This is a genomic window from Funiculus sociatus GB2-C1, assembly GCF_039962115.1.
Classification (GTDB): Bacteria; Cyanobacteriota; Cyanobacteriia; order Cyanobacteriales; family FACHB-T130; genus Funiculus; species Funiculus sociatus.
The window spans coordinates 1-83,060 of the sequence record NZ_JAMPKJ010000024.1 but is presented as its reverse complement, the minus strand read 5'-3'; the positions used below and the strand labels follow the sequence as shown (position 1 = coordinate 83,060).

At 45.2% G+C, this 83,060-nt stretch carries 70 protein-coding genes and 5 pseudogenes; 28 read left to right on the top strand and 47 right to left on the bottom strand.

Features of this window, described 5'->3' with window-relative positions:
* Positions 1–198 precede the first annotated feature (198 nt).
* Positions 199–1,647 (top strand): annotated as a pseudogene (locus NDI42_RS13565) (GAF domain-containing sensor histidine kinase); the annotation flags it as partial.
* Here the strand turns inward: NDI42_RS13565 and NDI42_RS13560 are convergent.
* Together NDI42_RS13560 and NDI42_RS13555 are read right to left on the bottom strand one after the other, a co-directional pair.
* Complete coding sequence (locus tag NDI42_RS13560) at positions 1,637–4,150, bottom strand: DUF3769 domain-containing protein (RefSeq protein ID WP_190455565.1); 2,514 nt, start codon at positions 4,148–4,150, stop codon at positions 1,637–1,639. The pseudogene NDI42_RS13565 and the gene NDI42_RS13560 sit on opposite strands and share 11 nt — an antisense overlap.
* Positions 4,151–4,270: 120 nt before the next feature.
* On the bottom strand, positions 4,271–4,387 hold the full coding sequence (locus NDI42_RS13555) for a photosystem II reaction center protein I (RefSeq protein ID WP_190421628.1): 117 nt from the start codon (positions 4,385–4,387) through the stop codon (positions 4,271–4,273).
* A 122-nt stretch (positions 4,388–4,509) separates the two neighbouring features.
* Here NDI42_RS13555 and NDI42_RS13550 point away from each other — a divergent pair, with 122 nt between their 5' ends.
* Both NDI42_RS13550 and NDI42_RS13545 read left to right on the top strand, forming a co-directional pair.
* The gene (locus tag NDI42_RS13550; RefSeq protein ID WP_190455562.1) at positions 4,510–4,680 is read left to right on the top strand and encodes a hypothetical protein; all 171 of its coding nucleotides are present in this window, start codon (positions 4,510–4,512) and stop codon (positions 4,678–4,680) included.
* A 161-nt stretch (positions 4,681–4,841) separates the two neighbouring features.
* On the top strand, positions 4,842–5,069 hold the full coding sequence (locus tag NDI42_RS13545; RefSeq protein ID WP_190455560.1) for an NfeD family protein: 228 nt from the start codon (positions 4,842–4,844) through the stop codon (positions 5,067–5,069).
* A 52-nt stretch (positions 5,070–5,121) separates the two neighbouring features.
* On the opposite strand, the gene NDI42_RS13540 is transcribed toward NDI42_RS13545, so the two are convergent.
* Positions 5,122–5,472, bottom strand: a complete 351-nt coding sequence (locus NDI42_RS13540) for a helix-turn-helix domain-containing protein (RefSeq protein ID WP_190455558.1) — start codon at positions 5,470–5,472, stop codon at positions 5,122–5,124.
* A gap of 155 nt (positions 5,473–5,627) precedes the next feature.
* On the opposite strand from NDI42_RS13540, the gene NDI42_RS13535 reads away from it, so the two are divergent.
* Complete coding sequence (locus NDI42_RS13535) at positions 5,628–6,047, top strand: hypothetical protein (RefSeq protein WP_190455556.1); 420 nt, start codon at positions 5,628–5,630, stop codon at positions 6,045–6,047.
* 129 nt (positions 6,048–6,176) lie between these two features.
* Complete coding sequence (gene glgP / locus NDI42_RS13530) at positions 6,177–8,759, top strand: alpha-glucan family phosphorylase (RefSeq protein WP_190455553.1); 2,583 nt, start codon at positions 6,177–6,179, stop codon at positions 8,757–8,759.
* Positions 8,760–8,814: 55 nt separating this feature from the next.
* Here the strand turns inward: glgP and NDI42_RS13525 are convergent.
* Positions 8,815–8,907: pseudogene (locus tag NDI42_RS13525) on the bottom strand (DUF429 domain-containing protein); the annotation flags it as partial.
* An 11-nt stretch (positions 8,908–8,918) separates the two neighbouring features.
* Here NDI42_RS13525 and NDI42_RS13520 point away from each other — a divergent pair.
* Positions 8,919–9,521, top strand: coding sequence for a Uma2 family endonuclease (locus NDI42_RS13520; RefSeq protein WP_190455550.1), 603 nt, complete (start codon positions 8,919–8,921; stop codon positions 9,519–9,521).
* Positions 9,522–9,525: 4 nt separating this feature from the next.
* Here NDI42_RS13520 and NDI42_RS13515 read toward each other — a convergent pair whose 3' ends face one another.
* The 28 genes and pseudogenes from NDI42_RS13515 to NDI42_RS13380 all read right to left on the bottom strand — a co-directional run bounded on the left by NDI42_RS13515 (position 9,526) and on the right by NDI42_RS13380 (position 47,957).
* A complete protein-coding gene (locus NDI42_RS13515) occupies positions 9,526–10,788 on the bottom strand; it encodes a tetratricopeptide repeat protein (RefSeq protein ID WP_190455547.1) in 1,263 nt (420 codons plus the stop codon).
* 91 nt (positions 10,789–10,879) lie between these two features.
* Positions 10,880–12,136: a tetratricopeptide repeat protein gene (locus NDI42_RS13510; RefSeq protein WP_190455545.1), complete on the bottom strand. Its 1,257-nt coding sequence runs from the start codon at positions 12,134–12,136 to the stop codon at positions 10,880–10,882.
* Positions 12,136–13,479 carry an ATP-binding protein gene (locus tag NDI42_RS13505; protein ID WP_190455543.1) on the bottom strand — a complete coding sequence of 448 codons (1,344 nt, stop codon included), beginning with the start codon at positions 13,477–13,479 and terminating at the stop codon, positions 12,136–12,138. The genes NDI42_RS13510 and NDI42_RS13505 overlap by 1 nt, the downstream gene beginning before the upstream one ends.
* A 79-nt stretch (positions 13,480–13,558) precedes the next feature.
* Positions 13,559–14,581 carry a cysteine hydrolase family protein gene (locus NDI42_RS13500; protein ID WP_190455541.1) on the bottom strand — a complete coding sequence of 341 codons (1,023 nt, stop codon included), beginning with the start codon at positions 14,579–14,581 and terminating at the stop codon, positions 13,559–13,561.
* The gene (locus NDI42_RS13495; RefSeq protein WP_190455539.1) at positions 14,535–15,518 is read right to left on the bottom strand and encodes a methylenetetrahydrofolate reductase; all 984 of its coding nucleotides are present in this window, start codon (positions 15,516–15,518) and stop codon (positions 14,535–14,537) included. The genes NDI42_RS13500 and NDI42_RS13495 overlap by 47 nt, the downstream gene beginning before the upstream one ends.
* Before the next feature lie 113 nt (positions 15,519–15,631).
* Positions 15,632–15,817: a hypothetical protein gene (locus tag NDI42_RS13490; RefSeq protein WP_242017650.1), complete on the bottom strand. Its 186-nt coding sequence runs from the start codon at positions 15,815–15,817 to the stop codon at positions 15,632–15,634.
* 30 nt (positions 15,818–15,847) lie between these two features.
* Complete coding sequence (locus tag NDI42_RS13485) at positions 15,848–15,997, bottom strand: hypothetical protein (RefSeq protein ID WP_242017649.1); 150 nt, start codon at positions 15,995–15,997, stop codon at positions 15,848–15,850.
* Positions 15,987–16,226: a type II toxin-antitoxin system RelN family antitoxin gene (locus NDI42_RS13480; RefSeq protein ID WP_190455537.1), complete on the bottom strand. Its 240-nt coding sequence runs from the start codon at positions 16,224–16,226 to the stop codon at positions 15,987–15,989. The genes NDI42_RS13485 and NDI42_RS13480 overlap by 11 nt, the downstream gene beginning before the upstream one ends.
* Positions 16,227–16,257: 31 nt before the next feature.
* Entirely contained in the window at positions 16,258–17,265 is a 1,008-nt protein-coding gene (gene trpS, locus NDI42_RS13475; protein ID WP_190455534.1) for a tryptophan--tRNA ligase, read from the bottom strand.
* A gap of 256 nt (positions 17,266–17,521) precedes the next feature.
* The gene (locus NDI42_RS13470; RefSeq protein WP_190455531.1) at positions 17,522–20,254 is read right to left on the bottom strand and encodes an autotransporter outer membrane beta-barrel domain-containing protein; all 2,733 of its coding nucleotides are present in this window, start codon (positions 20,252–20,254) and stop codon (positions 17,522–17,524) included.
* 246 nt (positions 20,255–20,500) lie between these two features.
* On the bottom strand, positions 20,501–24,469 hold the full coding sequence (locus NDI42_RS13465; RefSeq protein ID WP_190455529.1) for a DUF4347 domain-containing protein: 3,969 nt from the start codon (positions 24,467–24,469) through the stop codon (positions 20,501–20,503).
* 496 nt (positions 24,470–24,965) lie between these two features.
* Positions 24,966–31,427, bottom strand: coding sequence for a choice-of-anchor Y domain-containing protein (locus tag NDI42_RS13460; RefSeq protein WP_190455526.1), 6,462 nt, complete (start codon positions 31,425–31,427; stop codon positions 24,966–24,968).
* A 794-nt stretch (positions 31,428–32,221) separates the two neighbouring features.
* Complete coding sequence (locus NDI42_RS13455) at positions 32,222–33,691, bottom strand: glycosyl hydrolase family 57 (protein ID WP_190455523.1); 1,470 nt, start codon at positions 33,689–33,691, stop codon at positions 32,222–32,224.
* A 100-nt stretch (positions 33,692–33,791) separates the two neighbouring features.
* Positions 33,792–34,349 (bottom strand): annotated as a pseudogene (gene dhaL, locus NDI42_RS13450) (dihydroxyacetone kinase subunit DhaL); the annotation flags it as partial.
* Positions 34,350–34,472: 123 nt separating this feature from the next.
* Positions 34,473–35,642 (bottom strand): AlbA family DNA-binding domain-containing protein, encoded by a 1,170-nt coding sequence (locus NDI42_RS13445; RefSeq protein WP_190455520.1) that lies wholly within the window; start codon positions 35,640–35,642, stop codon positions 34,473–34,475.
* Between the two features lie 350 nt (positions 35,643–35,992).
* A complete protein-coding gene (locus NDI42_RS13440; RefSeq protein WP_190455518.1) occupies positions 35,993–36,607 on the bottom strand; it encodes a Uma2 family endonuclease in 615 nt (204 codons plus the stop codon).
* A 94-nt stretch (positions 36,608–36,701) separates the two neighbouring features.
* Positions 36,702–37,067 (bottom strand): Lin0512 family protein, encoded by a 366-nt coding sequence (locus NDI42_RS13435; RefSeq protein WP_190420735.1) that lies wholly within the window; start codon positions 37,065–37,067, stop codon positions 36,702–36,704.
* Positions 37,068–37,348: 281 nt separating this feature from the next.
* Positions 37,349–38,896 carry a GH3 family acyl-acid amido synthetase gene (locus NDI42_RS13430; protein ID WP_190455586.1) on the bottom strand — a complete coding sequence of 516 codons (1,548 nt, stop codon included), beginning with the start codon at positions 38,894–38,896 and terminating at the stop codon, positions 37,349–37,351.
* Between the two features lie 72 nt (positions 38,897–38,968).
* Complete coding sequence (locus tag NDI42_RS13425; RefSeq protein ID WP_190455514.1) at positions 38,969–39,583, bottom strand: acyl transferase; 615 nt, start codon at positions 39,581–39,583, stop codon at positions 38,969–38,971.
* A gap of 85 nt (positions 39,584–39,668) precedes the next feature.
* On the bottom strand, positions 39,669–40,403 hold the full coding sequence (locus NDI42_RS13420; RefSeq protein WP_190455512.1) for a sterol desaturase family protein: 735 nt from the start codon (positions 40,401–40,403) through the stop codon (positions 39,669–39,671).
* 72 nt (positions 40,404–40,475) lie between these two features.
* Positions 40,476–41,498, bottom strand: coding sequence for an aromatic ring-hydroxylating dioxygenase subunit alpha (locus NDI42_RS13415; protein WP_190420730.1), 1,023 nt, complete (start codon positions 41,496–41,498; stop codon positions 40,476–40,478).
* Between the two features lie 72 nt (positions 41,499–41,570).
* The gene (locus NDI42_RS13410; RefSeq protein ID WP_190455509.1) at positions 41,571–41,858 is read right to left on the bottom strand and encodes a 2Fe-2S iron-sulfur cluster-binding protein; all 288 of its coding nucleotides are present in this window, start codon (positions 41,856–41,858) and stop codon (positions 41,571–41,573) included.
* Between the two features lie 143 nt (positions 41,859–42,001).
* Positions 42,002–43,051 carry an aromatic ring-hydroxylating oxygenase subunit alpha gene (locus tag NDI42_RS13405; protein ID WP_242017646.1) on the bottom strand — a complete coding sequence of 350 codons (1,050 nt, stop codon included), beginning with the start codon at positions 43,049–43,051 and terminating at the stop codon, positions 42,002–42,004.
* Positions 43,052–43,105: 54 nt separating this feature from the next.
* Positions 43,106–44,281, bottom strand: coding sequence for a P-aminobenzoate N-oxygenase AurF (locus tag NDI42_RS13400; protein WP_190455507.1), 1,176 nt, complete (start codon positions 44,279–44,281; stop codon positions 43,106–43,108).
* A 153-nt stretch (positions 44,282–44,434) separates the two neighbouring features.
* A complete protein-coding gene (locus tag NDI42_RS13395) occupies positions 44,435–45,403 on the bottom strand; it encodes a ferritin-like domain-containing protein (RefSeq protein ID WP_199311166.1) in 969 nt (322 codons plus the stop codon).
* A complete protein-coding gene (locus tag NDI42_RS13390; protein ID WP_199311165.1) occupies positions 45,400–46,431 on the bottom strand; it encodes an aromatic ring-hydroxylating dioxygenase subunit alpha in 1,032 nt (343 codons plus the stop codon). Before NDI42_RS13390 ends, NDI42_RS13395 begins: the two co-directional genes overlap by 4 nt.
* Positions 46,432–46,588: 157 nt before the next feature.
* Positions 46,589–47,359, bottom strand: coding sequence for an anti-sigma factor (locus NDI42_RS13385; RefSeq protein WP_190455505.1), 771 nt, complete (start codon positions 47,357–47,359; stop codon positions 46,589–46,591).
* Positions 47,360–47,366: 7 nt separating this feature from the next.
* Positions 47,367–47,957 carry a sigma-70 family RNA polymerase sigma factor gene (locus NDI42_RS13380; RefSeq protein WP_190455503.1) on the bottom strand — a complete coding sequence of 197 codons (591 nt, stop codon included), beginning with the start codon at positions 47,955–47,957 and terminating at the stop codon, positions 47,367–47,369.
* Positions 47,958–48,356: 399 nt separating this feature from the next.
* Here NDI42_RS13380 and NDI42_RS13375 point away from each other — a divergent pair, with 399 nt between their 5' ends.
* From NDI42_RS13375 to NDI42_RS13365, 3 genes are all read left to right on the top strand, one after another.
* On the top strand, positions 48,357–49,049 hold the full coding sequence (locus tag NDI42_RS13375; protein WP_190455500.1) for a pre-peptidase C-terminal domain-containing protein: 693 nt from the start codon (positions 48,357–48,359) through the stop codon (positions 49,047–49,049).
* A 107-nt stretch (positions 49,050–49,156) separates the two neighbouring features.
* Positions 49,157–49,867, top strand: coding sequence for a ferritin-like domain-containing protein (locus NDI42_RS13370; RefSeq protein ID WP_190443438.1), 711 nt, complete (start codon positions 49,157–49,159; stop codon positions 49,865–49,867).
* 21 nt (positions 49,868–49,888) lie between these two features.
* Positions 49,889–50,683: a ferritin-like domain-containing protein gene (locus tag NDI42_RS13365; protein ID WP_242017645.1), complete on the top strand. Its 795-nt coding sequence runs from the start codon at positions 49,889–49,891 to the stop codon at positions 50,681–50,683.
* A gap of 216 nt (positions 50,684–50,899) precedes the next feature.
* Here NDI42_RS13365 and NDI42_RS13360 read toward each other — a convergent pair.
* A pseudogene (locus NDI42_RS13360) lies at positions 50,900–52,211 on the bottom strand (IS4 family transposase).
* Positions 52,212–52,396: 185 nt separating this feature from the next.
* Here NDI42_RS13360 and NDI42_RS13355 point away from each other — a divergent pair.
* Positions 52,397–52,870 carry a GNAT family N-acetyltransferase gene (locus NDI42_RS13355; protein WP_190455497.1) on the top strand — a complete coding sequence of 158 codons (474 nt, stop codon included), beginning with the start codon at positions 52,397–52,399 and terminating at the stop codon, positions 52,868–52,870.
* Between the two features lie 203 nt (positions 52,871–53,073).
* Here NDI42_RS13355 and NDI42_RS13350 read toward each other — a convergent pair whose 3' ends face one another.
* The 3 genes from NDI42_RS13350 to NDI42_RS13340 all read right to left on the bottom strand — a co-directional run bounded on the left by NDI42_RS13350 (position 53,074) and on the right by NDI42_RS13340 (position 57,759).
* Complete coding sequence (locus NDI42_RS13350) at positions 53,074–54,204, bottom strand: CO2 hydration protein (protein ID WP_190455494.1); 1,131 nt, start codon at positions 54,202–54,204, stop codon at positions 53,074–53,076.
* Between the two features lie 116 nt (positions 54,205–54,320).
* Positions 54,321–55,808, bottom strand: a complete 1,488-nt coding sequence (locus NDI42_RS13345; RefSeq protein WP_190455491.1) for an NADH-quinone oxidoreductase subunit M — start codon at positions 55,806–55,808, stop codon at positions 54,321–54,323.
* Between the two features lie 91 nt (positions 55,809–55,899).
* Positions 55,900–57,759: an NAD(P)H-quinone oxidoreductase subunit F gene (locus tag NDI42_RS13340; protein ID WP_190455488.1), complete on the bottom strand. Its 1,860-nt coding sequence runs from the start codon at positions 57,757–57,759 to the stop codon at positions 55,900–55,902.
* 751 nt (positions 57,760–58,510) lie between these two features.
* Here NDI42_RS13340 and NDI42_RS13335 point away from each other — a divergent pair.
* The 7 genes from NDI42_RS13335 (at position 58,511) to NDI42_RS13305 (ending at position 64,824) form a co-directional block, all read left to right on the top strand.
* Positions 58,511–58,819, top strand: a complete 309-nt coding sequence (locus tag NDI42_RS13335) for a carbon dioxide-concentrating mechanism protein CcmK (RefSeq protein ID WP_190420710.1) — start codon at positions 58,511–58,513, stop codon at positions 58,817–58,819.
* 93 nt (positions 58,820–58,912) lie between these two features.
* Positions 58,913–59,254 (top strand): carbon dioxide-concentrating mechanism protein CcmK, encoded by a 342-nt coding sequence (locus NDI42_RS13330; protein ID WP_015202599.1) that lies wholly within the window; start codon positions 58,913–58,915, stop codon positions 59,252–59,254.
* A 151-nt stretch (positions 59,255–59,405) separates the two neighbouring features.
* On the top strand, positions 59,406–59,708 hold the full coding sequence (gene ccmL, locus NDI42_RS13325; RefSeq protein WP_190420709.1) for a beta-carboxysome shell vertex protein CcmL: 303 nt from the start codon (positions 59,406–59,408) through the stop codon (positions 59,706–59,708).
* A gap of 36 nt (positions 59,709–59,744) precedes the next feature.
* Positions 59,745–61,754 carry a beta-carboxysome scaffolding protein CcmM gene (ccmM, locus tag NDI42_RS13320; RefSeq protein WP_190455486.1) on the top strand — a complete coding sequence of 670 codons (2,010 nt, stop codon included), beginning with the start codon at positions 59,745–59,747 and terminating at the stop codon, positions 61,752–61,754.
* A 314-nt stretch (positions 61,755–62,068) separates the two neighbouring features.
* Positions 62,069–62,746, top strand: coding sequence for a beta-carboxysome scaffolding protein CcmN (gene ccmN, locus NDI42_RS13315; RefSeq protein ID WP_190455483.1), 678 nt, complete (start codon positions 62,069–62,071; stop codon positions 62,744–62,746).
* A gap of 104 nt (positions 62,747–62,850) precedes the next feature.
* Positions 62,851–63,624 (top strand): beta-carboxysome assembly protein CcmO, encoded by a 774-nt coding sequence (ccmO, locus tag NDI42_RS13310; protein WP_348231412.1) that lies wholly within the window; start codon positions 62,851–62,853, stop codon positions 63,622–63,624.
* Positions 63,625–63,912: 288 nt separating this feature from the next.
* The gene (locus NDI42_RS13305; RefSeq protein ID WP_190455480.1) at positions 63,913–64,824 is read left to right on the top strand and encodes a LysR family transcriptional regulator; all 912 of its coding nucleotides are present in this window, start codon (positions 63,913–63,915) and stop codon (positions 64,822–64,824) included.
* Positions 64,825–64,882: 58 nt separating this feature from the next.
* Here NDI42_RS13305 and NDI42_RS13300 read toward each other — a convergent pair whose 3' ends face one another.
* Entirely contained in the window at positions 64,883–66,415 is a 1,533-nt protein-coding gene (locus NDI42_RS13300) for a mercuric reductase (protein ID WP_190455478.1), read from the bottom strand.
* Positions 66,415–67,161 carry a TVP38/TMEM64 family protein gene (locus tag NDI42_RS13295; RefSeq protein ID WP_199311164.1) on the bottom strand — a complete coding sequence of 249 codons (747 nt, stop codon included), beginning with the start codon at positions 67,159–67,161 and terminating at the stop codon, positions 66,415–66,417. The genes NDI42_RS13300 and NDI42_RS13295 overlap by 1 nt, the downstream gene beginning before the upstream one ends.
* Before the next feature lie 429 nt (positions 67,162–67,590).
* Here NDI42_RS13295 and NDI42_RS13290 point away from each other — a divergent pair, with 429 nt between their 5' ends.
* Entirely contained in the window at positions 67,591–67,812 is a 222-nt protein-coding gene (locus tag NDI42_RS13290) for a hypothetical protein (RefSeq protein WP_190455473.1), read from the top strand.
* Here the strand turns inward: NDI42_RS13290 and NDI42_RS13285 are convergent.
* Positions 67,802–67,978 (bottom strand): annotated as a pseudogene (locus NDI42_RS13285) (DUF559 domain-containing protein); the annotation flags it as partial. The gene NDI42_RS13290 and the pseudogene NDI42_RS13285 sit on opposite strands and share 11 nt — an antisense overlap.
* A 165-nt stretch (positions 67,979–68,143) precedes the next feature.
* Here NDI42_RS13285 and NDI42_RS13280 point away from each other — a divergent pair.
* From NDI42_RS13280 to NDI42_RS13255, 6 genes are all read left to right on the top strand, one after another.
* Positions 68,144–68,347, top strand: a complete 204-nt coding sequence (locus NDI42_RS13280) for a type II toxin-antitoxin system HicB family antitoxin (RefSeq protein WP_190455467.1) — start codon at positions 68,144–68,146, stop codon at positions 68,345–68,347.
* A 331-nt stretch (positions 68,348–68,678) separates the two neighbouring features.
* Positions 68,679–70,028: an AAA family ATPase gene (locus NDI42_RS13275; protein WP_190455464.1), complete on the top strand. Its 1,350-nt coding sequence runs from the start codon at positions 68,679–68,681 to the stop codon at positions 70,026–70,028.
* Positions 70,025–70,867, top strand: coding sequence for an HNH endonuclease family protein (locus NDI42_RS13270; protein ID WP_199311163.1), 843 nt, complete (start codon positions 70,025–70,027; stop codon positions 70,865–70,867). Before NDI42_RS13275 ends, NDI42_RS13270 begins: the two co-directional genes overlap by 4 nt.
* Before the next feature lie 165 nt (positions 70,868–71,032).
* The gene (locus NDI42_RS13265) at positions 71,033–71,422 is read left to right on the top strand and encodes a hypothetical protein (protein ID WP_190455462.1); all 390 of its coding nucleotides are present in this window, start codon (positions 71,033–71,035) and stop codon (positions 71,420–71,422) included.
* 204 nt (positions 71,423–71,626) lie between these two features.
* Positions 71,627–71,986, top strand: a complete 360-nt coding sequence (locus NDI42_RS13260) for an HNH endonuclease (protein ID WP_199311162.1) — start codon at positions 71,627–71,629, stop codon at positions 71,984–71,986.
* A 59-nt stretch (positions 71,987–72,045) separates the two neighbouring features.
* Positions 72,046–72,870 (top strand): Uma2 family endonuclease, encoded by an 825-nt coding sequence (locus NDI42_RS13255; protein ID WP_190455570.1) that lies wholly within the window; start codon positions 72,046–72,048, stop codon positions 72,868–72,870.
* A gap of 146 nt (positions 72,871–73,016) precedes the next feature.
* Here the strand turns inward: NDI42_RS13255 and NDI42_RS13250 are convergent, their stop codons facing one another.
* A complete protein-coding gene (locus tag NDI42_RS13250) occupies positions 73,017–73,841 on the bottom strand; it encodes an SDR family NAD(P)-dependent oxidoreductase (RefSeq protein WP_190455460.1) in 825 nt (274 codons plus the stop codon).
* Positions 73,842–74,365: 524 nt separating this feature from the next.
* The gene (hpxZ, locus tag NDI42_RS13245) at positions 74,366–74,749 is read right to left on the bottom strand and encodes an oxalurate catabolism protein HpxZ (protein ID WP_190455458.1); all 384 of its coding nucleotides are present in this window, start codon (positions 74,747–74,749) and stop codon (positions 74,366–74,368) included.
* 139 nt (positions 74,750–74,888) lie between these two features.
* Here hpxZ and NDI42_RS13240 point away from each other — a divergent pair, with 139 nt between their 5' ends.
* Positions 74,889–75,026, top strand: coding sequence for a hypothetical protein (locus tag NDI42_RS13240; RefSeq protein WP_190455456.1), 138 nt, complete (start codon positions 74,889–74,891; stop codon positions 75,024–75,026).
* Between the two features lie 60 nt (positions 75,027–75,086).
* Here the strand turns inward: NDI42_RS13240 and NDI42_RS13235 are convergent, their stop codons facing one another.
* The 4 genes from NDI42_RS13235 to NDI42_RS13220 form a co-directional block, all read right to left on the bottom strand.
* Positions 75,087–76,511 (bottom strand): amidohydrolase, encoded by a 1,425-nt coding sequence (locus NDI42_RS13235; RefSeq protein ID WP_190455453.1) that lies wholly within the window; start codon positions 76,509–76,511, stop codon positions 75,087–75,089.
* 205 nt (positions 76,512–76,716) lie between these two features.
* Entirely contained in the window at positions 76,717–77,376 is a 660-nt protein-coding gene (locus tag NDI42_RS13230; RefSeq protein ID WP_190455450.1) for a DUF1877 family protein, read from the bottom strand.
* A gap of 163 nt (positions 77,377–77,539) precedes the next feature.
* A complete protein-coding gene (locus tag NDI42_RS13225; protein ID WP_190455448.1) occupies positions 77,540–78,139 on the bottom strand; it encodes a DUF1877 family protein in 600 nt (199 codons plus the stop codon).
* 99 nt (positions 78,140–78,238) lie between these two features.
* Positions 78,239–78,526, bottom strand: coding sequence for a type II toxin-antitoxin system VapC family toxin (locus NDI42_RS13220; RefSeq protein WP_313931105.1), 288 nt, complete (start codon positions 78,524–78,526; stop codon positions 78,239–78,241).
* 221 nt (positions 78,527–78,747) lie between these two features.
* Here NDI42_RS13220 and NDI42_RS13215 point away from each other — a divergent pair, with 221 nt between their 5' ends.
* From NDI42_RS13215 to NDI42_RS13205, 3 genes are read left to right on the top strand one after another with little or no spacing between them, the layout of a single operon-like run.
* Positions 78,748–79,521, top strand: a complete 774-nt coding sequence (locus tag NDI42_RS13215) for a cysteine hydrolase family protein (RefSeq protein WP_190455445.1) — start codon at positions 78,748–78,750, stop codon at positions 79,519–79,521.
* Positions 79,522–79,581: 60 nt separating this feature from the next.
* Positions 79,582–80,037 (top strand): cupin domain-containing protein, encoded by a 456-nt coding sequence (locus NDI42_RS13210; RefSeq protein ID WP_190455442.1) that lies wholly within the window; start codon positions 79,582–79,584, stop codon positions 80,035–80,037.
* On the top strand, positions 80,031–81,671 hold the full coding sequence (locus NDI42_RS13205; protein WP_190455440.1) for a CocE/NonD family hydrolase: 1,641 nt from the start codon (positions 80,031–80,033) through the stop codon (positions 81,669–81,671). The genes NDI42_RS13210 and NDI42_RS13205 overlap by 7 nt, the downstream gene beginning before the upstream one ends.
* A gap of 76 nt (positions 81,672–81,747) precedes the next feature.
* Here NDI42_RS13205 and NDI42_RS13200 read toward each other — a convergent pair whose 3' ends face one another.
* The gene (locus NDI42_RS13200) at positions 81,748–82,572 is read right to left on the bottom strand and encodes a sulfite exporter TauE/SafE family protein (protein WP_190455437.1); all 825 of its coding nucleotides are present in this window, start codon (positions 82,570–82,572) and stop codon (positions 81,748–81,750) included.
* Positions 82,573–82,667: 95 nt separating this feature from the next.
* Positions 82,668–82,892, bottom strand: coding sequence for a hypothetical protein (locus NDI42_RS13195; protein ID WP_190455434.1), 225 nt, complete (start codon positions 82,890–82,892; stop codon positions 82,668–82,670).
* Positions 82,893–83,060: the final 168 nt, after the last annotated feature.

The following is an 83,060-nucleotide window of genomic DNA, read 5'->3' as shown; positions in this document are numbered from 1 at the left end:
ACCGCGGGCACAAATCCTTTTGCCATGATCTCTGCTGGGGGCTAGGGGATAAGCTAGAGCATCTTCTAATTTAATCGTTCTTGTCACCCCTGCCACTCAAGGCGAATGTTCACCACCTCTTAACCCATTACTCAGCCAAACCGTCTGTATGTTTGGCTACGCTTTTAGATGCACTTACCCTGTGTAGAAGACCCGACCCTGGATGTCACCATCACTACGACTACCACTACTGGTAGCAATTTGACCAACTTTTTAGACTTAGCTACTTTTATCAAATCTTCGCAAGCGATCGCTAGTGAAATTGTCTTAGAAAAATTGCAGAGCAAGTTAATCAAAATTTTGCTAGAAAATGCCGCTGCTCAAAAAGGAGTGCTGCTGCTAGTTAAAGATAACCAACTGTTCATCGAAGCTGCTGGTACTGCTACAAACAATGAAGTGACAGTTTTAAAATCGATTTCTCTTGAAACCAGTGAGGATTTACCCCTTTGCGTTATAAACTACGTCTTCAGAAGTCAAAAGCATCTCGTCTTTAATGACGTGACTCAAGCAGAGCCTTTCAACACAGATCCCTACATTCAGAAAAATCAACCAAAATCAATTCTCTGTTTACCAATTATTTATCAATCTCAGGTGCAAGGGATTCTTTAATTGGAAAATAACTTGGCAGCAGGAGCTTTTACGCAAGAGCGGATAGAAGTCTTAAAAGTCTTAGTTTCGCAAGTTGCTATAGCTTTAGAAAATGCCCGTTTATATGCACGGGAAAAAGAGAAGTCCCAGCAGTTGCAACAATTTTTAGAAAAACTTCAGCAAACGCAAGCTCAACTAATCCAGACTGAAAAAATATCCTCTTTGGGTCAATTTGTCGCTGGTGTTGCCCACGAAGTTAACAATCCGGTCAGCTTCATTGCGGGCAATTTGCACCATGCTAAAGAGTATGTTCAAGACTTGAGTAATCTGGTGAATTTATATCAAAAGCATATGCCGAATCCGCCAGCAGAAGTTGCCGAAGAAATTGAGGCGATTGACCTAGAATATTTGCTGGAAGATTTACCCAAAATGATTTCCTCAATGAAACTAAGTACTGACCGCATTCGGGATATTATGCAGTCTTTACGCAACTTTTCGCGGGCAGATGATGCTGGGAAAAAGGCTGTTAATATTCACGAAGGTTTAGAAAGTACGCTGATGATTTTGCAGCACCGCCTGAAAGCTAAATCAGACCGTCCAGCGATTCAGGTGCTTAAAGAGTATGGAGATTTGCCTTTGGTTGAGTGCTACGCCGGACAACTCAATCAGGTATTTATGAATTTGCTCTCGAATGCGATTGAGGCGCTAGAGGAGTCTAACGCCCTTAAAACTTATGCTGAAATTGAGCAGCATCCGAATCTGATTACAATTCGCACATTCGTAACCAATAACCATCAGGTGGAGATTCGGATAAAAGACAATGGATTGGGAATGTCTGAGTCAGTACGCCAACGGCTATTTGACCCATTTTTCACCACTAAGCCGCAAGGTAAAGGAACTGGACTAGGACTTTCGATTAGCCACCAAATTGTTACAGAAAAGCACAGCGGGACGTTGCAGTGTTTTTCATCAATTGGGGAAGGGGCAGAGTTTGCGATCGCAATTCCACTCAGTCTGTAGCGGGAACACCTTGGATAACTGGACGGACACCAGAACCAGGGAATGGATCTGGATTACCTAACCAGTTGAAGTCATTAATCCGCAAGCTGATGGAACCCAACTCTAGGACTGGGTTATAACGCAAGATGACGTTGTAGGTGCGGCGGCTGTATTCCAGAAAATAGTCGGTACTGATGCTCTCACCAGTATCTAAACTAATGGCTGTTTGAAAACCAGCGCGAAATGGGCCATAAATTTGCTGGGTGATACCAGCGTAAAGGACTTGAGTATCAACTAAACGGTCAAACAAGAAAGGCGATGTGCCATTGCGGGCAATTTGAGACAAGCTGACATTAAACCCGGTGTAATCTAAGAAAGGCTTAGAAAAATGACCAATTTGCCCTTGTAGTCCGATGTCCGCACTCAAGGATGCTTGGGTATCGCTACTGCTGTAACCACTATATACGCCAGTAGCGCTGGTAGTCAGTTGCAGGTAGGGAACAATTGGTACTGGTGTATATCGCAATCCTTCGGTAGGGGTGGCGGGTAACGCTTCACCCCGCCACAGTGTAAAAGCACGGCTAAGGGTCGCACTACCTTGGTAGCGATTGAGAGTAACGCGGTTATTTGTCCGCACCGGGTCGAGCAAGTCTATGCGGTCGGTGTCGGCGTTAATAATTTGAGCGCCTGCTTGATAGCTGAGGTTGATGCCTGTGTTTCCTAGAGGAATTACAGGGGAAGTTAGGACTGCGCCTATACTACTCTGGACGGTTTGAAAGCCAAGGGAGCCGTTGAAGAGGCGATCGCGATAGCTATATTCCAGGTTCAGGGTGTGCGGGTAACGGGTGCCGATGGTCTGGCGCAAGCGCAGACTCGCCCGCAACTCGTCTTCTGCTATCTCTTCGGGATCTAGACTGGTGAAAACTGCCGTCCCCCTCAAAGTGGTAGTGGGACTCAGGGTGGCATCCAGCCTAGACCGGACACCAAACACCGATGGATCGATGTAGTCGCCCTCAGTAATTGCTTTCTGGATAAAATACTGCGGTGTGACGCGAAATAAAATCTTGTCAGTGGAAATAAGTTGAAAGGTGCGCTCGGCAAACACACCACCGCGATCGCCATCATCATATCCGAAAGTAACGATACCAGGTTCGCGCTCTCTCCGGTCAATCAGTCTGCGATCTTGAAATATGGGAATGGAGAACCCCTGATCGAAAACTAGGCGGGAATTGGTGCTGGTAATTTCATCTACAAGCGGCGAAATTCTTCTGAATCTAGCTGTGTCTGCCCGTACCTCTAACTCTGGCGGTGAGAAGGGGTCGTTGGTAAAGCGAACGTTTCTAGCGATCGCGCCTTCGGAGTCGAAATCAATTCGATCCGCTTGAAAGCGCAGCCGATTAAGGGTGCCTCCCTGTTGAAAGGCAGACTGGTTTTGAATAGTTCTGCCAGCACCAAATACAGCGCCAAAGCCACCGGGACTGCTGATATTCGATAGCGGTTGGTTGGCGAGGATGCGATCGCTTAACGGTCGGGCGAAGGCACGGGTATCATTTGGTAATGGCCCAGAAAAATCCGTCCCAGCTGTGGGCTGATAAATTTCCCCACTGGCATTTAAGACAAAACCGCTATCTTGGGCAAAGAAGTATTCTAAGCGATCGCCTCTGATTGTTTGAGCGCCCCGCTTCAAGGCTATATTCCCCTCACCTACCACAATCCGATTTGGCAAGTTCAGCTGCACCCTGTCGGCATCCACTACCGATCCCTGGTATCGCAGTAAGACATCGCCTTCTGCGGTCACGACTTGCCGATCTACCTCGTACTCCTGACGGTCTGAAGTTAGTTCCACGACACTACCATTACTCCCGGTAGTCGGTGTTACGGGGGAAGGTTGCTGTGTCTGGGTCTTGCGTGGTGGTGAGACAGGTACCAATTCCTCCTCACTCCAGGGTTCGCCCTCCAAGGGGGAGGGGGAAACTGGTGTATCGGATTCTCTAGGAGTTTCCGGCGGTAATTTTAGGGGTAGCCTATCATCTTCGGATTCTCTCCCAGTTTCCTCTGACGGTGGGAGTGGGGATAGCCTGTCATCTTCGGATTCCCTCGGATTTGGCTCTGGCGGCGGCTCTTTTGGCTGTTGATCTACACTTGGTAACTGGGATACGGACAGCGACTTTTGCAAAACAGGAGCTGCTGCCCGTTCTTTTACTGGCTGCGTCTTATTTTCAGAATTCCGATTCCTAGCTTGTAACTCCTGACTCGCAGGCGGCTGCTTTGCTCCTACGACAGAATGCCCCACTGAAATCGGAGAACCAAGCAGGACGGCACTTCTTTTAGGGATAGATATAGATGAGGAAGACTCCGGCGGTAGGGTTTCCGGCGGAGTCGGAGCAGCAACCGCCCCGGTTTGCATGGTTCTGGTGGGAACCGAGAAAAGAGTTGGAGTTGAAGCAGCCAGAGGAGCAAATTCCCCTGGCTGTGAGGTACTGACAATTGAAGGTGGTTCAGGCGGCGGGACTGGTTGGGGCATTTTCTAGCAACAGGAGTCGAGCGGACAGCACAAATGCCTATTCTCAACTGCATTCTGAGCAGCGTGCCTCACATTGGGCTGCTGTCCCGACATTGGCCTGAGGCATTAAGCGATCGCTGTTTATTCTAAATCCCGACGTTTCGGGTTACGAGCCGGATCATTGGACAAAAATCCAAACATAAAGAGCAGGACGAAGAAGGCAACGACTATATAAACAACTATTTTGAGGGTCAGCATACCGATATCTACTCCAGACGGGAAAGGCTGAATGTTGTTACCTTAAAGGCATGACAACTTTCTCATAATACCGAAATATTGCTTCGTTTTTGACAAACACCTCAAGCGTTGAATTCAGGGTCGTGCAAGGCTGCTCAAATTGCTTGACGATTCTGGAGTGCATTAAGTTTCACCAGGCGTCGTTGTTGAAGAAAGCGATCGCCCTTGTTGGCGACTCCTCCCGTCCAACTGATCCGGAAATTTTGGGGCTTTATCCGGAATTTAAGGAACTTAAGCTGATGTTAGGTTTCTAATGGTCTAGATTTTTCGTGGCTGAAAACTAATCGGATGCTGGTGGCAGAACGATAAGTTAAACACTTAAGTTTTTCCGAAAAAACCCGATCGGCTCTGGCTGAAATCTTTCTCACTCAGTCTTCCAAGGCTCAGGTTCTCGCTCAATCAGATGGAGGTAATCGTGAACAGTCCATTAGCTCCCGAAAATTTTGAGATGTTCGCTGAACCTATCGCGGGTACAGTGGAGAAAACAATCGCTCCTAATCAGCCTGGACGAGTCAAGTGTCTTGGTACTTTCTGGCCTGCACGATTTATAGAGCCTGATTGCCAAGCCACTGTTGAAGCTGATGAGCCTGTGATGGTTGTTGGCAGACAGGATATCACTATGCTGGTGGTTCCAGTTAAGTAGATTTTTTTTACAGAGTTACGCGATCGCTTCCTGCGAAAAAAATGTGATCGCTCTAGCTTTTCCCTTTTGCACCGTTAGTTTCTCCTTCCCTAACCAGCATCATTTCATATAAGTCACCGAGGGTATAAGTCATACCTGTATCGGGATTTTGTGGTTCTAGGGCTACGCGCAAAGTTTCCAAGGCATCAGCCTGAACTTTGGTGACACAAGCATTCTCAAGGTCACTAACTGAACTGGCTGGTAGACCGCAATAATTGTGCAACTCTTGGAGACTCCAGCCTTTTGTTTCTCTGGCTTTGCGAAGAATCTCTCCAACACGCATGATGCCCATTCGGTCGAATCGATACCGACCTGTACCGTCCTCCTGCACTCGACCTTTGCTTCCAGTATCAGACTTAATCAATTAGCGTCACCTCACTTATTTATCAATTGTATGCTGCTGAGAATATGGACTTTATCCGCAATTGCGGATAAGATAATAGAATTATCGGCATATGTATAAGATAGGTTCGGGCGACAGAATTTATAAAGAATTTACTCACAACTAAAGAACGCATCATGGCACGCAGAACTCGCAGAACTCGCTCAAAGCAAGCAACTCGCCACAGCTTTATTAAAACCCGATGGTTTAAGCGTGCCAGCTTGCATATAACCAAGGCAGAAGCAGGGCAAGTTTTGGGGGTTCCGGCAAACCAGGTCAAGTGGATAAAGCACATGGCGCATCAGTTGTGCATAGTCTGGGAAAACGAAAAAGGGAAGACGTGCAGCAGCTTTTTTAGCTACAGAATTTTTCCGAGTTGGCAGCGACTCCTCATCGCCGCAATCCAAAACTGCCAAAATTTAGAAGAATTAAACAGCCTTGGCGCAGTCATTGAGTATGAGTTTGCGCGGTTTAACTATCCGACGGAAATGGAAGATGTAATTTTGGATACCTTGAAATCCCATAATTCTGTATTAAAAGCGGCTGCTTGTTGCTAAACAGAGGTATAAAAATATTTGTTCTAAGTTGTAAGCATCATCAGTCCTCGAAAAGAGTATAAAAAACATCGTACTTTCGGCCGATCTGAGTACACAATAACTTTATTCAGACTTATAGAGGCTTTGTCGATGCAGCCGATTCGGACATTTAATGTTTCTCCTTCTCTGCCGCCGAGACTAGAACCCCTACGCAAGCTGGCTTATAACCTGCACTGGGATTGGAACGTCGAAACCAAAGAGTTATTTCGGCGCTTAGACCGTGACTTGTGGGAATCAAGCCGTCACAACCCAGTTCTGATGCTGGGAACCATCAGCCAAGCCCGATTAAAGGAAGTTGCTGAAGATGAAGGCTTTGTCGCCCAAATGGAAAGGGCTTCAATGCAGCTAGACGACTACCTGCAAGAGCGAAATTGGTATCGCAAAAACCGAAACTTGTCAAGTGGTAGCGATCGCGCAACTGACCAGAAAGAGTGCTACGCCTACTTTTGTGCGGAATTTGGTCTTACCGATTGCCTGCCTATCTACTCCGGAGGCTTAGGCGTTCTGGCGGGCGACCACCTGAAATCAGCTAGTGACTTAGGCTTGCCGCTGGTTGCTGTAGGCTTACTTTACCAAGAAGGCTATTTTGCCCAGTACCTCAACGCCGATGGCTGGCAGCAGGAACGCTACCCGATCAACGATTTCTACAATATGCCTCTGCACCCGGAGCGCAATCCTGACGGTTCGGAATTGCGGATCGAGGTAGAGTATCCAGGGCGCACCGTTTATGCTCGTGTTTGGCGGGTACAAGTGGGAACTGTACCTCTGTATCTACTGGATACTAACATTGAGCCAAATAATTCCTACGACCACGACATCACCGACGAGTTGTATGGTGGTGACTTGGATATGCGGATTCACCAGGAGATGATGCTGGGCATCGGGGGTTTCCGGATGCTGAAGGCTTTGGGATATAAACCCACCGTCTATCACCTCAATGAAGGCCACTCAGCGTTTCTGATTCTGGAACGCATCCGAATGTTGATGCAGGACGAAGGTTTGACTTTTGCCGAAGCTAAACAAGTAGCGCAAGCTAGTCAGGTTTTCACTACTCATACACCAGTTTCTGCTGGATTCGACTTGTTCCCCCCAGACAAGGCTCTGTATTACGTGGGACACTATGCCCATAGTTACGGGCTTTCTCCAGAAGAATTTCTCGCTTTAGGACGGGAAAATACCGGGGATTTGGCGTCGCCTTTTAGCATGGCAGCACTGGCGATGAAGACATCAAGTTTTGTTAATGGTGTCGCCCAGCTGCACGGGTTGGTATCGCGGAAGATGTTTAAGGATCTGTGGAAGGACTTGCCCCTGGAGGAGGTGCCAATTACCGCGATCACCAATGGGGTACACGCCCGCAGTTGTGTGGCAAGGTCTACTCAGGAGCTATATGACCGCTACCTTGGCCCTCAGTGGTCTGATGCGCCTGCGGATGATAGTTTATGGGAGCGGGTGCTGTCAATTCCGGATGAAGAGTTGTGGCGCAATCACGAGCGTCAACGGTCGGAATTGGTGGTGTTTGTCCGGGAGCGTCTAGTGAAACAGTTGCGCGATCGCGGTGCAACTCCCGGTGAAATTGCCCAGGCGCAGGAAGTGCTAGACCCAACGGTGTTAACGATTGGGTTTGCGCGACGGTTTGCTACTTATAAGCGGGCTAGCCTGTTTCTCCGTGACAAAGAGCGAATCAAGAAGATTTTGCAGGGTGACAAAAATCGCCGGGTGCAGTTTGTAGTTGCTGGTAAGGCTCATCCCAAGGATATACCGGGGAAAGAACTGATCCGCGATATCATCCATTTCTCGCGAGAGGAAGGGATGAATGTCAGTGTCGTGTTTATCCCAAATTACGACATCTATGTAGCTCGGTTGATGGTGGCTGGTTGTGATGTTTGGCTGAATACGCCCCGCCGTCCCCGTGAAGCTTCTGGTACGAGTGGGATGAAGGCATCGATGAATGGTTCGCCAAACCTCAGCATATTAGATGGCTGGTGGGATGAGGCTGATTATGTCCGCACTGGCTGGCCTATTGGTCACGGGGAAGACTACGACGACTTGAATTATCAAGACGATGTGGAGGCAAATGCCCTGTACGAGTTGCTAGAACAGGAAGTCGTACCGCTGTTCTATGAACGGGATGGTTATGGAATTCCCCGCCAATGGGTTGCGAAAATGAAGGATGCAATCCGGTTGAATTTACCGTTTTTCAATACTTCGCGGATGGTGCGTGATTATGCTCTACGGGGATATTTCCCGGCAAGCGATCGCTACTCGATTATGACCTCAAACAACTACGCTCCAGCTAAGGAAATAGCTTCTTGGAAGCAGCGGATGTTTGAGCATTGGTATGACATCAAAATTGAAGAGGTTGATGTCTCTGAACCTGCTGGGGTTTTGGTTAATCAAACTGTTGGTGTCAAAGCTCGAATTAATCTGGACGCTCTTACTCCAGATGATGTGCAGGTGCAACTCTATCAGGGTGCTGTCGATGCTGATGGGGAAATTGTCAACGGTGTGCCTGTGGTGATGGAACACCAAGGTCAGGATCAACACAATTGTTGCATTTACACTGCTGATATTCTCTTCACTTCCAGTGGTTTACAAGGCCTGTCTCTGCGCGTTCTGCCGAAACATGAAAATTTGTCAACTCCTTATGAGTTGGGATTGATTCGCTGGGCGTAACAATTTTGGATTTTGCGGGGGCGAAGGAGTGTCTGGGCTTCCGCAAAATCTAACATCAATTGGGAATAACAATGTATCCTGTTGTGCGACCTAATACTAAGTTACGCTCTAGTCCCCAATACTACCAATCTGCTGCTATGTAGGCACATGGACACTACAATGACACAAGTTCGTCTCGCGCATCCCATTCCAATCAATATCCCACCAACATTAACACTTACGGTTACTCACGATCAGTTCGTTGAGTTGTGTGTTGTTAACCAAGATTTACAACTAGAACGCACAGCTACAGGAGAATTAATTATTATGCCTCCAACTGGAAGCATCAGAGGAAATAGAAACTCAGACATTGAAGGAAAACTCTGGTTGTGGAACCGTCAGACTAAACTTGGTAAGACGTTCAACTCTTCTACTGGTTTTCACCTCCCCAACGGTGCGGATCGTTCTCCTGATGCTGCTTGGGTACGTCAAGATAGATGGGACGCACTTACAAGAGAACAACAAGAAGGCTTCGCCCCTCTGTGTCCTGATTTTGTTCTAGAACTACGTTCTAAAAATGACAATATGGAACCGCTACGAGCCAAAATGAGGGAATATATGGATAATCAGGCTCGTTTAGGCTGGTTGATTGACCGAAAGAATCAGAAGGTCGAGATATATAGGCAAGGTCAGGATGTGGAAGTGTTGGATAATCCTACTACTTTGTCAGGGGAAGATGTTTTACCAGGGTTTGTCTTAGATTTGACGGAAGTTTGGTCATAATCGATTATTTGTTTTGTTTAACTCCCATTAGTGCATTCGCAACCCAGGTGGAAAGCAGCCCTCCCAGGAAGAAAACGCTAAAGAAAATTGTTGTTAATATGCTAGGGTCTTCTAAAAGCTGTAAAACTACGATCATTAGCCATGCGATCGCTAAAATAATTGTGTAAATTGTCATAAATTTTCTCGCGCTTCCCGCCGGACATTGTAAGGTCGCCGAGACTGGTAGTAAGAACCATATTAAGGAGATTGCTGCTGCTAAAACATTGGGGTTTTTCGTAGTAAACCAAGCAGCAACAGCAATTATGATGCAAAGCGACAATCCGCCAAATAAGTTCGATTTGTTAATCTCTTCTTCGGAAAGGATTAATCTTCCGAATTTATCAAATCTTAGTAACAGGGTGAAGAGAGGGTCAGCAATCCAGGTCAGAACTACAAATGAAATGTAGGCAATACCTATTAACCATAGTAATGGATTTAAGTTAGCGACGGCGAGTCCACCTACTAACAAGCGGAAGACAAAATATAAGCCAATACTGAAGAGCAATCTAGGGCGATTATCTAATCGAGAGCAAAAGAGAAAGTATCGCAACATTACCCTGTAAATGGGATTTTTGGCTTTCATCGCCTCGACAATTCCCTGCCTAGCCCATTCAAATGTAGGATTGAGTCGCAGTGCTTCGCGGAAACTTTCGGAAGCTTTGTTAGGGTTTTTTCCCTGCGTCAGAAGTATCCAGCCTAAACTAGCGTAGCTGGAGGCATTTTCTGGGTCTTTAGCGATCGCATCCTCAATGGCTGTCTTAGCTTCCTGTGTGCGTCCTAGCTGCGACAAGGCGAGGGCGTGGTAATTTAAGCATTCCACGTCTTCCGGGTCAATAGCTAAGCCTTGCTGCGCCGCATTTAAGGCTTGCTGCCAAAGTCTTTGGTTGTATCGAATGCGCGCTCGCAAGGCGAAGTAACCTGAGTTTGCCGGGTCAATTCGGATCGCCTCAGCTAGCGATATTTCAGCATCTCTGAGATGCTCGCGATCGCATAAAATGTACGCCAAGATGTAATGAGCATACGCCCAATCAGGAGCCAGCCCAATTGCGAGCTGAGCTTCTTGTGTTGCTTCCTGGTGCTTCTGGCGGTAACTCAAGCACAAGCCTAAAAGAGCGTGCGCGATCGCGCTATCGGGCGACTGGGTTAACTCCTGTCGCAGTTCCTTCTCTGCCATTTCGTACCGGGATTGCCCAATTAGCAATTGCGCCCGTTCTAAGTGTACGCCCATCAGATTTTCATATATTTGAGGATCTCGTCCAATCCGCTCTCATTAGCATACAAGGCATAGTTCCGAGCAGTCGAAAACCATTCTTCAGGCACTACCTTAACTTAGGAGAGCTTCTCCAGATGAAAAAGAAGGAAAAAAGCGTTCCAAAAGCGAGAACGATTAACCAAGTTAACCAGAACCAAACGTCAACACTTACAAAAGGTAGCCCTGGTAATGGAAGAACTAGCCCTGCCAGCCCAACTAACGCCATGATGGTTGTATATCCCACCATGAGGCTGCTGTGCCACCCCGCTGAAGATCGGAACGTTGCCGATACAGGCAGAAGCAACAATCCGAATAAAACGGGAGCAAACAGAGTTTTAGAATTTCCGGTCATTAACCACAAATAAAATGCGCTTAGTATTGCCCAAACTAAAGTCGTGAGCCAATAGGATTGCTTAAACTTCAGTTGGAGTAATAGGGTTATAAAGAGGTCTACAAACCAAGGCAAAAAGATTAACCAAAACAAAACAATCAGCGCTAGCCAAATCAAATGATTGGGATTAGTTGCAGCAAGATTCAGCAATATACGGAATGCCAAACACAAGCAGGCAAAGAAGCCCAACAAAGCTTTCCCGCTCAAAAATCTGCCTAGTTGTAAACGGCGGTACGGGAATATTAAACACCTGTAAACTAGTCTGTATAGTGGGTTTTTTAACTTGATCGCTTGGATGAGTCCATCCTGTGCAGATTCAAAATTGGGGTTGAGTCGGAGTGCTTGGCGGAAATACTCCCAAGCTTTCGTCGGGCTTCCTTCCCGGTTCAATATCATCCATCCCAAGTTGTTGTAGTTGCTAAAATTCTCCGGGTCAAGAGCGATCGCTTGCTTAGTCGTAGCGATCGCCTCCTCTGTTCGACCCAACTCGAATAGGGCAATCCCTTTGTTATTCAAACAGTCAGCATTCTCTGGGTCTATGTTAAGCCCCTGCGTCGCTGCTTCTAGTGCCTCCTGCCATCGCTTTTGTTTAACTCGAATGTTTGATAGTAGGATGAAATGGTTGGTATTTTCAGGATTTAGGCGAATTGCCTCTTTGGTTGCGTTCTCAGCTTCCAGAAGCTGATTGCGATCGCAGAGAATCCAACCCAGAACGTAATAACCATCCTCCCAATCTGGTGCCAGCTTAATTGCTTGCTCAGCTTCTTTTATTGCTTCCTCGTACTTCTTGAGAAACCTCAAGCACCAACCTAGCCACGCATAAGCCTGGGCGCTATCTGGATCGACTGCTAATTCCTGCTGCAATTCCTGCGCCGCCATCTCATAACGCGATTGAGCCATGAGAAGTTCGGCCCGATCTAAGTGTACGCCCATCAGAATTTCATATATTTAAGGATGTCGTCGTACAATCCGCCCTCATTAGCATATAAGGCATAGTTCCGAGCAGTCGAAAACCATTCTTTTGTCGAAGGTTTCACTCCTCCCGCAGCCGATGCTAAATCTTTGGTAGTTAGTGGCTTTGGGATACCGACTTTCATCGCTTCAGCTAACTTCTTTTCTATTGCCACATCGACAACTGCCATTAAGTCTGCGCCGGAAAAATTCTCAGTTTTCTTCGCTAAATGGTCGTAGTCGATATCTTCCACTGGCTTACCTCGACACAACAAGCGCAAAATTGCCGCCCTTGCTTCAGCATCAGGGGGTGGTACAAATACTATGCGGTCAAAGCGTCCCGGACGGCGAAAGGCTGAATCTAAGTGCCAAGGTGCATTAGTTGCCGCTAAAATTAATACCCCTTCATTAGAACTCCTCACGCCGTCTAATTCTGATAGAAATTGGTTAATTACCATGCGGCTAGAATTTTGTCGCAAGTCCGCACGACTGGCAGCTAAAGCATCAACTTCGTCAAAAAATAATACACAAGGTTGGTTGCGTCTGGCTTGTTCAAAAAGGTCGTGCAAATTGCGTTCGCTGTTGCCCAACCACATATCTAATACATCGTTGATGCCTACAGAAAGGAAACCAGAGTTAATTTCGCCAGCTGTGGCACGGGCAAGGTAAGTTTTACCGCAACCCGGAGGGCCGTACATCAAAATTCCGCCCCCAATTGCCTTGCCGTAAGCTTTGTACAGTTCCGGCTGTTTGAGCGGATAAATAATTTTCAGGCGAATTTCGTCTTTGACCGCTTCCATACCGCCAACATCTGGGAATGCGATCGCAGGTTTTTCGACTTGGGTATCTTCCAAAGTCGAAAAGTCTCCCAACCCTGCCCGAATTTTGCCGTCTACGACCTCTTGCACGTCCTCCTCTGCCCCAATTCCCAACCTTTCGGCAAAATCAGCATCTTTGACAGCAGGATCGGTTTCAACGGCTCGGCGGTACTGACGGACAGCTTGTTCCACTGCACCCGCGTTCAAGAGAAGACGCGCATGAAGTAAAAAAGCACCCGCCGGACAATCCAAGCGCTTAATTTGATCTTCCACAATTACCAACGCTTGGGTATACTTTCCTTGTTGGTAGAAAGCCCGAGCTAAACCTAATTTTAGCTGCTGATTTTCAGGTGACAAAACTAAGGCTTGGCGATACTCTTGTTCGGCTTCCTCTGGTTGTCCCAAACTTAACAGAGTTTCTGCCAAATGTTGCCGTAAAGGTACGTTATCGGGAGAAAATTTTAAAGCCTCTCGGAGGGACGCGATCGCATCATTACTGCTAGTCATTCGTTTTTATTCCTTATACTCCTTCCCTGTCTCTGACTGGGAATTTTTACAATGCGGTGCCTCATAATATTATTTGGCACTATAGATTACCAATTTCCAGAGGTTCAGTTGACTTAATTAGGTGCATTCCCGCCGCCGCAAATCTGGCAAAAGCCTCATCAGCTTGTTCTGTATAATCCACTATTCCCGGCACCACAACGGGCGATGTGCAATCTTCCAATAGATAAACTTTTTCAGTAAGACTGGCATCTTTTGCTTTAATTTCTGTCAATAAATCATCAATTGTCCAGGCAACGCAATGACTTTTTGCTTGTCCAGCAATTATTACAGCATCAAATTCTAGCAGATACTCGATGAATTTTGTATTCTTCTGGGCGATAGAGTTTCCATTCACTCCTTCTAATACTTCCGCACGCAAGACAGAATAGTTTTCAGTTAAAGGATTGTCTCCCTTTACCTCAAACCGCGTTTGGCTATTCCTCGCAATGCAGTGAAAAAGCAACGCCTCTTCTACCGCAGAAACCAAGGCGTGACCAATACCGCCCAACATGGAATGATAAGGCCATACGGTTAGCGGATATTTGCCTTTTTCACTCAAATGCTTGACATAATGCAAAGAATGTGAAACAAGATTAGAGTAATCTGCACCGACAATTCCGGCAACTGTTGGGTTGACCTTCCAGATGCCTTGCTGGATATCTTCCGGTGTAATCATCGTGGCGGCGGGGGTGGGATGTTCTCCAGCGTCGTTAATCCAGAAGATGGGGTGGAAGATTTGGATGGCGGTGTGAGTATCCATTGTGGGTGCGATCGCGCTAATCTTCCCCAAATTCCGATAGATGAATTCGCACAACCGCACATTATCATTAACCGCACCCGTGACAAATAATTCAAAGTCGGGGATGCAAAATGTATTCTGCACATCAATCAACAACAGGCAAAGGCGAGTTTTATCCTCGCTAGATGGAGGAATATCGTGCTTTTTTGCCCAATTCCTCGCGTCTTCTGCCCGTTGTTGATATGGCACTCGCCAAACTTCTCCCACCTTTTTAGCATCAAAGTGCGACGGAATCGGCAGTTGCTTTATTGTTTGTGCGTTCATCTTCTGTTCCTGCTGACACTAACTGGTTTAGCGGTGGAATTCCAGCCATATCCAGAATTTCGGGAATCAAATCTTCCCGCTTTACAGCCATCATATGAACACCTTGGCAGAGTTGACTAGCCAATTTGACTTGTTCAGCTGCGATCGCCATCCCTTCTTGCAACGGATCGTCTGCTGCTGCTAAACGGTCGATGATGTCTTGGGGAATATTGACACCAGGTACGCAGCGATTAATAAATTCGGCATTTTTGGCAGACTTTAGCAGAAAAATTCCCGCCATAATTGGCTTACCGCAGCCAGCAGCAATTTTGTCCATAAATTTTTCCAAACGGTCAAAATCGCAAATCAGCTGGCTTTGGAAGTATTGCGCTCCAGCTTCTAGTTTACGTTCAAATCGGCTTTGCAATCCTGACCAACTTGCCAGCTGGGGGTCAACAGCAGCACCAGCAAATAAATCTGTAGCACCATCTGTGAGGGGTTTGTCGTTCCAGTCGAAACCGAGATTCATTTTTTTAATTAAACCCAGCAACCGCACAGATTCCAGATCAAATACACTCTTGGCATCAGTATGATCGCCTGCTTTCACAGGATCGCCTGTTAGCGCTAAAATATTCCGGATACCGAGAGCATGAGCGCCCATGAGATCGCCTTGCAGTCCGATGCGGTTGCGATCGCGACAAGCCATCTGACAAATCGGCTCGATTCCGTGCTGCAATAAAATTACACTAGCCGCCATCGGACACATCCGCAACACCGCCCGACTGCCATCAGTAATATTAACCGCATGAACCCTACCTTTAAGGGTTTGCGCCATTTCCACCATGTGGACTGGATTCCCGCCTTTGGGGGGTGCGACCTCTGCGGTAATCAGAAATTCACCAGCTTCAGCAGCGCTACGGAAAGATTTAAACAGCATTGAGTTTTCGATGGTAGGCATTTGGTTTTTTTGTTAAGTATGGATTATGAAGGATAAAGAGAGTGTGAATTGTGCTGTAAGAATTGTAAAATTTCAGCTGTCCTTCATCCTTCAATCCAATCGCCTGGATTCTTTTAGTGATTACCACTACCTTCTTGAAACTGCGCGATCGCAGACTGGATATCGTCTGCTGAAACATCTGTCTGTTCCAGCTTAGAGTAGATGAGCAGCAGCAGAACGCTCGTGGGTGACTCAACCTGATAGATTAGCCGATAACCAGCACTTTTACCCTTTTGAATATCGCTGTTGCGGACTCGCACCTTGAAAACTGCAAAGCCTGTTCCGGCTATCTAGTCGCCCACAAAGTCCCCAGTTTGCAGTTGTTCGATGATAGGCTGAATATCATCTCGAATCAGGCGATACTTTTTGGAAAGGGCGCGTAGTCTGCGCCCAAATTCATCAGTAAACTTAACTTCAACTGAGGATGACTCACTCAGCATCAATGTCATCCCACAGTTGAGAAACTGGTTTAGTTTTACCTGCTTTTGCTTCCATAAGCGACTTGTTAAGGCTTTCTAAAACAGACTCCTTGGGTTCATCATCTTCCTCTGTATCTTCTAGGAACAAGACAATTATCCGGACGCGGCTATGCTTATCCACTACTAAGGGTGCGTCTAAGGAGAGTTGACCGTGTTCGTCAACATTTCCCATCACTTCTTGGGCTTTCATTTTCTCTACTACTGTTGCGAAACTGCTATCCTCACAATGGTAAGGAATAACCCATAGCAGATTTTACTTGGGAGAGGGTAGAGGATGCGATCGCTTCGGCTTTCTCTCTTCCATCCCGCAACACCGACTCCAGATAACCCTTGTCATCCATCACCGCGTGATACTTTTCCTGAATTGGTTTCAAGGCGTTAATCGTCGTTTCTGTAAGCAACGGCTTAAACTGTCCCCAACCCATCTCCTGACATTCCGCCGCCACTTCTTCCTTAGTTTTTCCAGAAAGCAAAGTGTAGAGAGTCAGCAGATTTCGTGCTTCCGGACGTTGGGAATCGTCAAACGTTAAACCGCGTACCGAGTCAGTCTTACAACGCTTAATCTTATTTTGAATTTGTTCTGGAGTATCCAGCAAATTAATCCGACTCATATCCGAAGGGTCAGACTTAGACATCTTGCGAGTTCCATCAGTCAAACTCATCACCCTCGCACCCTCAGCGCGAATTAACGGATTTGGCAACTTCAGCACTGGATTTTCCCGACAAAACAGATAATTAAACCGATTAGCAATATCCCGCGTCAATTCCAAATGCTGCTTCTGGTCTTCACCGACAGGCACCTTATCCGCCTGATATAGTAAAATATCCGCCGCCATCAACACTGGATAATCCAGCAACCCAGTATTGACATTTTCCCCCTGCTTTACCGCCTTTTCCTTGAACTGGATCATATCTTGCAGCCAGTTAAGCGGCGTAACGCAATTTAGCAGCCACATCAGCTCGCTGTGCGCTGAGACGTGAGATTGCACAAAAATAGTAGAGTGGTTTAGATCGAGACCACACGCCAGATACACAGCAGCGAGGTTGTAAGTATTAGCTGTCAGCGATGCTGGATCGTGCGGTGCTGTGATTGCGTGCAAGTCTGCTATAAAGAGAAAATTTTCATACTGGCTTTGACCTTCTACCCAGTTGCGAATTGCTCCCAGATAGTTACCTAAATGCAGATTTCCGGTTGGTTGAACTCCAGAGAGAACGCGCTGACTTGCCATAAACTTCAATTTAACTGTTTGCGAAAGTTAAAAAAACACATTTATTTAGTTTGACATTTTCTTGCGTCTTGTGACGATACTCTGGTAAAAACAGACAGACAAAATTTTTCGTGTGTATACGGTTTACAACCTATAGCATTCCTAAATGATTCGTGAAAGCAAGATACCCGACTTCTCTAAGAAGTCGGGTATCTGAAGGGCTGGATCACAATTTTGAGAATTTCTATATTTGGTAGGATTGATTTTACTTTATCTTTTACGGGAAACCACAGCTCCTAGCCGCTACATTAGTTCCTGACCAATTAGTGACATTACTTGTGGCAATGTTATTAGTGGATATTCCATCCTCTGCCTGTATCGTCCCCCCAAGACTATCATCTAACAAAAGATTGCCAATTGTATTTTGACGCGATCGCAAGCAAACAATATCATCAACTCCACTCGCTATCACTTCTAAATCGCCCAATGGACCGCCAGTTAAAGTGTTCAAGGCGACACTAGCAAAAGTATTACTAGAACCAAAACTGTTAATAGAAAGCGAGGTAAAAGAATTTTCGGAAATTTGATTCGATTCAATTGTTAGCCGGAGTTGGGATGTTTCACTCGTCGTTGTAAAAATCCCGTTTAATCCATTTCTAGCAATTTGCTGATTATTGGAAACATTAATGGTTGCTGCTGCTGTATCGTTTAATTGAATATTCACCCCATTATTTTGATTTTCTTGAATCGTATTGCTAGTAATGTTGAACGTTCCCGAAGTGCTGTCGGACAGTAATATAGCAATGCCGAACAAACCATTTTGAGAAATTTCTGGGTTGTTAGAAATATTGAAGGTTCCAGTTGCTTGATCGTTCAGTTGCAGAGTAATCCCGTCGTCAAGGTTCTCTTGAATACTGTTGTTGGTAATATTGAATGTCCCAGAGGATGTAGAGTCAAGTTGAATATTAATCCCCTTAAACTGATTTGTGGTTATCTGATTATCAGAAACATTAAACGTTCCAGAAGCATTATCGATAATTCTGATTTCGATTCCATCTGCGATGCCATTATTACTGCTATTGTTAGCGATCGCGTTCTTTTCTATGTTGAACGTCCCTGTAGCGCTATTGCTAAGTTCGACATTAACTCCGTCCCCGTCGTCAGCAGCAGCACCATTATTGGCAATACTGTTCTCTGTAAGCGACAGAGTGACTTGTCCTTGATTATTACGCAAAGAGAAGCCTTCCAAACCAGAATTGTTGATTGTGTTGTTAGCGATCGCTACCTGCCCAGCCACATTCTGAAGTAAAATACCCTCGCTTACAGAAGATGCGATCGCATTCTCTCGAATTGTCACATCGCTGATATTTGTCCCCGCAATACCAGCACCAGTAGTAGTAGCAATTTCAAATCCAGAAAGCGTAGTTCTATTACCTATCGTTACCGTTCCCGTCACCTGTGGACGCACACCAGCACCAGAGGACGGCAATTGTAAATTACCTAACTCTACCGTATTTATCCGCTGCACGGGGCCAGTAGAAAGCACCTGCACCCTATCAGGAATTTGGAAGGCGGGAATACTTGGATTTGTCCCTGGTTGCACATAAACAATATCCTCCGGCTGCGCCACAGCCAAAGCTGAAGCAACATCTCCAGTCGGACTTTCAAATGTACCGTTACCCGTTCCTATCCCCAAATTAACGTGTTGAAATCTCCAAGGTTGACCAGTATTCGGGTTAGTAACAAAAACAGTTTCTTGTCGTGTAAATGATTCAACTTCCTGTTGCTCATCCACTACAATATTTACATTTCGGGCGACAGATTCTCCCAAACGCACCAACACCGTATTTCCTTTACCTATATTTCTCGGACGAGTACCAGGGAAATTCGCCCCCACGCTTAGCACCAAATTAGTCCCAAAAGTAGCATCATTTGAAAGGGAAACTCCTAGCCGCAAATTATCAGTAGGACGGGCTTCTAAACGAGTGCTAAACCCCAAAATATCGGCACTACCGGGAGCATCATAATAATATAATCCAGCATAACCCCGCAGATCGCCCGTCTTACCTATCTGAGCAATTTTTGTACCAGCCTCAACATCAAATCCTGCCATCGCTGCTTCAAAGCGGCGGTTAATTTGTCCTTGCTGAGTCCGAGTCTGCGCTAAAAAATTCCCCTGAAATACAGGTTCTGATAAGGACAAATTATTATTAGAAATGGTTTCTTGTGTCTTTTGGCGGGTATCGCCAACTGGTATATAAGCATTAGCGCGAACATCCCAATCCCCTAAGCTTTCAACTCCTACACCTAGTTGGTTGAAGTGGCTATTTCCTGTGTCGCGGGTGTTGTAGGCGACATAACCGCCATAGACGCGGTTATCTTTAGGATTGTAAGTGCGATAACCTAAAAGCAAATTACTGCTGATGAGAGCATTTTCTGTTGATAATAGGACTCGTCCTTCTAGAAATGGCAGGTTATTAGTTTTACCTGAAGATAGAGGTAGAAAACCTTCTAAGCTAGTAAACGAACTAGAGTAGCCAACACCTGGGCCGCTGGTAAAGTTTACCCCCACACGCGGGAGAATTTTTACAGTTGATTCGGTTGGTGTTGCAGTCGTTTGTGCGGTTTTCTGGCTACTTATTGGAGAATTTTGTGCGGGTTCGGCGTTAACTTCCGGCGAGATTTTACCAAACTCGTTTAAGGTACGAGGCGGTAACTCTACATCTGCTATTTTTTTTGGATTTGTAATTGCAGGTGAAGTATTTTTTATTTCAAAAATTGTAGTATTAGTTTCGACTTCGAGTTTTTCGGCTTCTTCAGATGCCTCAGTTGCAGGTAAATCATTTTCTACAGTGATGGTGTCTGCTTTTACTTCTAATATTTCAGATGAAGACTGTTCAGATAAAGACTCTATAGTTTGTGCAGTGGCGGTGGTGGCGAGTATTCCCGAAACTAACCCCGAAACTAACAAAGTGGCGCACAAGTATGAAGTTGATTTTTTCGGAAGCATTCTTTTTTCTCCGACCTAAAGGATGTGGCGTTTTCAGCTAAATAATATTGCATTCATGGTAGCTGCTGGCTGCACCCTTACCCTTGTACACAGGGATTGGGGGAGTGAAGCTCCACTTTGTAGAGGCGGGGTTTCCGCGTCCTTGGATTGTGGCGTATAATATCGCCGACTTGATGGTATCAGTTCGCTGCACCCATTGACATAGGTGCAGCGATTTTACCTTCTAGGAATCCGGTTTTCCTACACTTAGATAGTTACGAAAGTGCTGGAAGCGTAGCTTTGGAAAGTAGCAGCATTAACATTATTCAAAGCGGCTAACAACTCACCATTGGAGTTATTAGTAATCACAGTTTGAGTGCTTCTTTGCGTAATTGACACCTGACCTAAACTTAAACCACCAGCTAAACCAATCAAATCTTCACCAACTCGGAAGTCAGTAATCATATCGCTACCTTCACCCTTAGCTAGGACAAAAGTATCGCGTCCAGCACCACCTGTAAGAATATCGTTACCAGTACCGCCAGTGAGTAAGTCGTTGCCAGCGTCGCCCCAAAGAAGGTCGTTTCCAGCTTCGCCGTACAGCATATCATTGCCATAACCACCGTAGATGCGATCGCTTCCCGTACCGCCCCAAATCAGATCGTCGCCACCAAAAGTTCCCGTTAGAGCAGTAGTATCGCCGATTAAGTTATCGTTGCCATCGCCGCCGTAGATGCGATCGCTACCCATACCACCACTCATGGTATCGTGACCGCCATAACCGTTAATCAGGTCGTTTTGAGCTGTTCCTACCAACGTTTCGGAAATGGCAACTAAACTATTGCCATTGATAACGTTGGTGGTGGCAACATCGTTGTCGATGTTGGTGACAGTGACATCAAGCGGATTCAGGTTGTTATATTTACTGTCAGCGCTAACAGCCGGGTTAGTAACGATCTTGTAAGCAAGATTACCATCAACCAGCGTATCGTCAACACCTTTAACGGTGACAGCTTGCGCCACATTCCAGTTATTCGCCGTGAAAGTGAGCGTATTTGTGGAAAGAGTGCCTTCGGTGGTGTCGGAACTGGCTAAACCTAGAGCCACGTTAGCAGTCGGTTTGCTATTTAGTTTGACGCTGAAGCTTGCCGTACCACCTGCTTCGCTAGTATTGCCGCTGATTGGGGTGATGGTGAAACCTGCGGTGTCGTTATCGGTGATATTTCCGACTCCTTGAGCATCCGCAATTGTGGCTTTGCTGGGATTAGACAGGTTGACAAAAAAGCTTTCATTTGCTTCATCCACCCTGTCACCATTGACAGCTACCCGGAAGGTTTTGCTAGTGACACCGGGATCAAAAGTTAAGATGCCGTTGGTGGCGGTGTAGTCGCTGCCAGCAGCAGCTGTGTTGTTAGCGGTAGCGTAGTTGACACTGACAACACTGCTGCTGGCGTTGGAAAGCGAAACTTTGAACTCAGCATAGCTGACACCTCTGTTGCCTTCAGTAAGGGTGACATCACTGATGGTAATCTTCGGTTCTGGGTTGACGGTAATGTTGAAAGTCTTTGCCGCTGAGGTATCGACGCCACCATTGGTGGTTCCGCCGTTATCTTTGGCGCGGACTTCGATGGTTGCAGTGGTGCTGGTGGTAAGGTTAGCAACTGGGGTGAATGTCAGGTTGCCCTGAGCATCGATGGTGGGTGCGTCTTTAAAAATATTTGCGTTGCCCACTACATTAACTATGTAGCTGTCAAGTGTTTGAGTAGATTCGTTGGCTGCACCCGGATTAAAATTAGTAGCCCATCCGGTAACGGTTTGCACTCCCGAATTTGCCATGACGACTTGAGAAGCGCCTGCATTGAAGGTAGGGGCATCGTTGACGGGAGTGACGTTAAGATTTGCCGTGGCGGTGGAAGTGCCGCCTTGGTTGTCGCTGATGGTGTAGGTGAAGCTGTCAGTGCCGTTGTAGTTGGCGCTGGGGGTGTAGGTGTAGGTGCCATCAGCATTCCTCACCACTGTGCCGTTGCTGGGCTGGGCAATTTCGGTGATGGTCAGGGCATTGCCCTCGGCATCGGTGTCGTTAGCTAGCAGTTGCGAGAGGATGAGTGGCGTGTCTTCGCTGGTGGTGAGGCTGTCGTTGACAGCGACGGGGGCGTCGTTGACGGGGGTGACGGTGATACTCGCTGTTTCTGAAGTGGTACTGAAGGCGGTTTCGCCACCACCAGCACCAGGGTTGACCCCGGTAGTGCCACTGGCGTGTCCGTCTGTGGCATCCCAAGCGCGGAAGGTGATTCCGTCTGCGACGCTGCCATTGTAGTTGAGATTGGGGACGAAGCGAATCCTGTCGTTAGCTGTATCCGTTAAAACTGTGGCAGAGGTAGCAGAGACGTTAAAATTAGCCCAGCTCGCACCACCAGTGGTGGAGTATTGCCAGGTCCCGTTAGTATTGTCTACACCGATGACGGCGATGCCTTCGACAGCACCCGTGTCAGCGTCGGTGATGGGGTTGCCGCCAGCACCACTGGCGATGAGGGCAGAAACAAGGGTGCCATTGTTGCTGGTTGGGTCTTCGAGGATTTCTGTTAGGGTGGGGTTGCCTGTGTTGTTGAGGACAGGGGCAGAGTTCAATGTATAAGTATTAAGTAGTATCGAAACGGTGTCATTTCTAGAGTTTGCCGTGGCGAGGTCGAGCCGACCGTCCCCGTTGAAGTCTCCTACGGCTACAGAAGAGGGATTACTTCCCACCCCAAAGTTAGTGGCAGCAGCAAAGCCTCCCGTAGCATTGCCTAAGAGTACCGAAACGTTGTTAGATACAAGGTTTGCCGTGACGAGGTCGAGCCTACCGTCCCCGTTAAAGTCTCCTACGGCTACAGAATAGGGACGTGTCCCTAGCTCAAAGTTAGTGGCAGCAGCAAAGCCTCCCGTAGCATTGCCTAATAGTACCGAAACGTTGTTAGAGAGATAATTTGCTGTGGCGAGGTCGAGCCGACCGTCCCCGTTGAAGTCTCCTACGGCTACAGAAGAGGGATTACTTCCCACCCCAAAGTTAGTGGCAGCAGCAAAGCCTCCCGTAGCATTGCCTAAGAGTACCGAAACGTTGCTAGAGCCATAGTTTGCTGTGGCGAGGTCGAGCCGACCGTCCCCGTTGAAGTCTCCTACGGCTACAGAAGAGGGACTATTTCCCACCCCAAAGTTAGTGGCAGCAGCAAAGCCTCCCGTAGCATTGCCTAAGAGTACCGAAACGTTGTTAGGGACTTGGTTTGCCGTGGCGAGGTCGAGCCTACCGTCCCCGTTGAAGTCTCCTACGGCTACAGAATTGGGACGTGTCCCTAGCTCAAAGTTAGTGGCAGCAGCAAAGCCTCCCGTAGCATTGCCTAAGAGTACCGAAACGTTGTTAGAGGCATAGTTTGGTGTGGCGAGGTCGAGCCGACCGTCCCCGTTGAAGTCTCCTACGGCTACAGACTCGGGACTACTTCCCACCCCAAAGTTAGTGGCAGCAGCAAAGCCTCCCGTAGCATTGCCTAAGAGTACCGAAACGTTGTTGGAGCTTTGGTTTGCCGTGGCGAGGTCGAGCCGACCGTCCCTGTTGAAGTCTCCTACGGCTACAGAAGAGGGACTATTTCCCACCCCAATGTCAGTCTTGGGTGCAAATGACAAAGGCAATACAGACTGGTACGCCTCCCTTCTCGGTGCATCAAAGGCAAGAGCTGACTCAATTTGCCCAGTTGCTACCTCTAAATCCCAGTCACCTCCCAGCGCCGTGCTCCCCGTCAAGTCATCAGAAGCAGCAACGTCAGCACCCGTCAACTGACTCAGCTGTTGCACGAAGGCTTCCCCAGTCTCTCCAGATGCTACGTCGCAACCATACAGAAGAATATCGGCGTCCGCTGTTAAAACACTCGCCCACTGCTGTAGAGAGTTGCTGTAAGCTTGTAGGTTATCCGCGTTAACCGCACTCGCTCCCAGTTGCAAATTGCCTTCAGCACCGTGGGAGACAATGTGAACGCTGGCGATATCGCTGCGATTTGCCAACACTTCGGTAATCTGTGCTACACCATCCCGCGTGGAGTCAAGGATAATTACCTCAGTTCCCGATGCGACACCCGCCGCCAGGCTTTCTTTATCCGCAACTGTGGCATCGATGAAAACAATCTGTTTATTGGCGGCGGTGGAAGTAACTTCAGTCATAGAATTGGTGGAGTCTTGATTGTTGGCGTTCTGGTTGAGGTCTTGCACCGTGAGGATTCCTTATAGTTAGTTACTAGAAGCCATCAAAAGTCGGGCGCGAATCGCAACACATCGCGCTGCCAAATAACTTGGTGGTATTGACAAAAAATTAATTATTTTGGTAATGCACCCGCCACCAGTGGGTTAGGAGTCTGACGCAGATGGCGTTATTTGGGTGGCAAGGTAAGTGAGGGCGGACATTAATGTAATCTTTTTTACCCGCTTATAACGGTGATTACGCTCAGGCAGTGCTGTCTGCGATCGCGTACAACTGTGAAGTCGGTAGTTTTTCAGTATCCATCCCTCTCAATATTGGTTTCTTTTCTTGACTATAATCTATCTTTAGGGGGATGATATACGCCAAATAGCGTAGTGATTAGAAACTTCGTCAAAGTTTTACAGTAGCTTTAAAATTTATACGCAAAGACTTAAAGCCCTCTCTTTTGAGGAGAAGGGCTAATGTTTTTCCCCTTGCCGGAATCGGGAAGGAGTTAGGGGTTAGATACTAAATCGTCACAAAAGTGCTGGCAGCATAGCTTTGGAGAGTAGCAGCATTAACATTATTCAAAGCTGCTAAAACCTCACCGTCGGATAGAGTAATCACAGTTTGGCTACTTCTTTGTGTAATCAACAACTGACCCAAACTCAAACCGCCAGCTAAACCAATGAAGTCACTACCAATTTGAAAGTCGCCGATGATGTCAGTGCCTTCGCCTCTGGCAAAGACAAAAGTATCGCGTCCAGTACCACCCGTAACCACATCATTGCCTAAGCCGCCTCTGAGAAGGTCATTGCCAGAATCGCCGAAAATTAGATCGTTTCCTGACTCGCCGTAGAGGAAATCATTGCCATCGTTGCCATAGATGCGATCGCTTCCTGTACCGCCATAAATAAAGTCATCGCCACCTGCAACCAAGTTATTGCTGATATCGCCAATTAGCGTGTCGTTGCCATCATCACCGTAAATTTGGTCGTTTCCTAGTCCAGCGGAAATGGTGTCATGTCCACCAAAACCATAGATGCGATCGCTTTGAGTGGTTCCCACCAATGTTTCAGAAACTGATGTGCCGTTAATCACGTTAAATTCTACGATGTCGTTGTCCGCGTTTCTAACAGCGACATTAACCGGATTAAGCCGATTGTATTTACTATCAGCGCTAACGGCTGGTTTAGTGAGTATCTTGTAAGCGATGTTACCATCAACAACTACATCATCCACACCCGTAACAGTTACAGTTTGGGCAATATTCCAGTTGTTCGGGGTGAAGGTGAGGCTAGAGGTGGAAATGCCTTCGGTGGTATCAGAACTGACTAAACCAAGGGTGACATTAGCTGTGGGTTGGCTATTGAGTTTCACTATGAAGCTGGCTTGGACACCCGCTTCGGTGGTTTGTAGCCGCCTCGCTGGGGTGATGGTGAAGCCAGCAATGTCATTGTCGATGTTGGTGACAGCGACATCGTTAGGGTTAAGGTTGTTGTATTTATTATCAGTGCTAACTACTGGAGCAGTGATGATACTGTAAGGAATATTGCCATCAGCGATCGCATCATCAACACCAGTGACGGTTACAGTCTGGGCGATATTCCAATTATTGGCACTGAAAGTGAGGCTAGATGCCGAGACTTTGCCTTCGCTTGTGTCAGAACTGGTTAAACCAATTGTGACATCAGCGGTGGGGGCGCTATTCAATTTTACGGTGAAGGTGGCTTTTCCTCCGGCTTCGGTAGTGTTACCGCTAATCGAGGAAATGGTGAAGCCAGCCGCGTCGTTGTCGATGATGGTGCCGATACCCTGGTTATCGGCAATTGTGGCATTGATTGGGTTGGACAGGTTGACAAAAAAGCTTTCATTTGCTTCAGTTGCCAATTCACCAATAACCGGAACGCTGATGGTTTGAGTGGTGACTCCAGGGTTGAAGGTTAAGGTGCCATTGGTAGTACTGTAGTCACTACTAGCGATCGCAGTATTATTGGCTGTGGCGTAGTTGATGCTGACAGGTAAGCTGCTGGGGTTGGAGAGGCTAACAGTGAAGATGGCATTAACAGTGCCGTCGTTGCCTTCAGTTACGCTGACATCATCAATGCTAATTTGCGGTTGATTATCATCATTAGTAATCGTACCAACTCCCGTGTTATCAGCAATGGTGGCATTAGTCGCACCACTGAGATTCACGTTAAAGGTTTCATTTGTCTCAAATTTATTATCACCGTTAATAGCAACAGTGATAGTTTTGGTTGTTTCTCCAGGGTTGAAGGTGATTGGTGTTGATGTAACGCCAGTGTAATCTCCGTCAATTGTGGTAGCTGTACCGTCAGATGTGGCGTAATTTACGGTGACAGTTTCGCTACTTGCATCAGAAAGGCTAATAGTAAAGGTAGCGTTAGTTGTGTCGTTATTTCCTTCGGTTCCGCTGACATCGTTGATGCTGATAGTAGGTTGATTGTCATCGTCTTCAACCGTTACCTGTGCTATAGCTGTAGTAATTTTAGAACTTGCTGGGGCATCCGTCAGGTTAGGATTACTGAGAGTGACAGAAATATTTTCATCAAGTTCAAATGTTGTGTCACCCAAGACATCCAATTCAATCGTCTTTGTCTCCTCACCAGCAGCAAAATTAATAGTGCCAGAAAGAGCAGCTCCTTCACCATTTACCAGAATATTGTTATAGTCAGTGCCAGAAGTAGCAGTCCCACCAATTGCATAATCAACGGTACTTGCTACGCCAATCCCGCCGCTGCGTGTGACAGTAAAGGTAACGGTTTGCTTATCAGCGTCACCTTCGTTTAGAGTTGGGGGAGCAGGGGAAGCAGTGATAATCGCGTATTGAATCGTGTCGTTGGATGCGATCGCTACCGTAGCATTATCATTATCAGTATCAATGGTGTAACCTGCACCTATCGCCAAGTTTAGCCGCAGCGTTTCCTCTAACTCTGGCAAATTACCATCAACAGCAGTAAGAGTAACATTGACAAAACTCTTCCCATCCGGAATCACCACCGACAAACCACCGCTACTCAGTGTATAGTCATTTCCGCTAGCACTGCTGCTACCATCAACAGCAAGATTTACTGTCAAATTGCCCGTTGTACCAGTTCGAGTAATCTGGTAAATGCCTGTATCGGTGCCTGATTCAGCAGCGGTAGCATCTATGGCATTAATACTGACAAGTGTGGTAACGGGTATTCCGGTGGAAAACTCGGAGGTGTTGTTGGAATTGGTTGCTGTTGCGGTAATAAAGTTACCCAACGCTACCGTCGTCGCCAAATTAGCCGTAAAGCTGCCATTACCACTGGCATCAGTCGTTACATTGGTAAAGCCAAGGAATGTTTTACCCTCTCCATTGCCAGACGCATCTAAGGCTGTGTTAGAGAAAAATTCTAGTCTGAATGTAGCGTTGGGGTTGCTGTTGAATGTTCCTGTAACCGTTGTGTTGACACCATTTAAAACCGCAGAAGTCAGCAACGGGAAATTTTGCAGATTGTTCGCCCCCGCGTCACCATCGCCAACATCGTTAGCGGTTACGCCGATACTGCCAAGATCAATTCCTAAGTTAGTGTTGGAGAAGATGGAGTTCCCCAGGATAGCATTGCCAATGCCGGAACTAACCAATACCCCTTCTTGACCATTAAAAGCGATCGCATTCCCAGTTCCTGCTGCCGTCCCGCCGATGATATTATCGTTAGCATCGGTAAGCCACACTCCCCGGAAAGTATTCCCTAAAGCGCTGCTACCATCGGCTTGGGTGCCAATGTAGTTGCCTTGTACTTGGTTCCCCGTAGCAGTGCTGCCTGTAATCCAGATACCGTTACTGTTATTACCAGAAATAACATTACCTGCGCCAGCGGCTGTCCCGCCGATAATGTTATTGGATACGTATTGAATTTCTACACCATTGAGAGTGTTACCTAAATCGGCAGTACCAGCAGCATTGGTGCCAATGTAGTTCCCTAATATCTGGTTTCCGGTGGAACTGGCTTGGCTAATGCTGACACCATTCTGATTATTGCCGGAGATGACGTTCCGTGCGTCGGTTGTCGTCCCGCCAATGATGTTGTTGGTTCCTTGGATGCTTATACCGTCAGCACTATTGCCCAAGTCAACATTACCAGTGACATCAGTCCCGATGTAGTTACCTTGGATTTGATTCCCGCTACCAGTGACGAACAGACCGACACTGTTACCGGAAATAATGTTGCGCGTCCCTGCCGTCGTTCCCCCGATGATATTGTTAGAGGAACCGTTGATAAACACCCCCCAGGCAGAGTTACCTGCGGCTGTATTACCCACCGCATTCGTCCCAATAAAGTTGCCTGCAATAACATTATTGCCACCGGCGCTTAACTCAATCCCATTCTGAAAACCATTAAAAATTAAGCCACGGACTGTACTATTGCCCGCAGTAATTTCCAGTCCAGTACCCGTCCCACTTCCACTTAATTGAATAATGGGAGTACCAGAAAATCCAGGCTGAGTAGTGCCGTCAATAATTACCGAATCGGTGATGGTAGGTAAAGCTGACAGGGGTGTAATTGTCTGTAAACCACTGCCAATTTGAAACCCGATGGTATCGGTGCCAATAAGGGCGTTCGCGTTGATAATTGCTTGTCGTAGCGAACCTTCGCCGCTGTCGTTGGCGTTAATGACTACCGTGTCATTTTGCTGGATGGTGACGGTTGCGGTATTTTGGGAAGATGCGATCGCATACGCCGCGTCAGCTACTAAATCTAACTTTAGTGTTTCAGCTGCCTCCGCTTGGATGTCGTCAACTGCGCTAAGAGTAATATTGAAAGACGCTTGTCCATCTAATAGAGTGACGGTGGCAATTCCATTCGAGATAGCGATCGCTTTGCCGTTACTATCTGTTAGGGTGTAGTCACCACTGGTGGCACTGTTATTACTGACGGCAAATTTTACAGTTAAATTGCCCGTTGTGTTGCCAGTACGAGTAATCTGGTAAGTTCCAGTATTTGCGCCCGCTTCTGCTGCATCAGCATCTATCGCCTGGATGCTAACTGTCGGTGTTCCAGGGTTGACGGTAATTTGAAAGGTTTGCGCTACTGAGGTATCGACACCACCGTTAGCAGTGCCGCCGTTATCCTTGACTTGGACTTGAACTGTCGCTGTAGTAGCTGTACCAATTGTTGCAGTAGGAGTATAAGTAAGATTGCCTGTCAGCGGGTCAATTGCTGGCGGAGTCGCAAAAATACCAGAGTTGCTAGTGACGTTAACTATGTAACTATCGACACTTTGAGTTGATTCCGTTGCGCCAGGATTGAAATTGCTTGCCCATCCAGCTACAGTTTGTAATCCAGAGCCAGCGATCGCATTTTGATTTCCCCCAGCCACGAACGTCGGCGCATCGTTGATTGGGTTAACTGTAATTGTGGCTGTCTCGCTAGCACTGCTAAATGGTGTCGTACCTCCATTTACTGAGGCGTTTACCTCAGTAGTACCGCTAACAATCCCATCCGTCCCATCCCAAGCGCGGAAGGTAATATTTGGCGTGGTGCCGTTGTAGTTGGCGTTGGGTACGAAGCGGATTCTTGGTTCTGCTACCTGAACTGCAACCCGTGTCAAGTCGAAACTAGCAGAGGCACTTGTGGTGTCGTCTCCTAAAAAGATAAAGTTAGGAGTTTCGTAAGGGTCTATAGATCCCACAAAGGCGGTGTAGTCCCGTAGCAAGCCACTCAGAATTTGCGTACCGTTAGCGTAAAGCGTGTAGTTGTTGCCTAGAACCGACAGGGAATAGTCCTTTAAAGTCGTGGTGCTGCCAAAATAGCGCTCGGCAGAATTGACAGTGTGGGTGAAAATTGAACCATTACCAGGCGTAACACCATCATCCTGCACCCAGATTTCATTATCCCAAAAGCCAATTTCTATACCTTTCTGACCGTCTGAGCTAATAGCGATGATGCTGAAACCAGCTCGATCTGCAATAGAATCTTGACTGGGGTTTTTTTGTGCGCTGGCAGGGCTATGATCCTCAGTGTTGATTTTGACACTGAAGTTGATGGTGTAGCCTTTGGTTCGGTCAAGGGTAAAGGACGATGTAGTGTAGCCAGTATATATGTTGCTATTGGCAAGGCTAGTGAGAGTAGTCGCACCACTACCCACAGTTTGAATGGCACCGCTAAGATTTGCAAACGTTAGCCTTTGACTGCTTGGTGCAGTACCTACTTGACTTGTATACAAGCTTGTCCAACCCAACACTGTTGCGTTGGTATCCGACACTGCACCAAACTTTGTCCAATTGCTACCGCCGTCAAGTGAGTATTGCCAGATGCCGTTGCTGTTATCTACCCCCGTTACGGCAATTCCTTGCGGGTCATTATTAACATCTGTGACTAAGCCACTAATTAGATCAAAGAGCTTAGTGCCGATGTTGTTAGGGTCGGGTATATCCTCATTAATAGCTGGCAGCGTCACAGAGCCAGAGTTATTCAGGACTGGTGTAGCATAGTAGCTGCCCAAACCGTTGAATGTATTAACAAGAAATCCTTGCCATTCAGCGGTGGGGTTAAAGGCATCATTGGGATTGGTATCTCCAGCCGTTACACTTCGATTTCGAGTCAGCGTATTGTCTTGCGTACTGGTAAGCCCAGTACCCCACTCTGTGCCTGGGTCTACGCCAATCTGACCAATTACGTCAATAATGGTTGTATTTTTACGCAGCACAATGGCATCGTCGCCGTTGTACCAATTAAATTGATTGGTATCCAGCTGGTCAGCTTGGGCAATGATAGCTGGATTAGTACCGTTATTGAGTGCAAAGACAAAGACATCGCTATTTGCTACGGTTCCAGTCAGGTTGAAAGTATGAATAGGTGTAGGGCTACCGTTGGAATAAATGTCTATGGCATAACCTGCTGCTTCGAGGTCAATTGCCGCCCCAGTGCCGTTGTAGATTTCGAGTGCTTTGTTGTTACTGCTACCCTCGACATACTCAGAAAAATATAGGTCTGCCATAATTTATACTTCTCAATAAATTCTCACTAAGTAACAAATCAACACTGGGACGCGATCGCATCCCTAAATTTTGTTTAACCTTGCCAAAATTTGCCCAATGTGCAACAAGCAAGTTAAATGACGAATTTCGGCAGCTTCAGTTCTATAATTCCCAAAAATTTCTATAAATCACGATTTTTAGGTTGATAAATGAATTTTTCTAGGGAAAGCCTACTTTGACAAGCTTTTAGGCTTTTTCGTCAATCTCCAACCCTGATACAAAATGAGTTTTCGGCGGTTGCAGCAAAGATGGCTCAAAAGCGCGATCGCATATCTTGAATTTTCTGCACCAGTGTCCTATTTATAAATATGCCAATCTTAATATAGATGAAAAATTTTGCTTATAAAAAAGTAAAAATTTTATATAAAATAAACACTACCTTCATACTCGCTTCATATAAGATTGCTATAGTCAGTGAAAAAACACCTGATAACGGGCAAGTGATAATACTTAAATAATGGTTGGAATGGTCATAGTATTTCACACTCAAAAAGTGGCTTTTGGAGTGCAAGAGCTAGTAAATGAGACGCAGTTCGGTGACTGCTGCATCCGGTGCTGATATTAAATAGGTTATTTCCGAAGCAAGAGACGCATTAACAGTAAAAGTATCTCAATTTATCAGGAGTTGGGAGTTGGGAGTTGGGAGTCCGCAGTTACAACTCAAGAATCAGTAGTTGAAACTAAACGGGATGCTCCCATGTTCTCCTTTCTTTTTTTGGCTCAATTCAAGACTGGTTCATTTTCATCCAAAAGCTTAAAAATTACTTTTCAGACTAGCTTCACCTCGACGATAAATTTCTCTAGCATAATCAGTCCAAACCCCTTGACCCCAATAACGAAAACAGCTTGTTTGCAATAAAAGATTATTCATCAAAGCTTCCCGATACCGATATTCCTGAGTAACACCTTCTTTCATCTCAACCTTTTCGTGAAACAAAGCACTAAGCTGATTCATCGGAGTCAAGACATTTTCGTATCCCTTCACCCAACTCAAGTTATTAGTCCAAGAAGCACCATCCATGTGAAAATTTGAGTTTGTTTGCTTCAATTCTTCAATCGCATTTGCTACAGCTTTCGGAGTGTAATTATCTGCTACTCGTTCCCAAATTTGGTGCTGACCAATTGGCTGACAAGTTGGATAATCATCAGGCGTACAACCAGCAGCCTCAATTAATTCTAAATATTCCGTCCCCGTCATCCCCACAGTACCCGTTCCGCTCATTTCATACCAAGCTTTCTTAAAGGCGCTGGGAAATTCATTCATCATCACGCCGCCATTTTCTCCATCTCCAATCTGAGTTACAATTGGCGGCACAGAAACCTTACCTAATTGCTGTCGGGATAGAGTTTTTGCCTCATAATAAGGCTGCATTTGTCCGACCAATTTCGTATCCGAACCTTGAGTTTTAATTAATGCCGTAATGCTCAAAGTTTCTCCTTTAGAATTACGAGCAACTAGACGGTGAGGCAAATGTTTGTATTGCAGAGAGTGACCTGTTAAACTCTCAACAGAATGCTCTTGAACCATCAGCCATTTGTATCCGCATTCTTTTAGCGCTTTCACAAATTCAAAGAAAGTATCTGGATGATTTGGCAAGTGCATTTCTGGTGGAGAAAATCCTTTCACCCGCGCCAGTGCATCCCAACCAAAAATCGCTGCGAAATAATGTTGCCAAGCTTGAATATGCAACTTGATATCTGGAATTGGCGTAGAAGGAACAACTGCATGACTCCACATTGTACCAATCCATTCTACATAAGGCTGGTAGGTTGGATCTATGGTAATGCGCTTCAGATTTTCTAAGACATCTCCGCGTCCCATTTGTCCCAGTCCCCAGAGAAGATTTCCGGAGTAATCTAGCATGACGCGAGGATTGCAACCATTGGCGACAAGTTCAGGAATAAATTCTCCCATGCGACTATAACAATAGGCGAATGGCTCTGCATTATGGTTGTCTCCCTCTTGGGGATGCTCAAGCATATATTGCAGGTTGCTCTGGAATTCGCCATTGGAGCCTGCGGGGATGGTAGGCTGGTGCATATGGAGCGCGATCGCAAACCCTGCCGAAATATCTTCTAAACGCAGATTCGTAGTTGGTAAAAATACAGGTTCATTGCGGTTTACTACCAAATTAACCTCTTTTTCCCACCCAGAAATATTCGGCAATCCATCAATGATTTCTGGCAAAACGGGAAGCGATACTTTAGGCGATGAAGAAAGCATTTTTTTAGCAGAATTTTAATAATCCTGCAATGATTAGGTTTAGAATAAATCCGAGTAGAGAATATTTCTAATTCTACTCAGAACGCAATATATTGCGTCTCTACATTTCCAAAGTTTTCAGCAGCGTTTTGAGAATAAGATAGGTAGAGGTGGCACCGGGATCGAGATGATTGATACTGCGATCGCCTAAATAACTCGCCCTCCCTTTCTTCGCTACTAAGGGGATAGTGTTTTTCATTCCCTCTACGGCTACGGCTACAGCTTGTTGTCATGCTTCTAGTGTACTCGCACAACCAGCCACAGCTTGCTTAAAAGCATTAGATGCGGGTCAGAGGGCATCAAGCATCGTTTTATCCCCCATCGGCTTACCTCGTTGCAGAACGCCATCTACAAACGCTTGGAAAAGCGTCACCATATCCTCATCGGTCAGTTCCAATTTGTTAGCTAACGTCGTGCTAGCCCGTAGAAACATAGTCCCATACAACGGGACACTAGCACCACCAACACTGGAAATCAAATTTATGCTGACTGTTTTGAAGATACTACCAATATCCTGAGCAGCAACGCTGGGTAAATGACTCAGCACCTTTTGAAAACCCCGGTTCATATTGATGCCACGATCCGCATCTGCAATGGCAGAATCAAGTTCAGTTAGATAGCTGATGGGGTGACAAACCCGTCAAAACATACTTAAAATCAAGAACATAGCTCTCAAATCGCTATGAAAAAATGGCAGCTTGTTGCGTCTTATTACTGAGGGGCGCGTGTCACCCCCTCAGGCTCAAAGCAAGTTTCCATCATCGTTATAATTGAGTGACCGAGGGAATCCAGCCGCGTTCCAGACAGCATCAAAAATAGGTTTCATGATTTGAGCTGAATTGAAATTGAAGTCTTCAACTACAACTTCGGGAACCAAAAGGAAATCTCGGTCAATGGGACTACCAAATGACCGACCAAATCCTGAATTAACCCCCATGATGTAATCCTTCACTCCTAAGAAGCTCAGCATGATGAAAAGGGGCGGTTCAACACCAAGATTTTGCTGAAGGGGTAAGAACCTCGAAATTGCCTTAAGAATCTCTTGTTCGTACTCCTTAAAAATAATCCCTCTGCCTTCGTAGACAGTAACTGTTGCAGTATCAACAGCTTCGATAATTCCGTTCCTAAAAGTCTGTAGATAAGAATAAGCAAAAGTTGCATCAGAGGTGCTAAATGTTAGGTGTCCATCGAAGTTATGCCTTTGCTGCCAACCATTACTGGTTAATGGCTCAAAAAGTTCAAAGTATTTATTGTAAAGAGAAGCGACATCAAAGCTGGATGCCGGATCAAACGCACCAATGGGGATAATGTGCAGTACCAACTTAGCTCCTGCATTCATAAGAACCGGGGTTTCTTGCGCCACAATATTGCTAAGACGCTCTTGGCGGAAGTGTCGGATGCGATCGGTAAGGCTTTGCGATAGAGTAAAAGCTGTCCTTAATTCCCCCACATCGAGCTGATACTTACCTGCTGAGTTACGGGAATAGAATCTTGATGCATTTTTAAATTTCACCATATGAGGTAGCGAGAAACTTCTGGGTATGTGGAAGACAATAACTATTCGCGTGTTATGCAAACGAATAGCCTTAACCCTCAATCCTGGTATTCGTGGTGCTATGCCGTCCTGGATGCTGCTCTCAAGTCTCAAGATTACTGCGTCTACATCGGTAATATCTAGACCACAAATCTCTGTAGGGATACCCGCATCTTCTTTAATACCGTAAATTAAATAACCCCCGGATGCATTAGCAAACGATGAAACATCGTAGAGAAACTCTTTCTTATCAGGGTCACTACTACCAGGTAATTCTTGCTTATATTCCAGCGTCTTCCCCTCAGCGATCTGGTTGACTAATAGCTCCTGAAGGTCGGCTTCGTCGATAGATTCTAATGGTTTATTACTGAGTGACATACTAAAAATGCCGCTTAAGGCAACAACTTACAAACAACCTGAGCTTTATCACGGTCTAATGGCGTTTTTGTACTTTAAGGCTAACACTTAAATCAGAAAAGCTCTAACCAAGAATCTTAGACCCGATAGAGCGATTTTCTAACCTTCGACATCTAACAACATTCAGAATGCTGAAATTGCCTCCTGACTTATTCAGGTTGTACCTATATACATTTTTGCAGTTCTTTGAGATGCTACATTCTGCTGTAACACAACAGATACGATCGCTTCCTCCTCTCCATCATCCTTTACTCACTTTCCAAATCAAGCGTGATCGCAACTTCTCTGCTCATCCTGAAATCTTTACTTTGTTATAGCTGTCGTAGTTGAGAAGCTGCCACCACTTGGTCAACAGTTAGCTCTAGTTCTGGAAAAGTGGGGCAAATGATGCGATTATTACCCGTAAACCGTTGGACTTGATATTCACCCCCGACTAACTGGTAAGCGGAAACAGTGGGGACTTTTGGATTACCGAGATAAGTTCTTGAAGCGATCGCTAAATAATCTACAATCCAATATTCGGGAATACCGAGTCTTTGGTATTCGTCTACTTTATCAATATAATCGTCGTCCCAGTTAGTTGAAGTAACTTCCGAAGCGAGCTGAATTGGTTCAGTAAGCGCACCGTAGGTTAGTACATTTGAGTTCCACTGTGATGCACTAACTACGCTTACATCTGGTCTTATACCTTGTTCTTCCCCATCTGCTGTTACAGTTCTGATGACTACATTGTCAACAATGTAATCACGTCCCAAGCGCCTAATTTCATCATTGAAAGCAAACACTAAAAACCTGGACACATTCTTATGCGCTCTAGTTGGCTCCACTTTGACAATTTTGCTATTTACAAGCTCGTAGATGCCATCTTCAGGACACTGTTGGAGGAATTCATCAAAGGTCAGCTTTTTGCTTGTGGCTTGAGTCATAGGACAAGAACATGCTTAAAAGAGCATACAACAACCATCGTGACACAGGCTTTCCAAATTAATAGTAGCGATCGCTCCCACTTCATCGACTCAACTACTCGGTTTCAATCAGAACTGTAACAGCCGCAACAGCGATGAGCATTTCGTCATTTTTATCATTAAGAGAGGGAATTGCTCTACCTTGAACGACCATTCCGCCGGACTCGACAGTGAGAGTTTTGCGACCGAAAGGTAACACGGCTAAAACCTCTGCTTCCCGCACTTGCTCCGGGTAAGGTACTGCAACTTGTACTTCAACTATCATTTGATCGGGATCGCTTAACCCTGCAACTTCCCAGACACCAGGCAAAGCATTATGCGCGATCGCATTTCTTACAGCCCTTGCTGCGGCGACAGTCGGTTCCTGTCCGTGCTGATCTATCCCCATACCCATCTCGATAATCAAGCGTTTACGAGCCACAGCTACCCCTCTGACGACACTTTATTTTCTGACTTTTTTAGCGGAATCTAACTGTAAAACAGCGGATGCGCGGCTTGTCCTACTCGCGCCTCATCCTTGACGCATTCACAGACGAGGCTAATCAGTCTCAAATAGAACTGTAACAGCAACGAGCGTTTCGTTATTAAATAAGTTTACCAGCCTACTGTAAATTACAACTCGCTCTTAGAGTACAAAAATTTAATACAGTTTTTGATATTTGTTGGGTTTCGCTCTCTCACGGTTTCTACCTAGAAATATTCTTAAACAACGGTATATGAAAGCTTTTCTAACTCGACTAGAAGCTTTTCTTCAATTGGGTTGGTGACAAGAAGCTGGTGTTTCAAGTCTCCCCACTTGCTGCCAGACTGGGTTTTGTACATAGTTAAAGTTTCAGGTATTTGTCTTGACACAAGCACTCGCACCGGAGAAAGTTGACCTAGAAGCCGAGCTTTTTTATAGTGGTGCGATCGCATCAAAGCATCATCTAGTTGTCGCGCGATCGCATCAGCAGGTTGCTTGGCTGTGTCGAGTAAAAGAATATAATGTTCCTGTGGGGAAGTTGCAGGAACTAAGCTTTTAAAAAACGTTCCTTCTAGCGGCAAACTCTCGATAATTTCGCGCACGAATTCAGAATGAAGTTTCTCGCCAACTAAATCGCTTATCTCCTCACTTCTGCCGAGAAATTCCAGGCAAGGTGTATTTTTGTAAAAATGGGTAACGCGGACGCGATCGCCTATTCGATAACGATACAGACCCCCCTTTTGTGAAATAATAATCTTATAGACGTTCCCCATCTCAAGTTCGTGCAGGCTGTGGATATTCCCGTTTTCATCCGCAAACTCAAAAAACACCTCATCGAGTAGCGGAACGCATCCCTGCGCCGCAATTAGGGGAATTGTTATTGGCGCTTCAGTTGCTAGTAACCCTTTTCCTTGGATTGTGACACCAGGAAATAGCGATCGCAAAAATCCTGCACCATCCGCAGCATTACCACTATCCCAGCAGGATATCAGCTTGAGTTCTCGCCAAAGCTTTGTCCAGGGTATTTCTGGTTTTAAAAGTAACTTTTGACGTTCTACTGATAGCTTATTCCCAAGTTCAGAAACAAGCCGTTTCTGATGTTCTTGGATATAGTCTAGGTGAACTTTTAGAAAAGTTGGACTCCAAATTGAGATAATTTCTAGGTTCTCCTCAAGTAGCAAAGTTTGAGAAAGTTTATTTTTGAAATCTTCTGGATTGCGGAGGCTATTTATTCCGGGAGGCGAAACTAAAAAAGGACTCAAAAACTGTCTCAACCATCCATCTAAATATTCCGAGTCATCCTTCAATCCAACTTTTACTCCTGACTCTGCGGTAGCATCATTCCCAAGCTGAGGGGAAATACAAAAGTATATCTTGCCAGTGGAAAATTTTGGCCCATGCTGAATTAGGTCATGCGCCCAAACACAGAACATATGATTAAATGAAGAGCGCAGAGATTGTGTGTAAGGAATCCATTTAGCTGCGCCGCTACTTCCGGAAGTTTTTTCGTAAAAAAGTATGGGGTCAGGTGTAAGAATTGGAGCTTTAGTTTTTTTCTGTTTCTCAACCCATTCGTGAATATCTTGATATTCAACAATTGGAATGTGGTGCCAATCAGCAGCAATAGAGTTGATACCTAAAGATTTGCCATATTCGCTCTTGGCAAGACGGTATACAATCTCTTGTTGAACAGATTGCTGCATCTTTTGAGGATTATCTAGTGCATGAAAAAAATTTTGAGCAGCAGGAGCGAGAAGGTTTCCGAAGAGGTTGATAATATGGTGCATCATAATGAGGAATAAACCGTAAATAACAGGTTAAAAGTAGGTTTCGGTAGCTACACAACTTTTTGATAAATCCTAATCTTTGGAAAATTTTTTGTTCGGATATAAATGAGTAGCAACTGGAACATAGGTTTCGTCTTCAACTGCAACTCCGGGCCCAACATGATTCCAAGCTCCTAAAAATACGTTGGTGCCGATTTTAACTTTTTTTACATACAGCATTAAGTCATTTTTTCTAGGTTTTATGATGTGCGAATAAATTCCAACTCCGTGTCCGAAAATTACGCGATCGCCTATTTCAACTAATCCGCGATCTGCGATTTCTAGTTGTGGTGTCCAGTAAACACTTTTACCGACTTTTGCACCCCAGAGGCGAAGCCAAATGGAAAATGCACCAGGAATTAAGCGAAGTAATGTTTCTAGTGCAGGAAAGGCGATGTATATAACTTGGATTTGGTGACTTCCCCACCAAGGTGAATACTCTTTTGTGCCTAGATAGCTAATACCTTCTTTGATTGGGTAAAAAAGCTCATGAATCCGATATACCAAAAGTGGAAATCCGTACAGAGAAAAAAGCAAAGTTAAGATGCTAAAGATTCCTGGTGAGAAACAAACCCAGAGGAAAGACGAAACAGCTAGCAAGATGATTATGGCGGGGAAAAATGAAAGTATTACACTGAGAAAAGTCATTTAATTTGGGATTTTTAGAGTGACGCACTATCCTTATCAGGTGAGTTATGGCTTAACGCTTAACGCAACCTACTTTTTTATATTTTTACTCTGGCTTTGAAAAGGGATAAAATAATTTTTGGTTTAGGCTTAAATTACTTTTAATTCCCAAAGATTTCGGTGCCTTATCATATTTATAATAAGTACCGTGCATCAGATCCCAAAGCTTTAAATTTGCTCCATAGTTTCCGCTAAAGTTTTCACTGGCATGATGCCAAGCATGATCCTGGGGTAAGATGAGGAAAATCGACAGCCAGCAATAAAGGGCGGAGTTTGGTTTGGGTGTCGTTGTGCTGTGTCGCCACAAGTCCAAAGCTGAACTGAGGCTAATACCTGCAATGTACCACGTGGGATCTTGTAGCAAATAAATAAACAAAGCGTGAACCCACAAGTAGATAATTAAAAAACTTGTCCACAGGGTATTTCTAGAGGTAGAAAGAACATTCATTTCGGTGCTGGTATGATGTACCAGATGCAGATTCCATAGCCATCGACTATGGAGCAGGCGATGGTTCCAGTAGTATAGGTAATCTACAACAACAAAGCTAAGGACAAATGCTGCCACTGGAGGCACAAATAAAGCGCGATCGCTCGGTAAAAGATAGTGGTAAAGTTGGTAAACTACTGTACCTTGCAAGATGGGTATGAGAATGCCCTGAAAAAACAAACCCACAACATCGAGAACCCAGTCTTCAAATTTCCTAGATCGGAGTGCTGTTAAACTGCGGTCATTACTAGCAGTCAGCGTCATCAAAATTACAAATGCAGCAAAAACTCCCATAAAAAAGTAATTGGTAATTGGTGAATTTTGGAATTTTAACTAACAACTTTGAATTCTTCGCCTCAACAATCTTTAAACCCAAAAATTTACTTTAACTGCCTTATCAGATAGCGTTCTAGGATCTTCGCCAGATGCAATCTTATTCCGGATAGATTCAACAAAAAGGTGGATGGTATCAGCGGGAGTATTCGCAAACTGAGTCCCATATTTTTCAATTACATCCTGTTGAATACCCAAAATTTCCACATCTTGACGGATAATGTATTGTGCAGTCCAACGCACAAAAGGACGAGCAATTTTGCTCCAGATTCCGTAGTTGAAAGTCACATCTGTATAAACGAGAGTCGAGTCTTCTGCTTCGGGTACAGACTGACTGGTAATAAAAAGCCTTCTTCTCGGCCCCATGTCGTACTCTACACTGGTGACATTCGGCATATGAAAGCTATCTGTGTGTCGAATTTCGTAACCGCCTCGGTTTAAAAAACGGCTATACCAGCCGAGGTTAGTAGTTTCATTCCGGTATTCGGCAAAAACCGATCCATTCCGTCTCTCTACCGTCATTTCCAACTTTGAACAGCGAGGCGTGCGAAATACCCCAGGATGAACAGAAACAGTGTGAGGAATATCAATAAAGTTCTCCGCACAGTTAGTAACATTGTTCCGGAAGCGGTTAATTACCCGAACCGTTTCCCATCCAGGCTTATCATAGTAAGGCATTGCAAAAGGCTCAAATTCCTCCTCTGGATTCTGCGCCAGCCTTACATACACGTATCCATCCTGCTCTTTTGTGTCATAATTCTGCGTGCGACGAGCATTAGTAGCCTTAAAATTTTCTCCCTCTGCGGGAACAGCTACCACCTTGCCAGTTTTGTCGTAAACCCAGCCGTGATAGGGACACTGAATTTTTCCCTGACAGATATTTCCCCGCGAGAGACGGCTGTTTCTGTGCATACAGCGATCGCGTAGTGCAACAGGTTTTCCCTCTTCATCTCGAAAAATTGCCAGCCATTCACCCAGAACTGTGCGTTCCAGCACAGTATTAGATGTCAGATGTTCGCTGAGTGCGACAACGTACCAAAAATGTTCAAATTTCACTGTTTTTCACAATAAATCAAAAATTAAAAAAGTGTCTTGTAAATTTTTAATTTTTAATTTTGGATTTTTAATTTACAAGAGTGCGATCGCAATATGGTTCGTCAAATTCAGTTGACAAGCTAACCTTGCTCGAATGTCACCCGAAGTCAAAATTTCCAAAACCTCCTTTTCTTCTTCACTTGGAGGAGGAATATCACCTTCTACAACTACAAGACAAGTCCCACAAACTCCGGTACGGCAGCCAAAAAGTACCGGGGAATTTTGCACCGTCAGATGTTCCGAAAGATTCTCATTTTTTTCCAGAGTTAGCGGTGCATAATTTGTCCCTGGAAAACTAACTACACAACATTGCTCACTCATTGCTTTTAGTTGATTGCTAATTCTAGGATTGGTTTCTTTACCTCAACTCAACCACCACAAATTTTTTATAATTTCTTTCCTCTACCTTCTCCGTGACTCTGTTCTTTAAATTAATTATTACAAAACTACTTTGCTTTACTTATTTACTGTGTGTCAGTTAATTTTCTTGACCATACCGAAGGTTCAAGCTGATTAACATATTGCATATACTTTACTAAAGGCGTATCAATAGCCAGCAACGCATTCGGATTAAACCGAATATTGTCATATATTTTTCCATCCTCACCACGCAAAGCGTAGTATCCCAACTTGGTGAAAAAAAGTAATAGCCACGTCATAAACGAACCGAAAAGCCCTTTTCTCTTCTCAGCTACATAAATAGGCTGAATACGAGTTCTGCCAGGTTCTATAGGCGTATAAGCGTAAATCATGTGCAGTGAAGGAAAAAGCTTCACATTTTTCATGGTTGTCAAAAGTCCTATACAGCCATCTGCATACCTCATGCAATATTCATACTGAGCGCCCAAAATTTTTCCTCCAATACGTTCTCGGCGCGTGGTTTTGGGCAACTCGCCTTTGAGTGTAAAATCAATCAACGTGCCAGATTTATTTTCATTTAAAGATAGCTCCATTTTGATGTCTACTTTGTGGACTGTTTGCAAATGTTGAGCATCAATTCCGTTCATCATGCAAATATGATGGTGACAACTGCGCTCAAAGGCTTTGTCATGTATGGTTACAATTGATTTGCCTTTGAGTTCGTCGAATTCTGCTACGCCTTCGGGAGCTTTGGCATCTGGATAAATCCAAATTAGATCGTATTTTTCTTCGGTGGCATAAGATTGAAGACGGGCTTTTTCAGGAATGGTTGCTTCACAAGGGATATCCTTGCAGTTACCTTCGCCATCAAATCCCCAATGATGGAAAAAGCAGCGAATAAAATTTCCATCTACTCGTCCAATTCCTAAGTCAGTTCCTATATGCGGACAATAGGCATCTAAGGCACGAACTTTTCCGTCTTGTCCTCGAAATATTACTATTCTTTGTCCGCAAAGTTCTAAGGATTTTGCTTTTAAGGGGGGAAGTTCTCTGCTAGGACACGCTATGTACCAGCCTTTGGCAATAATATCCCAGTTGTTAAAGATTTTCATCTTTAACAGTGGTTGGGTGTTTTGGTTTTGTAGCTGGTTCATAAGGAAAAAACTGCACAGGCAAGAGAGAACGCAGAGGAGAAACGAGAAACCGGCTTACCAGTTACCAATTGCCTTTTTTTGGGTGGCGAGGTATTTGGGGATGGAATTGGCAGACATGATAGACATTTCTTTGTTAGTTTTCCAAGTATAATTAATTTTTTCGAGGTATACTTTGTATGATTCTATGGCTTCTTTGTGGGTTTCGTAGCTGCGATTTAAGCCTTCGGATTCTTGGGTGAAGCATTTTTTGATCATTTCTTTAGCTTCGCGATCGCTCATCCCAAAAACACGCGATCGCATCACTTCGTAGATCGCTGGATATAAGGCAGGATCGTACCAAAATATACCATTGATCGCTGCTGAGAAGTGATAATGATCTTTCTGACAACCACGTAGCCCTAAATTCGCCACAAAACTTTCAAAAGCTGTCGGCGATTTCAGGCAATTTATTACATCATGGGAGAGGATGGTAGAACTGTTAAAATGAAAGCTCTCATCCATGAAGTGATAGTAGGAAATCTTTGCGGGAATAGGAGCTTTTTCTTGGTTGGGATGTTTTTGATAGTAATTGCTGAGTTTGTGCTGCACTAGCTTACCGTTCAGCGTCCGCACACCCCGCACCGTAAAGTATTGACAAGCCAGAAAGGTGTTTCCCGCACTAAGGAGTCCGAAGCACTGAAGTTGAAGTTTTTTCCACCACGCTTTTAAAGCGTTGGTATCAGCAAAAATCATCGTCTCATTAAAAGGCCCGCGCATCGGGTAGCTGAAGACTCGCTTTCCAAAAAGGGCAGCTTCTACCTGCGTAGAAATTGTTTTAAAGGCGTTTATGTGAGCGCGTTCTTGCCCAGATTCAAGGTCTAGAATATCGCAGACTAAACGAAAGTCTTCTTGAGCATACAATCCGGCGGCGCTAGTTTGATTAAAGTAGATTGTGGCAATTTCGGCAGAGATAATTTGCGAGTAATATGCAACCCAATAAAGTTGATTTAAAATTATCTTCTGACTTGCGCTAGATTGTTCCCATAAGGGAGTACCGTAAAGTAAGGAAAATTCCTTTGGATTCCAGTATTCATCTTGGCAATCTTCATATCGGAAAGACGCTGCTGCTTCGTCAAGTAACTGGGTATGATCTTGTTGCTTGCAGCGTGTATAATTAATCTGAAGCTTTCGGTAAACTTTTTCGTTTTCTAGAAGTGTATTGCTTTTGGGTTCTTGGATTGTTGAAGTCATACAAATAATTTTTTGCAAGTTAAAAACTAACCCTGTTAAGAGCAAGGGAAGGGGAACCGGACTTTTATTTCCTCTTTTTTCCTCTTCCTTCTTGCTCCCCTCCCCTCGTAGGGGAGGGGCTGGGGGAGAGGTTTCTTAGTGAAAGATATAAAGTTATACACACTTTTCTGGGGGAAAAGGTAAAAATGCTCCCCGTTCCTCTAGTTCTTGAACAATAATTCCGGCTTTTGGATCTCGCATCAGGGAACGCAGGAAATTGAGACGAGTACCGCTATGAGTTTCTGTTTCAATTTCCAAGAAAATCCTCACTTTCTGCTGGCGAGACAAATGACCTTTAACTTTTTCTACTGCGGAGACAACACTCTGAGGGCCTACCTGGATCATCTGCAAGAATAGTGCAAGGCTCTCAATTATTACCTCTCGACTCGTTTCTAAAACTTGCCTTTGATTAAACAAATTGACGGCGGTACTATGATGACGTGCTTCATCTTGCAGGAACTGATTTAAAATTTTACTCAAATGAGGATTTAAACAGTCCTTGGAAAGGTTTTTGTAATGGCTTAAACCCCACCCTTCAAGTACAACTTGAATCACAAATAAGAGAACTGTTTTATCCTCGGTTTCCACCAAGTCTCCCAGGAAGCGTAAGAAGGCGTTATCTGTTCCGACAGGTTCCTGAATTGGCAGGAAGCTGCTAATCTGGGAGAGGTGAGTTACTTCGTCAGCGCTGAAGAGTCCGTATAGCATACGTTCCTCAGTGGTTTCTGCAAGCAGCACCATTTTCGCCATGTAACCTACGCCAGCTTTCTCCACAAAGTAGGCTTCTTCTAACAGTCCGCAACTGCATAGTCGCAGAATTTCTGCTTGCTCCTCAACGCTAGAATCTTGGAAAATATTTACTTTCTGAAGACCGAAATAATGGGCATTCCAATATTGATAACTGTCGTATTCTGGGGATACTGAATGATTGGCCAAACGACTTTTCAAAGCACCTGATAATACGCGACGCAGCTTGTCGTCAGAGCAAACATGGGGTAAGTCAAACCCAGCAGTTGCGATTTTAAAGCGATTTTTGGGGAAATTGATACTTCCCAAAACATCGCGTGATTTTGGGTTATTCACTCTGCTTCCCACGTTCCCCAAGCGATCGCGTTCTGTTTCTCAACGTGCTGAATAAACTGAATAATCGACATATCCGCCTTAGTCGGAGTCTGGAAATCAAACTTAATCGTCTGAAAAACCTGAGTATCACCTTTAGCGAAATAGTTCCCTACCATCTTCGTCAACCACAGCACAACTCGATTGAAAACCCATCCTAATATACCCGGCCGCTTCTTAGTAATCAGGATAGTTTTACCTTCCGCTTTTCCTCCTTCAAGCAAGCGCAAAGCAAACATAATATGAAAGTGAAGAAAATCTGGGCCTACGGTGACTGTACCAGTGCTTCCATACCAGTAGCACATACTATAAGTTACTTCTTTTTTATAAAACGGGCGGATTAACTTTATAAAAAAAGAATCTTCGCCGCCGCGAGTAGTATTGCTGAAAGTTATCGCGTTTTCGTTAATATCGTTTTTCTCAAAAACGATTTTTAAGGGTAAATTATGAACTGTGTTGAAATGCTGCGCGTCGATAGCATTAATCATCACAACATTGGGGTGACAGTTCTTTACAAAACTCGATGCGATCGCGCTATCGCATTCATCATCTTCCAGTTCCGGAACAAAAGGCAAAGGGTGTTTAGGAGTGTCCCCAGTCCACACCCAAATCATGCCGTATTTTTCCCCTGTATGCCACGTCCGCACTCTTACGTCCAGCGGTTTTTCCATACATGGAATGTCTACGCACGTCCCCGCTTCGTCAAACTTCCAGTTATGAAATAAACAGCGGATGCTATTACCTTCAACCGTTCCTTCCGCCAAGTGTGCGCCCATGTGGGGACAGTACGCATTGAGTGCGATCGCTTTCCCATCTTTTCCCCGATAAATCGTTAGTTCCCTTCCCATGAGAGTTACAGGTTTTACCTCACCCACCCTAAGCTGATGAGAAGGTATCGCCCAATACCACCCCTCAATAAAGCACTCTGGATTATTGAAAGTCTTGGATTTGCAAAGCGAACTAGAAGCCTTGGAATTGAGATTTACCATCATTTATATACTTAGCCAAATTGAAACCCGCTTCTTGCGGGTTTCGCCTGTATAGCCGCGATTTCTAATCGCCCGGAAATATTATGTTGTCCACCCACTCTAACCAGCGATTTAGTGAAACAATCAAGGTGTGTGGCACAAAATGATCTGTCCTCCTATTTTACAAACTACTTTCTACCATTACGGCCGGCCCAACTGGTTGTGGAGGTAGTGTAGATGGTTCCAAGGTGACAGCTAAAGTTGATTTTGTAGAACTACAAGCAGCGGCAGGAATGGTAAATTCCGCTAAAACTGTTCCCTGCTGACTTGCATCAAAATTTGCACAAGCTATCTTTTTGTCATCAGCTATGGCCCAAAGTCGATATATTTGACCAGCAGGGGAAGCGGGGAGGTTTTGAAAGACAATAACCGCTTTTTGTTCGTTAGTATTAATCGCTATACTACCAGAGGCAGTATTTGCATTTTCTGTTCCTGTGAGAGTAAATAAGCGAGTATTGCGCTGTTGTAACACCTCGATTACGCGAGTATTGCGCTGTTGTAACACCTCAATTACATCTTTCTGAGCCTGCACAACTTTCAGTTGCTGCCGCAAATTGTAATTATCTAAACCTAAAGCAAGAGCTAAAAGTGCAGCCGCACCAGCAGCAATTTTGCTCCAAGGTAAAGAAAACCTTTTTGGTGTTGAGATAGGAGTTAGAGAACTATTGGCAGCTTCCAGAATGGCTGTACGCAAGTGAGGAGGAGGAGTTACTTCAGGTAAAGCATAGGGCAACACTTCCAGTGCTTCCTGCAAACTACTTACCTCTGTAGCCAATTGCGGATTTTCTGCCAGGAGTTGCCCAAATTCCAGGGCTTCTTCAGGGCTGAGGTCGCCGAGGACATAACCTGTCATTAATTCTTCTAAATGTTCAGGATTTAAAGGTTCGGTCATAATACAACTATTTAATAAATTCTCGTAGAGTTTGCCTCAGTTTTAGTAGACCCGTTCGTGCGCGAGTTTTGACCGTTCCCAAAGGAATATCTAGTTGAGTGGCAATTTCTGATTGGCTCAGGCCTTCGTAGTATGCCATTTCTAATATTTGACGCTGATTTTCTGAAAGTTCCGCCAAAGCAGCTCGAACTTGTTGCGATCGCTCTCCCAAAGACACTTGTTCAAAAGGATTGTCCGTTCTTGTTTCAGCAGTCATTGCGTGTTGCCAACGCTCCAGAAACTTCACAGAAGTGCCGCGAGAGCGAAGTTTATCAATAGCACGCGATCGCGTCATAACTGTGAGATAGCTGCTAAGAGAACCACGAGCGGGATTGTAACCATCGCTACGCCAGAGATTCAGAAAAATCTCTTGCGTTAGGTCTTCTGCCTCTTGAGGATTTCTCAAAATTTTCAGTGCTAACCCATATACAAGAGAGCCATAGCGGTCGTAGAGAATCCCCAGAGCAGAGGATTGACCAGCTTTGAGGGCTTGAAATAAGTCTCTATCCATCCTCGTCGATGGGGTTTTGGGAGTGCGATCGCTAGAGTCAGGAGGCATACGTTCTGAAAAGAATGTCTAAACCGATACCTCTTCAGAGTCAAAGTCAGCACTTGTTCTGCTGCATCCCTCACAAGAGAGAACTTTCCTTTTTCTTTTATACGACCGAAAGCGCTAATTGGATGTCTGCCAACACAGTCGTAAATTTATTTCAGATTTATTTCAGTAATTTTGCGGTCAGTCGCAATCCAAAATGCCACTGACTCCGTAATAACAAGTAGGTCGGTTGAGTAGATTCCACAGCATCGCGCATGGGTTACTCAGCCCAGTTCCCATAGGGTTCTGGATAGTGATGTTCAGTTTAGGGTAGATACCCCCTACAGCACTGTTAGGAGGGATCAATCCTTAACCGAACAGTATTGAGTCTAGTCCCATGTAGATCGAGATATAAAACTCCCAATGAAAAAACTGGCACAGATAACAGCAATATCGGTAATAGTTGCAGGGCTATCATCCCTTCCTGCACAGGCGGCCACGTTCACCGAAAGCGACGACGCAGGTGAGACTCTCAGTACAGCCCAGATCCTCTCAACAATGCCAATGCCCCTAGAGTCAATCTCTGGGATGCTTTCTGGAGATGCTGATCTATTCCAAATCTTCTTAACTAGCGGTCAGACATTCTCGGCGACAACAGTCGGCGGGGCTGATTTTGATACGCAGTTGTTCCTATTCGATAAAGATGGCTTCGGAGTCTATTCTAACGATGAATCAACCGGGAGTATGGGGCAATCCACGCTGCCAATGAACAATCCGTTCACCCCAACCAAATCCGGCATTTATTACTTGGGAATCTCTGGTTTTGACTACGATCCTGTCAGTAACAAGGGTGAAATTTTCCCTGATTTTCCTGATTTTCCTGATGTTGCCTTCGATGCAGTTGTTGGGGCGACTGGTTTTGGCGGTGATTCACCTTTGAAGGAGTTTGACGGTGCGATCTTGAGCAGTGGTGGTAGCTACACAATTGCCCTAACTGGAGTTCAAACGGCAGGAAATACGAGCATCCCTGAACCCTCCTCTGCGTTAGGGATATTGGCCCTGGGTGCTTTGGGTGCATCACGGCTAAAAAACCAGAAAAACAACTTACCTAGTTAACTCTCATCCCCTGCGATTACATTTCCCTTCACTCAACGCCTACGCAAAAACGCTGACCTCGGAATTATTTGCAGGCAATTGAGCGCACCTCTATTAGGAGCAATCTTATGACATTTTCCTCGCGGCGCAAACTGTTAAAAATGGGCCTTTGCGGTTTTGGCGCACTAGCTTTGACGACCATCCCAAAAGCATTAACTGCACAGCCTAGTCGCACCACAAAAGCCCTGACATTTAATGCTGACGACATTGGTATCCTCAACTTTGCTTTATTGCTAGAGGAACTGGAAGCAGCATTTTATCTATCCGTTGTCAAATCTGGCAAAATTACCAATCCCAGAGAACTCGATTACATGAGAGCCTTGGGTATTCACGAAGGCGAACACGTAAAATTTTTGCGTAGCGTACTCGGCTCGGATGCCACATTCAACACCAGAGACCTCAACTTCAACCAAGCTGGGTTGGCTGGCGTACTAGCCGACCGCACCACGATTTTGAATACAGCTTTGACATTAGAGGACGTGGGCGTACACGCCTACAATGGCGCGGGAACAAGCTTAAAAAATCCTACTTACTTGCTGGCGGCTGGTTCGATTGTGAGTGTTGAAGCTCGTCACGCGGCGGGGGTACGCGGGTTGGTGGGTCGGCCTGCTACAGAAAGCGATAGCGATCGCATAATCAAAGACCCTGACTTAGTACCTGAACTCAACCCCTTTAAGGGACGGGCATACGATGAGTTGTACACGCCCAAACAAATTGTGGCTATTGTCAGCTCTTTCCAGCTTCTAAACAACCCCATCAACGGGGCGCTCGTCGCTTGAGATGTATAGAGGTATTTGACAATGAAAATCTTTTCAAACCTAACAGCACAGCAGGCGACAGAAAATATGCACTCAAAGAGCTTTAACCTCCGACTCATCCGCCCCATCGCCACCGCTGTACAAGCTGTAGTGCTGGTTTCTTTAATATTTCTATCAGTGTTCATCGCTCCAGCTGCACCTGCCTATGCTCAAGGCGCAGTGCTGACACCCCGACAAGTGGTGGAATATGCCCTAACCCTAGAAAAGCTGGAAGCTGATTTTTACGTCAAAGCGATCGCTTCAACCCAGAACGGGGGTTTGGCGAACGCTCCCCAACCAGCCAAGAATGCGATCGCATCTTATGGACAAGATGAGGCTCAACACGTTGTTGACTTGTCCGCTGTATTGACAGCTTTGGGAGGCAACCCAGATGCGATTACTATTCCTGCCAACCCCAATTACAACGCCATCTTAGGCCGCAATCCATTTACTAATCTTGCAGATTTTTTACTCGCCGGACAATACGTTGAAGATTTGGGAGTAGCAGCTTATAAAGGCCAAGTACAGAACTTGCTGGCAGCTGGAGAAGCTGGCAAAACTGTGTTAGCCGGAGCCTTAGAAATTCATACTGTAGAGGCGCGGCACGCTGCGGGCTTCCGATACCTGCGGCAAACTCTGCTCAATGCCGACATCCGACCTTGGATTAGAAATCAAAATGAGGTGATTTACAACGAAAATCGGACTGGTTTCCCAATTCCGTTTAGTGGTGAAGCCTTTGATGGCTTCGCCACAAGTGATGAAGTATTGGCGCTGGTAGCTCCAATTCTGCGTCCATAAAAACCTAAGTTTAACGATCACCATCCCCAATATTGGGTTACTTTCTTCCCGCTCAAAAATTACTCTTTACGTAGGTTGAGAAGCCACCCCCGTGCGCGGGGGTGGCTTTTGAGCGCAAGCGAAACCCCAGCCTAAAACTCGATATTTAGCTGGAGTAGATTAAATAGGGCTTACGCACGTCAACAGGCTGTAGGGACACGGCAATGCCCATTAGTGTCAACTTAAGGTCAAAGCCCAGATGTCAAGCGATTGGGCATGAAGGCGTCGATGTCGCTGACGCTCGGCTTTGACCAGACCAAAGGAGCGATGATGTTGAACCAAAAATGGCACCAGTGCATCAGCACGTCCTTGTTGGCGAGCGCGGCTAAAGTGATACAAACTGCGAAAGACCATTTCCACAGAAATACGCTCTAAGGGTTTGTTTAATGCAACGGCGACTTCGGCACACAGGTCGGTCAACACCGCATAAAAAATCCAAGTAGCATAGAGCTGAATCTGCACCCCATTGCTGCCACCCACCCACAGATAGGCTAAACCGAGCAATCGTTTGGTGAGCAGAAACGCTTCTTCAATCCGCCAGCGTTGGCGATAGAGGTCACAGATCTGTTGAGGCGACAACTCGCTCGGGTCGAGGACATTGGTGAGATAGGTCTACCAAGTTTTGCCCCACAACACCGAGATGCGACGCACCGGATAACGGCAAGGATTAGAACGATACTGTCCGAGTTCAAGGATTTCATCGCGATGACGCTGCCCTTGGCTGAGAACCCGGATCGCCTTAAAAGCCGTTTTCTGTCGCCAACGGGTGATAAAGTATTTTTCTGCTGCTGTGAACTCATCGAACCAGACAAAGTTGAAGAACCCTAAGTCGAAAATCAGTAAACCGCCTTTGGGTAACCGCTCAATGAGCGCATCGCACCAATTTTGGTCGTGCGCGTGAGCATCGGCACTGTACCATGCCGCCACAGGGCGATGGGAAAAGGCTTCAACGATCATCATCATCTTGCCGCCTAATCCCGACGCTGGCGCTGGGAGCGAGTCGAGTCTTTTGGCAACCGCTTCCAAGGTCGAGCCATCAGCTAACCACACTGCCCCAAACCGTTGCTGCACAGGCTGCCACGCCCGCGGTACCGTCACCGCTTGCCGAAAGTTGCTGCATTGGCGCTATCACCTGCTCGAACAGTTGGGCAAATAATGCCCCAGGCAGGGTTCGCAATCGATTCGACAGGGCTTGTTTGCTGACCGACTGCGCTTCGGCCCACATAAGTCCCTCCTGTTCGAGGACTCGTAATACCTCGCTCAGCCCGCTCATTTGCCGATACACCAGACTCAACACAATGGCGACCATCACTGGTAAAGTCAGCACCCGGTCGCGCAATTTCCGGGTCTTGTCCTTGACTGTTTTGAGATTGGCGTATGTGCCAGGAGTCAGCCAGTCGCGCAGTCGCGCTTCGAGTTCCTCATTGCTGGGGGCAGGCACATTCACTGCCCGTCTTAAATCCGGATTGCCATTGCGAGGGTTGCCCATCAGCCCCAAATCAATGCTGCGATCCTCAGCTTATCCCCAGCTTGAACAACCCCTTGACAAACGCTGCTTTTTCTTAAGTTGACACCAATGGGCATTGCCATGCCCCTACGGCAGAATCAGGCATTCACTAATTAACTGCGTAAGTCCGGTTAAAGTTTAGTCTGTAAGCAGCCAACGAGAAACAGATGATAGAAATCAAACCGATACAATCACACCAAGTTGAAGAAGTTAAGCGTGTAATTGTTGCGGTTGCCTGTGAAATCTGGCAGCTTCCTGAAGAAGCGATCGCGCGTTACGATGCCATGTCTGACATAGATGATATGCGATCGCACTACTTCGACAATAACGGCACGTTTTTAGTGCTTATCGATGATGGCAGGGTTGTGGGAAGCGGAGCTATCCGGCGTTTGAATGACGACATCTGCGAACTGAAGAGGATGTGGTTTCTCAAAGATTACCGAGGACGAGGGCTGGGGATGAAAATGGCCCAGATGCTCTTAGATTTTGCTCGGAAAACAGGTTACAAGAGAGTCAGACTTGATACCACTGATAAAGAAAAACAAGCACAAGCCCTGAAGCTCTACAAGCGGCTCGGCTTTTATTTTATCGAGCGATACAACGATGGTTTCTGCACTGTATTCATGGAAAAAATGCTCTAAAGGCTAATAAGCCATTAAAAATTTAAAATTATCCTTCCAGTCAGAGACTCGGAACAATTAAACGAAGGTGCCTCCTCCAATAGCCAAGAAATCCCAGGCATATTTTGAAGCAGAGCCTCATCAATAGCATTCCCAGTCTCTGACTGGGAACGAGGAAAGAAACCGGGTTTTTTAGCCCCAATTTTGAATACTATACCGATGCCCTAGTTATTAACATCAGTCAAGCGAGAGTTGAGGAATCGATCCATCCAATTTGCAAAATAAGCCCGATTTGCTTGCTGCTGATCTTTATCAGTGGAATCGATAGGGTAGGGTGCCAATCCAAACATGGTAGCGGTTGTTACGCAGAACATTGACTTTTGAAAACTGATGCAAATTTGTACCCGCAAATCATCTTCTCCTCGACGGCTGCGGCGGTAGATATCATGCATATAGTCTGGCAAGAAGTGCCGCATATCTTGCATCAGCAAAGTTGGTGGAATTCCAGCACCGCCAATCGGTAACGGATCGGCATACAAAGCGCCATAATCAAATCTACTTTGGTCTGGGGAAATTTGCTGTGCCTGAGCATTAAAAGAAACTGTACCTTGAAAAGGCGTTCCCCGGAAGAAAATCGCTTCTACGTAGGGTATTGCTGTATCTGCTAGAAAAGTTAAACCGACTTCTTTGGGAATTATTTCATACACCTGTCCTTTAATTGGCACGGCATATGTAATCGGCAAGTTAGCAGCTGCAACTAATCCGGCGCGGATATGTTCTACCACGTCGGGAATTGATTTAATTTCTCCGCTATCGTATCTGTCAGATAACTCGATAAACATATCGCTCATCACCCGCCAGAATTGCCCCAGCCCACTGTAATAAGTCAAGGTTCGCACCTGTTCTGGCAAGAATTCTGGAAATAGGCTATTGAGTCCTTGGATAAGGAAGTTGTGTTTAATTGCTGCTTGGATTGCGGGCTCTATTCGGGCTTTAAATTCTGGAGAATCCAGGTAAGTATCTAAACCGCCGCCACCGTGCCACAGCATTCCCCTCATGCAGTATTCAGCGTACTCATAATTAATCCGGTCGTGCCACCAGTGGCGCAGCAATTTTTTTAGAGAAATGTCGCCATTGAAGTATTTAAAAAAGGGAAAAAGCACTAAAAATTGATGTTCAGCGATGTAGATGAGATTTTTAGAATAAGCATCTAAAACTATTCCATAACTTTTGAGAATCCCTACAACTTCCATCACATTTTCTGGTGTGTCGGGTAGTAAGGCACCCCCATTCATTAGTCGGTTAATGTACTCTGCCAGAGGGTGATTTGAAGATTTTAATGTGGTGCCGATCATTGCTGGTACTCCTTAGTCATTAGCCATTAGTCATTAGTCATTAGCTATCTTGTGTATGGCTAAGTGATATTTTGTTTATTACGGTTAACAATTAGCCATTAAAAGATAGCAAGCGACTAATGACTATTAACAGAAGAAATTTGCGCGATCGCTGGTCGTGTAATCATTGCTGTTGTCGTGGTTTCACTCCAACGCGCTACCCAGTTGGGAGAGATTCCCAGAATGACGATCAGGATAGCTAAAAATATAGACGGATAGCGATCGCTCCACTCTACTGGTGGCAAATTCATCACTCGTTCGGAAAGGCGTCCAAAGAAGGTGCGGTTAACCAGCAGCAAGAAGTACACTGCTGTTAAACCTGTACCCACCATGCACAACAGGGTTTGAACGGGAAATACTGGAAAACTGCCCCGAAATACCAAAAATTCGGAAATAAAGCCCACCATACCGGGAATACCAGAGCTAGCCATCACCCCCAATACCATTAGACTACCAATTAGGGGCAAGCCGCGTTCTGGGTTGAGTAAACCTTTGAGGACATCTAAATCGCGGCTGCCAGTTTTTTTGTAAACGACACCGACAAGGAGAAACAGCAGTGCGGAAATTAAGCCGTGGCTGATCATTTGGAAGACAGCTGCCAAAATGCTTACGGGAGTTGCTGCTGCTGCTGCTAAAAGAATGTAGCCCATATGAGCGATTGAGCTATAGGCGACCATTTTTTTCATATCTGTTTGCGCGATCGCTGTGAAGGCACCATACAGTACGCTCACCGCCGCCCAAGTAGCCAGCCAGGGAGCCAGATACGCCCAAGCCTGGGGGAACAACCCTAAGCCAAAACGTAGCAACCCGTATGTTCCCAACTTCAACAGCACTCCCGCTAACAGCACTGAAACTGGGGTTGATGCTTCTACGTGGGCATCTGGCAACCACGTATGGAATGGCACTAAAGGTATCTTAATACCAAAGCCTATCAAAATTCCAGACAGCAGTAGTAGTTGTGTGCCTAAAGGTAAGGACAAGGCATACAATTTTTCAAACTCAAATGTAGTTCCCCCGCTGAGCAAAACCAGCCCAAAGAAAGATGCGAGGAGCAAAATTCCCGAAACTGCGGTATAAATCAGAAATTTTGTTGCTGCGTAGCTGCGCTTTTCTCCTCCCCAAATAGCAATCAACAGATACAGCGGAATCAGTTCCACCTCATAAAACAGGAAAAACAGCAGCAAATCCTGCGCCAAAAATGCCCCTGAAACTCCGGCATTTAAAAGCAAAATCAAAGAGTAATAAAACCGTGGTCTGTTGATAGAATCATCAGTGCTGTAGAGGGCAATTAGTGTTAAAAGACTATTTAAAACCAGTAAAGGCAAAGACAAACCATCCACACCAAGATGATAGGTCAAACCTAATGTATCAATCCAAAGAATGAACTCAGAAAACTGTAGGAGTCCATCCTCTGGTTGAAACTGACTCACCAGTAGAATAGACCAAATTAAAACGCCACCCATAACCACCAACGACACTCGACGGGCAACTTGGGCGGTGAGCTGGGGCCAAAACCCAACTATGAGAGCGCCTAATACAGGCAACCAAATTAAAGCACTAAGCATGATAGGGATTAGGGACTAGGGACTGGGGACTGGGGAGAAAGTTAAGAGTTAGAAGTTCTTAATTCCTAATTTCTAACTCTTGTATGGCAAATTAAAAAATTTCAGCGCTTAACAAAGTTAAAATTGGCCAGAGCATCAGAATTGTTAAACCGCTTAAACCCAGGAGGATAGTTAGTAAATAAAACTGGGACTGACCGGAAACGTTGTATTTCAAGCTTTGCCCGCTGAAAATGGTAGCAACACCAACCAGGTTAACCAGTCCATCTACCACGTAGCGATCAATCCAAGCATTTAACCGGGAAAGCCGATCGACAGCAAAAACTACACTCAGGCGGTAAAGTCGGTCGATGTAAAAGTCGTAGGCGAACAAGTCTTGGAGAAATCGGAAGGGAACCCGAATCGATCTAGACCAATTTCTCGGCAGATAAATAACTGCTCCGAAGCTACAGCCGATTAAGCCAGATATCATCACTAGCAATAGGGCTGGTTTGTTCAGGTACTCCCAATCAGGCAACAGTGACAAGCTTTGCATCATCAATGGTACTAGGAGAGTTAACACTATCAAACTCACCATTGGCACAGCCATAGTCCAAGGCACTTCTGGCGCTCTTTTCGCCTTCGGTTGGGGTTCACCCAAGAAAATCAGACGAAACACGCGGGTTAAATTTAATGCTGTCAAGCCATTAACTATCAGCAATACTGTCACCAGCCAGGGTTGGTGTGTCCAAAAGTCATCCATTCCCAGGCGCAATGCCCAAAATCCGCCCAGTGGGAGTAGTCCAATTAATCCAGCGCTACCGACGACAAAGGCGGTGGTGGTAGCTGGCATCCGCGACCAAAGACCGCCCATTTCTGTGAGGTTTTGGCTGTTAGTTGTCAAGATCACACAGCCAATGCTCATGAATAAGAGAGCTTTGGCGATCGCGTGAGCAAATAACAACATCAAAGCGAAACCCGTCCATTGCGTTCCGACGGCGATAAATACTAAACCCAAGTAAGCGCTGGTGGAATGGGACAAGGCGCGTTTAATGTCAATTTGAGCGATCGCTACCAAACAAGCACCTATCGCTGTTACCGTCCCAATTACTACCAATGCGCTTGAAGCCACAGGCGAAAGAATTAACACAGGCTGGAGTTTAATCAGCACATATGCGCCGCAAGCTACCACCACCGAGTTCCGCAAGATGGAAGCTGGATTAGGCCCTTCCATCGCTTCATCCAGCCAAAGGTGCAGCGGAAATTGGGCGCATTTTCCGGTAGGGCCAGCAATCAAAGCCAAACCTAACAAAGTTGCCGTCAGTGGTGACAAGGTGGCAGTTTCTGCCCACTCATACAAATCGGGAAAATCCAAGGTTCCCGATAAAGTCGCTAGCGCCACCACTCCCATCAGCAGCAAGATGTCTCCCACCCGCTTAGTTAAAAAAGCATCTCTTGCTGCCGTTATTACCAAGGGCTGTGCATACCAGAACCCCACAAGTAAATATGTCGAAAGGGTGAGGACTTCCAAAAGGCAATAGCTAAGCAATAATGAATCGCTAATCGCCAAGCCAGTCATCGCTCCTTCAAAAAATCCCATCAGGGCAAAGAAGCGAGCCAATCCCCAATCTTTCTCCATATATCCCAAAGCGAACAGTTGCGCTAAAAGACTTAAACCAGTTATCAATTCCATTGCCCCAACACTCACTGCTGAGATATCTACGGAAAATGTCAGGTCTAAATCTACAACTTGCAGCCAGTGGAAAACTAACTTTATCGGCTCTTGGTTCCAGGTGGATCTAAAGACAACTGTGCCATGAAGAAACGCCAAGACAGTCATTAACACATTAAAGTAAGCCGCTGGTCTGGGGCCTGTGCGCCGGATGATGCCTGTAGACCAGGGTAAGGTCAAAACGGCACCCATTAAGCTATAAAAAGGCACCCACCAACTTGTCTGGGTGAGAAACTCTGTCATAGAAAAAAGCCTTTGCTATTTCAACATCAATTTACTTAAAATTGTTCATTGTTTATTGTGCAGCACAAACATTATCATGCACCATTAACTATGAACCTTTAGCGAGGTTTTAGAATTTTGCACCTCTCAAAATTAATCTTTGCTAGATTATTTTTTTATCGCTGTTGCCTTTAATTGGTTGTACGTTAACACTAAACAACTCCAAATCTCCTAAAAATATCTCCTTAGAGATTGTAAAAGTCTCAGCATCCGTGGCTATCAAACCTAAGTTTATAAGCTCTATTTAAAAAACTTATAGCTTGAATTTGGCAGGTTATCAGCTTCTAGGTTTGGCAGGCGGATCGTGCGATCGCTCTCGCGGCGTGGCTGCGCTGGGCGGCTCACAACGAGCGCTCCCTGTCAAGCTTTTAAATTTGGTCGCTCTTACCCAATCGGGGCGGGTTATAGGTGGTATTATTGTAGTCTATGTAAAAGTTATGAAGAAATTATAAAACATAACTAAGCATTCCAGAAACTGATGAACTTCTACTAAGCAGATCCCTTATTTAGTCTATTGTTAAGTTTTTTTAAACCTTTTAATCTGAAAATATCATACTAATTTATATTGTCAAGGGAGCCTCACTTCCCTATGCTTATGGATGCAAGGGTAAAAAATAGTTCTTGAAGTGAAAAAATGGGCATCTCCGTCCAAATTTTCTTGGCAAGGCAAATTTGGGCCAGGTAATTCAACTGATTTTGTAGGAGGGAAGTAATGCCAATTGCGGTTGGAATGATTGAGACCAAAGGTTTTCCGGCAGTTGTGGAAGCCGCCGACGCAATGGTGAAAGCCGCTCGCGTGACACTGGTGGGATATGAAAAAATCGGCAGCGCTAGGGTGACAGTCATTGTCCGAGGCGATGTTTCCGAGGTGCAGGCTTCTGTATCAGCTGGAGTTGACGCAGCAAAACGGGTGAATGGCGGTGAAGTTTTGTCCACCCACATCATTGCTCGTCCTCACGAGAACCTGGAGTATGTGCTGCCCATTCGTTACACCGAAGCAGTCGAACAGTTCCGTCTTTAAAAGTTTAAAGGCGATTGTTGGGCAGTCAGATGCCGATAAATCGGTTTTTCAAGTCCAAAAAGTTTGTTTATTTATCAAGGGAAGGAAGAATCAATGGCAATTGCAGTAGGAATGATTGAAACGCTAGGGTTTCCCGCAGTTGTGGAAGCCGCTGATGCAATGGTGAAAGCTGCTCGTGTGACGCTAGTAGGCTATGAAAAAATCGGCAGTGGTCGCGTCACCGTAATTGTTCGTGGAGACGTTTCTGAGGTGCAAGCCTCTGTATCGGCGGGAGTTGAGTCTGTAAAGCGGGTGAACGGCGGTCAAGTTTTGTCCACTCACATCATTGCTCGTCCTCACGAAAACCTGGAGTACGTGCTGCCCATTCGTTACACCGAAGCTGTGGAACAGTTCCGCGAAAGTGTCAGCGGCATTCGCCCTTACAATAGACCGTAAGATTAGGTCAGTTGTCCTTTAAGAGTTGGAAAGTTGGAAAGTTGGAACGGTGACTAGAGGTAAGTTTCTATAACTTTCCAACCTTCAAACGTTAAAACGCTAATGGACAACGGACAACAAATAATGGATAGTCAACACACAATCACCGAAGATGCAAATTGCTAAGGTTCGCGGCACGGTCGTCAGCACTCACAAAGAGCCTACACTCAGAGGTGTCAAGTTACTTCTGGTGCAGTTCATTGATGAAGAGGGACAGCTACTGCCGAAATACGAGGTAGCAGGCGATCAAGTAGGTGCGGGTCTGGATGAGTGGGTTCTGATTAGTCGTGGTAGTGCGGCTCGGCAGATGGAAGGAAGTGAAAAGCGTCCTATCGATGCGATGGTAGTGGCGATTATTGACACTGTGAATGTGGAAAATCGCCTCCTATACAGCAAGAAGGAACAGTATCGTTAGTCGGTCTACTTTGTTGAGTTAGTGAGGGATCTAGTTATGCCGGTTGTCCGCAGGTATGCGGCTCCCCCGACCCCGTGGTCAAAAAGTTTGGCGGAACCAAAGATTGATGCAACCGCTTATGTACATTCTTTTTCCAACATCATCGGAGATGTGCGGATTGAGGCGAATGTGTTGATTGCTCCGGGGACTTCGATCCGGGCTGATGAAGGCTCACCGTTTCATATTGGCGAAAGCACGAACATCCAAGATGGTGTAGTGATTCATGGTTTGGAACAAGGCCGGGTCGTTGGGGATGACCAGGAGGAATACTCGGTGTGGGTTGGGAAGAATGCTTCTTTGACCCACATGGCTTTAATTCATGGACCAGCCTATGTGGGAGATGATTGCTTTATTGGCTTTCGCTCGACAGTATTTAATGCCAGGGTGGGCCACGGTTGCATTGTGATGATGCACTCCCTGATTCAAGATGTGGAAATTCCTCCAGGGAAGTATGTAGCTTCTGGGTCGGTGATTACTTCTCAGCAGCAAGCAGACCGTTTGCCGGATGTGCAAGAGGGCGATACGGAGTTTAGCCGCCATGTTGTAGGAATTAATGAGGCTCTGCGGGCTGGGTACTTGTGTGCTGCGGATGCAAACTGCGTTACATCTGTCCGAGATGAGATGATTACATCTAATGGCGATCGCCGTCCCACTACTCAAGTATCAAGTCAGGTATCAAGTATGAATTCAGTAAGCATAGATATTTCCGAGCAAGTTAGAAATTTGTTAGCCCAAGGTTTAAAAATTGGGACGGAACACGCCGATGAGCGCCGCTTCCGCACCAGTTCCTGGCAAAGTGGTTCGACAATTGAAACAAATAACGCGGCGCAAGCGATCGCAGCCCTACAAGCAGCGCTCGAAGAATATAGTGGCGAATATGTCCGGTTAATAGGTATCGACCCGAAAGCTAAGCGTCGGGTACTAGAGCAAATTATCCAACGTCCCGACGGCAAGGTACAAGTCGCAGCTAAGACAACACCGGCGAAAACTCAGTATAGCAATGGTAGTAAAGCCACTGCACAAACTGCGAGTGCTTCCAATAACTCAGACCTAAGTGAACAAGTTAGAAACTTGTTAGCCCAAGGCTTAAAAATTGGCATAGAACACGCAGATGAGCGTCGCTTCCGCACCAGTTCCTGGCAAAGTGGTTCGACAATTGATGCCAAAAATCAAAGCCAAGCGATCGCAGCCCTAGAAGCAGCGCTCGAAGAATATAGTGGCGAATATGTCCGGTTAATAGGCATCGACCCGAAAGCTAAGCGTCGGGTACTAGAGCAAATTATCCAACGTCCCGACGGCAAGGTACAAGTCGCAGCTAAGACAACACCGGCGAAAACTCAGTATAGCAATGGTAGTAAAGCCACTGCACAAACTGCGAGTGCTTCCAATAACTCAGACCTAAGTGAACAAGTTAGAAACTTGTTAGCCCAAGGCTTAAAAATTGGCATAGAACACGCAGATGAGCGTCGCTTCCGCACCAGTTCCTGGCAAAGTGGTTCGACAATTGATGCCAAAAATCAAAGCCAAGCGGTCGCAGCCCTAGAAGCAGCACTCGAAGAATATAGTGGCGAATATGTCCGGTTAATAGGCATCGACCCGAAAGCTAAGCGTCGGGTATTAGAGCAAATTATCCAACGTCCTGAAGGCAAGGTACAAGTCGCAGCTAAGAGCGCCCCGGCTGCTGCTAAGAGTAGCTCATACAGCACTCCGCAAGTGGTTAACAGCTCTCTATTAAGCAGCGAAGTGGTGGATCAAGTGCGAAATCTGTTAGCTCAAGGCTACAAGATTGGTACAGAACACGCCGATGAGCGTCGCTTCCGCACCAGTTCCTGGCATACTTGTTCTCCGATTGAATCAACCAGACAAGCAGAAGTAATTGATGCGCTGGAAGCTTGTATGAACAGCCACAGCGACGAGTATGTGCGCTTATTTGGTATTGACACTAAAGCCAAGCGCCGCGTCCAAGAGACGCTGATTCAACAGCCGAATGGTAAGGCTGGACGTTAGGAGAGATAAGAGTAAGGAGTTAGGAATGATTAACTCTTAACTCACTCACAGGAGTTATGAGTTAAGAGTTATTAACTTGTTACTCATAACTTACAGAAGTTGGAAGTTAACAGCACTCAACTAATAACTCATAACTTTTAGTAAAAAGTTAAAAGTTATGAGTTAGCAATGCTTAACTACTAACTTGCTCACAGAAGTTAGTAGTTAAGAGTTAGTAACTGCTGAGTGATAACCTATTCACAGAAGTTGGAAGTTAGCAACTCATAGCTCTTAACTCTTAACGCCTAACTTATAACTATTTAGCTCCTAGTTCCATGCACTTGCCCCTACTACCGCCGTTTAGCAATTCTCAGGTTTATGTGCAAGGGGATGTGAGTATTGATGAAAGTGCCGCGATCGCACCAGGGGTAATTATTCAAGCAGATCCAGACTGTAAAATTATTATCGCTGCTGGTGTCTGCATCGGCATGGGAACCATTATTCATGCCCATAAAGGCAACCTAGAAGTCGAGGCAGGAGTTATTCTGGGCGCTGGTGTTCTGCTAGTCGGTACCGGTAAGATTGGGGCGAATGCCTGCATTGGTGCCGCGACGACGGTTTTCAACGCATCTGTGGAATCTTGTCAAGTAGTGCCGCCGGGATCTCTGCTAGGAGCCAAGGGGCGGCAAATTGCTGACACCCCACAAGCAACAACAAGCGAAGATGCGGCAAACCAGCTAGAAAGCGAGGGCTTCCCCCCAGAATCCCTAAACGGACAAGGGATAGCCACCAGTGACCCGACTACAAGCGGCAAAGACACCCCAAAGGAGTCAGCGATCGCTACCACTCCCCCGACTCCAAGCGGCGAAGATACCCAAGAGGAGCCAGCGCCTAAGCCTCCCCCTGTTGGCGTTCCCGTCTATGGACAAGCAAACCTGAACCGACTGCTGTTGACTTTGTTTCCTCATCATAAATCCGCCAACCCTCCTCCCGAAGACAATCACAGTGAATGATAGTTTCGACTTTTGGGAAGTATTAGTATTAACAACCATCAACTAATCTCTTAGTGTGGGCATACTTAAGTTAGGCGGCCAGTATTTTCTCACGGAGGTTATAGGTGGAGGTACAAAAACCAGGGCTTGTTCGTTTTGAACGGACAACTCAACCAAAAAACTTCAAAGACACTGCTCTCGGCATGGTTTCGACTCGCAGTTTCCCCGCTATCGTTGGCACAGCTGATATGATGCTGAAGTCAGCCGGGGTGACACTCATCGGGTTTGAAAAAATTGGCAGTGGTTACTGTACCGCTATTGTCCGAGGCAGGATCTCAGATGTCCGTTTAGCTGTAGAAGCCGGCGCACAGACTGCCGAACAGTTTGGTCAATTAGTCTCCTCTTCGGTAATGGCGCGTCCCATGCCCAATTTGGAAGTAATATTTCCTATTGGCAGGCGCTTGTCCGAACTAAGCGACAGCGACAGTTACAGTCGCCTGAGCAATCAAGCGGTTGGTTTGTTGGAAACGCGGGGATTTCCGGCGATGGTGGGAGCCTGCGATGCTATGCTCAAGGCAGCTGAGGTCTATCTATCCTCTTACGAAACTATTGGCGATGGTCTGTGTACCGCGATTATCCGAGGAAGGGTGGCAGATGTGGCTGTAGCTGTTGAGGCTGGGATGAGAGAAGCTGAGAGGATTGGGGAATTCAACTCGCTGATGGTGATTCCAAGACTTTTGGATGATCTGGAGCAAATCCTGCCAGTGGCGACTTGCTGGGTTGAGGAGAAACCTGAACCTCTGATGGTGCCTGTTAACGTTAAGGAAACGGAAAAACAGTTGGTAGAGTTAGAATTACCAGATTTAGCTAAGTTACCACCCCTCCGTGTGGAAGAATGATGTATATAGGCTCGCGCATCTACAGCTAACAGCTTCTTTTCAAATGGAAAGCGTTGCACATTCACACCTTAGATGCTTTGGGAGGGAATCAGCCTGCAAAACACAGGATGAATATAGAAGATAATGACTTCCCCGACCAATCATCAAGTAAATATGCAACGCCTGTAGGAAGGAAGACTGTCACTTTGTTTCATTAATTTGATAATAACCTTGATCTCCTATAGATCAAAAACATTGTTTTCAATGGTTATGATAGATTATTATCTATAACTGCCAGGAGAAGGGCGGTTGAAGCAGGCAACGCTGCATCAGTTAAAGGTTTTTGAGGTGGTGGCTCGGCACGGGAGCTTTACTCGTGCGGCAGAGGAATTATTTCTCACCCAGCCCACCGTCTCTATGCAGGTAAAGCAGCTAACTAAAACAGTTGGCTTGCCACTGTTCGAGCAAGTGGGTAAGCGACTCTATCTTACCGATGCCGGACGGGAACTTTTAGTAACGTGTCGGGAAGTTTTCGATAGATTAGCCCAGTTTGAGATGATTGTTGCTCAAATGAAAGGGCTGAAGCAGGGACGATTGCGGCTGGCAGTGATTACCACTACCAAATACTTTGTGCCGCGTTTACTAGGACCATTTTGCCAGATGTATCCGGGAATTGATATTGCGCTCCAAGTGACAAATCACGAACGGATACTCAGCCGCATGAGCGAGAATCTGGACGATTTGTATATCTTGAGCCAAATACCGGAGCATCTTGATATCACCTATCATCAGTTTCTGGCAAACCCCCTAGTGGTCTTGGCACCTGTCGATCATCCGCTAGCTAAGGAAAAAAATATCCCGATATCTCGCCTTTCTGGTGAGCCGTTTATTATGCGGGAACATGGATCGGGAACGCGCTCATCGGTGCAAACATTATTCGATGAGCATGGTGTTTCTGTAAAAGTCAGGCTGGAGTTGGGGAGTAACGAAGCGATTAAGCAAGCGATCGCCGGCGGCTTAGGCATATCTGTCTTATCTCGCCATACTCTAGGGCTAGATGGTGCCACCAATCAAATTACCATCCTTGATGTGCAAGGCTTTCCTATCAGTCGCCATTGGTATGTAGCATATCCTGCTGGCAAACAGCTCTCGGTTGTCGCTCACACCTTTTTCGAATACCTTTTGGAGAAAGCACCGCAAGTTGCCGTGGATATGTCCTGACATCCTCCCGGCGCTATTTCTAGTTACCAGACCCAGTCTGGTAACTAGAAAACAGTTTCTATCGCATCCAAGCCAGCCACCAGCCCAACAGTTTCTTAATAAAGGGTGTTAAACGAGTACGACTATATTCATCTGCCGCCTTGCGAATCACCTCGGCTTGAGTAGGATACGGGTGAATGACACTACCAAGAGTTTTTAACCCAAGATTTCCCACAATTGCCAGAGTAACTTCGCTAATCATATCGCCTGCATTTCGCGCCACAATCGTTGCACCTAAAATTTTATCAGTGCCTTTCTTTACAAAAACTTTCGCAAATCCTGCTGTTTCGCCATCGGCAACTGCCCGATCCACCTCATTTAATGGAACGAAAAAAGTATCCACCTCAATTCCTTTTTTTTGAGCGTCTTTCTCGTACATCCCAACATGGGCAACTTCCGGATCGGTGTATGTCACCCAAGGCATTGTCAGCGAACTGAGTTTTTTGCGTCCAAAAAACAAACTATTTTGAATTACAATTCTGGCAGCAGCATCAGCAGCATGGGTAAATTTCCAATCCATACAAACATCACCAGCCGCATAAATTCGAGGGTTAGAGGTTTGTAGATTGTCATTTACAATCACTCCTTTTCTGAGGTCATACTGCACACCAACAGCCTCAAGATTTAATTTCTTTACGTTAGGCGATCGCCCAACTCCAATCAGAATTTCGTCTACCGTTATAGAATCTTCTTTTCCATCCGATTCGTAATAAATAACTTTCCCTACACTTGTTCGCTCAACCCGTTTCACCTTGGAGTTTAATATCAGCTGAACGCCTTCCCGAATAAAAGCCTGCTGGACAATTTCTGCTGCATCAGCATCTTCCTTATCCAGAATGTGGTCATTTTTATGTATTAATACCACTTGTGAGCCTAAACGTTGAAAAGTTTGAGCAAATTCGCACCCCAAGGGGCCAGCACCAATTATTGCCATTCGTTGCGGCTTTTCGGTTAGAGAAAATACCGTTTCATTAGTGAGATAACCAGCATCCTGTAACCCTTCAATGTCAGGAGCAGTAGCCTTAGCACCAGTAGCTATTACTGCCTTTTTGAAGCGCAAAATTTTTCCTCCAACTTCCACAGTATCAGCACTGTTAAAACGCGCTTCTCCCAAAAATACATCCACATTAAATTCTTCTTTAAATCTTTGAGCAGAATCGTGAGGGCTAATCTCCGCACGAACTCGCCGCATTCGCTCCATTACTGCTGAAAAATCAATTTCTGTGCCATCAGGAACGCGAATACCAAATTTATCTGCATTCTGAATATCTCCGACAATACGAGAGGAGCGAATCATACATTTAGAAGGTACGCAGCCTACATTTAGGCAATCTCCACCCATCAAATCTTTTTCAATTAAGGCTACTTTACCACCTAAAAGTCCTGCACCTCCGGCAACAACCAGTCCCGCAGTACCTGCTCCAATGACAACCAAATTGTAACGAGACGCAGGTTCTGGGTTCACCCAATCTGGCGGATGTACATTAGCAACCAAAGCCTGATTATATTCATCCATTGGCTGCACAATTGCTTTTTCAACTGTTTGTGACATTACAATTCCTCTCGATTAACGCTTTCTTCTAATGCTTTACGAGCGATGCGTGTGACATAAATAGTCACGGCAACTGTGGCAATAAAACCAACAACACGAATAACCCATTTTACTGCCTCTGTTTCCGGATTAGTGGGCTGATTTGCTGCTCCAATCGTGGCGAGGCTACTCGTTAAAGAACCAATATAAACGTACATGATAGTCCCAGGAATCATCCCAATGGAGGCTAAAAAATAATCTTTTAAGGAAACTTGGGTTACTCCAAAAGAATAATTTAAAATGTTGAAGGGGAAAATCGGCGAAAGTCTAGTCAAAAGAACAACTTTAAATCCTTCTCTCTTCACCGCTTGGTCAACGGCTTTGAACTTGGCATTATTTTCTATTTGCTGGGAAACCCATCCACGAGCTAAATAACGCCCAACTAGAAAAGCGGCTGTTGCTCCTAAAGTCGCTCCTATGAAAACATAAATTGAACCCCAAATAACGCCAAAGACAAAACCAGATCCTAGGGTGAGAACGGAGCCTGGAATAAAAAGCACGGTAGCTAAAATATAAATAAGAATAAAATTCACGGGTGCCAAAAATCCTAGGCTGTCAATCCACGCCAATAGGTTTTTCAAAGTTTCTTGAATATCAAAATATTTAGTTGCAAAAATAAAAGCCGAGATTAGGGAAGCAAGTAATAAAAATCCTACAATGAGTTTGCTATTTGAACCTAATTTGCTTGGACTAGATTCTTTGTTCATAAACAACTTCATAAAACAAACCACAGAGGCACAGAGAACGCAGAGAAAAAAGAAGTTATAGCAGTTCTATTCTATTGGTGAAAAAAAACGAACTCCTCCAACCGCGACCGGGCGCTTAAGAGAGAAGAGAGATAACTTTACAATTCCTGCAAGGATTGCTATAGAAGAGAATTATTCACAAAGGCTTGTAATATATTATTAATATAATAAGATTTTGAGTTAAAAAAATATTTCTTGAGAGAGAGGCAAAAAATCGCGGTTGTTAAAAAAAGCTATGATATCTTGTGCGCGATCGCGCAAGCTGACTTGTAAAGATGCTACTGCCTTAGCGGATGGCGAGTAATCTCCTGCCCCTTTTAAAGTGGGTAGTTAACGATATGTAAAAAAAGTAAAATTTAAGTAAATGCAGTAACGAGGAGGCTAAAGGATATGGATGAGGAAATCATCAGACAACTAAATATGGAAGTTGAAGCGATGGGCTTTAACGAGTTAACAGAACTTGGCAATAGAGCAGTAAGTTTAGGATTGATTATTGGTCACGGTTATCGTAATAACCAGTATGAAATTCTTAGGAAAAATGAAGTGGTTATGCTACCTGCAAAAGAAGCAGCAGCTTACCTGAAAAACTTGATTGAATCAGTCAATGGGTAAATATAGCCGTAGCGCAGGCGTGGGGAGCATCCCGATTTTGCAAAAAGCCAACGTCATTACAGTAAAAATCAACAATCAAACCATCAATAGAATGTTGACGGCGAAACTTCAACCTCATGAGTTGCTTATTTCTCAATCTCCGACAAAGTTTCTCTCTAGATTGGTTGGCAGTCTCGCGTCAAAGTTAGTGCTGATTTTTTCCTAGCTGGAAGAGGAGTTCCCGCGATCGCTATCAGACGCAGATGCAACTTGGGCTGATAAATTGTTGCGATCGCAAGGATTACGATAAGGATTTCGATGCACTCATGTTAGATATATCTAGAGGTAGAAAATGATTCAGAAATATCTCCAGAAGGCTATGGAATTGGCACACTATGAACTGCTGGAGGATGATGAAGGCTTTTATGGAGAAATTCCTGGTGCTACTGGGGTATGGGCAACAGGTAAAACTTTAGAAGCCTGCCGCACGGAGTTATTAGAAGTGCTGGAGGAGTGGGTAATTATCGGTATTGCTAGGGGTCACGACCTGCCATAATTTGATGGCGTATCCATAAAAGTTGAATCTGTCGCCTAATAAGCGATGGCACAACCTGCCTTTTCGCTCTAATGAGCTAGTGCGATCGCTATCAGACGCAGATGGGGCTTGGGCTGATGAATTGTTGCGATCGCAAGGATTACGATGATTAGGGACATAGTGTTGATATTATAGAAGCGATCACCCTAAATTCCATTTATAGCCCTCATCTCGCACCAACAAGTCCTAGAGATTATCGATTTCTTTGTCGATAGAAGCAATCAGTTAAAAAGTGATAAGGCTATGCTCCCAAGAAAATTTTTTCTAATAAAGCACCTGAAGGACAAAGATAATGTGGGTTGAAAGCATTACTCTTACCAATATCAAGTGCTTTCGAGAACAGAAGATAGAATTTACTCGTAATGCTACTACTCGTCGGGATAGGGCAAAGCCCTATTCTTGGATTACCTTATTAGGAGAAAATGGAGTAGGAAAAAGCACATTACTTCAGGCACTAGCACTACTTTTAGCAGGACCAGAAGCTGCCAAAGAACTCCTCCCACGCCCTACTGGGTGGGTTTGTGACCCCTCAAACCCAGGCAAGCTATCCGCTGTTCTGCATCAGGAAGAAATTGATGCTGGAATTTTTGGAGAAAATAAAATTCGGAAATCTTTCTCTTATTCCTATGCTGTTACTGCTGATACACCTGTTAAGGTTGGCAAAGAAACCTATACTGAACCTGTGCTAATTGAGGACAGTTCAAAGATCCTCACCTGGCTGCGGACAAATGCCTTTGCCTCAGATACTCAAGGATGGTTTGCTGTCGGTTATGGAGCCTTCCGCCGACTCACGCGAGTGAATCAAGTCTTGATACCCAGCCTAGAGCCAGCAAAGCGCTCCAGCAACTTTATTACGCAGTTTGATGAAGACAGCGCCTTAAGCTCATTTGAGCGGTGGATGGTTTATCTAGATTACCGGATTGCTAAAGATGGGAATGATATTAAGGCGCGACAAATGCGGACGGTGGGGGAAAGAGCTATTACTCAGCTTCTTCCTGGAAACGCGAAGGTTGCTGGGGTGACTGCTGATGGTGTTATCCAGTTCACAGTGAATGGTCAAAAAGTCCCAACCATTAGTTTGTCTGATGGCTTTCGCAGCGTCATAGCCCTAGCTGGAGATTTGATCTGGCGATTACTTCAGGCTTTTCCCGATATTGATGATCCAACGCAGACATCCGGCGTTGTGTTGATCGATGAACTGGATATCCACCTGCACCCATCCTGGCAAAGACAGATTGCTGGTTGGTTGCGGGATGTCTTTCCCAATCTCCAGTTTTTCGTTGCCACCCACAGTCCTCTAGTTGCAGCCGGAGGAGGAGAAGATGCTCTCACTCTCCGCTTAGACATGGAGGATGGTGAAGTTCAGGTGACACAAATTGATAATATTTCAGCCTACGATGTTGACTATATACTTAGAAGTCCTGCTTTTGGTCTTCAGTCAACGCATTCCCCTGAGACACAGCAGAAAATCAAGAGATATTACGAACTCAGAAAGAAGATAGATGATCTGATTGGGGAAGAACGGAAGGAGTACGAGCAACTCAGGCTGTTTATGAAGGAAGCACAGCCGATTGGTGGTCCTCCCGATCCCGGTAGTTTAGAAGCTCGAACCAAGGCTTTTTTGGAGGCAAATCTGCCTTGATTCCCGTATCAAGACCTCAAGAGCCTCCTGGTGTACTGAAACGCAATGCTGCTAGGTGGTTATCCGAGCTACAGGCAGCTATAGCTAATTTACAAGCAGTCAAAGCTAATCCGACTTCAACAAAACAAGAAGTTGCTAAAGCTGAAAAGAATGTTGAGAAGACCACCATTAAGTATAGGCAAAAAGAAATAAAAGATGCTCTTGAGAGGATCTTTCATGGGAAATGTGCCTACTGTGAAAGCCAGGTCACAACTACAGGATATGGGGACATCGAACACTTTTGTCCAAAAGGAAATCCTAGATGCGTCACACTGACCTTTGACTGGAGCAATCTCCTACTCTCATGCGAAAAATGCAACGATGCTGGACACAAGGGGACGCAATTTCCACTCGACTCAAATGGCAATCCTTTGCTGATTGACCCAACTGATAATGCTACAGACATAAATAAGCATCTGCATTTCTCCTGGGACTCGGTGGATGGTGCCAGAGTACAAGGTCGTGATGCACGGGGAAAGGAAGTTGAGCGGATCTTTGACCTTAATAGCGATCGCGGCAGCAGGAAGGAGTTAATCAAGCACCGCACCGAGCGCGTTAAATATATGTTCTCTTTACTAAAAATTGCTCAAGAGACTGGTAATTTGGAAGCAATCGCACTTCTGAAAGAACACTGCCAGTCCCGTGCTGAGTATAGTGCCTTTGCTGTTGTGCATATTCTCCCTTACCTTGCTCACCATTGTCACGATCCAGAGGCGGTCGCTCTTTTAAAAGAAGTTGCTCAACGTAGTCCTGAATATAGTATCTTCGCCCGTGTTAACAATCTCCCCTCTATCCCCTGAGTTGTTATCGCATATCTCTAAGCTCTCACCATCTGGAATTTCTATATCTAGGCGAACTAAGCGCGATCGCATCCCCACATGGCAACCGCGATCGCATTCCCCAGACTGCAAGCGCGATCCCTCTCCTCTGCCACAATAAAGAAAACTTTTACACACAATATTCTTATGAGTACCCAAGTCACTCTTACCCTGCCAGATGAGGTTTACCGTAGAGCTGAGCGACTAGCACAACTGAGTAGCCGAGATGTTGCTGATGTTCTAGTAGATACAATTGAGCTTTCACTATCACCACTTGGTCTACAGTCGGAAGCAATTAAACCAGTATCAGCCTTATCTGACGAGGAAGTGATGGCTTTAGCACAGCTTCAGATGGAACCGGAGCAAGACCAAAGTCTGAGTAGGCTGTTGGATAGACAACAAGCTGGGACACTTACAGAAACACAACGTTCCGAGTTACTAGCGCTGATGCAGGTTTACGAAGAAGGCTTGTTACAGAAAGCTCAAGCCATGAGTGAAGCAGTACGGCGCGGCTTGATGGAACCATTAGAGGCATAAGTTCTAGCCGGAAAATTAAGCAAAAAGCAGATTAGTAGCGATCGCTTGCTTTCATCTTTGAATTCGCCAAGTTTGCGATATTGGATTTGATATCTAGCGGGTATCTCGAAAATATAGGGATTCCTATTTTTGAAACACCTTAATGGCAATTTCAGATGAAGTCCGAGATCGAGTACGCGCACAAGCTGGCGATCGCTGTGGTTATTGCCGCAGTTTGCAGAAATATGTTCTTGGAATTTTAGAAATTACCACCTGATTCCCACAGCTAAAGGTGGTACTGACGATGAAGATAATTTGTGGTTAGCTTGTCGGCTGTGCAATAGTTACAAAGGTACGCAAACGCATGGACGCGACCCAGTGACAGGGCGGCGAATTCGGCTGTTCAACCCTCGACATCAGAAATGGTCGCGGCATTTCACTTGGAGTGAGGACAGCGCGCAGATTATTGGTAAAACTATCTGTGGTCGAGCGACAGTTATAGCTCTCCAACTTAATAATATTATTGCTGTTATGGTTAGACGCGAGTGGGTAGCGGTTGGCTGGCATCCCCCAAAGATTGAATGATGAATGCGATCGCATCCACCCGGCTACCATATACTCATAGCACTAACGCCCAAGATGCCATGTCCCTCGCTCAAGAAAGAAATATCTCAGAAGATACGTGGGAAGATATTGTCGTTCCACCTACTGATTTATGGAGTGACGAACCGCCTTTGGAAAGTGATTGGCATCGACAGCAGATGGATGCGCTCATCAATTCCTTAGAATGGTGGTGGCGTAACCGTAACGATTTTTATGTTAGTGGAAATCTGACAATTTACTACTCTCAAGACCAAATCAAATCGCGGGATTTTCGCGGCCCAGATTTCTTTGTAGTGCTGGGAACAGAACGCCATCCCCGCAGAAGTTGGGTAGTTTGGGGAGAAGGCGGGAAGTATCCCAATGTAATTGTGGAAATTATCTCTGAGAGTACAGCTAACGTAGACAAGGGGATAAAAAAACAAATCTATCAAGATATCCTTCGCACGCCAGATTATTTTTGGTTTGATCCCAAAACTCTCGAACTTGCCGGGTTTCATCTAAAAGACGGTCAGTATCAACCGATAGAACCTAATTCCTCTGGGTGGCTGTGGAGTCAGCAGTTAGAGTTGTATCTGGGTATCCATGAGCGAAAGTTACGCTTTTTTACCTCTGAGGGGGAGTTGCTACCAATACCCAAAGAAGTAGCTACAGAAGAACGCCGACAACGCGAGTTAGCACAAGCCAACGCTGACGAGGAACGCCGACAACGCGAGTTAGCACAAGCGAACGCCGATGAGGAACGCCGACAACGCGAGTTAGCCCAAGCAAACGCTGACGAGGAACGCCGACAACGCGAGTTAGCCCAAGCTAAAGCTCAAGCATTGGCGGCGAAACTCCGGGAATTGGGTATCGATCCGGATGCTTAGATGCGATCGCGCCCCATCTGACCCCTGATCTTATGGTTGGCGGTAGGGGCATAGCAATGCCCCTACAAAATGTCACAATTTTCGATATTTTTTAAGGGTTGTATAAAACAACCCTGCTCTCCACGAAGAAAGGAGAGAGGATTGCTCTAACGCCCGATTGCTCCAGCCTCTCTAAGTCTGCGGTAACGCTTTTGTTTATACTTCGACAGCGGAGCAGCTATCAGTAAAACCTTCTCCAGCAGCCAAGGTGCAAGGCGGTTGCACCACACAGCCAAATGACTTTGCCATCCTACCAAGATTTCCGGCGATTCCTTGTGCAGTCCGGCGACGAGCGCCTGAGCGACTTTCTCGGTAGTCGTGGGAACTACCCAGCGAAACCACTGTAATTCTCGCACCATGTCAGTATCGGTTAAAGAGGGCAGCAAAGCTATTACCCGGATATTGTATGCAGCGAGTTCGCCGCGCAAGGCTTGGGTAAATCCGACAATTGCAAACTTGGTGGCAGAATAAGTTGCCATCGTCGGGGCTGCCACTTTGCCCATTAAGCTTGAAACGTTAACGATTGTCCCTTCCCGTTGTGCTGCCATGCGTCGAGCAACTAGACGTGTGATGGTGTACATTCCCATTAAATTAATGGCGATTTCTTCCTGCACATTTGGCAGTCGGGAACGTAAGAAGGGTGTTTGGTGTGCAACGCCTGCACAGTTGACGAGTAGATGAATTTGCCCGTAGTCTCGCCAAGCTTTAGCGATCGCAATATTCACTTCTATCACTTGAGCCAAATCCAAAGGTAGGATCGCCACTTCCACGCCCATAGCTTCGATTTCGGCGGCGACTTGGGCTAACCGCTGTTCATCGCGTGCTACCAACAACAGGCGTTTTGCTCCTTGTTTGGCTAAAACGAGTGCGATCGCTCGTCCAATCCCCCGCGAAGCTCCAGTAATCAGAGCTGTCTTTCCTTGAATATCCATGATTAAACCTCCATATTTGAGGACTCACTGCGCTGGCTTTTTCAGTGGTTATGTGCAAAATCCAACAGAAAAGTTCCTAATTTCACGCACTGAGATGACAATTGATTTGTGTTTGGGGTATTACTTGGACTAAACCTTGCCGTGCAAGACATTTTCCGGAAATTTTAGGGAACACAAACCTAAAAATGTCTAAAAATTGATAACCCAAAACTTTGAGAAGTTGCTAACAGAATGACGCTGGACTAAAAGCAGTCAAACAAGCAAAAAAGATATTTCTCAGCCGTTTTGCCGGAAAGTCCGAGAAATATTTTTCAGACATTTCTGGAATCAGTTAGTCGGCAAACAGCCAAGATGAATGTAGAGCATAAATGGCACGTCTCCTCAATACGAGCGCTAACCTGAAGCATTGCTTATGCACACCTTAGCAATTGGTTTCAAGAAGCTGCAACATTTTTTAATAAATTCTGCTTAATATTTCTTTACAAAGCGGCAAAGTTCTAGCTGCTTAACGCACCCAGCGCCCTCTAATCGGGAGTAGCCAACAATGAAACATGAGCGCTAACGATACGCCAACCGTCCGGGGTTCGCATCCAAGTTTGGCTTTGTCGTCCGGTGGGGTTTGAGCCAAGGCGCTGAAATTCTGTGTTGGCGGTGGCGAAATCTCGTCCGTAGGTAGTGATCGTGGTATGAATTAGCGATCGCTCTAAATTCACAGGCGATCGCTGGCTGCGAAAAGTAGCGATCGCATCATAGCCATACAAATTTTCAGTCACCCCAAAGCGCAAAGTGTGTGGACTCCTCCAAAATAATTCGTCGAGTACGGCGACATCATTGCTAATCAAAGCTTTTTCGTAACGCTCAAAAGCTGCTGTAACTTCAGCTACCACATCCGGTATGTTGATATCCATTTAATTCCAATTTTCTCTCTTTTGAGAGAGGTATTTTGTCATTCAAGTCTGGAAACTTTCACGGCTGTAAAACCAACTTAATATAAGTTAATATATAGGTAAGGTCTGTAATCCAATTAATTAATCCAAGTATCTAACAATGGCTACCTCAGAACGCAAAAAGCGGATTTTAGATCATGTCAGCAAAACTGTAAAACTCAATCAGGCGAATTACAGTACCAATTCAGATCAGCGCAAGCAGCAGATTATGGATCATATCAAGAGAACCCGGAATTAACAGAATTAGCCACTAACAATTTTATTGTTAGTGGGGCAGGCTAAAAGCCTGCCGCAAATCCTACGAATAACCTTTCTTTACTCCTGCTGGTAATCCCATTACACTGCGATAGTGGGCTTCAATTTCACCTAAAGTTTTAGACTGACGATTTGTAGCCCATTGGCTGCGCTCAAACAATTCTTTTCTCAAATCTTCTACATTAATCGTCGTCACTTTGCCATCGGCAACGATTCTTTTACCATTTACCCAAACACTGTCCACTGCTTGAGTTGGACGGCCTAAAATTAGCAAGCCAATCGGATCTGTGCGGGGTAGCAGCGACAAACTGGTAAGGTCATAAAGTACCAAATCAGCCTTTTTATCCACAGCCAACGAACCCATTTCATCGGCTAAATTTAATCCTTTGGCACCGCCGAAAGCAGCTATTTCTACGGATTGACGGGGTGTAATCCAGTGGTGGTAGTCTAAATCAGTGATGTTGTGCAAAATTGAGCCTATTTTGATAGCTTCTAGTAAATCTTGCGAGTCGTTACTAGCAGCGCCATCACAACCAAAAGATACATTGACTCCCGCTTGAAGATATTTCAAAATTGGAGCAATGCCGCTACCTAAACGCAGGTTGCTGAGAGGATTGTGTACTACAGTAGATTGATTTTCTGCCATAATTTCAATATCAGCATCGCTCAAATGAACACAATGAGCTAAGGAAGTGCGCGGACTTAAATAACCGATACGCTTTAGGTGTTCAACTGCACTACAGCCGTATTTTTCCTGGGCGAGGAGTTTTTGGGCTTGGGTTTCTAAGAGGTGGGCATGACGACAGAGATTGTAGCGATCACTTAATTCAATACAACCTTGAAACAAGGCATCCGAACACAGTTGAATCCCCGTTGGTGCAACTAAAATATAAACACCTTCCTCAGGATTATGAAACTTGTCTACAGCTTCCTGCATTAGTGCTAGAGTTGCCTCTGTGGAACGGATGTAGGCTTCATGTTCCGTTTCCTTACCACCCGTGGGAATGCCACGAGTCAGGGTTTCATCTTGAATTAATGGGCCAATAAAAGCACGGATACCAATTTCTTTATAGGCGCGAACAGCAGCGGCAATGGTTTCAATTTCTTTGCCAGGAATTAAAACTAAGTGATCGACTACGCTAGTTCCCCCAGAAAGTAGAGTTTCTACCGCTGTTCCTAAAGCACTCAGGTAAACTTGATCGGGTTCGAGGGGTGTAAAGTCGTAAAGTTCCGCAATCCACAATTCTAAGGGTACAGGGGGAATCAATCCCCGCTGCCACATTTCTGAAGAGTGGGTGTGGGCGTTGACGAAACCAGGAAGGAGAAGTTTATTTTTACCATCGACAGCTGTACCGACAACTTCTAGATTAGCTTCGATGGCAGCGATCGCGTTATCCTGAATCTGCACATCGACGTTTGCATAACCGTCATCAACCGGGATTAAAGCCTGTTGGATTGTAAAAGTCACAGTTTTTACCTTTTAGTTAGGGTTTATTAAATTCTACGTTTATTGATTTTAAAAATTACGATTAATCATAAAATAAAATTATTTTCTCATTTTATAGCGCTTTCATGCTTTTTCACCCAGAAAATAATTAAAGACGCGATCGCTACCAGCGGCAATTCAATTGGCAGCATAACAGGTTGAATCTGATTAACTTGCATAAAATTATCTAACTTAAGTAGAGAAACATAGCATTTCCCTTTTCAGCAGCATCTTGGTAATATCTCACAAGCGGATTGTACGTATACTGGAATAAATAATCAAAAAAATCTTCTTCCCAGCCTCTAAGTTTAAACCTTTCCCCGATCATTGCAGAGGAAAACTTTGATAAAGCCTCTGCTACTTGCTTAACTTCATCATTTGTCAAGTATCGTAAGAATCCATAATCAAAGTTATATTCTATTTCTGTGCCACCCCAAATTGTATTAATTGAAGGTAAATTATCTTTTTTGTTCTCACTTATTAAAAAAGGCAGAGGAATAGAGTCATCCTCTCCTGTGAGTACAAAATGTAACTCACGCCACCTTTTACCTATATTTAAAGGTAATGCTTTCCCTTCTGCAATAATTAAAGGAATTTCTATTTCCATTCTTTCATACTCTTCTGGCTTTTCCTCCTCTAATTTTTGCAACGTCTCTCCAACCCAATTTGTGAAATCCTCATAATCCGCAACCTCACTAGGATTATTTAGATCAATCGGATACTCTCGCCAGCGATCTGAATCGGGTAGCAATTCTGCATAAAAGAACACCTCTGCAAAGTCTGGGTGTTCTTTTAGCTTCTTCAACAGATATGGAGACACTTGCTTGAAGTTTGCCTCTATGCCCATACTTGGCTATCCCCAAGAAACGCAATATAGTAAGTTTGTATTATATTAACTGATTGTGATCGCCATCACTGACGATAAAATTGGTAATATAACGGGTTGAATCCCATTAATTTTCGTCATTGCGGGTTATTGTTTAATTTTCACCTACTACCTATTAACATCATCAACCAATAGATATTAACATGGCATTCCCTTTGTCGGCAGCATCTTTGTAGTAATCTATCAATTCGTTAAACAGCTCAGTATATTCAATCCAATTTTCATATTCTCTTTCCCAAAAATTTACTTTGGCTTTTCGACATATTTTTCTTAGTCTTTCCCTATCATCCTCTTGTGCAACTCTCGATAATTCTTCTACTACGTCCTTGACTTCATCAGCAGTAAAGTACCTTATATACCTTTCATATTTCAGGTAATTTACACTTGTGACAGCATTAACTCGAAGTAAATCATTTTCATCCTTGCTATAACTATTTGGGAAAATTAAATCTTCTTCTCCACAAGTAGCTGTAAGATAAAATTGGATTGGTTGCCAATTTTCCCCAAGATATAACCGCCTATTTTTACCCTCAGCTAAAAGGCGAGGAGCATCGGCTTTAAATTCGTCAAAGTCCTGTTGGTAAAAAACGGACTTAAATTCTTGCCAATCATTGGGATCAGATATGGTTATTGCCTCAAAAAACACATCATAAGCATAAGGATTTTCTTTTAGCTTCTCCAATACTTTAGAAGACACTTGAGAAAGAGCTATCGCTGTTGACATAACTTTCAACTAAGATATTAATGAATTGACATTAGTACACCACGGCAACGCAACTTAAAATTACTCATAAGTTGATTGAAGCATGGTTGATTTTAATATCTACACTGAGGGCAACGGCGGAATTGTAAAATCATTAAATGAGCGAACATCGTAAGATGCAGCAGCTACAGCCCTCACCAACTTCTCATCGAGAGTCAATAGCGTAGCACCAACTTGTTGAGAAAGGGCAACATAACTGGCATCATAAGCAGAAATTCCATAAGCCAAGGCAATATTAACAGCCTCCTCCATCAAATCAGCAGTCGAGATAACCCGCAATGGTACTTTGAAAGTAGCTAAACTTGTTTGAGCCTCAGCAGCATCGTAACGCCAGAGTTTTCCCTCAATCGTACATAAAGCGATCGCTATCCTTCAACACCCGCCGAGATGCCACAGCCATCAAATCATCAAATTTTTCCACTGTGGCTGGTAGCAGCATCTAAAATATCAACAAATTAACCTTCGTACTTCACCGGAATGCGATCACTAATTACCATAATCTCTTCTAACTCAGTTCAAATCTAGAGCCTTGAGTCCTTACCATTGAAGTTCCCTTCTCAAGAATCCCTATGAATTCACCCTTACGAACCTTGGGCGTACCACCGAATGCTTGGGCTGTTGATGCTCAAATTGCCGATATCACGCGCCCTCCTTTAAAACCGCAACCTGTCACTTTGGCGACAGAAACTAAAACACTGCGTTTGGATTTGGCAAAAGCGGCGATTTTGGTAATTGATATGCAGAATGACTTCTGTCATCCGAAAGGCTGGCTGGCGCACATTGGCGTAGACGTGACACCTGCACGGAATCCCATAAATCCCTTAAACAATTTACTGCCAAAATTGCGAGATACAAACGTGCCTGTAATTTGGCTAAATTGGGGAAATCGCCCCGATTTGTTGAATATTAGTGCAGGAGTGCATCATGTTTATAACGCAACAGGAGATGGTGTTGGTTTAGGCGATCGCTTGCCCGAAGCTGATGCTAAAGTGCTGATGGCGGGTAGTTGGGCGGCGGCGGTGGTGGATGAATTGGAACAAAAGCCGGAAGATATTCGCGTCGATAAGTACAGGATGAGCGGTTTTTGGGATACTCCCCTCGATAGTATTTTACGGAACCTGGGAAAAACTACTATCTTCTTTGCGGGGGTGAATGCCGATCAATGCGTGATGGCTACCTTACAAGATGCCAACTTTCTTGGCTATGACTGCATTTTAGTTACAGATTGCACTGCTACTACCTCTCCAGAATATTGCTGGCAAGCTACACTTTATAACGTTAAACAGTGTTTTGGGTTCGTGACAGATTCTCAAGCTATCTTAGAAGCAATTACAACTGGTTAATGGCTAATAGTCATAAAAACCACAATTAGCCATCCTTCAATTAGCAAAGGTGAAACCTTTATGGATGCTGCCCGTTGCGTGATTCCTGTCCTCAAGTCTCCCAAAGATTACCAAGTCTATCGTATTAGTCCCCAGGATAGTAATCGTTTAGCGATTGTGTTTGAGCCGAAAACGGCGCATATGTCCTTAACTTTTTGTGTAGAAATTTTCGATGTTGGCGGGAAAACTCCCCCAAATCGGCACCAATTCGCTGTAGAAATGTTTTTCATTCTTAAAGGGGAAGGGCAAGCTACTTGTGATGGGAAAACTGTACCAATTGGCGCTGGAGATAGTATTTTAGTTCCTCCAACTGGCATCCATAAAATTGAAAATACGGGTTCTACTCGCTTGTATGCGCTGTGTATTATGGTGCCAAATGAAGACTTTGCAGAATTAATTCGTAGCGGTATGCCAGTGGAATTGGATGAAGAGGATTTAGCAGTATTGGGTAGAGTAGATTCTCTAGTTCCATGCTAAATGTTTTTCCCAAAGAAACTGCCTCAATGCTTACCAGAGATGGGGTGCGCTTGGATGCGGACATTTATCGACCGGATGCGGAGGGTGAGTTTCCCGTCTTGCTGATGCGACAGCCGTATGGGAAAGCGATCGCATCCACCGTTGTCTATGCCCATCCTACCTGGTACGCCGCCCAAGGCTACATTGTGGTAATTCAAGATGTTCGGGGACGCGGCACATCAGAGGGCGAATTTAAACTATTTTCCCACGAGATTGAAGATGGTTTTGACACAGTTAATTGGGCTGCGAATTTACCAGGTAGTAATGGAAATGTTGGAATGTATGGGTTTTCCTATCAGGGAATGACCCAGCTTTACGCCGCCGCCGCACATCCCCCGGCATTAAAAGTGGTTTGTCCCGCCATGATTGGCTACGATTTATATACAGATTGGGCGTATGAAAACAGAGCATTTTGTTTCCAAGCCAATCTCGGCTGGGCGATTCAACTAGCAACAGAAACCGCTAGATTGCTAGGAGATGAAAAAGCGTATCAAGCTCTTTTTACAGCTTCTCGTAACTTACCAGTTTATGACCAAATTCCTGCCCGTCCGGAAATTCTGAAAAACCTAGCGCCTGACTCTTTCTATCACGAATGGTTAGACCATCCTCAACCCGGTGAATATTGGGAAAACCTTTCACCAAAACAGCATTTGCAAGATGTTGATTTGCCGATGCTGCACGTTGGCGGATGGTTTGATACTTTCCTGCGCGGAACTTTGCATTTATACAAAGAAATGGCATCTCGTAGCGCCTTTCCTCAGCATTTAGTAATTGGCCCTTGGGCGCATCTACCTTGGGGTCGAAAAGTAGGGAATGTAGATTATGGTGCAGAGGCTAATAGTTCAATTGATAAATTGCAAATTCGATGGTTTGACCAGTTTCTCAAAGGTATTGATACAGGATTATTGAATGAACCGCCTGTTAATTTATTTGAAATGGGTAGTAACAAATGGCGATTTTTTGAAACTTTCCCTAGCGATAATCATAAATCCTATTTTCTGCAAAGTTCTGGTTTAGCTAGTATGCGGGATGATGCAGGTAAGTTGATAAGACAGGCGAAACAATTTATCCAAAATTCTTCTGATGTACTGGTTCACGATCCTTGGCGACCTGTTCCCGCTTTAGGAGGTCATGCTACAATTCCTGCTGGTTCCTTTGACCGTTCTAGCCTTGATTGTCGCACGGATATTTTAACCTATACTTCTGCACCGATAGAGTCAGATTTACATCTTGCTGGAGATGTAGTTGTAGAAGTTTATGCTATAGCAGATACACCCTGTTTTGACTTATGTGCAGTGTTGTCGGAAGTGCGAACAGATGGCACTGTCTACAATTTTACTCAAGGATATGTGCGGGTTGAACCGAATCAAGAAACGGCACCTTTAAAAGTTATTTTGCAAGCAACTTGTGCGCGATTGGACAAAGGTAATTGTCTACGGCTTAGTTTAAGTGCAGCTTGTTTTCCCGCTTATCCTGTTAATCCCGGTACTGGTTCTTCCCCTAGTGAAACCGCTTTAATTGCAGCTCAAATTATTACTTTAACTGTGCGAAGTGGGAAAGATTTTCCTTCTCAAATTTTACTGCCTTTAGTGTAATTCTCATTGCCTAGTCTGAAACTCTGCCTCACATATTCCCTGAAAGCGTTACCAGCCTCAGCCTGGTAACGCGGAATTAGCTGTTATAACTTTGCCATGCTTGCCAGAAAACATAAATTGATAAAATTCCCAGCAGTGTACGAAAGGCTAAACTAACAACTTCATCGGGTAACTTTGGCAAAAAACGGGTGCTAATTTGCGCTCCTAAAAAACCACCGGCTCCTAACAAGAAACCCTCTGTAAATAAGACATTACCTCGCAAGGCGTGTCCCACACAAGCGGATATGGCAGTAATGACAATGACACCTAAACTTGTTTGAATGGCAACTTTGATGGTTTCTCCTAATAGTAATATTTGTAGAGGCACCATGATTACACCCCCACCAACCCCAAACAATCCTGCTAGTATTCCAGCGGTGCTTCCTGTGAAAATTCTAGCAATATTGGGATTGAAAAAAATGTTTGAGTGTTGAGTCTTAAGTTGCTGCGCTTCTGCGTCTATTCCCTGCTCTTCTTCCAACTTCTTTTTTGCTGTCAGTTGTTTTCGTAGTTCAACTAAATATATATTTAAAAGTAGCAATAATCCAAAAGATGCTAAGAGCAAATAAGGGCGAAAACGAGTTGCTAAATATGCCCCAATTTGGGCTGTCACTATAGCGGGAAATCCGATGGCAATTACTCGATTAAAGCTGAATAGCCCCATGCGCCAATTCTGGACACTGCCAGAAATTGCGGTGATTAAAATTGCTAGGCTGCTGGTAGCAACGGCTTCAACTGGCTTGTAACCTAATGCTACTAATAATGGTACAAGAACCGTGCCACCGCCAATTCCTAAAAATCCCGCGAGTATTCCGGAAAATATTCCAGCCGCAGCAAATATTAATAACGTGGTTGATGTCATAGCGCGTGAAGCGATTTATGACACTTAGCATACAGTAAGTAGGGTAGGCATTGCCCACCCTAAAAAACTAATTTAATCGCCTCACCTGATGTCGGCTACATTTTGCCTTTTTGCATCACTTCCTGAAGATGCTGGCGGATTTCCTGCGCGTGCTTCATATCTTCTTGTTGCAACTTCTGGAAGAGTTCTGCACAAGGCTGAGATCCCATTTGTTGCGCGTCTTGTATATAAGTCTCATATGCTTTCAGCGCTTCAGCTTTGTTTTGTAATACTGTGAGCAAATCGTACTCAAGGTTGCTAATGGCGCAGGGTAAGCGCATCTAAAAGCGTAGCCAAACATACAGACGGTTTGGCTGAGTAATGGGTTAAGAGGTAGTGAACATTCGCCTTGAGTGGCAGGGGTGACAAGAACGATTAAATTAGAAGATGCTCTAGCTTATCCCCTAGCCCCCAGCAGAGATCATGGCAAAAGGATTTGTGCCCGCGGT

What these genes read in the sequence shown, in the direction of transcription:
- NDI42_RS13560 (WP_190455565.1), bottom strand. Translation starts at nt 4,150, where the DNA reads ATGCCCCAACCAGTCCCGCCGCCTGAACCACCTTCAATTGTCAGTACC.
- NDI42_RS13555 (WP_190421628.1), bottom strand. Translation starts at nt 4,387, where the DNA reads ATGCTGACCCTCAAAATAGTTGTTTATATAGTCGTTGCCTTCTTCGTC.
- NDI42_RS13535 (WP_190455556.1), top strand. Translation starts at nt 5,628, where the DNA reads ATGGCACGCAGAACTCGCAGAACTCGCTCAAAGCAAGCAACTCGCCAC.
- glgP (WP_190455553.1), top strand. Translation starts at nt 6,177, where the DNA reads ATGCAGCCGATTCGGACATTTAATGTTTCTCCTTCTCTGCCGCCGAGA.
- NDI42_RS13520 (WP_190455550.1), top strand. Translation starts at nt 8,919, where the DNA reads ATGACACAAGTTCGTCTCGCGCATCCCATTCCAATCAATATCCCACCA.
- NDI42_RS13515 (WP_190455547.1), bottom strand. Translation starts at nt 10,788, where the DNA reads ATGGGCGTACACTTAGAACGGGCGCAATTGCTAATTGGGCAATCCCGG.
- NDI42_RS13510 (WP_190455545.1), bottom strand. Translation starts at nt 12,136, where the DNA reads ATGGGCGTACACTTAGATCGGGCCGAACTTCTCATGGCTCAATCGCGT.
- NDI42_RS13505 (WP_190455543.1), bottom strand. Translation starts at nt 13,479, where the DNA reads ATGACTAGCAGTAATGATGCGATCGCGTCCCTCCGAGAGGCTTTAAAA.
- NDI42_RS13500 (WP_190455541.1), bottom strand. Translation starts at nt 14,581, where the DNA reads ATGAACGCACAAACAATAAAGCAACTGCCGATTCCGTCGCACTTTGAT.
- NDI42_RS13495 (WP_190455539.1), bottom strand. Translation starts at nt 15,518, where the DNA reads ATGCCTACCATCGAAAACTCAATGCTGTTTAAATCTTTCCGTAGCGCT.
- NDI42_RS13485 (WP_242017649.1), bottom strand. Translation starts at nt 15,997, where the DNA reads ATGCTGAGTGAGTCATCCTCAGTTGAAGTTAAGTTTACTGATGAATTT.
- NDI42_RS13480 (WP_190455537.1), bottom strand. Translation starts at nt 16,226, where the DNA reads ATGAAAGCCCAAGAAGTGATGGGAAATGTTGACGAACACGGTCAACTC.
- trpS (WP_190455534.1), bottom strand. Translation starts at nt 17,265, where the DNA reads ATGGCAAGTCAGCGCGTTCTCTCTGGAGTTCAACCAACCGGAAATCTG.
- NDI42_RS13470 (WP_190455531.1), bottom strand. Translation starts at nt 20,254, where the DNA reads ATGCTTCCGAAAAAATCAACTTCATACTTGTGCGCCACTTTGTTAGTT.
- NDI42_RS13460 (WP_190455526.1), bottom strand. Translation starts at nt 31,427, where the DNA reads ATGGCAGACCTATATTTTTCTGAGTATGTCGAGGGTAGCAGTAACAAC.
- NDI42_RS13455 (WP_190455523.1), bottom strand. Translation starts at nt 33,691, where the DNA reads ATGCTTTCTTCATCGCCTAAAGTATCGCTTCCCGTTTTGCCAGAAATC.
- NDI42_RS13445 (WP_190455520.1), bottom strand. Translation starts at nt 35,642, where the DNA reads ATGTCACTCAGTAATAAACCATTAGAATCTATCGACGAAGCCGACCTT.
- NDI42_RS13440 (WP_190455518.1), bottom strand. Translation starts at nt 36,607, where the DNA reads ATGACTCAAGCCACAAGCAAAAAGCTGACCTTTGATGAATTCCTCCAA.
- NDI42_RS13430 (WP_190455586.1), bottom strand. Translation starts at nt 38,896, where the DNA reads ATGCACCATATTATCAACCTCTTCGGAAACCTTCTCGCTCCTGCTGCT.
- NDI42_RS13425 (WP_190455514.1), bottom strand. Translation starts at nt 39,583, where the DNA reads ATGACTTTTCTCAGTGTAATACTTTCATTTTTCCCCGCCATAATCATC.
- NDI42_RS13420 (WP_190455512.1), bottom strand. Translation starts at nt 40,403, where the DNA reads ATGGGAGTTTTTGCTGCATTTGTAATTTTGATGACGCTGACTGCTAGT.
- NDI42_RS13410 (WP_190455509.1), bottom strand. Translation starts at nt 41,858, where the DNA reads ATGAGTGAGCAATGTTGTGTAGTTAGTTTTCCAGGGACAAATTATGCA.
- NDI42_RS13405 (WP_242017646.1), bottom strand. Translation starts at nt 43,051, where the DNA reads ATGAACCAGCTACAAAACCAAAACACCCAACCACTGTTAAAGATGAAA.
- NDI42_RS13400 (WP_190455507.1), bottom strand. Translation starts at nt 44,281, where the DNA reads ATGACTTCAACAATCCAAGAACCCAAAAGCAATACACTTCTAGAAAAC.
- NDI42_RS13390 (WP_199311165.1), bottom strand. Translation starts at nt 46,431, where the DNA reads ATGATGGTAAATCTCAATTCCAAGGCTTCTAGTTCGCTTTGCAAATCC.
- NDI42_RS13385 (WP_190455505.1), bottom strand. Translation starts at nt 47,359, where the DNA reads ATGACCGAACCTTTAAATCCTGAACATTTAGAAGAATTAATGACAGGT.
- NDI42_RS13380 (WP_190455503.1), bottom strand. Translation starts at nt 47,957, where the DNA reads ATGCCTCCTGACTCTAGCGATCGCACTCCCAAAACCCCATCGACGAGG.
- NDI42_RS13375 (WP_190455500.1), top strand. Translation starts at nt 48,357, where the DNA reads ATGAAAAAACTGGCACAGATAACAGCAATATCGGTAATAGTTGCAGGG.
- NDI42_RS13370 (WP_190443438.1), top strand. Translation starts at nt 49,157, where the DNA reads ATGACATTTTCCTCGCGGCGCAAACTGTTAAAAATGGGCCTTTGCGGT.
- NDI42_RS13365 (WP_242017645.1), top strand. Translation starts at nt 49,889, where the DNA reads ATGAAAATCTTTTCAAACCTAACAGCACAGCAGGCGACAGAAAATATG.
- NDI42_RS13355 (WP_190455497.1), top strand. Translation starts at nt 52,397, where the DNA reads ATGATAGAAATCAAACCGATACAATCACACCAAGTTGAAGAAGTTAAG.
- NDI42_RS13350 (WP_190455494.1), bottom strand. Translation starts at nt 54,204, where the DNA reads ATGATCGGCACCACATTAAAATCTTCAAATCACCCTCTGGCAGAGTAC.
- NDI42_RS13345 (WP_190455491.1), bottom strand. Translation starts at nt 55,808, where the DNA reads ATGCTTAGTGCTTTAATTTGGTTGCCTGTATTAGGCGCTCTCATAGTT.
- NDI42_RS13340 (WP_190455488.1), bottom strand. Translation starts at nt 57,759, where the DNA reads ATGACAGAGTTTCTCACCCAGACAAGTTGGTGGGTGCCTTTTTATAGC.
- NDI42_RS13335 (WP_190420710.1), top strand. Translation starts at nt 58,511, where the DNA reads ATGCCAATTGCGGTTGGAATGATTGAGACCAAAGGTTTTCCGGCAGTT.
- NDI42_RS13330 (WP_015202599.1), top strand. Translation starts at nt 58,913, where the DNA reads ATGGCAATTGCAGTAGGAATGATTGAAACGCTAGGGTTTCCCGCAGTT.
- ccmL (WP_190420709.1), top strand. Translation starts at nt 59,406, where the DNA reads ATGCAAATTGCTAAGGTTCGCGGCACGGTCGTCAGCACTCACAAAGAG.
- ccmM (WP_190455486.1), top strand. Translation starts at nt 59,745, where the DNA reads ATGCCGGTTGTCCGCAGGTATGCGGCTCCCCCGACCCCGTGGTCAAAA.
- ccmN (WP_190455483.1), top strand. Translation starts at nt 62,069, where the DNA reads ATGCACTTGCCCCTACTACCGCCGTTTAGCAATTCTCAGGTTTATGTG.
- NDI42_RS13300 (WP_190455478.1), bottom strand. Translation starts at nt 66,415, where the DNA reads ATGTCACAAACAGTTGAAAAAGCAATTGTGCAGCCAATGGATGAATAT.
- NDI42_RS13295 (WP_199311164.1), bottom strand. Translation starts at nt 67,161, where the DNA reads ATGAACAAAGAATCTAGTCCAAGCAAATTAGGTTCAAATAGCAAACTC.
- NDI42_RS13290 (WP_190455473.1), top strand. Translation starts at nt 67,591, where the DNA reads ATGGATGAGGAAATCATCAGACAACTAAATATGGAAGTTGAAGCGATG.
- NDI42_RS13280 (WP_190455467.1), top strand. Translation starts at nt 68,144, where the DNA reads ATGATTCAGAAATATCTCCAGAAGGCTATGGAATTGGCACACTATGAA.
- NDI42_RS13275 (WP_190455464.1), top strand. Translation starts at nt 68,679, where the DNA reads ATGTGGGTTGAAAGCATTACTCTTACCAATATCAAGTGCTTTCGAGAA.
- NDI42_RS13265 (WP_190455462.1), top strand. Translation starts at nt 71,033, where the DNA reads ATGAGTACCCAAGTCACTCTTACCCTGCCAGATGAGGTTTACCGTAGA.
- NDI42_RS13255 (WP_190455570.1), top strand. Translation starts at nt 72,046, where the DNA reads ATGTCCCTCGCTCAAGAAAGAAATATCTCAGAAGATACGTGGGAAGAT.
- NDI42_RS13250 (WP_190455460.1), bottom strand. Translation starts at nt 73,841, where the DNA reads ATGGATATTCAAGGAAAGACAGCTCTGATTACTGGAGCTTCGCGGGGG.
- hpxZ (WP_190455458.1), bottom strand. Translation starts at nt 74,749, where the DNA reads ATGGATATCAACATACCGGATGTGGTAGCTGAAGTTACAGCAGCTTTT.
- NDI42_RS13240 (WP_190455456.1), top strand. Translation starts at nt 74,889, where the DNA reads ATGGCTACCTCAGAACGCAAAAAGCGGATTTTAGATCATGTCAGCAAA.
- NDI42_RS13230 (WP_190455450.1), bottom strand. Translation starts at nt 77,376, where the DNA reads ATGGGCATAGAGGCAAACTTCAAGCAAGTGTCTCCATATCTGTTGAAG.
- NDI42_RS13225 (WP_190455448.1), bottom strand. Translation starts at nt 78,139, where the DNA reads ATGTCAACAGCGATAGCTCTTTCTCAAGTGTCTTCTAAAGTATTGGAG.
- NDI42_RS13215 (WP_190455445.1), top strand. Translation starts at nt 78,748, where the DNA reads ATGAATTCACCCTTACGAACCTTGGGCGTACCACCGAATGCTTGGGCT.
- NDI42_RS13210 (WP_190455442.1), top strand. Translation starts at nt 79,582, where the DNA reads ATGGATGCTGCCCGTTGCGTGATTCCTGTCCTCAAGTCTCCCAAAGAT.
- NDI42_RS13205 (WP_190455440.1), top strand. Translation starts at nt 80,031, where the DNA reads ATGCTAAATGTTTTTCCCAAAGAAACTGCCTCAATGCTTACCAGAGAT.
- NDI42_RS13200 (WP_190455437.1), bottom strand. Translation starts at nt 82,572, where the DNA reads ATGACATCAACCACGTTATTAATATTTGCTGCGGCTGGAATATTTTCC.
- NDI42_RS13195 (WP_190455434.1), bottom strand. Translation starts at nt 82,892, where the DNA reads ATGCGCTTACCCTGCGCCATTAGCAACCTTGAGTACGATTTGCTCACA.